At 70.6% G+C, this 110,407-nt stretch carries 110 protein-coding genes (2 of these 110 cut by a window edge); 52 read left to right on the top strand and 58 right to left on the bottom strand.

Annotated features, from left to right (window positions below):
- From U2P90_RS05940 to U2P90_RS05925, 4 genes are all read left to right on the top strand, one after another.
- A protein-coding gene (locus U2P90_RS05940; RefSeq protein ID WP_322474192.1) for a nucleotide exchange factor GrpE crosses the window boundary here: on the top strand, positions 1–614 show its 3' portion. The gene continues 49 nt to the left of window position 1, outside the view; 614 of the gene's 663 nt are visible here — the last part of the coding sequence; its start codon lies beyond the left edge, outside the window; its stop codon occupies positions 612–614.
- A 6-nt stretch (positions 615–620) separates the two neighbouring features.
- The gene (locus tag U2P90_RS05935) at positions 621–1,430 is read left to right on the top strand and encodes a VF530 family DNA-binding protein (protein ID WP_322474191.1); all 810 of its coding nucleotides are present in this window, start codon (positions 621–623) and stop codon (positions 1,428–1,430) included.
- Positions 1,431–1,470: 40 nt separating this feature from the next.
- The gene (locus U2P90_RS05930) at positions 1,471–2,397 is read left to right on the top strand and encodes a DnaJ C-terminal domain-containing protein (protein ID WP_322474190.1); all 927 of its coding nucleotides are present in this window, start codon (positions 1,471–1,473) and stop codon (positions 2,395–2,397) included.
- A gap of 134 nt (positions 2,398–2,531) precedes the next feature.
- Positions 2,532–2,915, top strand: coding sequence for a hypothetical protein (locus U2P90_RS05925; RefSeq protein ID WP_322474189.1), 384 nt, complete (start codon positions 2,532–2,534; stop codon positions 2,913–2,915).
- Between the two features lie 19 nt (positions 2,916–2,934).
- Here U2P90_RS05925 and U2P90_RS05920 read toward each other — a convergent pair whose 3' ends face one another.
- The 4 genes from U2P90_RS05920 to fba form a co-directional block, all read right to left on the bottom strand.
- Positions 2,935–3,348 carry a CBS domain-containing protein gene (locus U2P90_RS05920; RefSeq protein WP_295822263.1) on the bottom strand — a complete coding sequence of 138 codons (414 nt, stop codon included), beginning with the start codon at positions 3,346–3,348 and terminating at the stop codon, positions 2,935–2,937.
- Between the two features lie 121 nt (positions 3,349–3,469).
- Entirely contained in the window at positions 3,470–6,253 is a 2,784-nt protein-coding gene (locus U2P90_RS05915; RefSeq protein WP_322474188.1) for a S8 family peptidase, read from the bottom strand.
- Between the two features lie 151 nt (positions 6,254–6,404).
- Positions 6,405–7,115: a hypothetical protein gene (locus U2P90_RS05910; protein ID WP_322474187.1), complete on the bottom strand. Its 711-nt coding sequence runs from the start codon at positions 7,113–7,115 to the stop codon at positions 6,405–6,407.
- A gap of 113 nt (positions 7,116–7,228) precedes the next feature.
- Positions 7,229–8,146 (bottom strand): class II fructose-1,6-bisphosphate aldolase, encoded by a 918-nt coding sequence (gene fba, locus U2P90_RS05905; RefSeq protein WP_322474186.1) that lies wholly within the window; start codon positions 8,144–8,146, stop codon positions 7,229–7,231.
- 104 nt (positions 8,147–8,250) lie between these two features.
- On the opposite strand from fba, the gene U2P90_RS05900 reads away from it, so the two are divergent.
- Complete coding sequence (locus U2P90_RS05900; protein ID WP_322474185.1) at positions 8,251–9,459, top strand: PLP-dependent aminotransferase family protein; 1,209 nt, start codon at positions 8,251–8,253, stop codon at positions 9,457–9,459.
- Between the two features lie 188 nt (positions 9,460–9,647).
- Here the strand turns inward: U2P90_RS05900 and U2P90_RS05895 are convergent, their stop codons facing one another.
- The 5 genes from U2P90_RS05895 to U2P90_RS05875 form a co-directional block, all read right to left on the bottom strand.
- Entirely contained in the window at positions 9,648–10,838 is a 1,191-nt protein-coding gene (locus tag U2P90_RS05895; RefSeq protein ID WP_322474184.1) for an extracellular solute-binding protein, read from the bottom strand.
- A gap of 55 nt (positions 10,839–10,893) precedes the next feature.
- Positions 10,894–12,678, bottom strand: coding sequence for a DUF3084 domain-containing protein (locus tag U2P90_RS05890; RefSeq protein WP_322474183.1), 1,785 nt, complete (start codon positions 12,676–12,678; stop codon positions 10,894–10,896).
- A 12-nt stretch (positions 12,679–12,690) separates the two neighbouring features.
- A complete protein-coding gene (lptB, locus tag U2P90_RS05885; protein ID WP_416173943.1) occupies positions 12,691–13,410 on the bottom strand; it encodes an LPS export ABC transporter ATP-binding protein in 720 nt (239 codons plus the stop codon).
- Positions 13,411–13,672: 262 nt separating this feature from the next.
- A complete protein-coding gene (locus tag U2P90_RS05880; protein WP_295819179.1) occupies positions 13,673–14,107 on the bottom strand; it encodes a response regulator in 435 nt (144 codons plus the stop codon).
- Positions 14,104–15,744, bottom strand: a complete 1,641-nt coding sequence (locus U2P90_RS05875) for a sensor histidine kinase (protein ID WP_322474181.1) — start codon at positions 15,742–15,744, stop codon at positions 14,104–14,106. Before U2P90_RS05875 ends, U2P90_RS05880 begins: the two co-directional genes overlap by 4 nt.
- Before the next feature lie 108 nt (positions 15,745–15,852).
- Between U2P90_RS05875 and U2P90_RS05870 the strand changes: the two genes are divergently transcribed.
- The 3 genes from U2P90_RS05870 to U2P90_RS05860 all read left to right on the top strand — a co-directional run bounded on the left by U2P90_RS05870 (position 15,853) and on the right by U2P90_RS05860 (position 18,164).
- Positions 15,853–16,611: an enoyl-CoA hydratase-related protein gene (locus U2P90_RS05870; RefSeq protein ID WP_295819174.1), complete on the top strand. Its 759-nt coding sequence runs from the start codon at positions 15,853–15,855 to the stop codon at positions 16,609–16,611.
- A gap of 114 nt (positions 16,612–16,725) precedes the next feature.
- Complete coding sequence (locus tag U2P90_RS05865) at positions 16,726–17,595, top strand: SDR family oxidoreductase (RefSeq protein ID WP_380101522.1); 870 nt, start codon at positions 16,726–16,728, stop codon at positions 17,593–17,595.
- Positions 17,596–17,771: 176 nt separating this feature from the next.
- Positions 17,772–18,164, top strand: coding sequence for a hypothetical protein (locus U2P90_RS05860; protein ID WP_322474180.1), 393 nt, complete (start codon positions 17,772–17,774; stop codon positions 18,162–18,164).
- A gap of 73 nt (positions 18,165–18,237) precedes the next feature.
- Here U2P90_RS05860 and U2P90_RS05855 read toward each other — a convergent pair whose 3' ends face one another.
- Both U2P90_RS05855 and U2P90_RS05850 read right to left on the bottom strand, forming a co-directional pair.
- Positions 18,238–19,365: a vanadium-dependent haloperoxidase gene (locus tag U2P90_RS05855; protein WP_322474179.1), complete on the bottom strand. Its 1,128-nt coding sequence runs from the start codon at positions 19,363–19,365 to the stop codon at positions 18,238–18,240.
- A gap of 91 nt (positions 19,366–19,456) precedes the next feature.
- Entirely contained in the window at positions 19,457–21,970 is a 2,514-nt protein-coding gene (locus tag U2P90_RS05850; protein WP_322474178.1) for a G8 domain-containing protein, read from the bottom strand.
- Positions 21,971–22,127: 157 nt separating this feature from the next.
- Here U2P90_RS05850 and U2P90_RS05845 point away from each other — a divergent pair, with 157 nt between their 5' ends.
- The 10 genes from U2P90_RS05845 (at position 22,128) to U2P90_RS05800 (ending at position 29,731) form a co-directional block, all read left to right on the top strand.
- The gene (locus U2P90_RS05845; protein WP_322474177.1) at positions 22,128–23,531 is read left to right on the top strand and encodes a nicotinate phosphoribosyltransferase; all 1,404 of its coding nucleotides are present in this window, start codon (positions 22,128–22,130) and stop codon (positions 23,529–23,531) included.
- Positions 23,528–24,202 carry a hypothetical protein gene (locus U2P90_RS05840; protein WP_322474176.1) on the top strand — a complete coding sequence of 225 codons (675 nt, stop codon included), beginning with the start codon at positions 23,528–23,530 and terminating at the stop codon, positions 24,200–24,202. The genes U2P90_RS05845 and U2P90_RS05840 overlap by 4 nt, the downstream gene beginning before the upstream one ends.
- Positions 24,192–24,668, top strand: coding sequence for a hypothetical protein (locus tag U2P90_RS05835; RefSeq protein ID WP_322474175.1), 477 nt, complete (start codon positions 24,192–24,194; stop codon positions 24,666–24,668). Before U2P90_RS05840 ends, U2P90_RS05835 begins: the two co-directional genes overlap by 11 nt.
- A complete protein-coding gene (locus U2P90_RS05830) occupies positions 24,665–25,252 on the top strand; it encodes a hypothetical protein (RefSeq protein WP_322474174.1) in 588 nt (195 codons plus the stop codon). Before U2P90_RS05835 ends, U2P90_RS05830 begins: the two co-directional genes overlap by 4 nt.
- 9 nt (positions 25,253–25,261) lie before the next feature.
- Complete coding sequence (locus tag U2P90_RS05825; protein WP_322474173.1) at positions 25,262–25,705, top strand: NADAR family protein; 444 nt, start codon at positions 25,262–25,264, stop codon at positions 25,703–25,705.
- On the top strand, positions 25,702–26,292 hold the full coding sequence (locus U2P90_RS05820; RefSeq protein ID WP_322474172.1) for a nicotinamide mononucleotide transporter family protein: 591 nt from the start codon (positions 25,702–25,704) through the stop codon (positions 26,290–26,292). The genes U2P90_RS05825 and U2P90_RS05820 overlap by 4 nt, the downstream gene beginning before the upstream one ends.
- 68 nt (positions 26,293–26,360) lie before the next feature.
- Positions 26,361–27,359 carry an AAA family ATPase gene (locus tag U2P90_RS05815; protein WP_322474171.1) on the top strand — a complete coding sequence of 333 codons (999 nt, stop codon included), beginning with the start codon at positions 26,361–26,363 and terminating at the stop codon, positions 27,357–27,359.
- Between the two features lie 52 nt (positions 27,360–27,411).
- Positions 27,412–27,984, top strand: a complete 573-nt coding sequence (locus U2P90_RS05810; RefSeq protein ID WP_322474170.1) for a TetR/AcrR family transcriptional regulator — start codon at positions 27,412–27,414, stop codon at positions 27,982–27,984.
- A gap of 39 nt (positions 27,985–28,023) precedes the next feature.
- Positions 28,024–28,821, top strand: coding sequence for an isocitrate lyase/phosphoenolpyruvate mutase family protein (locus tag U2P90_RS05805; protein ID WP_322474169.1), 798 nt, complete (start codon positions 28,024–28,026; stop codon positions 28,819–28,821).
- A gap of 67 nt (positions 28,822–28,888) precedes the next feature.
- The gene (locus U2P90_RS05800; RefSeq protein WP_322474168.1) at positions 28,889–29,731 is read left to right on the top strand and encodes a class I SAM-dependent methyltransferase; all 843 of its coding nucleotides are present in this window, start codon (positions 28,889–28,891) and stop codon (positions 29,729–29,731) included.
- Positions 29,732–29,778: 47 nt separating this feature from the next.
- On the opposite strand, the gene U2P90_RS05795 is transcribed toward U2P90_RS05800, so the two are convergent.
- Complete coding sequence (locus U2P90_RS05795) at positions 29,779–30,072, bottom strand: hypothetical protein (protein ID WP_322474167.1); 294 nt, start codon at positions 30,070–30,072, stop codon at positions 29,779–29,781.
- Positions 30,073–30,094: 22 nt separating this feature from the next.
- Between U2P90_RS05795 and U2P90_RS05790 the strand changes: the two genes are divergently transcribed.
- Positions 30,095–30,592, top strand: a complete 498-nt coding sequence (locus tag U2P90_RS05790) for a TM2 domain-containing protein (protein ID WP_322474166.1) — start codon at positions 30,095–30,097, stop codon at positions 30,590–30,592.
- Between the two features lie 129 nt (positions 30,593–30,721).
- A complete protein-coding gene (locus U2P90_RS05785; protein ID WP_322474165.1) occupies positions 30,722–32,242 on the top strand; it encodes a GGDEF domain-containing protein in 1,521 nt (506 codons plus the stop codon).
- A gap of 28 nt (positions 32,243–32,270) precedes the next feature.
- Here the strand turns inward: U2P90_RS05785 and U2P90_RS05780 are convergent, their stop codons facing one another.
- Complete coding sequence (locus tag U2P90_RS05780; RefSeq protein WP_322474164.1) at positions 32,271–33,521, bottom strand: aminotransferase class I/II-fold pyridoxal phosphate-dependent enzyme; 1,251 nt, start codon at positions 33,519–33,521, stop codon at positions 32,271–32,273.
- A 132-nt stretch (positions 33,522–33,653) separates the two neighbouring features.
- Positions 33,654–34,037 carry a large conductance mechanosensitive channel protein MscL gene (gene mscL, locus U2P90_RS05775; RefSeq protein ID WP_322474163.1) on the bottom strand — a complete coding sequence of 128 codons (384 nt, stop codon included), beginning with the start codon at positions 34,035–34,037 and terminating at the stop codon, positions 33,654–33,656.
- Between the two features lie 203 nt (positions 34,038–34,240).
- Between mscL and nth the strand changes: the two genes are divergently transcribed.
- Positions 34,241–34,915, top strand: a complete 675-nt coding sequence (nth, locus tag U2P90_RS05770; RefSeq protein ID WP_322474162.1) for an endonuclease III — start codon at positions 34,241–34,243, stop codon at positions 34,913–34,915.
- An 89-nt stretch (positions 34,916–35,004) separates the two neighbouring features.
- The gene (locus U2P90_RS05765) at positions 35,005–35,727 is read left to right on the top strand and encodes a zinc ribbon domain-containing protein (RefSeq protein WP_295818249.1); all 723 of its coding nucleotides are present in this window, start codon (positions 35,005–35,007) and stop codon (positions 35,725–35,727) included.
- 12 nt (positions 35,728–35,739) lie between these two features.
- On the opposite strand, the gene U2P90_RS05760 is transcribed toward U2P90_RS05765, so the two are convergent.
- The 3 genes from U2P90_RS05760 to U2P90_RS05750 all read right to left on the bottom strand — a co-directional run bounded on the left by U2P90_RS05760 (position 35,740) and on the right by U2P90_RS05750 (position 39,067).
- Positions 35,740–36,705, bottom strand: coding sequence for an asparaginase (locus tag U2P90_RS05760; RefSeq protein WP_322474161.1), 966 nt, complete (start codon positions 36,703–36,705; stop codon positions 35,740–35,742).
- 52 nt (positions 36,706–36,757) lie between these two features.
- On the bottom strand, positions 36,758–37,687 hold the full coding sequence (gene hemC, locus U2P90_RS05755) for a hydroxymethylbilane synthase (RefSeq protein WP_322474160.1): 930 nt from the start codon (positions 37,685–37,687) through the stop codon (positions 36,758–36,760).
- A 78-nt stretch (positions 37,688–37,765) separates the two neighbouring features.
- Positions 37,766–39,067, bottom strand: a complete 1,302-nt coding sequence (locus tag U2P90_RS05750; RefSeq protein ID WP_295818254.1) for an MFS transporter — start codon at positions 39,065–39,067, stop codon at positions 37,766–37,768.
- A gap of 227 nt (positions 39,068–39,294) precedes the next feature.
- On the opposite strand from U2P90_RS05750, the gene U2P90_RS05745 reads away from it, so the two are divergent.
- Complete coding sequence (locus U2P90_RS05745) at positions 39,295–40,281, top strand: NlpC/P60 family protein (RefSeq protein WP_322474159.1); 987 nt, start codon at positions 39,295–39,297, stop codon at positions 40,279–40,281.
- A gap of 83 nt (positions 40,282–40,364) precedes the next feature.
- Here the strand turns inward: U2P90_RS05745 and U2P90_RS05740 are convergent, their stop codons facing one another.
- Positions 40,365–40,589: a transcriptional regulator gene (locus U2P90_RS05740; protein WP_295818259.1), complete on the bottom strand. Its 225-nt coding sequence runs from the start codon at positions 40,587–40,589 to the stop codon at positions 40,365–40,367.
- A 293-nt stretch (positions 40,590–40,882) separates the two neighbouring features.
- On the opposite strand from U2P90_RS05740, the gene murA reads away from it, so the two are divergent.
- A complete protein-coding gene (gene murA / locus U2P90_RS05735) occupies positions 40,883–42,160 on the top strand; it encodes a UDP-N-acetylglucosamine 1-carboxyvinyltransferase (RefSeq protein WP_295818260.1) in 1,278 nt (425 codons plus the stop codon).
- Positions 42,161–42,226: 66 nt separating this feature from the next.
- Here murA and U2P90_RS05730 read toward each other — a convergent pair whose 3' ends face one another.
- From U2P90_RS05730 to ald, 4 genes are all read right to left on the bottom strand, one after another.
- Positions 42,227–43,120, bottom strand: coding sequence for an aldo/keto reductase (locus U2P90_RS05730; protein WP_322474158.1), 894 nt, complete (start codon positions 43,118–43,120; stop codon positions 42,227–42,229).
- 23 nt (positions 43,121–43,143) lie between these two features.
- On the bottom strand, positions 43,144–44,961 hold the full coding sequence (locus U2P90_RS05725) for an ABC transporter ATP-binding protein (RefSeq protein WP_322474157.1): 1,818 nt from the start codon (positions 44,959–44,961) through the stop codon (positions 43,144–43,146).
- A gap of 39 nt (positions 44,962–45,000) precedes the next feature.
- Entirely contained in the window at positions 45,001–46,686 is a 1,686-nt protein-coding gene (locus U2P90_RS05720; protein WP_322474156.1) for an asparagine synthase-related protein, read from the bottom strand.
- Positions 46,687–46,789: 103 nt separating this feature from the next.
- A complete protein-coding gene (gene ald / locus U2P90_RS05715; RefSeq protein ID WP_322474155.1) occupies positions 46,790–47,896 on the bottom strand; it encodes an alanine dehydrogenase in 1,107 nt (368 codons plus the stop codon).
- A gap of 161 nt (positions 47,897–48,057) precedes the next feature.
- On the opposite strand from ald, the gene U2P90_RS05710 reads away from it, so the two are divergent.
- The 4 genes from U2P90_RS05710 (at position 48,058) to U2P90_RS05695 (ending at position 51,126) form a co-directional block, all read left to right on the top strand.
- The gene (locus U2P90_RS05710) at positions 48,058–48,528 is read left to right on the top strand and encodes an Lrp/AsnC family transcriptional regulator (protein WP_322474154.1); all 471 of its coding nucleotides are present in this window, start codon (positions 48,058–48,060) and stop codon (positions 48,526–48,528) included.
- Between the two features lie 58 nt (positions 48,529–48,586).
- Positions 48,587–49,330, top strand: coding sequence for a peptidylprolyl isomerase (locus U2P90_RS05705; RefSeq protein WP_322474153.1), 744 nt, complete (start codon positions 48,587–48,589; stop codon positions 49,328–49,330).
- A gap of 118 nt (positions 49,331–49,448) precedes the next feature.
- Complete coding sequence (locus U2P90_RS05700) at positions 49,449–50,114, top strand: phosphatidylserine decarboxylase (protein WP_322474152.1); 666 nt, start codon at positions 49,449–49,451, stop codon at positions 50,112–50,114.
- Between the two features lie 85 nt (positions 50,115–50,199).
- Positions 50,200–51,126, top strand: coding sequence for a hypothetical protein (locus tag U2P90_RS05695; protein ID WP_322474151.1), 927 nt, complete (start codon positions 50,200–50,202; stop codon positions 51,124–51,126).
- 60 nt (positions 51,127–51,186) lie between these two features.
- Here the strand turns inward: U2P90_RS05695 and U2P90_RS05690 are convergent, their stop codons facing one another.
- Positions 51,187–51,666, bottom strand: coding sequence for an Hsp20/alpha crystallin family protein (locus U2P90_RS05690; protein ID WP_322474150.1), 480 nt, complete (start codon positions 51,664–51,666; stop codon positions 51,187–51,189).
- 397 nt (positions 51,667–52,063) lie between these two features.
- On the opposite strand from U2P90_RS05690, the gene pyrR reads away from it, so the two are divergent.
- Genes pyrR through U2P90_RS05670 form a run of 4 tightly spaced genes read left to right on the top strand, consistent with a single transcriptional unit; the run spans position 52,064 to position 55,438 of the window.
- The gene (pyrR, locus tag U2P90_RS05685) at positions 52,064–52,612 is read left to right on the top strand and encodes a bifunctional pyr operon transcriptional regulator/uracil phosphoribosyltransferase PyrR (RefSeq protein ID WP_322474149.1); all 549 of its coding nucleotides are present in this window, start codon (positions 52,064–52,066) and stop codon (positions 52,610–52,612) included.
- The gene (locus U2P90_RS05680; RefSeq protein WP_322474148.1) at positions 52,609–53,553 is read left to right on the top strand and encodes an aspartate carbamoyltransferase catalytic subunit; all 945 of its coding nucleotides are present in this window, start codon (positions 52,609–52,611) and stop codon (positions 53,551–53,553) included. The genes pyrR and U2P90_RS05680 overlap by 4 nt, the downstream gene beginning before the upstream one ends.
- A gap of 20 nt (positions 53,554–53,573) precedes the next feature.
- The gene (locus U2P90_RS05675; protein ID WP_322474147.1) at positions 53,574–54,176 is read left to right on the top strand and encodes a uridine kinase family protein; all 603 of its coding nucleotides are present in this window, start codon (positions 53,574–53,576) and stop codon (positions 54,174–54,176) included.
- Positions 54,173–55,438: a dihydroorotase gene (locus tag U2P90_RS05670; RefSeq protein ID WP_322474146.1), complete on the top strand. Its 1,266-nt coding sequence runs from the start codon at positions 54,173–54,175 to the stop codon at positions 55,436–55,438. Before U2P90_RS05675 ends, U2P90_RS05670 begins: the two co-directional genes overlap by 4 nt.
- 347 nt (positions 55,439–55,785) lie before the next feature.
- Here the strand turns inward: U2P90_RS05670 and U2P90_RS05665 are convergent, their stop codons facing one another.
- The 8 genes from U2P90_RS05665 to U2P90_RS05630 all read right to left on the bottom strand — a co-directional run bounded on the left by U2P90_RS05665 (position 55,786) and on the right by U2P90_RS05630 (position 64,213).
- Complete coding sequence (locus U2P90_RS05665; protein WP_322474145.1) at positions 55,786–56,574, bottom strand: alpha/beta fold hydrolase; 789 nt, start codon at positions 56,572–56,574, stop codon at positions 55,786–55,788.
- A gap of 23 nt (positions 56,575–56,597) precedes the next feature.
- Positions 56,598–57,308, bottom strand: coding sequence for a hypothetical protein (locus U2P90_RS05660; protein ID WP_322474144.1), 711 nt, complete (start codon positions 57,306–57,308; stop codon positions 56,598–56,600).
- Positions 57,309–57,431: 123 nt separating this feature from the next.
- Positions 57,432–58,667 (bottom strand): MFS transporter, encoded by a 1,236-nt coding sequence (locus tag U2P90_RS05655; protein ID WP_322474143.1) that lies wholly within the window; start codon positions 58,665–58,667, stop codon positions 57,432–57,434.
- A 19-nt stretch (positions 58,668–58,686) separates the two neighbouring features.
- Positions 58,687–59,523, bottom strand: a complete 837-nt coding sequence (locus tag U2P90_RS05650) for an ABC transporter ATP-binding protein (RefSeq protein WP_322474142.1) — start codon at positions 59,521–59,523, stop codon at positions 58,687–58,689.
- A complete protein-coding gene (ntrB, locus tag U2P90_RS05645) occupies positions 59,516–60,334 on the bottom strand; it encodes a nitrate ABC transporter permease (RefSeq protein ID WP_322474141.1) in 819 nt (272 codons plus the stop codon). Before ntrB ends, U2P90_RS05650 begins: the two co-directional genes overlap by 8 nt.
- A 15-nt stretch (positions 60,335–60,349) precedes the next feature.
- Positions 60,350–61,576, bottom strand: coding sequence for a CmpA/NrtA family ABC transporter substrate-binding protein (locus U2P90_RS05640; RefSeq protein ID WP_322474140.1), 1,227 nt, complete (start codon positions 61,574–61,576; stop codon positions 60,350–60,352).
- 67 nt (positions 61,577–61,643) lie between these two features.
- A complete protein-coding gene (gene cynS, locus U2P90_RS05635) occupies positions 61,644–62,123 on the bottom strand; it encodes a cyanase (protein WP_322474139.1) in 480 nt (159 codons plus the stop codon).
- On the bottom strand, positions 62,120–64,213 hold the full coding sequence (locus U2P90_RS05630; protein WP_322474138.1) for a molybdopterin oxidoreductase family protein: 2,094 nt from the start codon (positions 64,211–64,213) through the stop codon (positions 62,120–62,122). Before U2P90_RS05630 ends, cynS begins: the two co-directional genes overlap by 4 nt.
- A gap of 229 nt (positions 64,214–64,442) precedes the next feature.
- On the opposite strand from U2P90_RS05630, the gene nirB reads away from it, so the two are divergent.
- From nirB to U2P90_RS05615, 3 genes are all read left to right on the top strand, one after another.
- Positions 64,443–67,004, top strand: a complete 2,562-nt coding sequence (gene nirB, locus U2P90_RS05625; protein WP_322474137.1) for a nitrite reductase large subunit NirB — start codon at positions 64,443–64,445, stop codon at positions 67,002–67,004.
- A gap of 112 nt (positions 67,005–67,116) precedes the next feature.
- Positions 67,117–67,491: a nitrite reductase small subunit NirD gene (gene nirD / locus U2P90_RS05620; protein WP_295822482.1), complete on the top strand. Its 375-nt coding sequence runs from the start codon at positions 67,117–67,119 to the stop codon at positions 67,489–67,491.
- The gene (locus U2P90_RS05615; RefSeq protein ID WP_295822484.1) at positions 67,470–68,306 is read left to right on the top strand and encodes a uroporphyrinogen-III synthase; all 837 of its coding nucleotides are present in this window, start codon (positions 67,470–67,472) and stop codon (positions 68,304–68,306) included. The genes nirD and U2P90_RS05615 overlap by 22 nt, the downstream gene beginning before the upstream one ends.
- 140 nt (positions 68,307–68,446) lie before the next feature.
- Here U2P90_RS05615 and U2P90_RS05610 read toward each other — a convergent pair whose 3' ends face one another.
- On the bottom strand, positions 68,447–69,274 hold the full coding sequence (locus U2P90_RS05610) for a DUF72 domain-containing protein (protein ID WP_295822486.1): 828 nt from the start codon (positions 69,272–69,274) through the stop codon (positions 68,447–68,449).
- A gap of 63 nt (positions 69,275–69,337) precedes the next feature.
- Positions 69,338–69,778, bottom strand: coding sequence for a response regulator (locus tag U2P90_RS05605; RefSeq protein ID WP_295822488.1), 441 nt, complete (start codon positions 69,776–69,778; stop codon positions 69,338–69,340).
- 197 nt (positions 69,779–69,975) lie between these two features.
- Between U2P90_RS05605 and hisF the strand changes: the two genes are divergently transcribed.
- Positions 69,976–70,767 carry an imidazole glycerol phosphate synthase subunit HisF gene (hisF, locus tag U2P90_RS05600; RefSeq protein WP_322474136.1) on the top strand — a complete coding sequence of 264 codons (792 nt, stop codon included), beginning with the start codon at positions 69,976–69,978 and terminating at the stop codon, positions 70,765–70,767.
- Positions 70,764–71,423: a bifunctional phosphoribosyl-AMP cyclohydrolase/phosphoribosyl-ATP diphosphatase HisIE gene (gene hisIE / locus U2P90_RS05595; protein WP_322474135.1), complete on the top strand. Its 660-nt coding sequence runs from the start codon at positions 70,764–70,766 to the stop codon at positions 71,421–71,423. Before hisF ends, hisIE begins: the two co-directional genes overlap by 4 nt.
- Before the next feature lie 101 nt (positions 71,424–71,524).
- Here the strand turns inward: hisIE and U2P90_RS05590 are convergent, their stop codons facing one another.
- The 3 genes from U2P90_RS05590 to U2P90_RS05580 all read right to left on the bottom strand — a co-directional run bounded on the left by U2P90_RS05590 (position 71,525) and on the right by U2P90_RS05580 (position 73,697).
- The gene (locus U2P90_RS05590) at positions 71,525–71,842 is read right to left on the bottom strand and encodes a rhodanese-like domain-containing protein (protein WP_322474134.1); all 318 of its coding nucleotides are present in this window, start codon (positions 71,840–71,842) and stop codon (positions 71,525–71,527) included.
- A 31-nt stretch (positions 71,843–71,873) separates the two neighbouring features.
- Positions 71,874–72,215, bottom strand: coding sequence for a rhodanese-like domain-containing protein (locus U2P90_RS05585; RefSeq protein ID WP_295822495.1), 342 nt, complete (start codon positions 72,213–72,215; stop codon positions 71,874–71,876).
- A 93-nt stretch (positions 72,216–72,308) separates the two neighbouring features.
- Positions 72,309–73,697 carry an MBL fold metallo-hydrolase gene (locus U2P90_RS05580; protein ID WP_322474133.1) on the bottom strand — a complete coding sequence of 463 codons (1,389 nt, stop codon included), beginning with the start codon at positions 73,695–73,697 and terminating at the stop codon, positions 72,309–72,311.
- 290 nt (positions 73,698–73,987) lie between these two features.
- Here U2P90_RS05580 and U2P90_RS05575 point away from each other — a divergent pair, with 290 nt between their 5' ends.
- Positions 73,988–74,266 carry a metal-sensitive transcriptional regulator gene (locus tag U2P90_RS05575; protein ID WP_295817751.1) on the top strand — a complete coding sequence of 93 codons (279 nt, stop codon included), beginning with the start codon at positions 73,988–73,990 and terminating at the stop codon, positions 74,264–74,266.
- A 66-nt stretch (positions 74,267–74,332) separates the two neighbouring features.
- Here U2P90_RS05575 and trxA read toward each other — a convergent pair whose 3' ends face one another.
- From trxA to U2P90_RS05555, 4 genes are read right to left on the bottom strand one after another with little or no spacing between them, the layout of a single operon-like run.
- Positions 74,333–74,758, bottom strand: coding sequence for a thioredoxin (gene trxA, locus U2P90_RS05570; protein ID WP_322474132.1), 426 nt, complete (start codon positions 74,756–74,758; stop codon positions 74,333–74,335).
- Positions 74,759–74,770: 12 nt separating this feature from the next.
- Positions 74,771–75,082 (bottom strand): metal-sensitive transcriptional regulator, encoded by a 312-nt coding sequence (locus U2P90_RS05565; RefSeq protein WP_295817672.1) that lies wholly within the window; start codon positions 75,080–75,082, stop codon positions 74,771–74,773.
- A complete protein-coding gene (locus U2P90_RS05560) occupies positions 75,079–75,678 on the bottom strand; it encodes a DUF305 domain-containing protein (protein WP_322474131.1) in 600 nt (199 codons plus the stop codon). The genes U2P90_RS05565 and U2P90_RS05560 overlap by 4 nt, the downstream gene beginning before the upstream one ends.
- Complete coding sequence (locus tag U2P90_RS05555) at positions 75,675–75,890, bottom strand: CopZ family metallochaperone (protein ID WP_322474130.1); 216 nt, start codon at positions 75,888–75,890, stop codon at positions 75,675–75,677. The genes U2P90_RS05560 and U2P90_RS05555 overlap by 4 nt, the downstream gene beginning before the upstream one ends.
- A 167-nt stretch (positions 75,891–76,057) precedes the next feature.
- On the opposite strand from U2P90_RS05555, the gene U2P90_RS05550 reads away from it, so the two are divergent.
- Together U2P90_RS05550 and U2P90_RS05545 are read left to right on the top strand one after the other, a co-directional pair.
- Positions 76,058–78,559, top strand: a complete 2,502-nt coding sequence (locus U2P90_RS05550) for a heavy metal translocating P-type ATPase (RefSeq protein ID WP_322474129.1) — start codon at positions 76,058–76,060, stop codon at positions 78,557–78,559.
- 86 nt (positions 78,560–78,645) lie between these two features.
- Entirely contained in the window at positions 78,646–79,533 is an 888-nt protein-coding gene (locus U2P90_RS05545) for an EamA family transporter (protein ID WP_416173942.1), read from the top strand.
- Here the strand turns inward: U2P90_RS05545 and U2P90_RS05540 are convergent.
- Positions 79,522–80,274, bottom strand: a complete 753-nt coding sequence (locus U2P90_RS05540; protein WP_322474127.1) for a hypothetical protein — start codon at positions 80,272–80,274, stop codon at positions 79,522–79,524. The two genes, U2P90_RS05545 and U2P90_RS05540, sit on opposite strands and share 12 nt — an antisense overlap.
- A complete protein-coding gene (locus U2P90_RS05535; protein ID WP_322474126.1) occupies positions 80,271–81,077 on the bottom strand; it encodes a hypothetical protein in 807 nt (268 codons plus the stop codon). Before U2P90_RS05535 ends, U2P90_RS05540 begins: the two co-directional genes overlap by 4 nt.
- A gap of 215 nt (positions 81,078–81,292) precedes the next feature.
- Between U2P90_RS05535 and U2P90_RS05530 the strand changes: the two genes are divergently transcribed.
- Positions 81,293–82,282 carry an MBL fold metallo-hydrolase gene (locus U2P90_RS05530; RefSeq protein ID WP_322474125.1) on the top strand — a complete coding sequence of 330 codons (990 nt, stop codon included), beginning with the start codon at positions 81,293–81,295 and terminating at the stop codon, positions 82,280–82,282.
- Positions 82,283–82,377: 95 nt separating this feature from the next.
- Here the strand turns inward: U2P90_RS05530 and U2P90_RS05525 are convergent, their stop codons facing one another.
- Positions 82,378–82,713, bottom strand: a complete 336-nt coding sequence (locus U2P90_RS05525; protein WP_322474124.1) for a DNA-binding protein — start codon at positions 82,711–82,713, stop codon at positions 82,378–82,380.
- Positions 82,714–82,823: 110 nt separating this feature from the next.
- On the opposite strand from U2P90_RS05525, the gene U2P90_RS05520 reads away from it, so the two are divergent.
- Together U2P90_RS05520 and U2P90_RS05515 are read left to right on the top strand one after the other, a co-directional pair.
- Positions 82,824–83,609: a histidinol-phosphatase HisJ family protein gene (locus U2P90_RS05520; RefSeq protein ID WP_322474123.1), complete on the top strand. Its 786-nt coding sequence runs from the start codon at positions 82,824–82,826 to the stop codon at positions 83,607–83,609.
- 88 nt (positions 83,610–83,697) lie between these two features.
- Positions 83,698–85,404 carry a helix-hairpin-helix domain-containing protein gene (locus U2P90_RS05515; RefSeq protein WP_322474122.1) on the top strand — a complete coding sequence of 569 codons (1,707 nt, stop codon included), beginning with the start codon at positions 83,698–83,700 and terminating at the stop codon, positions 85,402–85,404.
- Between the two features lie 190 nt (positions 85,405–85,594).
- Here U2P90_RS05515 and U2P90_RS05510 read toward each other — a convergent pair whose 3' ends face one another.
- Together U2P90_RS05510 and U2P90_RS05505 are read right to left on the bottom strand one after the other, a co-directional pair.
- Positions 85,595–86,593, bottom strand: coding sequence for a FadR/GntR family transcriptional regulator (locus U2P90_RS05510; protein WP_322474121.1), 999 nt, complete (start codon positions 86,591–86,593; stop codon positions 85,595–85,597).
- A gap of 4 nt (positions 86,594–86,597) precedes the next feature.
- The gene (locus tag U2P90_RS05505) at positions 86,598–87,566 is read right to left on the bottom strand and encodes a HAMP domain-containing protein (RefSeq protein WP_322474120.1); all 969 of its coding nucleotides are present in this window, start codon (positions 87,564–87,566) and stop codon (positions 86,598–86,600) included.
- 193 nt (positions 87,567–87,759) lie between these two features.
- Here U2P90_RS05505 and U2P90_RS05500 point away from each other — a divergent pair, with 193 nt between their 5' ends.
- The 5 genes from U2P90_RS05500 to U2P90_RS05480 all read left to right on the top strand — a co-directional run bounded on the left by U2P90_RS05500 (position 87,760) and on the right by U2P90_RS05480 (position 92,538).
- Positions 87,760–88,914 (top strand): ABC transporter substrate-binding protein, encoded by a 1,155-nt coding sequence (locus U2P90_RS05500; RefSeq protein WP_322474119.1) that lies wholly within the window; start codon positions 87,760–87,762, stop codon positions 88,912–88,914.
- Positions 88,915–89,035: 121 nt separating this feature from the next.
- Positions 89,036–90,010 (top strand): branched-chain amino acid ABC transporter permease, encoded by a 975-nt coding sequence (locus U2P90_RS05495; protein ID WP_295817702.1) that lies wholly within the window; start codon positions 89,036–89,038, stop codon positions 90,008–90,010.
- A gap of 136 nt (positions 90,011–90,146) precedes the next feature.
- Positions 90,147–91,070 carry a branched-chain amino acid ABC transporter permease gene (locus tag U2P90_RS05490; RefSeq protein WP_295817705.1) on the top strand — a complete coding sequence of 308 codons (924 nt, stop codon included), beginning with the start codon at positions 90,147–90,149 and terminating at the stop codon, positions 91,068–91,070.
- Positions 91,067–91,831: an ABC transporter ATP-binding protein gene (locus U2P90_RS05485; RefSeq protein ID WP_295817708.1), complete on the top strand. Its 765-nt coding sequence runs from the start codon at positions 91,067–91,069 to the stop codon at positions 91,829–91,831. Before U2P90_RS05490 ends, U2P90_RS05485 begins: the two co-directional genes overlap by 4 nt.
- Entirely contained in the window at positions 91,831–92,538 is a 708-nt protein-coding gene (locus U2P90_RS05480) for an ABC transporter ATP-binding protein (protein ID WP_322474118.1), read from the top strand. The genes U2P90_RS05485 and U2P90_RS05480 overlap by 1 nt, the downstream gene beginning before the upstream one ends.
- Positions 92,539–92,723: 185 nt before the next feature.
- Here the strand turns inward: U2P90_RS05480 and U2P90_RS05475 are convergent, their stop codons facing one another.
- Complete coding sequence (locus tag U2P90_RS05475; protein WP_295817716.1) at positions 92,724–93,908, bottom strand: tetratricopeptide repeat protein; 1,185 nt, start codon at positions 93,906–93,908, stop codon at positions 92,724–92,726.
- Positions 93,909–94,203: 295 nt separating this feature from the next.
- Positions 94,204–94,917, bottom strand: a complete 714-nt coding sequence (locus U2P90_RS05470; RefSeq protein ID WP_322474117.1) for a hypothetical protein — start codon at positions 94,915–94,917, stop codon at positions 94,204–94,206.
- A gap of 316 nt (positions 94,918–95,233) precedes the next feature.
- On the opposite strand from U2P90_RS05470, the gene coaE reads away from it, so the two are divergent.
- Entirely contained in the window at positions 95,234–95,857 is a 624-nt protein-coding gene (gene coaE / locus U2P90_RS05465; protein ID WP_322474116.1) for a dephospho-CoA kinase, read from the top strand.
- 7 nt (positions 95,858–95,864) lie between these two features.
- Here coaE and U2P90_RS05460 read toward each other — a convergent pair whose 3' ends face one another.
- From U2P90_RS05460 to U2P90_RS05420, 9 genes are all read right to left on the bottom strand, one after another.
- Positions 95,865–97,529: a CTP synthase gene (locus U2P90_RS05460; RefSeq protein ID WP_322474115.1), complete on the bottom strand. Its 1,665-nt coding sequence runs from the start codon at positions 97,527–97,529 to the stop codon at positions 95,865–95,867.
- A 108-nt stretch (positions 97,530–97,637) separates the two neighbouring features.
- Positions 97,638–98,477 (bottom strand): PilW family protein, encoded by an 840-nt coding sequence (locus tag U2P90_RS05455; RefSeq protein ID WP_322474114.1) that lies wholly within the window; start codon positions 98,475–98,477, stop codon positions 97,638–97,640.
- Entirely contained in the window at positions 98,474–98,932 is a 459-nt protein-coding gene (locus U2P90_RS05450; RefSeq protein ID WP_295817733.1) for a prepilin-type N-terminal cleavage/methylation domain-containing protein, read from the bottom strand. The genes U2P90_RS05455 and U2P90_RS05450 overlap by 4 nt, the downstream gene beginning before the upstream one ends.
- Before the next feature lie 7 nt (positions 98,933–98,939).
- On the bottom strand, positions 98,940–99,401 hold the full coding sequence (locus U2P90_RS05445; RefSeq protein ID WP_322474113.1) for a pilus assembly FimT family protein: 462 nt from the start codon (positions 99,399–99,401) through the stop codon (positions 98,940–98,942).
- Complete coding sequence (locus U2P90_RS05440; RefSeq protein ID WP_322474112.1) at positions 99,398–101,455, bottom strand: DUF4900 domain-containing protein; 2,058 nt, start codon at positions 101,453–101,455, stop codon at positions 99,398–99,400. Before U2P90_RS05440 ends, U2P90_RS05445 begins: the two co-directional genes overlap by 4 nt.
- A 97-nt stretch (positions 101,456–101,552) precedes the next feature.
- A complete protein-coding gene (locus U2P90_RS05435; protein WP_322474111.1) occupies positions 101,553–101,867 on the bottom strand; it encodes an AAA family ATPase in 315 nt (104 codons plus the stop codon).
- 6 nt (positions 101,868–101,873) lie between these two features.
- Positions 101,874–102,071, bottom strand: coding sequence for a hypothetical protein (locus U2P90_RS05430; protein WP_322474110.1), 198 nt, complete (start codon positions 102,069–102,071; stop codon positions 101,874–101,876).
- Positions 102,072–102,077: 6 nt separating this feature from the next.
- Entirely contained in the window at positions 102,078–104,210 is a 2,133-nt protein-coding gene (locus U2P90_RS05425) for an ATP-dependent RecD-like DNA helicase (RefSeq protein ID WP_322474109.1), read from the bottom strand.
- A gap of 103 nt (positions 104,211–104,313) precedes the next feature.
- Positions 104,314–104,448: a hypothetical protein gene (locus U2P90_RS05420; protein ID WP_295817443.1), complete on the bottom strand. Its 135-nt coding sequence runs from the start codon at positions 104,446–104,448 to the stop codon at positions 104,314–104,316.
- A 159-nt stretch (positions 104,449–104,607) separates the two neighbouring features.
- Between U2P90_RS05420 and U2P90_RS05415 the strand changes: the two genes are divergently transcribed.
- Complete coding sequence (locus U2P90_RS05415) at positions 104,608–105,291, top strand: helix-turn-helix domain-containing protein (protein ID WP_295817444.1); 684 nt, start codon at positions 104,608–104,610, stop codon at positions 105,289–105,291.
- On the opposite strand, the gene U2P90_RS05410 is transcribed toward U2P90_RS05415, so the two are convergent.
- Both U2P90_RS05410 and U2P90_RS05405 read right to left on the bottom strand, forming a co-directional pair.
- Complete coding sequence (locus tag U2P90_RS05410) at positions 105,266–106,501, bottom strand: MFS transporter (protein WP_322474108.1); 1,236 nt, start codon at positions 106,499–106,501, stop codon at positions 105,266–105,268. The two genes, U2P90_RS05415 and U2P90_RS05410, sit on opposite strands and share 26 nt — an antisense overlap.
- A gap of 61 nt (positions 106,502–106,562) precedes the next feature.
- A complete protein-coding gene (locus U2P90_RS05405) occupies positions 106,563–107,147 on the bottom strand; it encodes a Uma2 family endonuclease (RefSeq protein ID WP_322474107.1) in 585 nt (194 codons plus the stop codon).
- Positions 107,148–107,194: 47 nt separating this feature from the next.
- Here U2P90_RS05405 and U2P90_RS05400 point away from each other — a divergent pair, with 47 nt between their 5' ends.
- Both U2P90_RS05400 and U2P90_RS05395 read left to right on the top strand, forming a co-directional pair.
- The gene (locus tag U2P90_RS05400) at positions 107,195–108,373 is read left to right on the top strand and encodes a metallophosphoesterase family protein (protein WP_322474106.1); all 1,179 of its coding nucleotides are present in this window, start codon (positions 107,195–107,197) and stop codon (positions 108,371–108,373) included.
- 91 nt (positions 108,374–108,464) lie between these two features.
- Positions 108,465–110,407 carry the 5' portion of an SMC family ATPase gene (locus tag U2P90_RS05395; RefSeq protein WP_322474105.1) on the top strand. 799 nt of this gene lie beyond the right edge of the window, so 1,943 of the gene's 2,742 nt are visible here — the first part of the coding sequence; its start codon is at positions 108,465–108,467; its stop codon lies off the right edge, out of view.

The following is a 110,407-nucleotide window of genomic DNA, read 5'->3' as shown; positions in this document are numbered from 1 at the left end:
GTGCGAGCACCGAGACCGACCCCAAGACCATTGACGCGCAGACCGGTGAAGTTCAGGCCGACCTCGACGTGCCCGAGACCGACACGGACAACCTCGAAGAGGACGTCGACACCGCCTTCCCCGGCATGGACGAGAACATGTTCGGGCAGGTGCAGGAGATGATGGCTAGGCTCCAGAAGGCCGACGAGCTGGAGCAGGAGAACACCGACCTGAAGGTCAAGCTCAGCCGACTCGCCACGGACTTCGAGGGCTACCGCACGCGCACGCAGCAGGACGTGGCCGCCGCGCAGGGCCAGGGAATCAGCAAGGCCGCCGAGGCCCTGATGCCCGTGTACGACGACATCGACCGCGCCCTGAGCATGGTGAGCGACGACCCGGCGAAGCTCGTGCCGGGGATGCAGGCCGTGCAGGGCAAGGTGCTGGGCGTATTCGCGGGGCTGGGCCTGGAGGCGACCGGCAAGGTCGGCGAGGCCTTCGACCCGCAGTGGCACGAGGCGTTGCAGGTCGTCCAGGGCGACGAGGACGACGTGATCGTGCAGGTCTACCAGCTGGGCTTCCGCATGGGCGACCGCCTGGTGCGCCCGGCGCGTGTGGTCGTGAGCCGCAGGGGGTGATGGGGCATGGGTGACGGCGAGCGGCGGAGCGGCATGGAGGGCGTGCCGGTGTCCGCCGTGCAGGCTCTGTCCCGCGATCCCCTGCACGGCGTCACCCTCCAGCACCTCGTGGAGAAGCTGCACGCCGAGTACGGGTGGGAGGAGCTGGCGCGGCGCATCCCGGTGCGCTGCTTCCAGAGCGACCCGAGCGTGACGAGCAGCCTGAAGTTCCTGCGCAAGACGCCGTGGGCGCGCGAGCAGGTCGAGGAGGAGTTCCGGCGGCTGACCCGGCGCGAGGAGGGCAACCCCCTGACGCTGGCGCTCAAGCGCGGCGACACCGCGGAGTTCACGCGGCTGCTGGCGTCGGGCACCATGAGCCAGGCGCGGGTGCACGGCGCGCTCGGCTGGGCGCTGCGGCACCTCCCGGCGGACGACGAGCGGCTGGCGGGTGTACTGCGCCCGCTGCTGGAGGGGGTGGAGGACGTGAACCACTGGCCCGACCACGCGCCGCTGCCCCTGCTGAGTCTCGCCATCGACCGGGACGCCGACCCCGCGTTCGTCCGCGACCTGCTGCGCCGCGGGGCGGACGCGGACGACGCACGCTTCTGGCCGCCGCTGCTGCACACCACCGACGTGGAGGGGCAGGCCTACCGCGGCAAGCGCCGCGCGCCGCGCACCGACGTGCTGGACGCCCTGCTGGCCGCCGGAGCCGACGCCTCGCGCGCTGACGCCCGCGGCAACACGGCCCTCTCGATCGCTCATGCCTACGGCCTGCGCGCCTTCGTGAACAAGCTGAACCCGCCGAATACTCCACCCCCCAGCCCCTCAGATCTCTAGACCCTCACACACCCAGACCACCGACCGCAGGGAGGTTCGCATGGCCTACAAGGAGTACTACGACGTCCTGGGCGTGCCCCGCAGCGCGTCCGAGGCGGACATCAAGAGCGCGTACCGCAAGCTCGCCAAGCAGTACCACCCGGACAAGAACGCCGGCGACGAGCGGGCCGCCGAGCGCTTCAAGGAGATCGGCGAGGCGTACGCGGTGCTGAGCGACCCGGAGAAGCGCAAGGTGTACGACCAGTTCGGGCACACCGGGCAGGTGCCGCCCGGGTACGGCGGCCCGGGCGGAGCCGGCGGCTTCCAGGGCGGGGACTTCTCGGGCTTCGACCCCAGCCAGTTCAGCGACTTCTTCCAGGGCCTGTTCGGCATGGGGGGGCGCGGCGCGGCGGCGACCGGGGGCTTCCGCAACCCGGCCGGGCAGCAGGTGAACCTGGACGACCTGCTGGGCGGCGGGGGCCTGGGCGGCGGAAGGCGGTTCGTGCAGAACGTGGAGGGCGAACTCCAGGTGACGCTGGAGGAGGCCTACGCCGGCAGCGACGAGGTCATCAACGTGGACGGCAAGCGCCTGTCGCTGCGCGTCCCGGCCGGCACCCGCGACGGGGCCCGGCTGCGGCTGGCCGGCCAGGGCCCCGGCGGCGGCGACGTGCTGCTCACCATCCGCGTGCTGGAGGACGCCCGCTTCGAGCTGGACGGCGACCACCTGACGACCAGCGTGGACGTGCCCGCGCCCGTGGCGGCGCTGGGCGGCGACGTGAAGGTGCAGACCATCAGCGGTGGGGCGGGGCAGCTGAGCGTCCCGGCAGGCTCCAGTGGCGGGCGGCGCATGCGTCTGCGCGGGCAGGGCTGGCCGCGCAAGGACGGCACCCGCGGCGACCTCTACGTGCGCCTGAACGTGACCGTGCCCAAGTCCCTGACGGACGAGGAGAAGGAGCTGTACCGGCAGCTGCGCGACCTGGCACAGTGAGCACCACGACCGGACGCCCGCCCGCGCATCACGCCGGGCGGGCGTTCACGTGTGCTCCAGGGGTGACGTCTGTCATGTCCCGGCCCTGACACCCGGCACTGGGGCGGCGACGCCCGCACGGGCATCCTGGGGCCATGAATGAGATGCGCTCCCCCACTCCCCGCCCTGATCACTCCACGACCGGCCGCGTGCCGCGCTCGACCCTCGTGGCCACCGCGCTGCTGTTGGGTGCGGGCTCGCTGCTCCTGGGACGGTTCGCTCCCGAAGCGACCGCTGCCGTGGCCGGCCGGGCGTGGGCCGCCGTGCTGATCCTCCCGCTGATCGTGGCCGTCCTTCACGCCGTGCAGGTATGGCGCACAGCAGGCCGCGTCCCGCGCAATCTGGCCGTGTGGGTGGTGATCGCGGCGGTCATGGCGGTCACGGGCCTCGAACGGCTGACCGGCCTGGGCGTGGAGGTCTGGGAACTGCTCCTGGGCGTGCTGGCCGCGGGCGTGCTCATGGCACGGCGCCGGCGGTGAGACGGCAGGACGGGGGCGCTCAGCTCGGTTTGCTGATGCCCTCCAGTGCGGTCTGGTCGGCGCTGCTGCCCTCCAGGTTCGCGAGGTCGGCCAGACTGACGATCCCCACGACCCGGCCGTCACGGGTCACGGGCAGACGCCGGATCTGGCGCGCCGCCATCTCCCGCGCGGCGTCCTTTACGTCGGTATCGGCGTCCATGGTGTACACGTCGCCAGTCGTGTAGTCGGTCACGGGCGTGCCGAAGTCGTGCCCGAAGGCCACCGCCCGCACGACGATGTCCCGGTCCGTGATGATCCCGCGCAGGTGGTCACCGTCCATGATCAGGACACTGCCGATGTCCTCCTGCGCCATCAGGCCCGCGACCTCTTTCAGGGTGGCCTGGGCATCGGTGGTGGTGAGCTGCATGGTCATGATGTCCGAGAGCTTCGTCATGGCCGCAGTGTGACCGGGGGCAGCGCGGTGCAGGTGGCAGGAGGATCAAGGAAGGCTGGGAAAGCAGCGCACAGGGGGAGGCACCTGATCCCAGGCCCTCCCCCACCGTGCCGCGTGGCCGTTACTTCATCAGCCAGTCGAAGGCAGCGCGCAGCAGGCTGTTCTGCTGGGCCGGCGCGAGGCCCTCGAGCCCGAAGCCCATGGTGATGGTGCGGTAGCTGCCGGCATCGTTCACGACGATCGCGCCGGCGTTGTCCCGGGCCTCCTGCGCACTGATCCGGGGGCCGTTCGCCTTGGCACTGGCGCGGGTGCCATTGCCGTCCTGACGCAGGCTCTGCGCCTTGATGCTCTGCGCCGTGGCGTTCGCGGTGCCCCAGGACGCCGCCACGTAGCTGCCGTTCAGATCCGCGATCACATCCGGGTAGTACTGGTTGGCGGCGCTGCCGCCGGCATTCAGGGTGTACGACGCGCTGCCGAGCATACCGCGCGTCACGAACTTCGCGATGCCGCTGGAATCCGCGAGCAGCTGCGTCTTCAGGGTGGTGCGGTAGAAGTCGCTGCTGCCGATATCGAAGCCGATGTCCTGGCCGGTCACGATGACCCGGCCACCACGGGACAGGTACTGCCGCAGGGTGTTCTGGTCGGCGGCGGTGATGGTGTTCTGGTATGCCTCGCCGCTCGCCCAGATGACGATGTCGGCGCGCTGGAGTTCGCTGAGGGGCACCTGGCCCTGGGTCTGCGTGTTGAACACGAAGGCGCCGCCGGTGGCCGCGTTGGCCTTGATGGCGTCACGCAGCGCTGCCGTCACGTCGGCTCCCTGGCCCATGTCGTCGTCGATCAGGAGCACGGTGGGCCGGCCGCCCGCGTTGCCGCCGGGCGTGGGCGCGGGTGCCGGGGTGGGGGCCGGCGCGGGAACAGGCTGGCCGCTCACCGGCTTGATGAAGCAGCCCTTGGTCAGACCGGGCGCCGGATCGCGGCCCCATTCGGCCACGGTGCAGTTGAAGCCGTCGGTGCCGGTGCCGGTCAGGAACTTGCCGTCCGTACCGAACGCGGCCTGACGCTGACCCGTGAACTTGCAGGGCTGGCCTTCCAGCGAGCACAGCGTGTAGCCGGCCGGGCCAGTGGGCTGTTTCGCCGGAGCCGGGGCTGGCGTGGGCGTCGGAGCGGGGGTAGGTGCAGGCGTCGGGGCCGGCTGGGCCGCCACGGGCTTGATGAAGCAGCCCTTGGTCAGGCCGGGGGCGGGGTCACGGCCCCACTCGGCCACCGAGCAGGTGAAGCCGTTGGTGGCGGTGCCGGTCAGGAACTTGCCGTCGGTGCCGAAGGCCGCCTGACGCTGGCCAGTGAACTTGCACGGCTGACCTTCGAGCGCACACAGGTCGTAGCCGGCGGGGCCGGTCGGCTTCTTGGCCGGTGCAGGAGCAGGTGCCGGAGTCGGAGCAGGAGTCGGCGTCGGGGCAGGAGCAGGTGACGGAGCTGGCGTAGGCGTTGGTGTGGGAGCAGGGGCTGGAGTCGGCGTCGGGGCGGGGGCAGGTGTGGGCGCAGGAGCCGAGGCGTTCACGTTCACGCCGAGTTTGCCCATCGCGCCGGGCACGCTGATCAGGCCGTAGCCGACGTTGTTGTTCTTGCTGGAGGCGTTGCTGGCACTGGTGTACAGCGCGTTCTTGATCGCGTCCACACCGGTGCCCGGCTTGGCCGACAGCATCAGGGCGACCGCGCCCGCCGCGATGGGGCTGGCCTGCGAGGAGCCGCTCAGGGCACCGTACTGGTTGCCGGGGAACGCGCTGGTGATCTCCACACCCGGCGCGGCGATGTCGGGCTTGGTGAAGGTACCTTTGATCGTGCTGTTCCACGTGACCGGCCCGCGGGAGCTGAAGCTCGCCACCTGACCGTCCTGACCGACCGCGCCCACACCGACGGCGTCGGGCAGGTTGCCCGGGCTGCCGGTGGTGCCGCCGGCCGGGCCGAAGTTCCCGATGGCGAAGACCGGCACCACTCCGGCCTTGAGCATGTTCTGCACCGGCACGATGAACTCGTCGTAGGTGCCGGGAATGCCCAGGCTCATGTTCACGACATCCGCGCCGTCATCGGTATCGGCGTTGTTGTCGGGGTCGAGGACATACTGCATGCCGGCGATCACCTGGGCGAAGGTGCCCTCGTTGTTGGGCAGCACCAGGGCGCTGATGACCTTCGCGCTGGGGGCCACGCCGACGGTGCTGCCGACCAGCAGGCCGGCGGTGTGGGTTCCGTGGTTGGTGGTGTCGTGCGGCTGGCTGTTCACGCGGTCGCCCGCCGCATTGAATTCGGCGAAGGCCACGACCTTGCCGGACAGCTGCGGGTGGCTGGCGTCGATCCCGGAATCCAGGTGCCCGATCTTGATGCCCTGGCCCTTGAAGCCGGCGGCCCACGCCTGCGGCGCGCCGATCTTCGCGAGGTGCCACGGCTCCCCGGCGGCGGCGGCCGACGCACTGAGCGCCCGGGCCCGCTGGGGGGCGGGAATCTGCACCTTGAAGTTCTCGAACACGTCTGTCACGAAGGGCAGTGCCGCCAGGGCACGGGCCTGCACAGGCGTGAGCGGCAGGTAGATGCTCTGGTCGAGCCACAGCTGCGTGGCCGTGCCGGACTTGAGCGCCTGGTTGATGAACCCGGCAGCCGGGCCGAACTGGTTCAGACGACTGACCAGCTGCCCGCGCAGGTTCTTCAGCTGGGCGCGGCCCCGCTGGTCATTGCCGAAGGCAAAGCGGACGATCACGCCCACCTGCGTCTGGTCACCGCGCCGGGCACGTTCCAGCAGGGTCGGGGACAGGCCGGCCGCGCCCGCCGTGGACGCGCTGGCCGCCAGGAGGGCGGCACCGAGCAGCAGGGCCCCCGGTCGGGAGAACGGTGGCCTGGGGATTGGGATTCTCATGAACGTCAGCGTAGCGGGCCGCGCGTGACCCGCCCTGAATGTCACGTGAGGAACCCTTGAACCGGGGTCAGGGGGTCATCAGACTGATGGGGGCCGCTGGGGGGGATGAACCGGGCGCTGCCGCCACGGCACAGTGGCCGGGCAACGGTGCTCAGCGGCGGTAGCGCAGGATGATCTCGCCCTGGTTCAGGACATTTCTGATCATGCTGGTGCGCTTGTAACTCAGGATGATCTGCCCGTCCTCGAGTTGCAGCAGGTTCAGGGTGCCGTTCACGCCGGTGCCGACCCGCGAGTCGTTGCCCTTGACCTTCCACAGGAAGCCGTTCAACACCCGCAACGTGCTGTCCGGGGCCAGGCTGGGCGGCACGTTCACAGGCCGCGCCGAGTAGCCCTCCGGGCTGTGCACCTCGCCGGTCTTGAGGTCGATATACACGCCTTTCAGGACGCCCCTGAGGTCGGCCGTGTCCCCGAAACTCACGCGGCTCGCGTCGCGCGCCACCGGCAGCCGGATGCTCCGGCCCGCCGGCTTGAGCACCTGCTGGAACACCAGATACCGTGCGAATTCGTCCGGCGTGATGTTCAGGCGCTTGTCGTAGGTGGGTTTCACACCGCTCTGTACGTCCGACAGCACCCGGTTCAGCGCGGCCGGATCGCCCTGCACGTTCACCACCCGGCGCTGCAGATCCACCACCGAGATACTCGGCTGCCGGCTCATGATGTCCGCGGGCTGCCCTGCTCCCGGCAGCATGGACGACAGCCGGGCCTGCCACCCGCTGGCCAGCGGCGGCATGGCAGGACTGCCCTGGGCGCTTGGAGTGGCGCTCAGGAGCAACAGTGGGAGCAGGAAAAAGGCCGCCTTCATGCAGTAGCGAGCATAAGGCGGCCGGGTGAGAATTCCCCGCAGCGCGGCGGGGGATCAGTGGGGGCGTGGGGGGGGCCGGAGTCCGGCCTCGGGGCGTCGGGTCAGGGCGTGCTTCAGGCCTTGCCGACGCTGCCCAGCACACGCATCTTGTGCTCGATGACCTGGGCCATCACATCTCTTGCCGGCCCGAAGATCTTGCGGGGATCGAATTCCTTGGGATTCGCCGCGAGCGCCTCACGGATGCCCACGGTGCTCGCCAGCCGCAGATCGGTGTCCACGTTGACCTTGGCGATGCCATGCTGGCACGCCTCTTTCAGGTCGTCGTCCGCGATGCCGGCGGCGTCGCCGATCTGCCCGCCGGCGGCGCGGAAGCGCTCCACGATCTCCTGCGGTACGCCGCTGCTGCCGTGCGCGACCAGCGGGACACCCAGCAGTTCACCGATCTTCACGATACGCGCCTGATCGATGTACGGCCGGCCCTTGCCCTTGAACGCGCCGTGGCTGGTGCCGATGGCGATGGCCAGGTAGTCGGTGCCGGTCTGCTCGACGAACTGCACGGCCTCCTCGGGATCGGTCAGGAAGGCGTCCTTCTCGTCCACGACGATGTGCTCCTCGATGCCGCCCAGGCGACCGAGTTCGGCCTCCACGCTGATACCCATGGCGTGCGCGGCCTCCACGACCCGTTTCGTTTCGTGGACGTTCTCGTCGAAGCCGTGGTGCGAGGCGTCGATCATGATGCTCGTGAAGCCCATCTTGATCGCCTTCAGCGCCGACTCGTAGGAGCTGCCGTGGTCCAGGTGCAGCGCGACCGGCACCGTGGCCCGCTGCGCGAGATCGATGACGATGTTCGCCAGATCCTGTCCGCCGTACTTGATGGCACCCTCGGACATCTGCACCATGACCGGACTACGGAGCTTCTCGGCGGTGTGGATGATCGCCTGCGTGATCTCCATGTTGTTGGTGTTGAACGAGCCGACGCCATACTTGCCGGCGCGGGCGGGAACCAGGATGTCATTACCGGTGACGAGCATGCTGTGCCTCCTTGAGCCCTGACAGTGTACCCGTCCACCCTGACGGGCCGAACGGATACGTCCAGCCCGCTGCGGCCTGCGGGTGGCAGCGTAGGATGACGGACATGACCTCCACGCTTCCCTCCCTGGACTTCCAGGCGGCCTTCGCCACACGCGTGCGTGGCATGACCGCCAGCGCCATCCGCGAGATCCTGAAGGTCACGCAGCAGCCGGACGTGATCAGCTTCGCCGGGGGCCTGCCCGCGCCGGAACTGTTCCCGCTGGACGACGTGAAGGCGGCCACCGCCCGGGTGCTGGACACCGCCGGCCCGGCCGCACTGCAGTACTCGACCACCGAGGGTCACCTGCCGCTGCGTGAGTGGATCGCCGCGCAGGGCGGCATTCCCGCCAGCAACGTGCAGATCGTGACCGGCAGCCAGCAGGGGCTCGATCTGCTGGGCAAGATCCTGATCAGCGAGGGCGACACGGTGCTGGTCGAGGCTCCCACGTACCTGGGTGCCCTGCAGTCCTTCCAGCCGTACCTGCCGAACTACGTGCAGCTCCCGACCGATGACGGCGGCATCGACGTGGATGCGCTGGAGGACATCCTGAAGACCACGCGGGCCAAGCTGCTGTACGCCGTGCCCAATTTCCAGAACCCCACGGGACGCACCCTGAACCTCGCCCGCCGCCGCCGGCTGGTCGAACTCACGGCGCAGTACGGTGTGCTGGTCATCGAGGACGATCCGTACGGAGCGCTGCGCTTCACCGGCGAGGCCCTGCCCAGCCTGTACGCGCTGGGCCTGGAACTCGCGGGCGACGTCGACCGGAACCATGTCATCTACAGCAGTTCGTTCAGCAAGACCCTGGTGCCGGGCCTGCGCGACGCGTGGGTGCAGGCCGCCCGGCCGGTCATCCAGAAACTGATCCAGGCCAAACAGGGCGCGGACCTGCACACGCCCACCCTGAACCAGATGGTCATCACGGAACTGCTGCCCATCCTGCCGCGCCAGATCGAGACCGTGAAGGCGGCCTACGGCGAGCGGGCGCGGCACATGATGACCCGGATCGCCGCCGATTTTCCGACAGGCGTGCACCACACCGTCCCCGAGGGTGGCATGTTCCTGTGGGTCACGCTGCCGGCAGGGCTCGACACCCAGGCCATGTTGCCCCGCGCGGTCGAGCGCAGGGTCGCGTACGTGCCCGGCCGTCCCTTCTACGCGCTGGGCGGCGGCGAGAACACCATGCGCCTGAGCTACTGCACGGCCACACCAGAGCAGATCGAGACGGGCATCCGGGCGCTGGGCGACACCGTCCGGGACGCGCTGGCCTGATCGTCCCGGCCAGAGCATCCACGATCCACGCGGGAACGGCCCCCCGACCGTTCCCGCGTGGTGTGCTGCATCCACTCCCCCCCGGGAGCCGCACGCGCTGAGGAGCTGTGGTGTCCTCAGGCCCGTGCAGCCTCAGGGTACGGCGCCGGGCGTGATCGCGGCGTGATCAGTGCGTGCGGCTCCTGGCGCTACCGCAGCGCCTCACGCTGGGCATCGTCCAGCGCGACCCTGGCACTGACCTGACCGGTGGTGGCCCGCGTGATCGCCTGCTCGATCAGCGCCGTCCAGCGGGCATACGCGGGCACGGTCGGGCGCGGCACCGCGCGGGTCATCTGGGCGTGGGCGGCGCGCAGCTGCGGGTTCTGCGTGTACCACCCGTCCAGCAGCGGCACCACGGCGCGGCGCGGGGGCGCGTACGCGGTGGTCTGGATCCAGCCGCTCAGGCGGGCCGGTTCCATCAGGTACTGCCAGAACGCCACGGCCCCGGCCTGTGCGGCGGCCGTCGTGCCGCGCGGCACGCTCAGCACCGCGCCACCCAGCGGGACGGTGCAGCCAGACTTCTCGCATGGAAACGGCGCGACCCCCAGGGTGAAGAACGGCAGGCGCCGGGCATCGTTCCAGTTGGCGACGCTGGCCGGCACGAACAGGTTCTGCCCACGGGCGAAATCGAAGGCCCCACGGGTCGCGTCGTCCAGCGTGCGCGGCTGCGCGAGCCCGGCGGCGCTCATGCGGGCCAGCTGGGTCAGGGCCAGGATGGCCTCCGGGCTGTTCAGCGTGGGCCGGCTGCCCTCGGCCAGCGCCCCGCCGCGCGACAGGACATTGGCCTCGAAGGTCCATGCATCGGCCGCCGCAATGAGCGGACGGCGGCCCCCGGTGGCGAGCGTGCGGCTGGCCGTCTCCAGCGCCGTCCAGGTGTTCTGGAAGCTCACGCCGGCCTTGCGCAGCGCCCCGGCGTTGTACAGCAGCACCGGCACCGACACGTTCCAAGGCAGGCCATAGGTCTTGCCCGCCAGCTGCCCGGATTTCCACACCGCCGGGTAGACGTCGCCGCTCAGGGCGTCGGGCAGGGCCTCCACGGCACGGTTCAGCTCCGTCAGGTCACCCTGGGCGGCCAGCGCGGGCCACTGCGTGAACTCCAGCTGTGCCAGGGCAGGAGCGCGGCCCTCCCGGACGGCACTCTGGAACTTCGGCAGCAGCTCGCGGTAGTTCGCATGTGACACCGCCACGACCTCGTACGCCGACTGGGACGCATTGAAGTCGCGTGCGTAGCCGGCCACGGTGTCCTTGACGCCGCCCATGGCATGCCAGAACTCCAGGCGCAGCGGCGCGGCCTGGGCGGCAGAGGCGAGGAGGGCGGTCAGGGGCAGCAGGGCACGCATGGATGGAGTCTAGCGGCCCAGCCTGACGGGCTTCTGGGCCCGGTGCAGGGGACGCTCACGGCAATCTGGGGTACAGCTCCACCCGGGTGCTCGGTTTCACGTCCGCCCGCGGCGCGATGCCGACCACGGCCGTGGCGTCGGTGCGGGCATTCAGTCGGGTGAGCAGATTGATGAACTCCGTGACATCCAGACCCTGGTTGGCGATGTACTCGCCGGGCACACCGCGCGTGGTGATGTCCACGACGGTGTCCTTGACCAGCTCGCTGATCTGCTCCTGGATGACGCGCGGCTCGGCCTTCAGGTTCACGCTGACCCGCCGGATGACCTCGCCCTGCCGGAACAGGACGCTGTTGGCACGCGCGTCGCAGCTGAGGTCGACCGGGAATCCCAGCGCGGCGTTCTGGGCCGCGCGGCACTGCACGAAGGTGCTGGCGTTCAGGCCACGCAGTTTGGTCTCCAGGGCCGAGCGGGCCCCGGAGGCCAGGCGCACCGAGGGCGTGCCCCGCGCCCCCCGGTTCTGCGCGGCCCGCTCGGCGTCCCTGAGGAAACTGTCGAGGTTCCGCACGCTGGGCACCACGGCCGCGTACACCAGATCGTTCTTCGGGTACGTGAGGTCGGTGTTGCGGCTGGCGTTCAGCTCGGCGCGGCTGCTGGAGTATTCGTCCTGCAGGCGGCCCAGCGTGGCGCGGGCGGTGGCGAGTTCCCGCGACAGGGCGTCGTTGCTGCTCTTGAGCTTGACCTGCTGCTGCTGCAGCAGGATCAGATCTCCCTGGGCCTGGTCACGCTGCTTCGTGATGCGGTCGCGCTCGGCGACGAGCTGGTCGCGCTGCGCGGCCACGCGGGTGCGCTCGGCCGCCAGGGTGTCGCGGGCCTGCTGGGCCGCCTGCCGCTGCCGCTCGGCCTGGGCGCGGGCGGTCTGGGCCGTGGTCAGGGCGGCCGTCGCCACCTGCAGGTTGCGCTGCGCGGTCAGCCGGGACGTGCCGAGCTGCTCGACCTGCACCTGCAGCTCGGCCGCCTGGGTGCGGGCCGCCTGCACCTGGGCCTGCGCGGCGACCAGGGCCACCTGGGCCTCGGTCTGGGCCTGCGCGGCGCGGGCCTGCACCTGGGTCGCGCGGGCCTGGGCCGCGCGGGCGGCAGCCTCGGCACTCGCGGCGCGGGCCTGGGCCTGATCGGCACGGGCCTGCACCTCGGCGGCGCGGTCCTGCGCGTTCTGCGCCTCCTGCTGGGCCAGGGCTGTCCGGGCACGGAAGTCCAGCACCTGGGCATCCAGCGCCTGGGCACGGTCACGGCTGGCCTTCAGGGCCGCCTCGGAGTTCTGGAGCTTGGTGCGGTTCTGCGTGGCGCGGGTCTCCAGTGTGCCGATGGTGCTGGTCAGGGTCTTCACGCGGCCCTGGAGGCCTGCGGTCTCGGCCTTCAGGCGCTGCTCGGCCTGCTGCGCGGCGCTCAGGTCGGCGCGGGTGGCCCGCAGGTCACGCTGCGCGGCCTCCTGCAGCTGCCCCAGCCGCTGCGCCTCCTTCTGGGCCCGGTCGCGCTCGGCACTGGCGGCCTTCAGGTCGTCCTGGGCCGCCGCATATTCCTGGCGCAGCGACTCGAGCTGGGGACGCAGCTGGTCGGCCGCCGCGATCACGTCCACGGCGTTCTTGTTCAGCAGCAGGAAGGCAGTCAGGCTCGCGGCCGAGATGCCCATGCCGGACAGCACCGCCACGACCAGCGCGGTCGTCTTGGGCCGCAGGCCGAACCAGCGGATGTGCTTGCGCCCCGCCTTCCTGGCGATGGTATCGGCGGCATAGGCGACCACCCCGGAGAGCAGCACCACGAATGCCAGAAAGACCCACAGCACGGCGCGCCTCCCTTACAGCTCGAAGTCGTCGCCGAGGTAATGGCGGCGGACGTCCTCGTCCTGCGCGAACTGCTGGGGCGTGCCCTCGAACTTCACGTCTCCATCGAACATCAGGTACACCCGGTCGGTCAGGGCGATGGTCTCGCGGACATTGTGATCCGTGATGAACACGCCGATGCCGCGCCGGTCACGCAGGTCGCGGATCAGGCGCTGGATGTCGCGGATGCTCTTGGGATCGACGCCGGTGAAGGGCTCGTCGAGCAGCAGGTAGTCGGGGTCGGTGGTCAGCGCACGGGCGAGTTCCAGGCGGCGGCGCTCCCCACCGGAGAGCTGATACGCGTAGCTGCCCGCCAGGTGCGTCAGACCGAATTCGGCCAGCAGGGCGTCGGCGCGGGCCTCCTGCTCGGGTCGGGAGAGCTTCTGGTACTCCAGGATGGCCAGCAGGTTGTCGCGCGCCGTGAGCTTGCGGAACGCGCTGGCCTCCTGCGGCAGGTAGCCCAGGCCCAGGCGGGCACGTTCGTGCATGGGCAGGTGGGTCAGGTCGCGCTCGCCCAGGGTGATCCGGCCCGCACCGGGCCGCACGAAGCCGACCACCATATAGAAGGTCGTGGTCTTGCCCGCGCCGTTGGGGCCGAACAGCGCGACGATCTCGCCGGGATTCACGGTGAAGTTCACGTTGCGCACGACCGCCCGGCGGCCGTAGCTCTTGCCCAGCCCCTGGGCGCTCAGCACCGGCCGCGTCTGGGAGAGCGGCAGGGTGGGCGCAGCGGGTTCCGGGGAGACGCTCAGGGTCACGCAGGCAGCGTAGCATGCGTGTCCAGCGCGGCCGGTGAGGTATTCCTGATTCCGGCTGGCCCGCCGTCAGACGGATCTCGTCCGGTTCCCGTTCATCCGGAAGCGAACCCGATGCGCATCCCGCTCCCGCTGATCTGAACTGTCTCCCTCTCCCTTCGGATCGAACCCGCACATGAGCGGGATTCACTCGGAGTCCGTTTCAGGGGCGTCGGGGGGGGAGCGCGACCTTGTGGAACCAGAAGTTCCCCAGGGTGCGCACCACGTCCACGAACTCCGCGATACTGACCGGCTTGGGAATGTAGGCGTTGGCATGCAGGTCGTAGCTGCGCCAGATATCCGTCTCGGCCCGCGACGTGGTCAGGACGATCACCGGGATGCTGCGCAGCACATCGTCGGCCTTGAGGATATCCAGCACCTCCAGGCCGCTCATGCGCGGCATGTTCAGGTCCATCAGGATCACGTCGGGCCGCACCGCCTGCACGAAGCGGTCTTCCCGGCGCAGGAACATCAGGGCCTCCACGCCGTCGCGGGCATGGTGCAACCGGTGCGGGAACTGCGCTTCCTCGAAGGCCTCGCGGGTCAGCATGACGTCCGCCGGGTTGTCCTCGACGAGCAGGATTTCAATGCCGTTCATGCAGACTCCTTGACTCCGGCCGCCGGCCCGTGGGGGGCGCCGTGGTGGATGGCCGGGGACACGGCAGCGCCAGCACCTGACATGCCGGACTCGACCGGCACGCTGAACTGGAATGTGCTGCCCTGTCCGGGCACACTGTCCACCCACAGCGTACCGCCCAGCTGCTCCACGGCGCTGCGGGTTACGGCCAGGCCGATCCCGCTGCCGGCATACTCGTCCATGCCGTGCAGGCGCTGAAACACGCCGAAGATCCGCTCGTGGTACTGCGGCTCGATGCCGATGCCGTTGTCCTGCACGCTGAACACCCACTGGGTGTCCTGCCGGGTGGCCGTCACGGTCACGTGCGGGGGGCGGCCCGGCGCACAGAACTTCAGGGCGTTCCCGATCAGGTTCTGGAACACGTGCCGCAGCAGTTCCACGCTGGCCTCCACCACGGGCAGCCCGCGCGCCTCGATATGACCGCCGGTCGCCTGCACCTGCGTCGCCAGGTCAGCGACCACGGTGTCCACCAGGGCCGCCGTATCGACCGGCGAGGTGGCGCGCTCGCCCTGGCGCACGCGGGAGTACGCCAGGAGATCCTGGATCAGCGCCTTCATGCGGGCCGTGGCGGCGGTCGTGAAGGCGATGTACTGGTCGGCCCGCTCGTCCAAGCGCCCCGTGTAGCGGCGGGCGAGCAGTTCGGTGTAGCTGCCGATGGTGCGCAGCGGCTCCTGGAGATCGTGGCTGGCGACATACGCGAACTGTTCGAGCTCCCGGTTGCTGCGCTCCAGCCGGCCGTTGACCAGGTGCAGGGCGTGCTCGCGCTGCTGCACGGCCGCCGCCATGACATCGACCTGCCGGCCCAGGCTGGCGAGTTCCCGCACGCCGGTCGCCGGCAGCCGCAGGTGGTACTGCCCGTCGGCGATCTGGCGGGCGCTGTCCGTCAGGTGGTTCAGGATGCCGGTCACGGAGCGGGCCACCTGCCACGCGGTCAGCAGCAGCAGCAGCACCCCCAGCCCCAGCCCGGCGATCGTGACCAGCCGCACGCGGTACAGGGTGTCCTGACTGGAGGTGGTCGCGGCGCTCAGGCGGGTGTTTTCCTCGAGTTGCATGACGTCCAGGGCCGCGCGGGCCTGGTTCAGGATATCCCGGCCGCTGCCCCTGCTCACGAGCGCCGTGGCCTGCGTGGGCGAGGTGCGCCGGGCCGCGATCTCGGGCTCCGCCGCCTCGGTGAACCAGCGGGTGACCAGGGCCTGCACCTGGGAGAGCCGCTCCTGCTGCGCCGGCGGACTCAGGTCGCGCAGCGCGTAGGTGTGGGCAGCGAACTTCAGGCGGCCCTCGGTGTACGGCTCGAGGAAGTCAAGGTCGCCCGTGATGACGAAGCCCCGCTCGCCGTTCTCCATGCCGGCGATGTCCGCGCCCATGGCACTGATCAGGATCAGGCGGGTCTGCGAGTCGGTCACCAGCGTGCGGGCCTGTGCGGCGTGGTTGACCCCCAGCAGCACGGCCACGCCCACCCCGAGCATCAGCACGAAGGGCAGGATCAGGGGCCGCAGCAGCACCGCCTGGAGGGACGTTCCCCTGGGCCATTCCCGCACCCCGGCGGGTCGACCGGGGGCCGGCAGGGGATCGGCCGGAGAGGGGGGGGATACGGACATCCCGCCCATTCTAGGGGCCGCTGCGGGCGCAGGCCGCCGGATTCCTCGCAACGCTGCGTCCCGGCACGATCCCGCCGGAGGCCAGATTGAACCCGGTACACTCCGGTCATGACATTCCGGAGCGTGAAGCTCACCCATGCGGGTGAGGTCGCCACCCTGACCATCACCAGCAAGAAGGGCAGCATGGGGCCAGACTTCTGGGACGAGGTGCCCCGCGCCCTGACCGGCCTGGGCACTGCCCGCGTGCTGATCGTGCGCGGCGAGGAGCTGTTCAGCGCCGGCCTGGACGTGAAGGCCAGCGCCGCCAGTATCGGCCCGGCGCTGGGCGACCCCGAACGGTTCCGCGCCGTGGTGGCGGAGATGCACGCGGCCATCGAGGGGCTGGCGGCCCTGAGGATCCCGGTGATCGCCGCCGTACACGGATGGTGCATCGGCGCGGGCCTGGAGCTGATCGCCGCGTGCGACCTGCGCGTGTGCAGCCGCGATGCCCGCTTCCGCCTGCCCGAGGTCATGCTGGGCATCACCGCCGACCTGGGCGGACTGCAACGCCTGCCGGCACTGATCGGGAAGGGCCGGGCCGCCCACCTGGCCCTGACCGCCGAGCCCATCGACGCGGCGACTGCCGAACGCTGGGGCCTGGTGACCGAGGTGCTGGACACGCCCGACGCCCTCTTCGCCCGCGCGGATCAGCTCGCCGCCCACCTGACCACCCTGCCCGCCCAGGCCCTGGAGGGCACCAAGCGCATCCTCAATGACGACCTTCCCCACGCCCGGAGCCTCGCCGACGCCGTGACCTGGAACGCGCGACACATGACCGTCGATGGCCTCCAGAACGCCCTGAAGAGCCAGAGCGCCCTGAAGAGATAGCCATCCCGTCCACCGGTCGCGGAGCTGCGCCCGGGTTCCGAAGCTCCTGCCCCCAGACCGTGAACCGTTCGGCCCTCTCGCCCCTCCGACCTTCCGCCCTCCCAAGGAGCCCCCATGACCCAGATGCCCCCCCACTCCGTCGGTACGCTGCTTCCCGGCACGCCCGAGTCCACCTTCCGCCCGGATCTGCTGGCCGGAAAACACGCCCTGATCACGGGGGGTGGCAGCGGGATCAACCTGGGAATCGCACAGAGTTTCGCCGCCCACGGCTGCGCCGTGACGATCCTGGGCCGCAATCTGGAGAAGGCACAGGCCGCCGCGCAGGGCATCACGGACGCGGGCGGCCGGGCCCTGGGCGTCAGCGCGGACGTGCGTGACTACGCCGCCATGCAGGCCGCCGTGGCGCAGGCCGTGGCGGCCCACGGGAACTTCGACATCGTGCTGGCAGGCGCGGCCGGGAATTTCCCTGCCCCGGTGGACGGCATCTCCGTGAACGGCTTCAAGACGGTGGTCGAGATCGACCTGATCGGCACGTACCACACCATCAAGGCCGCCAGCCCGCACCTGACGACCCCGGGCGGCACGGTGCTCTCGATCAGCGCCTACGGCATTCCGGTGCCCATGCAGGCGCACGTGGTCGCCGCCAAGGCCGGCGTGGACATGCTGACCCGCACCCTGGCGGTCGAATGGGGCCTGCGCGGCGTGCGTGTGAACGCGATCATCCCCGGCCCCATCGACGGCACCGAGGGCATGGCGCGGCTGGCTCCCGATGAGCAGAGCCGCAGCCGGGTGGCGGGCAGCGTCCCGCTGGGCCGCATGGGGGTGCCCCAGGACATCGCCAACGCCGCCCTGTTCCTGGTCAGTGACGCCGCCAGCTACGTGACCGGCGTGATCCTCCCGGTGGACGGCGGCCAGAACATGCTCGGGGCCGCACCGCAGTACCAGACCTATCAGCAGCTGGGCCTAGCGCTGCCGAACTCCTGACCTGACGCAGCTTGCGCGACCCCGCCCGGATGCGACCGGCGGGGTCTTCACAATTCGCGCCGTTTTCTGCGACAAGTCTGCATCCGACCTGCGACGGGCCTTGGGGCGGCGCGGCCATCCTCTGGTCAGGACGGGACGCGGCCACGGAGCTGCACCCGGACACCAAGGAGAAGACCATGAAGAAGCTGCTGATGACCGCCGTGACGGCCCTGACCCTCGCCACCACCACTGCCCTGGCCGCCCCCCAGACCTACGCCATGGACGACAGCGGACAGGAATACTCGGCCCTCCAGACCGAGAGCAGCTGGATGGCCGTCGAGGTGCCCCTCTCGGCGCTGGGCGGCAGCGTGCCCAGCGACCTGAGCATCGCCGTGAGCGGTCTGCCGGCGGGCACCACGGTCACGCTGGACAGCGTGGACACCATGGCCCAGACCGCCCTGCTGTACGTCACCGTGGCGCGCAGCGACACCACCTCCAACGTGAATGCCGTGGCCGAAATCGCCGTGAAGTCGGGCAGCACCGTGCTCACCACCGTCTCGATCCCCGTCTACGGCGCCGCGTACAACTGAGCACGCGCCTGCACCCCGGCACCCCGCCCCGCCACCTGGCCGGGCGGGGTGCGCCCTGGTTCCGCCCGGCGGCTCACGGGGCCGGGCGCAGTCCGGGGTGAACGAGCCGCTGGGCGTGCTGGAACGCCAGCCGCCCGATCTGGCGTCCGGCGGCGCGGCCCGCCAGATCTCCGTCGCGGAACTGCACGCCCGCATACCGGCGCGACAGTCCGGCCTCGTCGGCCGCGTCGGTGAAGGTCGCCCAGCTCAGGCGCAGGGGGGGCTGCCCCAGAGTCGTGCGGGCCGTCACGGTCGCGCCCGCCCCGAACACGTCGCTGCCGGTCCACATGCACAGCACCTGCGCGGCGGCGGCACTCAGCGTGCTGTGGGTGCTGGGGTAGCCGGGCCACGGGGGCGCCGCCACATACGGCTGCCACCGATCGGCAGGAAAGGCGGCGTCGCCGTGGGCCGCCCGATCCCACCCACGCACGATCCGGCCACCCAGCAGGGCGCGAACCGCCGACTGCGGACGCACCGCGCCGTACCACGCCTTGGCAGCCCAGCACGCGGCACTGGCGTCCAGCAGCGCCCCGGTCAGCACCAGGTACATCTTCACGTCCTGATCCGGAGCGTGCGCGTCGCGCCTGGACACGTGCGCGGCCAGCGCCGTCCACAATCCGGGCACCCCCTCGCCGCCGGGGCCGTCGGCCCAGTAGTGTGCGGCAGCCTGCTGCTGGGCGGTCAGGCCGGCACTGTAGGCGAGCACCTCGCGCACCTGTTCCAGATATTCAGGCGTGCCCCAGGGAACCGGTGGCGCGAACTGGCCGTGCAGCGGTCGGCGCAGCGCAAAGAGCGTGTCGTCCGGGCCACCGCTGGCGCTGTCGGCCAGGCGACCGGCCGCGGCGGGCGAACCCGGTTCCGGGACGCGGGTTGGACGCGACAGGCCGGCGGCCTCCAGGCGGCGCGTGAAGGCCGGGGTATGCGCCGGAAACGCTGCGCACAGCACCGTCCAGGCGGCACAGGCCATCGCGTCGTGGCGCTCGGCATCCTGCCAGGTATCACCGGTGCGGGGGCCGGGCGGCGGATCGTGGGCGACCCACGTCCTGAACAGCGCGGCATGCAGGGCGTACAGGACACGCGCCGCCGCCACGGGTTCGGGCCGCTCGCGTCGGATGACGTCCAGGGCCGCGTCGTTCCAGGTGACGCTCGGCGTATCCGGCATATTCCCGCCCTCCTCCTGCCCCGGCGCTGCGCCGGGTGACTCAGGGTAGGGACGCGGGCATGATCAGCTCATGACCGGCGCGCATGTGGACTCACCGGCACAGCGCGGCGGCACAGATGTCCACCACGGCGAAATCGCGCTTCTCCTGCACGACCAGCTTCAGGTGCAGCGCGCCGCTGTCCAGGGCGTAGCTGTCGCCGGTCGTCGCCGCCATGGCGCTCAGGGCCACCTGCTTCAGACGGTTGCGCTCGTCGATCCACCAGTCGCGGTACAGCGCCGGGGCCGGGCCCACGGCACTCAGGGGGATGGTCAGCGTGAGCGTCTCGCCGGGCTGCCGGTCACCCACCCCCACGCGCAGGTGCGTGGACGCGGCGCTGGGACTCAGGGCGTAGGCCCCGCCCACGCGCACGCTGGTCGAGAAATACGTGAAGGCGTCGGGGGTGCCGGTCAGGGCCACGCTGGCCCCACGGGCGTTCGTGACGGCCACGGGCGCGACCTTGCCACCGGTCACGTCGTTCAGCCACAGCCGGGCATAGGTGCCGCCACACACGCTGGCCCCCCACGCGGGCCGGGCGGCGCAGTCGGGCGCGTCCCGCACCAGGGCACTGCCGGTCACCGTCTGTCCGGCCGTACCGGTCACGCTGCCGTCGGTGTCCAGGAAGGTGGCTGCCTTGTCGCCATCCCTGTCAGCCTGGGCGGGCGGCAGGTACACGCGCAGGCTGTCGTCGAGCCATGTCACGCCCCGCGCGGCGTTGGTCGGTTCCAGGGCAAAGGCGTTCTTCGTCAGGTAGCCCAGGCCACTGGCCTGCCGCACGCTGTTCGGATGAAAGCCGCTCAGGGCCGTGTCCGTGATGCTGACGTGCCCGTCGTAGAACTGAAAGCCGCGGATCGGGAAGTCCGGCTCCCACGGGCGCGGCAGGCTGCGGCCACCCGCGCCGGTCTTCTCCCAGGACGGCGGGCGGCCCACGTTGGCGGTCTCGCCCACGAGCAGCGAGCCGGTCAGCGTGGTCTGATCCGAGGCGAAGGTCGCACCCACGCCGTTGTCGGCCAGCGCCGCGCCCGCGACCGTCAGGTACTCGCCGCGCAGCCAGATCCCATGATCGCGCTGCTTGTACGCGGTGAAGGCCGCGAAGGTCGCGGGGGCCGGCGCGGACTTGGGATCGGACGGATTCACGCGCGGCATGTAATACGTGACCTCGGTGTGGCTGCCGTCGGCCCTGGGGCCGTGATCGACGTTCAGGCCGCGGTGCCCGCTGTGCGCCACATTGCCGGAAAAGTCGCCCAGGGGCGTGCGACGGTTCCAGAGGTCGGTTCTGCCAGCGGCCAGACCGGTCGGGTGTTCGGGGAAGGCCAGCCAGAAGCCCGTGCCCTCCACGCCCGCCGCCACGTTGCCCGTGACCGTGTTCGCCGGGTGCGTGATCCAGTACCCGGCGGGGTCGCGGTCGCTGTCCAGCAGCGGCGTCTGGCCGCGATCCTTGTCGGGGCGCTGCACCAGCGTCACGAGGTTCCCGGTGAGCTGCGTGCCCGTCTCGTCGCCGTCCTCCAGGAACACGCAGTGGCCCACGGAGTCGTACGTCACGTTGTCCTGCACGCGCAGCCCCGAGGTGCCGTGCACGACGAGGCAGCGGTTGAAGGCCTGGTGGATGGCGTTGCCGCGGAAGTACGACCCGGGCGCGCTGCCCAGCCGGTGGAAGTGCACCGGGTAGCGCCGCAGGGTGTTCACCTGCCCCACGCGCGTGAACTCGGTGCCCTCGATGCGCGCCGTGGCGGTGCCCATGACCATGACGTGCGCGCCGAGCTGCGACTGCGCGGCGTCCTCGCTGGCCGCAATGCGGATGTTGCGGCTGAGCAACCCGACCTCGGCGCGTTCCACGAGCGTCCGGCCCCCCAGCGTGGTCGTCTGCGCCCAGTGCGTGTATTTGAGGGGCACCGCCAGCGTGACCTGCGTGCCGGACACGCGCTGCACGACCACCTGTTCCGTCTGGCCGGGATCGAAGTCCGTGCTCGCCAGCGTCAGGGCGCTGCCGGGAGCCCAGTCCGGGGCCTCCTCCAGCGTCAGGGTGCTGGTGCCGGCGGTCGCGGTGGTCGCCAGGCGCGTCCACGCGAGCCTCTTCTGCCCGTGCAGTTCCAGCGTGCCGTCCATGACGCCCAGCACGCGGTCGCCCATGCCCATGACGTCCTCGCCGGGCGTGGCGTCGGTCAGGACAATGTCGGCCTGATGCGTGAACGGCGCGTCCTCGCGGCCCACGCGCAGCTCGCCGTGCACCATGACCCACTCGGACGTCAGGGTCAGATCCTTATGCGCGAACTCCAGGGCGCTGTCGGCCGGGATGGTCAGGCCGGCCAGGGCGGGCGGCGACACGTCGAGGATCACGCGCTTCCCGGCGGGCAGGGTGACGTTCGCGCCCGCGGCGGGCGGCGGGCCGCCCCAGGTGACGGGGTCGCTCCAGTTTGCCGTGGGCAGGGTCGCGGTGGGGGGCGTGGCCGCGGGCGGGGTGGCGGCCGGGGGCGTGCCGGTCGGCGTGCCCGTGCCGGCGCTCGTGCCGCCGCAGCTCAGGAGCAGGGTGCACACGGTCAGGGCGAGGGTCAGGCGGGACGCACGCATGAAGGGATGCTAAATGGACGCGTGGTCGGGTGGCGTGAAGGACTTCGCAGCCCTCCCCCACCGGGCACCCCCGGGCGACATCTCCCGCGTCTCACTCTACTCATAATAGAAAAATAGATTATGAGTCCGCAGCACGCTTCATCCTGGGAGGCACACCATGACCACCGCAGCGAAGAGCATCCACCTCAGCGACGACAACCTGATCCTCGACACGGACAGCTACAAGTCCAGCCACTTCCTCCAGTACCCGCAGGGCACCACCCGCCTGTTCAGCTACCTGGAGAGCCGCGGCGGCAAGTACCCCGCCACGCGCTTCTTCGGCCTCCAGTACCTCCTCGACCGCTACCTGACCCGCCGGATCACCGCCGGGATGGTCGAGGAAGCCCGCACCCTGATCGAGGCGCACGGCGAGCCCTTCCCCTACGACGGCTGGATGCGGATCGTGAACGTCCACGGTGGCAAACTCCCCCTGGAGATCCGCGCCGTCCCCGAGGGCACCGTCGTGCCCATCCACAACGTCCTGCTGAGCTGCACGAACACCGACCCCGAACTGCCGTGGCTGGTTGGGTGGTTCGAGACCATGCTGATGCGCGTGTGGTACCCCACCACCGTCGCCACGCAGAGCTACTTCATCCGCGAGATCATCCGCGCCGCCCTGGAGAAGACCAGCGACCGCGCCGCCGAGGAACTGCCCTTCAAGCTCCACGACTTCGGTTCCAGGGGCGTGAGCAGCCGCGAGAGCGCCGGCATCGGCGGGCTCGCCCACCTCATCAACTTCCAGGGCAGCGACACCCTGGAGGCCCTGCGGGTCGGCCGCAACCACTACGACAGCGACATCGCCGCGTTCTCCATCCCCGCCGCCGAGCACAGCACCATCACGTCCTGGGGCAAGGAGCACGAGGTCGACGCCTACCGCAACATGATTGCCCGCTTCAGCAAGCCGGGCAGCGTGTACGCCGTCGTCAGCGACAGTTACGACCTCAAGAATGCCATCAACCACCTGTGGGGCGAGGAACTCAGAGCGCAGGTCATCGAGTCCGGCGGCACCCTGGTCGTCCGGCCCGACAGCGGCGAACCCCCCGCCATGGTGCGCCTCGCCGTGAACGCCCTGGCCGCCAAGTACGGCACCACCACCAACAGCAAGGGGTACAAGGTGCTCAACCACGTCCGCGTCATCCAGGGCGACGGCATCGACGAGCAGACCATCCGGCAGATCCTCGGGAACCTGGATGTGGACGGCTACAGCGCCGAGAACGTCGCCTTCGGCATGGGCGGAGCGCTGCTGCAGAAAGTCGACCGCGACACGCAGCGCTTCGCCTACAAGGCCAGCGCGGGCCTGATCGACGGCGCGTACCGGGGCATCTACAAGGATCCCGTCACCGACCCCGGCAAACGCAGCAAGGACGGCGTCCTCGACCTCGTACAGGAGAACGGCCGCATGGTCACGAAGGCCTACAAGACCTTCGACACCGACTTCCCCGGCAGCCTGATGCGGACGGTGTACCGCAACGGGGAACTGCTGGTGCGGGACACGCTGGATGTGGTGAGGGGACGGGGGTGAGCCAGCAGCTTGAACGCCTGCTGCCCGTGTTGTCGCTGATCCCAGGCGTCAACATTCCGGCAGGCGTCCTCCAGGGTGCATACATCGCCGCGAGCCAGAGGAAACTCGCTCAGCTGGAGCAGGCGCTCCACTATGAAATTGGCCTGCTGAACCAGAAGGTGGCAGCCGGACGTAGGAGCATCGATCAGGAGTACGTGCGCTCTGAAGCGTTTACTGCGAACGTCATGCAGGCGCTTCGGGCCGCGGAGGTCGCAGAAACGGAACGAAAACTGCGCTTCATTGCGCGCGCACTCGCCGGCTGCACGCTCGTCTATCCGGCACCAGAACTTGACCGCTTCCAGACCCTGCGCATCATCGAGGGAATCTCAGACCGCGAGCTCAGCGTATTCTTCGAATACTTCCGTCTGCTTGATCCGATTGATCCTTACATGGACATGATTCCGGTCGACTCGCAGGTATCAATCCCCGGCCTGACAAGACAACAGTTTGTGGCAGCACTGCTGGGTCTTGAGCAACTCGGTCTTCTGTCGAAGGAAACGCTCACAGATCGTGATGGAGAGTGGCAGGACACGCCGTCACAGAGAGGAGCAGGGTTCGCCTGGAAACTGACCGCCCTTGCACGACAGGTGGCGTCACTCAGTCAGATAGAGGCCTACGCGGATGAGCAATAACTGGCTCGACACCCTCTTCCCGCCCAATGCCGAGCGCACGGTGCCGTGGCCACCTGTGGGCGAGACCGTCACGCTCTGGCGTCCGACGGGCCTTCACGAGTTGCGGCTGTTGGCGGCGGCCGGGTGGCGGGCGTGGCCGCCTCGGTTGCCGGATCAGCCGATCTTCTACCCGGTGCTGAACCGCCCGTACGCGGAGGAGATCGCGCGGGACTGGAACGCGAAACGCAATGTCCCGCCCGTGGGGTTCGTGACGGAATTCGACGTGCGCGCGGACGTGGCGACCCGCTACGACATTCAGGTGGTGGGCGCGCAGCACGAGCATCAGGAATTGTGGGTGCCGGCCGAGGAGCTGGACGCCTTCAATGCCGCGCTCATCGGGCCGATCCGGGTGGTGGGCCATTTCGCAGGTGAAGGCTACGCGGGCCGGATCGACCCGGTGACTCACCTGCCGGAGGAGGACGAATGACCGGATTGGATCTGAACGCGCCGCTTCAGCTGGAGCGGCTGGTGGCCTACGGGGCGGACGGGTCGGTGTCGCCCGTCGTGATCGCGGGGCGGCTGACACCGGACGGGGTGTACACCTGGGACGGGCAGCCGGGAGAACCGGCGGGTGCGGAGGCGATGCAGGAGGGCGTGACCTTCGCGGCGGCACTGGCGGCGGCGCTGTCGTCCCTGACCGAGTCGAGCGACACGGACACGCCCTTCGTGCCCTTCGTGCTGCCGCGCGCGTTCACGGCGGAGGAACTGGGCCGCGTGGACTGGCTGGGCCTGCGGCCCCTCCCGACGGGCGAGGTGGAGGTCGAGGTGCGACCCTCGGACTTCCGGCTGGCGGAGCGGCTGGCGCAGCGCGAGGCCGACGGCACCGCGGGCGACCTCTATGGGCCGGGCGAGCCGGACACGATCAGGGCGGCCCAGGCCCTGTTCACTGCCTACCCGGAGCGGCGGCTGGTGACGGTCACGGCGGGCCGGGTGGCAATCCTGCTGCTGGATCTGGTGCGGTTGCCGGGCGGCGCGTGGGGCGGGGTGGCCTCGCTCCGGATCGAGACCTGAGGGATGACCATGAACATTATCCGTTTCTACGCGACCGACAAACCGTATGGCGAGTTCAGCAATTTCAGCCGGCATCCCGTCGAGATCGGCGGCGTGCTGTGGCCGACCTCCGAGCACTACTTCCAGGCGCAGAAGTTCGCGGGCACGGCATACGTTGAGGAGGTGCGGGCCCAGCCGACGCCCATGCTGGCGGCGCAGATGGGCCGGCGGCGTGACCTGCCCTTCCGCGCCGACTGGAACGACGTGAAGGACGATGTGATGCGCGTGGCCCTGCGCGCGAAGTTCACACAGCACCCGGCGTTGCGGTCGCTGCTGCTGGGCACGGGGGACGCCGTGCTGGTCGAGCACACGCGCAACGACGCGTACTGGGCGGACGGCGGCGACGGCACGGGCCGCAACCGCCTGGGCGAACTCCTGATGGAACTGCGCGGCGAGCTGAGGGAGGAACCATGACCGTGTTCGGCCTGGATATCCCGCCGCTGCTCCTCGATCTGACCGGGGGCCTCTGCGTGCTGGTCAGCCTGTATTTCCTGTGGGCGAAGTCCAGCGTGTACTGGCACTGGAGCAACCTGTCGCTGCTGCCGTACTTCCTCCTGTTCCTGAGCGGCAACCAGTGGATGCTGGCGGGGCTGCAGGTGACGTACCTGCTGTTCGGCATCCATGGGCTGTACCTGTGGCACCTGGAGCGGCAGCGCGACGAGCGGGGCGTGCCGTTCCGCGAGGGGCCGTGGTACGGGGTGACGTGGGCGGCGAGCCTGGCGATCTTCGCCTCCACGGTGGCGGTCACGGACTTCGGCTCGGCGTGGAACTGGGTGCAGTTCGCGGCGGTGACGCTGGCCCTGGTGGCGAACTTCGGCACGACGCGCCGCTGGGCGTGGTCGTGGCCGGTGTGGATCGCGGTGAATGCCGTGCAGGCCGTGTACTTCTGGCATACGCAGTACTGGGTGCTGTTCGGCCTCCAGTTCGTGCTGGCGGCCATGAGCGTGGTCGGCTGGCGCGCGTGGCGGCGGGACGAGCGGCGGGACGTGGCGTTTGCCTGATGGTTGTTCTCCCTCTCCCCTGGCGGGAGCGGGCTGGGGTGAGGGGGCATGTGACCAGCGAAAGGATGATGGTGAACACCTATCGGCACGGCCTGATCGTCGGGAAGTTCGCGCCGCTGCACCGGGGGCACCTGCGGGTGCTGGACGCCGCGCTTGAGCAGTGTGGGCGCGTGAGCGTGTGGGTGTACTCGCGCCCGGACTTTCCGGACATGCCCAGTCCGCTGCGGCGCGGCTGGCTCCGGGCGCTGTACCCGGCGCGGCTGTGCCCGGGCCTGGAACTGTTGCCGGACGCGCCGAATCCCCCCCTGAACGACGAACCGGACGCCGTGCACCGCGAGTACGTGCGCGGCGTGCTGGACGGCTGGGGCGTGCGGCCGGACGCGGTGTTCACGTCGGAGGCCTACGGTCCGGCCTTCGCGGCGTCGCTGGGCGCAGCGCACGTGGCGGTCGATCCGGCGCGGGCGGCGGTGCCGGTCAGCGGGACGGCGCTGCGCTCCGACGTGCACGGCCTGCGGGCGTTCCTCGATCCCGTGGTGTACGCCCATTTCGTGCGGCGCGTGGTGATCCTGGGCGCGGAGAGCACCGGCAAGAGCACCCTGACGCGGGCGCTGGGTGAGGCCTTCGGGACGGCGTGGGTGCGCGAGTACGGCCGGGACGTGTACGAGCGCGAGGCCGGGTCGCTGTCGCCCGACCACTTCCTGGAGATCGCGCGGGGCCACCGGGCGCTGGAGGACGAGGCGATCACATCGCCCGGCGCACACAAGTGGGTGTTCAGCGACACGGACGCCGCCACCACCCTGATGTGGTCGTACCTCCTGACGGGCACCGCCCGGCCGGAACTGCACGCGCTGGCCGACGCCTGCCGGGGCCGCTACGCGCACACCTTTGTGTGCGACACCGACCTCCCGCACGAGCAGGACGGCTGGCGCGCGAACACCGAGGTGCGGGCCGTGCAGCAGGCCTTCATCCGGCAGGATCTGGCGTCGCGGGGCGTGCCGTTCACGCTGCTGCGCGGCACGGTGGCGGAGCGGGTGGCGCAGGTGCGGGCGGTGCTCGCCGGAGCGTGATCGGGTCGACCGGGCATTGACACCTACCTACATGTAGGTAGATACTCTTCCCGTGTCCAGATCCTCCCCCACCCGCGACCGCATCCTCGACGTCGCCCAGCGGCTCACTCAGGAGCGCGGGTTCAACGCCTTCAGCTACCTGGACATCGGCACACAGCTCGGCATCCGCAACGCCAGCATCCACTACCACTTCCCCAGCAAGGCCGAACTGGGGCTCGCCCTCGTCCGCCGCTACCGCGAGTGGCTTCAGGACATCCTGACTGGACTGGACGCCGAACCGTCCCCCCGGCGCCGCCTCGACCGTTACGTGGACAGCTACCGCGAGGTCGTCCACGACGACGGCCGGATCTGCCTGTGTACCGTGCTGACCGCCGAGGACGCCGCCCTGCCCGCCGGAATGCGCGAGGAGATCCAGGCGTTCTTCGATCTGAACGAACGCTGGCTGGGCGGCGTGCTGCAGGCCGGGATCGCGGCCGGGGAACTGCGCGTCACGGGAGCTCGTGAACTCGCGGCGGCGTCCCTGCTCGCCACGCTGGAAGGAGCCATGCTGCTCGCCCGCGCTGCCCGCGACGCCTCGCGCTTCACGCAGCTCGCGCGCGCCGCCGTGGCCGACCTGTACGCCTGATCCGCAACCGCCGCAGTTCCCCGCCCCCCAGGAGACCACATGACCACCAGCACCCCTGCCGACCTCGCCGCCCGCGCGCGCACCCTCCTTGACCTGCACACCGCCGCCGATATCCTCGTGCTGCCGAACGTGTGGGACGTCGTGTCCGCCCAGGTGGTGGCCGCCACGCCCGGCGTCCGGGCCCTCGCCACGGCCAGCCACTCGATCGCGTCCACCTTCGGCTATCCGGACGGCGAAAAGATCCCGCTCGACCTGCACCTGGACATGGTGGGGCGCATCGTGCGGGCCACCCCGCTGCCCGTCAGCATGGACTTCGAGGCCGGCTACGGCAATGCCGGCGAGACCGCCCGACGCGCCATCGAGATCGGCGTGGTCGGTGGCAACCTCGAGGACGCGCTGCGCCCCCTGGATCAGGCCGTGCGGGCGGTCGAGGCGGTCATGGCGGCCGGGCGCGAGGCAGGGATCGAGTTCGTCCTGAATGCCCGAACCGATGTCGCGCTGCGCGCACCGGAAGGCCAGCCGCGTGCGGACGTGATCGAGGAGGTCGTGCAGCGGGGCCGGGCCTTCCTGGAGGCGGGCGCTCCCGTGGTGTTCGTCCCCGGCCTCGTGGATCGCGAGGAGATCCGCGACGTGGCGGGATCACTGGGCCACAACCGCCTGACGGTCATCAGCGTGCCCGGGGTCAGCCTGGACGCCCGCGAGCTGCAGGCGCTGGGGGTGGCCCGCGTGTCCACCGGCCCCTTCACGCAGCGCGTCGCCCTGACGGCGCTGCAGGATGCGGCCGCCGACCTCGTGGCGGGCGGAGCCCTGCCGGCCGGCACGCGCCCCCTGAACTGACGGCCCGTTCCACCGGATCCCGCCGCGACCGGAGAGCAGCGTCTCCGGTCGCGGCGTACCGTAGGGCATGACGATTCCAGAAGGCTGGGAGCACCGCAACCGGCTGCAGTTCGATGGGCTCGCGGCGTCGTACGACCGCCTGGGCTTCCTGGCACAGGTCGCACAGGTCGTGGCCGCGCAGGTGCCGGTCACGCCGGGGCAGGCCGTTCTGGACGTGATGAGTGGTACGGGCCACGTGGCGCTCGCGCTCGCGGCCCGGGCACTGCCCGGCGGCCGGGTGGTGGGCACCGATCTGTCGGCAGGCATGCTGGCCGTGGCGCATGCCAAGGCTGCCGCCCTGGAGCTGGAGCACGTGACCTTTCTCCCGGCTGACGCGGCAGCGCTGCCCTTCCCGGAGGCCGCGTTCGACACCGTGGCGTGCGCGTCCGGAATCTTCTTTGTGCCGGACATGGTCGCGGCACTGCGTGAGTGGCGGCGGGTGGTGCGGCCGGGCGGTGTGGTCGTGATCTCGTCGTTCGGTGCCGGGCTGCTGGGCGAACTGCCGGGGCAGTGGCGGGAGCGGCTGGGCACACACGGCGTCACACCGGGCTTCCCACCGACCGGCCGCCTGCCCACCCCGGGAGCGGCCCGCGACCTGCTGATCTCGGCCGGGCTGGAGGACGTGGCGGTGACCCTGACCGACGTGCCGTATGTGCTGTCCGACGTGGATCAGCGCTGGGCCGACATCGTGGCGGGCCTGGAGGGGCAGCCGCTGGCGAACCTGACACCGGACGCGCGGGCACAGCTCGAGGTCGAGCACCGGGCAGACCTGGCCCCGCTGTTCGCCTCCGGGCCACTCACGGTGCCGCTGCCGGTGATCGTGGCCCGGGGCGTGCGGGGAACCCAGGGGGCCACCTGGCCTCAGCCATAGGGAGGACGCAACGCGCCGACCTCGGAATGCGTACTGTGGGGTATGGCTCACCCTGACGATCCGGCCCGCCAGGACTCCCCGACCTCTGCGGGATCCGCCCCCTCGTGGGTGGACGAGGTGCTGAACGCGCCCGCGCCGGCGGCCCGGCCTGCCCCGCCGGCGGCCCCCGCGGCTCCCGCCGCCGCGCCGTCGTGGGTGGACGACGTGATGAACGCGCCGCAGGCTCCACCCGCCCCGCGTCCCCCGGCGGCGCCCATGCCCGCAGCACCCGCGTCCACGCCGCCCAGCGCTGCCGCCCCCATGCCCCCGGCCCCGACCGCCTGGCCGGAGGATCTGCGCATCCCGGAACCTGCACCCCGCCCCGTGCCACCTGCCCCCCCGGCTCCCGGCGACGACTGGGTCACGCGGGCGACCGGCGCGCAGGCGAAGACTCCGGTCATGCCGCAGGGGCCGTATGTGGCCCCCACGCCGACCCGCAGCGAACTGGACACGCTTGGGGACAGCGCCCGGCATGCCATGCAGCAGGTCAATTCGGCCCTTTCGTCCGGCGACACGGGTCAGAAGAAGGTGATCGCGGGCCTCCTGGGCATCGTCCTGGGCAGTCTGGGGGTTCACAAGTTCTACCTGGGCATGACCACGCCGGGCCTGATCATGCTGGGCGTGAACGTGGGCGTGTGGATCCTGGCGCTGGTGCTGGGACTGATCACCCTGGGCTTCGGCCTGGTCGTCACGGTGCCGCTCGCGGCCCTGGTCAGCAGCGCGGTCGCCCTGCTGGGCCTCGTCGAGGGCATCATCTACCTGACCAAGTCCGACGCCGACTTCGACCGGGACTACGTGATGGGCAAGAAGCCCTGGCTGTAGGCGGCGTCCCACCGCGTGTGGCCGGTTGCCGTCCGGCCGTGCCCTCGCCCTGCGGTGGCCGCTTCATGAAGCGGGCCGGGGGGAGGCTTGTGGGATTCATGTCACCGCACGGCGAGGACACTGAACCGTATGGGCGTTCCCGCGCCGTCCCTCCTGCCCGCCCGCTGGTGGGGGCGCGGCGTGGCGCTGGTCGTCACGGTCTGCGCGGCGACGCTGGGTCTGCTGCTGACCGGCCGCCCGGACGGAGCGATCTGGACGGGGCTGCTGGTGCGGATACTGACACTGGGCACGCTGGGCCTGGCGGCCGTGCGGGTGCCCGGGCCGCTGCAGCCGGTGTTCCGCCGCCTGCTGGTCGCCACCGGCACGTACGTGGCGGCCGAGGTGGTGTTCGTGTTCGGCACCCCCACCCTGGCCGTCATGACGGGGGTGCCCACCGCGGCCGACGTGCTGTACCTGCTGTTCTACCCGCTGCTGTGGTGGGCGCTGCGGCCGCTGGGCGGCGGGCGGGCGCTGCCGCTGATTCCGCAGCTGAACATCCTGGCGACCACGCTGACCATCGTCCTGCCGCTGTACGTGCTGCTGGCCCGCCAGGTGCCGGGGCCGCAGCAGCTGGCGTGGTGGACCGGCGTGCTGTACCCGGCGCTGGACGCGTGGGTGCTCAGTACGCTGCTGGCGCTGCTGTTCTCGCGCCGCCGCCTGCCGCTGCTGGCCGTGCCGCTGGTGGCGGGCATCGGGATGATCGTGGCGGGGGACGTGGCGTACGTGGCGCTCAGCTCCCGCGAGGCGTACTCGGCGGCGCATCCCGTCACGGTGCTGTGGACGGCGGCCATGGGCGCGTTCGGCCTGTCGGCCCTGCGCGCCCTGACCGCCACGAACCGGCCGGACTGGATCCGGCCCGCGTGGGTCACGACCGTGGTGCACCTGGGGCCGTACGCGGCCCTGGCCGTCGCCGCCCTGACGTGGGCGCTGGTCTCGCACGGGGAGTCGGTGGAGAACGGCGTCTTCATCGGGATCATGGTGCTCACGGCGCTGCTGCTGATCCGGCAGGAACTGCTGGGGGTCCGGCAGCGCCGCCTGACCGCCCGGCTGCGCAGCACCGCGCAGGCCCTCCAGGACAGCCGGCGGGATCTGTGGCGGCAGCTGCACACCGACGACCTGACCGGCCTGCCCAACCGACGCGCCTGCCTGGATCGCCTGGACGGCTGGCTGGCCGAGCGTCCCGCCAGAACCGACGTGGGCGTGCTGTTCCTCGACCTGGACGGCTTCAAGGCCGTGAATGACGGCTACGGGCACGCCGCCGGAGACGAGGTGCTGCGCGTGGTCGGGCAGCGCCTGACCGGACTGGCGCAGGAACACGATCTGCTGCCCGCCCGCCTCAGCGGCGACGAGTTCGCGCTGGTGTTCCTGGGCACCCCGGAGCGGGGCGAGGCGCTCGCCGGGCTGATCGCGGCACTGATCGCGCGGCCCCTCACCCTGCCGGACGGGCAGACACTCACGACCGCCGCTTCGCTCGGCCTGATGCACAGCCGCGTGATGGACGACGTGACCACCAGCGCCCTGCTGTCCGGCGCGGATCACGCCATGTACCGCGTGAAACGCGACCGCAGGGCGCAGCGGGCCCCGGAGCGCCCCCCGACCCGGTCGGACTGATTCGGGGCTCCGGGCAGGCCGGAGTCGATTACAGCGCCTGCTCGATGTCCGCCTTCAGATCCTCCAGATCCTCCACGCCCACACTCATGCGGATGGTCGTGGGCGTCACGCCGGCCGCGTAGCGGGCGGCCTCGGGCACGCGACCGTGGGTGGTCGTCCACGGATGCACCACGAGCGTGCGGACATCGCCCAGGTTCGGGGCGATCCGCAGCACCCGCACGCGCGACAGGAAGGCGGCGGGATCCGGCACCTCGAAGGCCATGACGGCCCCCTGGCCGCGCGGCAGCTGCCGCATGGCGTTGGCGTGGCTGGGGTGGTCGGGCAGACCGGGGTAGCTGACCCGGCCGACCTTCTCGTGGGCTCGCAGCCACTGCGCCAGGGCCAGGGCGGTCTCGCTCTCGCGGCGCAGGCGCAGGCCCAGCGTCTCCAGGCCATGCGCGATCAGGAACGCCGAATGCGGGGCCAGGGTCATGCCGATCTGGTGGGCCCCCAGCCAGCGCTGCCGCCATGCCAGGGCGTGATCGCCACGCACCTTCAGAACGCTCTGCTCGCCGCCATCCGTATAGATGGGGTTGCCGCCCAGATCATGCCGCGTGCCGACCGTGACGCTGCCGCCCAGCACCGTGCCGTGCCCGCCGGCCCACTTGGTCAGCGACTGCGACACGATGTCCGCGCCGTGCTCCAGTGGGCGGCACAGGTAGCCCACCCCGCCGCAGGTGTTGTCGATGGCCAGCAGCGCTCCGTGCGAGTGCGCGATCCCGGCCAGCGCGGCGATGTCCGGCACGTCGCCGGCCGGGTTGCTGATCATCTCGGCCCACACCAGCCGGGTGTTGTCCTGCATGGCCCCCGCGATGGCCTCGGGCGTGCCGGGCACCAGCGTGGCCGTGATGCCCATCAGGGGCAGGATGTTGTTCAGCATGCCCGTCGTGCCGCCGAACAGGCTGGACGCCGAGACCACGTGATCCCCGGCGCGGCACACGCTCAGGATGCTGGTCAGGGTGGCCGCCTGCCCGGTGCTGACCGCCACGGTCGCCGCGCCACCCTCCAGGGCGCTGATGCGTGTCTCCAGCGCCCTGACTGTGGGGTTCTGCAGTCGGGCGTAGCTCAGGCCGTCGTTGACCTGAAACTCCTGCTGCGCTTCCTCCAGCGTGTCGAACTGGAACGCGGCCGCCGCGTGGATGGGAAAGCCGATGGTCTCGCCCAGCCCGCGCGGGATGGCGGTCTGGACGGCGGCCGTCTCGTAGGCCCAGGCATCGGGTGGAGTGGGGTCGGTACTCATGCCCACCACGCTACGCGGCGGCGCGGCGCAGCGTGAGGGGGCTGTGCAGGACGGCAGGCCAGCACTCCTGCCCGCCGAGCCCATAACGCACGCGGCCCCCATTGCTGGGGGCCACATGCTCGGGGGGCAGGATCAGGGGCGGGCGCGCAGGGCGTCGCGGATCTCGGCCAGCAGCTTTTCCTCGTTGCTGGGCTCCGCGACGGCGGGCTTTTCCTCGCGCTTGAAGCGTTCCATCAGGCGATTGAAGGGCGTGATGACGAAGAAGTAGATGACGGCCGCCGTGAGGACGAAGCTGAGGAGGTTCGTCAGGAAGGCCCCATACTTGAAGATGCTGCCGTTGACGGTAAAGCTCAGCGCCGAGAAGTCGGGCACACCGCCGAAAATCCCAATGATCGGCAGGATCAGACCGCTCGTGAAGGAATCCACGACCTTCCCGAACGCGGCACCGATGAGCACACCGACGGCAAGATCAATGAGATTGCCGCGCAGGAGAAACTTCTTGAATCCCTCAACCATGAGGAAAGCTTAACACTGCCTTTATATTTTCAGCATTCACGGTGCCGTAATTGTCTAGTCAAAACGTGAAGAACCTAACAGTCGGTGCAGTGGTCGTCAGGGCCAGGCCGGCCACACGGGGCCATGCCTGCAGCAACCCGGATCACATCGGCCCGTGCGTGGAACCGGGCGATGACGGGTGCCCACCGCGTTACCCTCAAGCCGTGTCTTCGCCACGTCGCGCTTCCCGTCTGCCTGCCGGTGCCCGCACCCGCGCTCCCCAGGTGCTGTCGGTGCTCCAGGCCACCTACCCGGACGCCCGCACGGAACTGGCCTTCACGACGCCCTTCGAGCTGCTCGTCGCCACGGTGCTCAGTGCCCAGGCCACCGATGTCAGCGTGAACGCCGCCACCCCCGCCCTGTTCGCCCGCTACCCGGACGCCCACGCCATGAGCGCCGCCACGCCGGAGGACATCGAGCCGCTGATCCGTTCCATCGGCCTGTACCGGGGCAAGGCCCGCAACCTGGCCGCCCTGGCCCGCCTGCTGGTCGAGCGGCATGGCGGCGAGGTGCCGAACGACTTCGATGCCGTGGTGGCCCTGCCGGGAGCCGGGCGCAAGACCGCCAACGTGGTGCTCAGCAACGCCTACGACTACCCGGCGATCGCGGTCGACACGCACGTGGGTCGGCTGGCCCGGCGGCTGGGCCTGAGCACCCACACGAATCCGGATCACGTCGAGACCGACCTCCAGAAGCTGTTTCCGCGTGACCGCTGGGTGTTCCTGCACCACGCGCTCATCCTGCATGGGCGCCGGGTCTGCCATGCCCGGCGGCCGGACTGCGCGGCATGCGACATGGCCGCGTTCTGCCCGCGTGTCGGCGTCGTGGCCGGCCCGTGAATGCGTGGCTGCTCGCCGGCTGAACCCCGACCGCGCCGCCGGGCCCCGTCGTGGCCGGTGCAGGGCAGGTCGGGGGTAGACTGGCCATGATGAGCGACACTGCCCCCCTTCACCGCCTGCAACGCGTTCAGGAACTCGACCTGAACCTCGACCGCCTGCGCGATGAGGAACTGAATATCCCCGACGACCTGCGGGCCGCCCGCGCCGAGCAGGAACGCCTGAACAACGACCTCGAGGACACCGAGATCACCCTGGAAGACCTGGACCGCAAGGTGCGCGGCCAGGAACAGGATCTCGCGGGCACCCGCGAGCAGATCGCCCGCGCCCGCGAGGAGCAGGACAAGAACGCCTTCGATGCCCGTGCCCAGTCGCAGTACGGCAGCCGCATCCAGCAGCTGGGTGAGCGTGCCGACGAGATGGAGGAGGATCTGGTGCCCCTGCGGGAGCGGCAGCGTGAGCTGAACGAGAAGGCCGCCGCCCTGCGTGCCCAGATGCGCGGCCTGCGCCCGGGCCTGTCGGAACTGGAGACCCGCGACGAGCAGCGCGTGCAGGAACTTCACCAGCAGGGCGAGGCCGACCGGCAGGAACGCGCCGCCCTGGCCGCCGATCTCGATGCCCGCACCGTGCGCGAGTACGACATGATCCGCAAGGCGAAAAAGGGCCTGGGCGTCGTGGAGATCCGGAGCGGTCGCTGCTCCGGGTGCAACGTCGTGCTGCCGGTCAGCGTGCAGCAGAAGGCCGCGCAGGGCAAGCTCCCGCCGGTCAAGTGCCCGTCGTGCGGGCGCTTCCTGATCCGCCTCGACCTGCAATAACGCGGATCAGGCTCAGTAGACGTCCTGCGCGAACACGCGCCGGATGGCACCGACCTCCAGGCCCGAGCTGAGCAGCGTGAGCAGCAGCAGCCGGGCCTTGTGGGCGTTCAGGAAACTGGCGGGAATGGCCCCCGCTGCCACCAGGGTCGCGCCGCCGCCGGGGTAGCCGTACACCGGGAGCACCGGCCCCGCATGCGTGCGGGTGGCGAGCACCACGGGCACCGTGGCGGCCTGGATCAGCGGCAGCAGTGGCGCGGGCAGATTGCCGGTGCCCAGGGCCGCGATCACCACTCCGTCCGAGCGCCGAACCGCGTCCTCGAAGCCCTCGCCCTGCCAGCCGGCGTACGCGTAGAGGATCTCCACGCGGGCGTCCAGATGCGGCGGGGTCAGGGGGGTGCGGGCATCCGGCGTGGCGAAGTACTCAACCCGGGCCGCGTGCGCCACCCGGTCAATGCGGCCGATCGGGCCGGGATAGCCCCCGAAGGCGTCCACGGCGGTCGTGTGGATCTTCGTGACGGTGCGGGCATCGAAGATGTCGCCGCCGAACACGACCAGCGTGCCGCGCCCGCGCGTGGCCGGGTGCAGCGCGACCTGCGCGGCGTCGAGCAGGTTGCCCGGCCCGTCCCACGACGCCTCCTCCATGTGGCGCATGCTGCCGGTGAGCACCACGGGCAGGTGCGCCGGCAGCAGCAGGTGCAGCGCGAAGGCCGTCTCCTCCAGCGTGTCGGTGCCGTGCGTGATGACCACGCCGTCATGCTGCGGCGCGACCTCGGTGACCAGCCGGGCGAGCGCCAGCATGTGCGGCGGGGTCACGTGCGGGCTGGGCAACGTGAAGGGCTGATAGTCCGTGACCTGCACGCCGTCCAGGCCGGGCACGCTGGGGGCCTGCTGGGGAGTGACGCCAGTGCCGTTCGGATCAGGCCGGCTGGAGATGGTGCCGCCCGTGTGGATCACGGCCAGCCGCTGTGCAGTGCTCATGGGTGAAGCCTACCGGACAGAGCGGGAACGGCCACAGCGTGGTGGTCCGGCTTCAGGCGTGGGCGGCGTCCACGAGGTCGCGGGCACCCTGGCCCAGCATGTCCTGGGCGAGCTCCGCGCCCAGGTCGGCGCACTCGGCGGCGTCGCCCTGGGTCGTGCCCCGGATCACCTTGCGGCCGTCCAGAGCACCGACCCAGCCCTCCAGTGTCAGGATGCCGCCCTTGATGGTCGCGTGCGCACCGACCGGGGCCATGCACCCGGCCCCCAGGCCGGCCAGGAATTCCCGCTCGGCGGTGATCCGGTCGTCGGTGGCGTGGTCGTGGATCGCGTAGGCCACCTCGATGTTCAGGTCGTCGTCGGCGCGGGTCTCCAGGGCCAGGGCACCCTGACCGGGAGCCGGCAGCAGGATGTCGGGCTCGATGAACTCGTCGATGCGGTGGCGCATCTCGGTGCGGATCAGGCCGGCGGCGGCCAGCACCACGGCGTCGTACTCGTCGCCGGCCAGGGCCGCCAGACGCGTGTCGATGTTGCCGCGCAGGTTCACGATCTGGAGATCGGGGCGGTAGGCGTTCAGGAAGGCGCGGCGGCGCACGGAACTCGTGCCGACGCGCGCCCCCTGCGGGAGGGCCGCGAGCTGCTTCATGCCCTCCTTGCCGACCAGGATGTCCCGCGCGTCCACGCGCTTGGGAATGCTGGAGACCTCCAGGCCCTCGGGCTGCTCGGTGGGCAGATCCTTGAGGCTGTGCACCGCGATATCGATGCGTCCGCCGAGCAGGGCGTCCTCGATCTCCTTGACCCAGAAGCCCTTGTCGCCCTGCCGGGCCATGGTCGCCAGGCTGACGCGCTGCTGGTCACCCTTCGTGCTGATCGTCTGAATGCGGAAGTCCGTGTCAGGCCACTCCTCTTTCAGCCGGGCGACCACCCAGCGGGTCTGCGCGAGCGCAAGCGTCGAGCCGCGCGTTCCTACTGTCACCGTACGCATAACCCAGGCATTATACGGGGCGCTCCCTGGCTCCTGATGCCGCGACCCTTACGCCCGTCTCCATAGACCTGCAGGCAGTCACTCCGTGGACACGGCCGCCGTTGCCGCCGGGGGGGCGGCCAGCTGGCGCGGCAGCCGCTGCCACAGCACCAGCAGGGCCGCGGCCCCCAGAGCTGCCAGCGCGATCAGGCCGTAGCGTGGCCCCAGCGGGCCCTCGCGGCTGATCAGGGTGCTGGAGATCAGGGCGCCGGGCGGCCCCATGCCGACCAGCACGAAGGAATACAGGCTCATGACCCGCCCGCGCAGGTGATCGGGAATGGTCAGCTGCACGCTGCTGTTGGCGCTGACCAGCAGGCTCAGCATGCCGAATCCACACACGGCCAGCACGGGCACCGCCAGCGTGGCATCCGGGGTCACGGCCAGGGCCACGGCGCCCACGATCAGGATCACGGCCCCCAGGCGCAGGTTGCGCAGCGGGTTGGGCCGGCTGGCCTGCCACAGGGCGCCGGCCATGGCCCCCGCCCCGAAGGCCGCCGAGAGCAGTCCGAAGGCGGCCTCGCGGGCGCCGAACACCACGCGGGCGTAATACGGGATGAGCACGTTGAAATTGATGATGGTCAGGCTCAACAGGCCGACCAGCAGCATCACGTTGCGCACTGCGGGCGTCCGGCGCACGTAGCGCAGGCCCTCGCGCACGTCGTCGAGCATGCTGCCGTGCGGCGCGGCCTCACGCGGGGGGAAGGGCAGGGTCGCCAGGGTGTAGATCACCACGAAGAACGACGCCACATTCAGGTAGAAGGGCAGCGCCAGCCGCGAGAGCTGGTCTGCGTTGCCTCCGGCCAGGACGGACACGCCCAGCGCCGCGACCACCCCGAACAGCGCCTGCCCCAGCGTGCGGCTCACGTTGAACGACAGGCTGTTCAGGGCCACCGCATTGCTCACGTCGCTGCGCGGCACGAAATCCACGACCATGCTCTGGCGGGCGGGCATGTCGAAGGCGTTGGCGCAGCCCGACACGAAGGCGATCAGCATGACCAGCGGCAGCGTGACCACGCCCAGGTGGGTGGTCACGGCCAGGGCCACGGCGGTCAGCAGGAGCACGCCCTGGGTGGTCAGCAGCACCCGCCGCCGGGGCAGCCGGTCGATCACGGCCCCCGCGAACAGTGACAGCAGCAGGCTGGGCATGAACTGCGCGACCGTCACCCAGCCCAGGGCCGACGAGCTGCCACCCGACAGCTCCAGCACCAGATACTGCTGCGCCGTGGCCTGCATCCACGACCCCACCAGCGACAGCAGCTGTGAGAACCAGTAACGGCGGTAGTGGGGGTGGCGCAGGGCGCTGAACGTCCGGACACGCCACGCGTCGGCACGCGCTAGCACACCTCCCACCATACGCCCGCTCCGGTGCCGTCCACGCCCCGAACCCCCTTGACCGACCCTGAAGGGGCCAGACATACCGGACACCTCTGCGCCGCCGGACCACGGCGATCCGGAACTGCGCGGACATCGTGCTGGACGTTGCAGTTCACGCATGGCCGTGTTACGGTGCCGGGGTCAGTCCCCCTGCCCTGCCCAGAGTGCCCCCTCAGAGTTCTGCCGTGCCCCGGATGCCCAGACCCTTCCTGTCGCCGCTGTGTACCCTGCTGGCCGTGTGCCTGGGGGCCACCGCGCACGCCGCGGCGCCCCTTCCGGATCCGCTCACCACGGTCACGGTGCAGCCCGGCGAGACGGCATACGCCATCGCGCGGCGGGCTGGCATCAGCGTGGAGACCCTGCTGACCCTGAACAACCTGAGCACCCCGGCGCTGCGGGCCGGGCAGGTGCTGCGTGTGCGCAGCGTCACCGTGCACGTCGTGCAGCCCGGCGAGACGCTGTACGCCCTGTCACGCCGCTACGGCCTCAGCGTGGACGCCCTGCTGTACGAGAACGCGCTGCCACCGGGCACCGCCCTGAAGGCCGGACAGCACCTGCTGGTACCGGGCCAGCTCTCGGGCACCATCGCCAGCGGCACGCCCGTGCCGGGCAGCGCCGGTGGCGTGACCACCCGTCCGGCCCCGCCACCGGCGCTGCCCGGTGGGGTGCTGGGCTCACCGTTCCTGCCGGCCCTGCCGGCGCCGGATCGCCCGGTGCTGACGCCGCCCAGCCAGCTCCCCGGTCTGTCCGTGGCGCCGCCCGTCCCGGCGGGCCCGGCGGTGGTCGCCGACTGGCGCTCGGCGGCGCTGGCGCTGCTGGACACCCCCTACGTCTACGGCGGCGCGACCCGCAGCGGCACCGACTGCAGCGGTCTGGTCGTGCAGGTCTTTGCGCCGCTGGGGGTGAACCTGCCGCGCACGAGCGCCGCCCAGGCCCTGGCCGGCGAGGCGGTCGCCAGCGGCGAGTGGCGGCCCGGCGATCTGCTGTTCTTCGACACCCAGGGGCAGGGGCAGGTGTCACACGTGGGGATCTACCTGGGCGATGACACCTTCATCGACGCCAACACCTTCCACGGCCGGGTGGTCATCGACCGGCTGCTGGGCGACACCTACTGGGCCACGCGCTACGCCGGTGCCCGCCGGGTGCTGCCGGAGGCGCTCGCCACGCGTCCGGCCCCGTAGCACCGCGACAGGTCACGGGCCGGACAGACGACCGGCAGGGCATCCCGAACCCTGCCGTGGGATGCCCTGCCGGTCGTCCAGGCTCAGGCGTCGTCGCCGATGTCGCCGGATTCCAGAATGGCGCGGTACTCCTCCAGGTGGGCACCCTCGCCGAGTTCACGGGCGATCTTCTCGATGGCCAGCCGGACGACCTCGCTCTTGCTGATCAGCCGTTCGGGGCTGGACAGTTCATAGGCCGTCCGGGTCAGGAGCGCGTCCTGCTCGTCGCTGATGACCACCTGCAGGCGTTTACGTTCCTTCTTGGGCATGCCTCTCCTGATCAGACCCCACACCGTCGTCAGGGGCCGCACGGGCAGCGTAGCATGTCACCGGAGTACCCTCAACATCGTCCTTATCGTCGTCGGGTCAGTCACCGTGACCAGCAGTACCACACTCCGGGGAGTGTCTGCCTCATGCCCGGACGGGACGCACCCCGAATGGTGGATACGGGCAGCGCCTAGACGTACAGTGAGCATCATGTGTAACATGCACCTGCGCCCAGGTGCGTGCTCCGCTCCACCCACCCCCACTGCGGCCCGCCGCCGCTGCCAAAGGACACTTCATGCAACTGACCCCGCTGCACATCAAGGGAGGCCGCCCGCTCGCGGGGACGGTCGCCGCACAACACAGCAAGAATGCGGCCCTGCCGGTCATCGTCGCCAGCCTCCTGAGCAGTGAGAAGGTCACCCTGCACGGCATTCCTCGCCTGTCGGACGTGGTCACGATCCTGGATCTGATGCACCATCTGGGCACCCGGCACGTCTGGGTCGGCGAGAACAGCCTGGAACTGCACACCCCCGAGATCGTGAACACCGACGCGCCCTATGCGCTGGTCAGCAAGATGCGGGCGTCGTTCATCGTCCTGGGCGCCATCCTGGCCCGAACCGGGCAGGCCACGGTGTCCATGCCCGGCGGCTGCGCGTGGGGACCGCGCCCGGTCGATCAGCACGTCAAGGCCCTGCGGGCCCTGGGCGCCGAGATCACCGAGGACGGCGGCAACTTCGATGCCCGCCGCACGCAGGCCCTGAACGGCACCTTCGCCTTCGAACTCCTCACGGTGGGCGGCACGCACAACGCGATCCTCGCCAGCGTCCTGGGCGACGGCGTGGTCACCCTGGAGAACGCCAGCATCGACACCGATGTCGTCGACATGATCGAGTTCCTGAACGCCCTGGGGGCTGACATCCAGGGCGCGGGCACCAACACCCTGGTCATCCGGGGCGTCGCGGCCCTGCGCGGCGGCGCGTACACGGTCATTCCCGACCGCATCGAGGCCGGCACGTTCATGATCATGGCGGCCGCCACCCGCAGCCGCGTGCAGCTGACGAACATCCGCCCGGATCACCTGCGGGCCGTCAGCGCCAAACTGCGGGACATGGGCGTGGACGTCGAGGAACACGGCACGACCATCACCGTGGACGCCGAGGGGCGCGAGCTGCGGCCCGTGAACATCACCACGCAGAGCTACCCCGGTTTTCCCACGGATCTGCAGCCCCAGATGAGCGCCCTGCTGGCCACCGTGCCGGGCACCAGCGTCGTGCAGGATCCGGTGTACCCGGATCGCCTGACCCACGTGGCCGAGCTGCACCGCATGGGCGCGAACATCACGGTGAGCGGCTACACGCAGGTGATCCAGGGGGCGAAGCTCCACGCGGCCCCCGTGAAGGCCGCCGACCTGCGGGCCGGAGCCGCCCTGATCATCGCCGCGCTGACCTCCGAGGGCGAGACGGTCATCGACGGCGTGCAGTACCTCAACCGGGGCTACGAGCGCCTGTCCGAGCGCCTGCGCGGCCTGGGCGTGGACGTCCAGCAGCCGGAACTGGCCCTGGCGATGGACTGAGGGTGGACTGAGTCGCCGCGCCCGCCCCCACCCTGGGAGCGGGCGCCACTCGGTGCCGATCCCGACCTAGACCTCGCCGCCCCAGTCCTGGCCGTGGGCATCCCACGCGGCGTGGATGTGGGTCAGGACATCCAGGGGCAGCGGGCCGTTCTGCGCGAGCCGGATGTTGCGCTCCAGGTTCTCGATGTTGGCCGTCCCCACGATGGCGCTGTGGACGCCGGGGGTGTACGCGGCGAAGCGCAGGGCGAACTCGTCCCACTCCAGACCGGCCGCGTGCCGGACGCTGCCCAGGTCGAGCACGCCCAGACGCTCCCAGTACGTTTCGGCGTACTGGCCGGTGGGCCGCCGGGCGTACTGCCACGCCGCGTTCGCGATGGGGCGTTTGGCGATCACGCCGAGACCCGCGTCCCGCGCGTGGGGCAGGACGTGGCGGGCACTCCACTGGTCGGCCACATTCACGCTGGTCTCGACACTGCCGAAGCGGCCACTGGTCACCGCCCAGTGCAGGGCCTCGTTCTCGCCGCTGTAGGCCGCCACGCGGATCAGGCCGCTGGCGACGGCGTCGTCCAGGGCCCCCAGCAGCTCGTCCTGGCGCAGCACGTCCAGCGGGCAGGAGTGCAGGTGGAAGATGTCGATCCAGTCCACGCGCAGCCGGGTCAGGGCCTGCTCGATGCCCAGCCGGATCGCGGCGGGTGTCCAGTCCTGGGCCCCCTCGGCGTCGTAGCCGCCCTTGCTGCTCAGGATGAAGTCGTTGCGCCGCCACGACAGGTGCCGACCGATGCGCTGCTCGCTCAGGCCGTAGCCACGGGCCGTGTCGACCAGGGTGACGCCGTGGTCGAGGGCGCGGTTCATCAGGGTGCCCGCCAGATCCTCGCTGTGACGGGCATCCCCGATCTGCCCGGCCCCCAGGCCGAGGACGCTGACCCGGAGGCCGGTGGTGCCGAAATCCCGCTGCTGCATGCGGGCATTGTGACGCACGCCGGTCACGCCAGTTCGGTGCGGCCCTCCTGCTGGGCGCGGAACTGGAGTTCGTACAGGTCGCGGTACAGGCCGCCGGCGGCGATCAGCTGGGCGTGGGGGCCGTCCTCCACGATCCGGCCGGCGTCGAGCACCACGATGCGGTCGGCGTTGCGGATGGTGCTCAGGCGGTGGGCGATCACGAAGGTCGTGCGGCCCTGCATCAGGCGTTCCAGGGCCGACTGCACCAGGGCCTCGGATTCGTTGTCCAGGGCGCTGGTGGCTTCGTCCAGGATCAGGATGCGCGGGTCTTTCAGGATGGCGCGGGCAATGGCGACGCGCTGGCGCTGCCCGCCGGAGAGCTTCACGCCGCGCTCGCCCACGACGGTGTCGTAGCCGCCGGGCAGGGCGGTCACGAACTCGTGGACGTTGGCGGCGCGGGCGGCGTCCTCGACCTCCTGTGGCGTGGCGCCCGGGCGACCGTACAGGATGTTCTCGCGCACGGTGCCCGAGAACAGCAGGGTCTCCTGCGGCACCAGACCGACCTGGGCCCGCAGGTCGCGCAGGACGTACCCCCGCACATCGCAGCCGTCGACCAGCAGTGAACCGGCGGTCACGTCCCAGAAGCGCGGGATCAGGTTCACCAGCGTGGTCTTCCCTGCCCCGCTGGGGCCGACGAGCGCCACGACCTGCCCGGCGGGCACCTCCAGATCGATGCCGCGCAGCACGGTGGCCTCGCCGTATTCGAAGCGCACGTCCCGGAAGGTCACGCGGCCGTCGGCCCGTGCCAGGTGGACCGGCCGATCCGACTGGGGCAGGTCGCTGCGCTCGTCGAGGAGTTCGAAGATCCGGCTGGACGCGCCCAGCGCCTCCTGGAACTGGTTGAAGATGCCGGTGAGCTGCGCGACCGTACCCCCCACCTGCAGGGCGTAGAACAGGAACGTGACGAGGTTTCCCGGCGACAGCTGACCCGCCATGACCTGCCGCCCGCCGTACCACAGCACCAGCGCCAGCGACCCGAAGGTCAGGAAGCTCATGACGCCGGACATCAGCGCCTGGAGCCGGGCCCGCTTCAGGGCCGCCAGGAAGCTGAGCTGGACACCCTGGCCGTAGCGCCCGCGCTCGGCGTGCTCGGCGGTGAAGCTCTGCACGACGCGCACGCCGCTGATGGCCTCCTCGGCGCTGGCGTTGGCCTGGGCCACCGCGTCCTGGACGGTGCGGCTGACCGTGCGGATCCGGCGGCCGATGGTCACGGCCGTGCCGATCACCAGCGGGATGATCACCAGGGTCAGCAGGCTGAGCCGCGCTGACGTGGTGACCAGCAGGATCAGTGCCCCGACCAGCGTGACCGACTGCGCCGCGAGCTGCGCCAGGGCGCTGCTGGTCACGCCCTGCACGGTGCCCACGTCGGCGGTCAGGCGGGAGGTCAGGTCGCCGGTCTTGTGCTCGCCGAAAAAGCGCGGCGACAGCGTGAGCAGGTGCGAGAACACCGACCGGCGCAGATCTGCCACCACGCCGGCCCCGACCCGTGCCAGCAGGTACGACTGCGCCGCCCCGAAGATCGAGGACAGCCCGAACACGCCCAGCAGCAGCAGCACGGTGCGGTCGAGCGGGCCGGTGTCCGCGCTGCCGACTTTCAGGAAGGAGGCGTCGATCAGTGTGCCGAACAGCTTCGGGAAGATCAGGTTCAGGCCGCTGGACAGCAGCGTGGCGAACACGCCCAGCACGAACAGCCACCGGTACGGCCGGGCATACGCCAGCAGCCGCGTGAGCTGCCGGGGATCGCGCCGCACACGGACGCCGTCTGGCCCGGTGGGCACGAAGGAGCGGGGTCGGGACATCATCCTGGCAGGGTACGCCCTGTCAGGCCTCCGGGGTGGGAATCAGCGCGGCGCGTCCAGGGCCCGCAGGGTCAGCGCCCGCAGCAGCAGCTCGGTGCGGCTGACCGGGTGCGCGCGGATCGTCGCGTGCCCGAGCACACGGCTGAGCAGGGCGCCGTGCCGCACCTGCCCGAGCCGCGACCGCACGCGCCGGCGCAGGGTGCCGGGTGACGACGCGGGCACGACCGCGCGCAGCAGGGTGCGCAACACCTCCGGGGACACCAGGGCGTCCAGCCGGCTGGCGTGCCCCAGCATCTCCTCCTCCAGGCGGGCGCGGTGGGTGATGAGCTCTGCCGTCCAGTCGGCCTCGTAGCCCTGGGTGCGGGCCAGGGGCACCCGGTACACCTGCGGGTCGAGCCGGCGCAGCGCCCGCTGGAACAGGGCCTTGTCCGCGAGCTGCTCCGGCGGGACGCGCTGCATGAACTCCATCACCTCCCGGTCGAGGTAGGGAACATGTACGGCGGCATGCCGACCGGTGAAGCGTTCGCGCCACGGCAACAGCATGTGCGACAGCCGCTGCGACACCATGACGACGAAGTGCTGCTGGCGGGCGTGCGGATACGCGGCCGCACGGGCCCGCACGTGGTCGAGCGTGTCCCGGTACGCGTCCTGGAGCTGTCGGGCGGCGCCCGGGTCGAGCAGATCCGTGAACCACGTGATGGTCTGGCCCGGCGCGATGTGCTGGTGCACCAGCTGCTCGTCGGGATCGGTCAGGGTGTCCCGGTGCAGGCCGTGCGCGTGCTCGCCCGTGAAGACGTCCTCAATGGATCCCTCCAGCGTCGCCCACGCATCCACCTCCTCGCAGAAATTCGCCACGCCCTGTCCCCACGCGGCGTTGCGGCGGATGGTGGCCGGCAGGTCACCGTGGTAGGCCACGACCGGCTCGAAGGGCACCCCGTACTGGGCCGCCAGCTGCGCGGCGGCCTGGGCGTCGGTGTGCGGTATGTCGGCGCGCAGGCCATACGCGAAGGCGCGCACCTCCTGCCCCTCGCGCGTGAGCAGTGCCAGGAGCCCGCGCGAGTCGTGCCCGCCGCTCAGGGACAGGTGCACCGGCCCGCCCGCCGGTCGCCGCCGCCGCACGGCCTGACGCAGCAGGAACACGTACTCGTCGACGAGCGCGTCCGGCACGGCCGCCGTTCCGCTGGGGGGGGTCAGCTGCCAGTACACGCTGGAGGCGAGTCCGGATCCGGTCACGCGGTGGACACTGGCGCTCGCCAGACCGTGCACCCCCTCGTGCAGCGCCGTACCGTTCAGCGGCGTGCCGCTCGCCAGCACCGCCGCCACCGCCTCCGGGCGGTAGGGACGGTGCACGAACTGCGGATGGTCGGCGCGCGTCGAGAGGGTCACCTGCGTTCCATCGTGGGCGGCATACAGGGTGTGCGTCCCGACATGATCCGTGACGGCCAGCACCTCGCCGGCGCAGGCATCCAGCACCACCATGGAGAACGCGCCGTGAAGCCCACGGAAGAAGGCGGGGCCGTGCGCGGCGTAGCCCAGCGCCAGATCCGCGGCCGGAGTGTCGTACACCTGCCCCTTGAACAGCACGGTGACGTCGCCGTGGACAGAGCGGGCGGGCGCGCCCTCCACCTGCACGTGCCACGGCCCCACTCCCGGCACATCCAGTTCCGGGGATCCCGGCCACCGGTCATGCCGGGTCAGGACGACCGCGAAATCACGTCCGCGTGACATGTCGGACTCGGCTCCAACAGGTGTTCGGGTGCATGGTGCGCGCACGCTATCACCGCGCCGCGCCGACCGCTGCCGCAGGTGCGGGCCGGCGTGCGCCGGACGGTCAGGCCAGGACGGTGTCCGGCGCCACGTGCGCCAGATCGAAGGCGTCGGCCACACCCCGGTAGGTCAGCTGTCCGTGGTGGGTGTTCAGGCCCAGTTTCAGCGCGGCGTTGCGGCCCAGGGCACCCACGCCGTGGTCGGCCAACAGCAGCGCGTACGGCAGCGTCTGGTTGGTCAGCGCGAAGGTGCTGGTGCGCGGCACCGCGCCGGGCATGTTCGCCACACCGTAGTGGATCACGCCGTCCACGGTGTACGTGGGGTCGTCGTGCGTGGTCGGGTGGATGGTCTCCACGCAGCCGCCCTGGTCGACCGCCACGTCCACGATCACGCTGCCCTCTGGCATCAGGCCCAGCATGTCGCGGGTGACCAGATGCGGGGCCTTGGCACCGGGAATCAGCACCGCGCCGATCAGCAGATCCGTGGTGGGCAACAGGTCGCGGATGTTCGCCTCGCTGCTCATCATGGTGGTGAGTTTCCCGAAGAACACGTCGTCCAGGTACGCCAGCCGGCGCTGCGACACGTCCAGGATGGTCACCTTGGCCCCCAGGCCCATCGCCATCTTGGCGGCGTTGGTGCCGACCACTCCACCCCCGATGATCGTGACGTGGCCGGGCTGCACGCCGGGCACTCCGCCGAGCAGCACGCCGCGCCCCCCGGCCGGCTTCTGGAGGTGGTACGCGCCGGCTTGCACCGACAGGCGGCCGGCGACCTCGCTCATGGGGGTCAGCAGGGGCAGGCTGCCGTCCTCCGACTGCACCGTCTCGTAGGCCACGCCGGTCGTGCCGCTCTCCAGCAGCGCGTCGGTCAGGGGCCGGTCGGCGGCGAGGTGCAGGTACGTGAACAGCAGCAGCTCGGGGCGCAGGTACCGGTACTCGGGCGGCGTGGGCTCCTTGACCTTCACGACCATCTGCGCAGCCCACGCGTCGTCGGCGCTGCCCAGGGCGGCCCCGGCCTGCACGTACTCGCTGTCGGGGATTCCGCTGCCCACACCAGCCCCCTGCTCGACGATGACCGTGTGCCCACGCCGCACCAGCGTCCCGACCCCGCCGGGAGTGAGCGCCACACGGTTTTCCTTGACCTTGATTTCCTTCGGGAGTCCGATCTGCATGTCTTGACCTCGCGGGGCCGCGACCCGTCCGGGGCGGCCGATCCTGCTGTGATGTGGCGCAATGCTAGCAGGATCACGCGCCACCGCGATTGCCGCGAGGTGCCCAATTCTGGACAATCCCGGCAACAGAGTTGCGCAGATGTGGCACAATATCCGCAATCATGTCGCAAGAAGCACTCGACGACCTTGACCGGCAGATCCTGGGCATCCTCCAGCAGGACGCCCGCAAACCCAACACCGAACTCGCGGACGAGATCGGCCTGACCCCGGCCCCCACGCTGCGCCGCGTGCGCCGGCTGGAGGAAGAGGGCATCATCCAGCGGTATGTGGCGCTGCTCGATCCGAAGAAGGTCGGACGCGAACTCATGGTGCTCGTGCGCGTCACGCTGGACAAGCAGACCAAGGCAGGTTTCGAGGACTTCGCCCGGCACATGCAGGCCCGGCCGGAGGTGCTGGAGTGCTTCCTGTGCCTGGGCGACATCGACTACCTGCTGAAGGTCTGTGTGCCGGATCTCGACGCCTACCAGCACTTCCTGGTGAACACCCTGGCGGCCATCCCCGGCGTGCGCAATACCGCCAGCACCATTGTGGTCAAGCAGGAGAAGTACACGACCAGCCTGCCGCTGGAGTGACCGCGCGGCCCGTCAGACCGGACGATCCTCTCATGGCGCGGATGGAATACTGGGAGCCATGCCAAAGCGCCTTCCCCTGGCCTCCGTCCTGATCGGTGTCAGCCTCGCCGCGTGCGCTCCCGCGGCGCGGGGACAGTCCACCGCTGCGCCTGCCACCGCGCCCACACCCGCCAGCACGCCTGCGGTCAGTGCGGCCCCGACAGCGGCTGCCACGTTCACCGCCGTTCCTCCGCTGAGTGCCGCACCGGTGCGGGTCTTCCAGGGCGCTGCCCAGGTGGTCGATCCCACGAAGACCTACCGGGCAGTCCTGACCACCACCCAGGGCGACATCACGGTCGAGCTGGATGCCAAGGCCGCGCCCGTGGCCGTGAACAACTTCGTGTTCCTGGCGCTGAACCGCTTCTATGACGGCACGCGCTTTCACCGCGTGATCGAGGGCTTCATGGCGCAGGGTGGCGATCCGCTGAGCGCGGATCCGGCGCAGCGCCCCCGCTGGGGCACGGGCGGCCCCGGCTACCAGTTCGCCGCCGAGGTCAGAAGCGGCCTGCGCTTCGACCGGCCCGGCGTGCTGGGCATGGCGCGGTCGGCCAGCCTGACGTCGCAGGGCAGCCAGTTCTTCGTGACACTGGCCCCCGCCGACTTCCTGAGCGGGCAGTACACCGTGTTCGGCCGGGTCGTGGCCGGACAGGACGTGCTGGCCAGGGTGACGCGCACCGCCCGGAGCAGCGCGGCCGGCGAGACCGCCATCCCCGGCGTGGTGCCCGACACCCTGCGGAGCGTGCAGATCCTGACATCGCCGTGACCTCGGCCCCTCGCGCCCGAGCGCGAGACTTTCATGAAATGCTCATGCCTTCACCGTGTGCCCTCCGGGTGTGATGTCCGCGTCACCGTGAGCCACGGGCGCACCGTACACTGCGCCCATGCGCCTGCGTCCTCTCCTGCCTCTGGCTGTCCTCGGGAGCGCTGTGTGGTATGTCCGCCGGGTTCACCGGTTCCGTGATCCCGTCCGGCTGCCTCCGGCCCACACGGACGCGGTGCTCAGTCCCGCCGATGGCGTGGTGTGCTTCGTGCGGCGCGTCAGCAACGGGCAGATCGAAACTGCCGGTTCGGCCCGGCCGGTGCACGCCTTCGCCGGCGACGTGGCGACCGACGGCTGGCTGCTGGGGGTCGTGATCGGGCCGCTGGACGTGCACTACACGTACCTGCCGGTCGGGGGCACGGTCGGCACGATCGCCCACACGCCTGCCAGCGCCGCCGCGCCGCTGCTGCCCCTGCAGGTGCAGGCGGGTCTGCTCGCGCGGCAGCCCACAGACCTGCTGGACGCCCCCGGCATGTGGCACAACGAGCGCCTCGCCGTGACCGTCCACGCCGACATGGGCGACATGACCGTCACGATGGTGGCCCCCGGCCCCCCACTGGACGCCATGCCCTACGTGAAACAGGGAGATCGTGCCCGCGCCGGCTACAAGCTGGCCTTTCTGCCTCGGGGCGGTCTGGTCACGATCGCCCTGCCCGCCCACATGACGCCGCTGGTCTCGGTCGGCGACCACGTGACCGGCATGCAGACCGTCTTCGCCCGCGCCTGACCTGTCATCGGCACACCCCACCGCAGTCCCGGCAACAGTCCCCCAGGCCAGCCTCCCGCTATGCTGGCTGCCCGAGGAGGCCGCCGTGACCGAACCCCATGCCCAGCGGGAGCACGATCCCGAGCGGACGCTCGAACGCCTGAGGGCCGACCGCAAGGTGAGGGCCGTCGCGCACGCCGGCAGCGCCGGCACCGAGTTCGCGTGGGCCGGTTCGCAGCCGGTCTTCGTGACCTTTGAGCGTGACCTGCCGGCGCCGCGCACCGACACACGGGCCGGCATCACCACCGAACGCTTTCCGTACGACCGGCTGGAGGCGTGGCGGGACTGGGAATACGCCCGTGTGGACGCGCCGCTGGCCCTGCTGGCAACCAGCCGGGTGGCCTACGACCCGACCGGGCACTACGGCCGGATCCAGCGCACCCTGTGGAATCTGAGCGAGCCGCAGCTGGCCGCCCACCGCGAGGAACTGCTGACCGCCGCCCACGTCCGGCTGGAGGCGGCAGCGCGTGACCTGACGGGTCCGGGCCACGGCGTGTCGCCGCAGGTACTGGCCCTGACCGAGGCCCGCCGCGTGGCGCTGGAACTGCTGTACCCGGCACTGCTGACCCGCCTTCATCTGTGGCCGGAGTTCGAGATCCGGCTGCCGCATGCGTGGCGGGCCTCGGCGGGCCTGCGTTTTCCCAAGGCCGTGTACCGCCTGGAGGCGCTGTATGCCTTCGGCGGCGAGACCGAGGCCCGGCGGGTGCTGCTCGCCACCCGTGGTCTGGGCCTGCTGGAACAGGAGCGCCGTGCCCGCGCCGCGTTCCAGGCCGGGTACTACGACGGCGCGGTGCGCTACCTGCGCGACGAGACCGCCCGGATTCACCACGCGGACCTGCCCGCATGGACTCACCTGACCGGCGCCCGGCGCGACAAGCTGGGCACCCTGCTGGGCGTGAACCACGCGCCCCTGGGGCCGGCTGCGCTGGAGGCCGCCACGTCGCTGCTGGACGCGGTGCGGCAGGGCACCTGAGCCTGACCACACAGAGGCAGCCGGGGCCTGCGCTCCCCGGCTGCCATTGAACGGTGCAGCTTACGCCTGCTGCGGCGTGCCGGTCGTGGTGTCGCCCTGGGCGTCCACGGTCCTGGGCGCGGTCAGCTGGCCGCCGCTGCGCACCGTCACGGCGCGCTTCTGCGCGGCCTCGCTGCGCGGGACCCGGATGCTCAGGGTGCCGTGGTCGAAGTCGGCCTCCACCTTGGTCAGGTCGTACTTGGCGGGCACGCTGAAGGTACGGGCCAGGGTGCCGTAGGCGCGCTCCACGCGGTGCGCGGTGCGGCCGTCCTGCCGGGCGTACTTGCGCTCGGCCTGCACGGTCAGGGTGTTGTTCTCCGCCTCGATGTGGATGGCGTCGGGGCTGACGCCGGGCAGGTCGAGGGTGAGTTCCAGGCCGCGCTCGTCCTCGTGGACGTCCACGGGCGGGGCGAGCCGGACGGTGCCGCCGGACTGGCCGAACGCGCGATCCATGCGCTGGGTGAGTTCCTCGATTTCACGGAAGGGATCAAATCGCATCACTGGAGTACCTCCTGGGGAGTGGGGTTCCGGAGCGCCGTGCACGCATCGCCTGCTCAGGATCTGAGTGCCCCGCGCTCAACGTCATGCATCCTAAAACCTGAGTGTCATCCTGTCAAGTTTAGTGCGTCTTAAATTACGCTTCCGCGTCCCGCCCGGGGCCTGCTACACTCCCGGAGGTCAGGAGCCGCAGTGGGCTCCCGCCTTTTTCCCGGCGATCCCGTGAGGTCGCACCCGCCCCGTGAGGCAGGAGAAGGAGTACAGATGCGAAGTGAAGCGATAGGCCGTCAGCACGCGCTGAGCGGCGTTTTTTTTGTGCAGATCGCAGAGGGCGGAGAGCCGAGGGCTCCATCATCTGTCGCTCTCTGCCTTCGGCTCTCTGCCCTCTGCGGCGGTCGCCATGCCCGCTAAAGCCACCATTCTCAGCGCCGATGAAGTCCGCCGCGCCCTGACGCGCATCGCGCACGAGATCGTCGAGCGGAACAAGGGCGCGCAGGATCTGGCGATCATCGGCGTGCACACGCGCGGCATCCCGCTCGCCGAACGTCTCGCCTCCAAACTCAGCGAGCTGGAGGGCGTGGAGATCCCCACCGGGATGCTCGACATCACCCTGTACCGCGACGACCTCTCGGAGGTGGCGCACCAGCCGATCATCCGCGAGACGCATGTGCCCTTCGACATCGCCCAGCGCCGCGTGGTGCTCGTGGACGACGTGCTGTACACCGGCCGCACCGTGCGCGCCGCGCTCGACGCGCTGATCGACCTAGGGCGGCCCCTGGGCATCCAGCTCGCCGTGCTCATCGACCGCGGGCACCGCGAACTTCCCATCCGCGCCGACTACGTGGGCAAGAACCTCCCCACCGCCAAGAGCGAGCTCGTGAAGGTCAAGTTGCAGGAGACGGACGGCGTGGACATCGTGGAGCTGTGGGATCTGGAGGACGTGAAATGACGGCCGCCACCCCGAAAACCGCCCGGCCCCGCAACCTGCTGGACTTCCAGGACTGGAACCCCGAACGCCTCACCGCCATCCTCGACAACGCGGACACCATGCTGCAGGTGCTCGACCGGCCCGTGAAGAAGGTGCCGGCCCTGCAGGGCCTGACCATCTGCACCGCGTTCTTCGAGAATTCCACCCGCACCCGCACCAGCTTCGAACTCGCCGCGCGCCGCATGAGCGCCGACGTCATGACCTTCGCCGCCGGAGCGAGCAGCGTCAGCAAGGGCGAGAGCCTGCGCGACACCATCGAGGTGCTCACCCAGTACAAGGTCGACGCGTACATCGTCCGGCACCACGCCAGCGGCGCGGCCCACCTGGTACACCAGTACAGCGGCAAACCCGTCATCAACGCCGGCGACGGCCGCCGCGCCCACCCCACCCAGGCCCTGCTCGACGCCTACACCGTGCGGCAGGAGTTCGGCTCGCTGGAAGGGAAGACGGTCGCCATCCTCGGCGACATCCGCCACAGCCGCGTCGCGCGCAGCAACGCCGAACTGCTCCCCAAACTCGGCGCGCGGGTCGTCCTGTGCGGCCCCGCCACGCTGCTCCCCGCCGACCTCGCCGCGCTGCCCGGCGTGACCCTCACCACCGACCCCGTGGAGGCCGTGCGGGGCGCGCACGCCGTCATGGCCCTGCGGCTCCAGCAGGAACGCATGAGCGGCGGGTACCTGGGCAGCCTCCAGGAGTACGCCGACACCTATCAGGTCAACGAGACCCTGATGGCGCACGCCGAGAGCGGCGCGATCGTCCTGCACCCCGGCCCCATGAACCGCGACGTGGAGATCAGCACCGAGGCTGCCGACGGCCCACGCAGCCGCATCCTGAAGCAGGTCGAGAACGGCCAGGCCATACGAATGAGCGTGCTGTACCACCTGCTGGTCGGACGGGACTGAGGGGCCATGGGCGCTGAGCCGTGCGTTCCCGCTCGGGTGCGGTCGTGACGCCCAGGGTCATCGCCATCGCAGGCGGCTCGGCCTCGGGCAAGTCCACCCTCACCCGGCGGCTGCGCGACCTGCTCGGGCCCGGAGCCTCCGTCGTCGCGCTGGACGAGTTCTTTCGCACGGATCGGACACACGGGCCCTTCGTCGTGTCGCCGGTCGATGGCGGGCGGCACTTCGACCTCAACCATCCGGACGCCTTCGACGTGCCGGCGATCCTGGCCCGGATCGACGAGCTGAGCCGCGATGGGCAACGGGTTCAGTTCATCCTGATCGACGGGGCCTTCGCGCTGGCCTTCGACGATCTCACGGAGCGGCTACATCTCAAGGTGTTCGTGTGGCTGGACGACGACCTGCGCCTCGGTCGGAAGATCGCCCGGAACTTCGCGGAGCGCGGCACGAACCCAGCCATCACCTTCCAGAACTACGTGAACAGCGGACGACCCGGGCACGACCTGCACGTCGCCAGAACGATGAGCAAGGCCGACGTCATCCTGCACGGCAACAACAGTCCGGACGACAACGCCCGGATCGTCTCCACCCTGATCCACCATCTCCAACCTGAGGGGTTTCCATGACCATCACCATCACGAACATCAAGCGCACGGGCTCCGACGAGACCACGAGCGTCACCATCGAGAACGGCGTCATCAAGGGCTGGAACCTGCCCGAGGAGGGCGAGGTCATCGACGGCCGGGGCGGCACCGTCGTGCCCGCGCTGATCGAGCTGCACGCGCACCTGCGGGAGCCGGGGCAGACGCAGAAGGAAGATCTGGCGTCGGGCCTCGCGGCGGCGGCGGCGGGCGGGTACGGGACGGTGGTGTGCATGCCAAACACGTCGCCCGTGATCGACGACCCCGGCATCGTGCGGAGCCTGCTGGAGAAGGCGGGCACGCTGGGACAGGCGCGCCTGCGGCCGGCGGCAGCCCTGACGCGCGGGCAGAAGGGCGACGAGCTGGCCGAACTGACGTACCTGAAGGGGGCGGGCGCGGCGATGTTCACGGATGATGGGCGCACGAACGAGAACGCCCGCGTGCTGAGATTGGGCCTGGAGACGGCCGCGAGCCTGGGCATGGTCGTGTCGGTTCATGCCGAGGACGCCAGCCTGCGCGCCGACGGCGTGATGAACGAGGGCGCGGTGTCCGAGGCGATCGGAGTGCCCGGCAACCCCGCCGCGGCCGAAGCGGCCCGCGTGGCCCGCGACATCGAGATCGTGGCCGGGCTGCACGCCCAGGGCCGCCCCGTGCGCCTGCACGTGCAGCACCTCAGTACCGCCCGCGCCCTGGATCTGGTGCGCGACGCGAAGAAGCGCGGCCTGGGCGTCACCTGCGAGGTCTGCCCCCACCACCTGACCCTGACGGACGAGGCCCTGCGCAGCTTCGACGCCATCTACAAGGTCGCCCCGCCCCTGCGCACCCAGGCCGACGCCGAGTACCTGCTGGAGGGCCTGAAGGACGGCAGCGTGGACTGTATCGCCACCGACCACGCCCCGCACACCCGCGCCGAGAAGGAACGCGACTTGCTGGAGGCCCCCAGCGGCATCGCGTACATCGAACTCGCGTTCCCACTGATGTACACGCGCTTCGGCGCGTCGCTGGGGCTGGAGAAGATCCTGGAGCTCATGACCGCCGCCCCCGCCCGCGTGATGGGCTGGCCCGAACCGACCCTGGACGCCGGAGCCTCCGCCGACCTCGTGGTGCTCGACCTGGACACCGAGCGCGAGGTCAAGCCCGCCGAGTTCAAGAGCAAGGCCAAGTTCACCCCCTGGGCCGGCGAGACCCTGAAGGGCTGGCCGGTGCTGACGGTGGTGGACGGCAAGGTGGCGTACCGGCGGGAGTAACGACCCCTCACCCCGGCCCTCTCCCCAGGGGAGAGGCAGAAGGACTGGATTCGATGGCGGTCGCGCGGTGGCCCCCTCACCCTTCCGGCGCTAAGCGCCTCCCTCCCTCTCCCACAAGGGGAGAGGGATAAAACGACGAAGCTCCCGCCCTGCCCCTCACCGAATGCCATCGTGCGCGAAGCGCGCGGGCGGTGACGACGTGAGCGCAAAGGGCAGGTATGCCGCCTCCACAGCTCTACACACGCGCCCACCAGCGCGCACTTTGCCCAGCGCAGCGCCGCTCCCCCCTGCCCCACCGGGGTAGGGGGGCTGGGGGGGGTGGGGCCGCCGAGAGCGTTGACCGACGATCATTCCCCTTCCAGAAACCCCCGGATCACCGCGTGCAGCTCTTCCGGCTGCTCCAGCGAGGGCAGGTGCCCGCTGCCCTCCAGCACGACGAACCGGGCGCGCGGGATGAGTCCCGCGATGACCTCACCCTCGTGCGGCGGGTTCAGGGGGTCGTGCCGTCCGCTGACGACGAGGGTGTCGGCGGTGACGCGCGGCAGGTCGGGGCGGTAGTCGAAGCCTTCCAGGGCGCGGCTGGCGGCCTGGAACTGTTCGGGCGTCTGGGTGAGGCCCAGGGCGAGGTCGCGCTGCACGGCCTGTTCCCGCTGGGCGCGGATGCCGGGGCCGCTGGTGGGGGCGAACATCAGGTCGCCGATGAAGGCGAGGATTTCGTCGCTGCTCCTGCCCTCCAGCTCGGCGGCGTGCTCGCCGATGAGGCGCGCGACGCTGGATGTGGTGCCGCTGGCCTTGGGCACGACGAGCACCAGCTTTGACACGCGCTCCGGCGCGCGGGTGGCGACGCCCTGCGCGACGTAGCTGCCCATGGAGGTGCCCATGACGTCGGCGGTCTGGAGCTCCAGGGCGTCCATGACGGCCAGGACGTCGTCCACATGGTCGTCCAGGGTGTACGCGGCGGGGCGTTCGGAGCGCCCGTGGCCGCGGCTGTCGAGGGCGACGACGCGGCGCAGGGGGCTCAGGGCGGCGATGTCGGGCCGCATGCTCTCGATGTTCGAGCCGAGGCCGTGCAGCATGAGCAGGGGGCGGCCGTGGCCGTGTTCCTCGACGTGGATGCGGGTGCCGCCGATGTCCATGCGGGGAGGATACGGCGCGGGGGTTACGGGCCGCCCAGGGTCAGGCGGGTGAAGTCGGCGGCCGTGTAGTCGCGGGTCTCGGGGCCGTAGCCGCGGTCGAACACGAGCTGCACGGTCTGCGTGGCGGCGTAGGTCTCGGGTTTCAGCTGGTAGTCGCTGAACGCGAAGACGCTGAAGCCCCGCCAGCGGCACACGTTGTCCTGGCACTCGCGCGTCCACAGGCCCTGGTCGACCTTGGCGGCGGCGTCGCGGCGGCTGTCGATGCGGGCGAGTTCCTGTCCGGAGGCGTCCAGCAGGCGCAGGGCCGCGGTGAGTTTCAGGGCGTCCTTGAGGGCCACGAGTTCGCCCTGGATGTACACCTGGGTCGTGCCGGTGTACTGGGTGACCTTGACGGGCTTGCCGTCGCGGGCGGCGTTCGCGCAGATGTTCCCGACCGTGGCGGCGGGCAGTTCGATGATGATGCGGCTGGCCACGTGGGCCGGCACCTTCACTTCGGGGGGGCTGTCGCGGTCGTCGGTGAGTTTCCTGCCGAGGCGGGCGGCGTCGCTCTGGTCGCCGCTCGCGTACTTCTGCGCGGTGGGCGTCGGGTGCGCCTTCTCGTGGGCGGTGGCGGCGTCGCACGCGGCCTGCCGGGCCTGCACGCCGGGCTGGAGCAGGTCGGCCCACGTGGGGGGCGCGGTCTGGGCGTGGGCGGCGGACGCGAGCAGCGCGGTCAGGGCCAGGGCGCGGAACATGCCTCCAGTGTCGCAGGCGGGCGCGTGGGCCGCCGCGCAGATCGGCGCAGATCGACATGGACGAGGGGGAGAACCGGTCGGCTCTCCCCCGCTGGCATGACGGTGGCAATCAGGCGGTGGCGGTCAGGCGGGCGTGGCGAGGGTGGGGTTGCGGCCGAGCACCTTGAGGCGCAGCATGTTCGCCACGAAGACCACGCCTGCGCCGAGCGTCAGGGCGAAGAGCACGATGAACGCGGTCTGCGCGCCGACGCTGGGCTTGAGCGCCGCGAAGATCAGCGGGAGGAAGAAGCCGCCCAGGCCGCCGAGCAGGCCCACGAGACCGCCCACCACGCCCATCTGGCCGGGGTTCCAGCGGGCGACCAGCGTGTACGTGCTGGCCTTGCCGACGCCCATGCCGACGCCGACGACGGTGGTGAGCAGCATGAACGGCGTGACGGGCAGCTCGCGCATCAGGGGCAGCAGGCCCACGAGCATGATCCCGAAGGACGCGACCGTGACGGCACGCGGCCCGAAGCGGTCGGACAGGTACCCGCCCAGGGGGCGCAGCAGGCTCGCGGGGAAGATGAACAGCGCGGTCAGCAGGCCCGCCTGCGCGAGCGGGATGCCGTAGTGGTCGACGTAGTACTTGGGCAGGAAGAGGGAGTATGCGACGTACGCGCCGAAGAACACCACGTAGTACAGCCCGAAGCGCCACACCTGCGCGCGCGCCAGTGGCTGCAGCCAGTCGGCCAGGGTGCGCTCGCTGTGCTGCACGGCGTCGGGCGGGGTGAGGCGGGCGGTGGCAGCGGCGCACAGCACGAGCAGGATCGCGAACACGAACGGCACGAAGTGCCACCCGCCGGGAATCAGCAGGCCGGCGGGCACCAGCGTGATCAGGGCGGGCGCGGCGAGCTTGGTGATGCTCGCGCCGGCGTTGCCCGCGCCGAAGGTGCCCAGCGCGAGGCCCTGGCGGGCGGTGGGCACCCACTGCGCGATCCACGCGTTGCCGACCGCGAAGCTCACGCCGGCGAGGCCCACGCCGAGCGCCAGGGCGAGCAGGAGGTTGTAGCCGCTGGCGAACGACAGCGCGAGGGCGAAGGCCGCGGTGATGAGCAGGTTGCCCAGGAAGATCGTCTTGCCGCCGTAGCGGTCGGCCCAGATGCCGGCGGGCAGGCGCAGCAGCGACCCGGTCAGGACGGGAATGGCGGTGAGCAGCGTGAACTGCGCGTCCGTCAGGCCCAGTTCCTTGCGGATGGGCAGGCCCACGATGGCGAACATGACCCACACGGCGAACATCAGCGTGAAGCCCAGGGTGGCGAAGGTCACGACCCGGCGGGCACCTTGGGTCAGCGGCAGGGCAGTGGGGGCGGGGGTCGTCATGGTGGGCCTCCGGGGCAGGTCAGTGGTGGGTGGCGAGAACGGTGCCGAGCAGGTGCAGCATGTGGGCCTTGAGCTCCTGGTACGTGTCGCTCTTGACCAGCGCGGCGCGGTCGCGGGGGCGGGGCAGGTCGACCTTCAGCACCTCGTGGATGTGGGCGCGCGGGCCGTTGCTCATCACGACGATCCGGTCGCTGAGGTAGATGGCCTCGTCGATGTCGTGCGTGACCATGACGACGTTGCTGATGCCGCCCTCGCCCTCGGCGCTCCACAGGCCCAGCAGTTCGTCCTGCAGCTTGCCCTTGGTGATCGCGTCGAGCGCGCCGAAGGGCTCGTCGAGCAGCAGCACGCGCGGGTGCACGGCGAACGCGCGGGCGATGGCGACGCGCTGGCGCTGCCCGCCGCTGAGGGCGCTGGGGCGCTTGTGCTGGTGGGGCCACAGGCCCACGGTCTTCAGGGCATGATCGGTGGTCGTCTCGCGCTCCGCGCCGCCCAGGTCGGGCCGGGCGGCCTTGAGGGCCTCGGTGACGTTCTGGCGGACGCTCAGCCACGGCAGCAGCGAGTAGTTCTGGAAGACCATGGAGCGGTCGGGGCCGGGGCCGGTGATGGTGCGTCCCAGAATCTGCACCTGGCCGTCCGTGGGGTGGTCGAGGCCGGCGATGAGGTTCAGCAGGGTGCTCTTGCCGCACCCGGAGTGCCCGATGATGCTCACGAACTCGCCGGGCCAGATGTCCAGGTTCACGTCCTCCAGCGCCACGAAGCTGCCGTAGCGGCGGTGCACGCCCTGGATGCCCAGCGCCGGGGTCAGGGGCGACGCGATGGCGGAGGCCTTCTGCGGCAGGGTGTGGGCCTCAGACATACGACACCTTCTTCTCCAGCACGTTGAACAGCCGGTCGAACAGGAACCCGGTCACGCCGATGATCAGGATGGCGCTCACGACGTTCGGGAGGTTCAGGGCGTTCCACGCGTCCCACACGTAGAAGCCGATGCCGCTCTTGCCGCTGAGCATCTCGGCGGCCACGATGACCATCCACGCGATCCCGAACGAGATCCGCAGGCCCGTCACGATGTGCGGCAGGGCGTAGGGCATCAGCACGCGGAAGATGTACTGCGTGGGCGTGAACTGGAACACGCGGGCGACGTTCTTGAAGTCCTGCGGCACGCCGCTCACGCCGAAGGCCGTGTTGATCACGGTGGGCCACAGCGCCGTGATGAAGATGATGAACACCGTGGCCGGCTCGGCGGACTTGAACAGCACCAGCCCGATCGGGAACCACGCCAGCGGCGACACCGGGCGCAGCAGCTGCACGATGGGGTCGAGCGCCTTGCGGAAGCCCGGCACGCTGCCCATGACCACGCCCAGCGGGATGGCGACCAGCGCGCCCAGCGCGAAGCCGGAGAACACGCGCTGCAGCGACGAGTACAGCAGGTTCAGGATGCCCTGGTCGTTGGGGCCGCGGTTGTACCACGGGTCGCGGAACAGGGTGTACAGCGCCGCGCCGATCTCGCCCAGTTTCGGCAGGTCGCTGCGCAGCGTGCTCAGGAGGACGTACACCAGCGTCAGCAGGCCCAGGCCCAGCAGGAAGAAACCCAGGGACTGCAGGGGAGCTCTCACGTTCACGCGGGGGCGGGGGGCCGGGGTGGGGGCGGCACTCTGGGTGATGGTCATGGGAACTCCTGGGGCTCAGACCGGGATGGGGTGGGCCCGGACGAAGTCGGCGGGACGCTTGGGGTCGAAGGTCAGGCCGTCGAGGGTGGTCTTGATCTTCGCCATGTCGTCGGTGGGGAGTTTCAGGCCAGCTTCTTTCGCGACCTCGCGGTACAGGTCGGTCATGAGGAGCTTGTCGGCGACGGCCTCGTAGTCCGGGGCCTGCTTGACCAGACCGAAGCGCGCGTACTGCGCGAGGAACCACATGGCGTGCGCGTGGCGGGGCATGCTGGTCTGACCGCTGCGGGAGAACATCATCTGGTCGCCCAGGAACTGCCGCGTGCCGATGCTGCCGCCCATCTCGTACTTGCCCTCCAGGCGATCCTGGATGACGTCGGCGGGGGCGTTCACGTAGCGGCTGGCGCTGATGACCTTGGCGGCCTGCCGGCGGTTGGGCAGCGAGTCCAGCCACGCGCTGGCGTCCAGCACGGCGCGCATGACCGCCTTGACCTCGTCCTTGCGGGCGCTGAACTCCTTGTTCAGCACCAGGGCCTTCTCGGGGTGGTTGCGCCACATCTGCTGCGTGGTCACGTGCGTGAACCCGATGCCCTGCTCGACGGCCACGCCGCCCCACGGTTCCCCGACGCAGAAGCCGTCCATGTTCCCGACTTTCATGTTCGCGACCATCTGCGGGGGCGGCACGGTGATGATCCCGACCTTGCCCTGCGGGACGCCCGCGTGCGCCAGCCAGTAGCGCAGCCAGATGTCGTGCGTGCCATCGGGAAAGGTCATGGCGAAGGTAGGCGCTTTCCCCTGGGCGATCAGTTTGCGGATGATCTCCCCCGCGGCCTTGGGGTCGCCGCCGGCCGCCTTGAAGGTGTTCTCCAGCGTGATGGCCTGCCCGTTGTTGTTGATGACCATGGCGATCGGCAGTTCCCGCCCGGCAGGGCCGCCGATGCCGCTGTACACACTCAGCGGCAGGCTGAACAGGCAGTGGGCGGCGTGCAGGTCGCCGCTGAGCAGGCTGTCGCGGGTGTTCGCCCACGACGCCTGCTTGAGGATATTGACGGTCACGCCGTATTTCTTGAAGTACCCGAGTTCCTGGGCCATGACGACGCTCGCGCAGTCGGTGAGCGGGATGAACCCGATGTTGATGGGCCGGCTCTGCGCGGACGCGATGTTGAAGCGGGGCAGCATGGTGCTGGCAGCAGTCACGGCGGCGGTCTTGGCGGCGAGTTTCAGGAAGGTGCGGCGGTCGCTCATCGGGTCTCCAGGGCGGGGCGGTGGGGGCTCGGGGTGCAGGCGGGGGGCGCGGGGCTCGGGCCCGGCGTCAGGGCTCGGGGGACGCCCAGTGGTACGGGAGGTACTTGCCGGCCATGGTGATCACGACGCGGTCGCCGTCCGGGTGGGGTTCGCGGTGCAGTTCCAGCCGGAAGTTGATGGCGCTCATGATCCCGTCGCCGAATTCCTCGTGGATCAGGGTCTTCAGGGCGGGGCCGTACACCTGCAGCACCTCGTACAGGCGGTAGAGGGTGGGGTCGGTGGGCGGCAGCGTCTGGAACGCGCCGCGCATGGGCACGCCGGTCAGGGCGGGCGCGTGCGCCGGGTCGAGGCCCAGCGTGCGCAGCAGCGTCTGCGCCAGCGCCAGCGGCATGGGGTGCTGGCCGTCCAGCGCGGCGGCCAGCCACACGCGATCCGTGCCGGTCTGGGCGGCCAGTTCGGCCAGGGTCAGGCGGCGCTCGTGGCGGGCCGCGGCGAGCTGCGCGAGGAGTTCGGGGCGGGTGGGCGTGGGGACAGTCGTGGTCGTCATGCGAGGGCCACCTCCGGGCGGATGGGCGTGCCGGCCACCGAGTGGGCGGGCAGCAGCGTCACGGGCGTGCCCTTGAAGGCGGGCATGTTCGAGTGCGGGTCGAGGGTGTAGGGGTCGGTGAGCAGGTTCGCGGTGTCCGGCCAGTGGAACGGCAGGAACACCGTGTCGGGCCGGATGGCGGGACTGATCGACACGGGCAGGGTGGTCACGCCGTGCACGGTGCGCAGGGTCACGTGGTCGCCGGGGCGCAGGCCGTGGTCGCGGGCGGTGTCCGGGTGGATCTGCGCCGTGTTCTCGGCCTTCAGGGCGGCGTTGCGGCGGGTCTGCGTGCCGCTCTGGTACTGGTTCCCGAGCCGCCCGGTGGTCAGGGTGAGCTGCCTTGGCGGGGTGGGGAGCGGGAAGGTCGGCGCGTGCAGCGTGGCGAGGCCGTCGCCGGTCGGGTACGTGGGCGCGTAGGCGTACGGCGTGTCGGGGCCGTCGGCGCTGCGCACCGGCCACTGCGCGGTGGCGCGGTCGAGGCGTTCGGCGCTCAGGCCGGAGTAGTCGGCCTTGCCGCCCCTGGTGGCGCGGAAGAACTCGTCCTGCAGGTCGCGGAAGGTGGCGTACGTGAAGCCGTGCGGGCGGCCGACGGCGTGGGCGAGGTCGCACAGGATGCGCCAGTCCTCGCGGGCCGCGCCGGGCGCGGTGATGGCCCGGCGGCGGCGCTGCACGCGGCCCTCGAGGTTGGTGGTCGTGCCCTCCTCCTCGCACCACATGCTGCCGGGCAGCACCAGCGTGGCGAGCTGCGCGGTCTCGCTGGGCAGGAAGTCGATCACGATCAGGTGCTTCAGGGCCCGGAGGTTCTCCGTGACCTGTCCGGCCCCGGCGGCGCTCACGACCGGGTTGGAGCCCAGCACGATCAGCGCCTCGATCTCGCGGCCGCAGGCGTTCAGGAGGTTCTGCGCGGAGTGGCCGGGGCGGGGCAGGTCGGCCTCCGGCACGTCCCAGAACGCGGCCATCTCTGCGCGGTGGCGGGGGTCTTTCAGGGAGCGCGCGCCGGGCAGCTGGTCGTTCTTCTGGCCGTGCTCGCGGCCGCCCTGGCCGTTGCCCTGGCCGGTCAGGGTGCCGTAGCCACCGCCGGGCTTGCCGAAGTGCCCGGTCAGGTAGGCGAGGTTCAGCCAGGCCTGGACGGTGTCGGTGCCGTGGGCGTGCTGCTCCGCGCCGCGCCCCGTGAGGATCAGGGGTTTCGCGGCGTCGGCGTAGCGGCGGGCCAGGGTCAGCACGTCCGCCTCGGGCAGGCCGCACTCGTGGGCCACGCGGGCGGGGGGGTAGTCGTCGGCCTGGGCGAGCACGGCGGGCATGCCGTGCGCGGGCGCGGTCGGGCGGATCTTCCCCCACAGCTTCATGAGGTGCAGCACGCCCAGCGCGAGCACGCCGTCGGTGCCCACGCGGGGCGCGAGGTGCTGTCCGGCGACCTTGGCGGTGGTCGTGGCGCGCGGGTCGATGGCGTAGATGATCCCGCCGCGGTCTTTGGCGGCCTTGAGGTACTGCATGATCGGCGGCAGCGTCTCGGCGATGTTCGCGCCGACGAGCAGGATCAGGTCGCTTTCTCCCATGTCGGCCAGCGGGAAGCCCAGGCCGCGGTCGTAGCCCACGGTGCGGTTCAGGGCCGCCGACGCGCTGGACATGCAGTAGCGGCCGTTGTAGTCGATGTTCGCGGTCTTCAGCGCCACGCGGGCGAACTTGCCGAGCAGGTACGTCTTCTCGTTGGTCAGGCTGCCGCTGCCGAACACGCCGACCGCGTCGGGGCGTGTAGCCAGCAGCGGGGTCAGGGCATCCCGGACATAGGCCAGCGCCTCGGCCCAGTCCACCGGGACGAGTTCTCCATTCTTGCGCAGCAGCGGAGTCGTCAGGCGCTCCGGGTGGCGCAGGTCGTTCAGGGCGGCGAGGCCCTTCTTACACACGGTGCCGTGCGCGACGGGGCAGTCCTTGGTGGGGGCAGCCCTGACGGGCAGGCCGCGTTCGATGTGTAGGTCGAAGGTGCACTGCACCGCGCAGTACGGGCAGGTGGTGCGGACGATGCGCGCGTCGGTGGTGGTGGGCGCGGTCATGCCGTCCACGTTGCCTGTCTGGTGGATACCACGTCAAGGCCAAACCGGTCTGGCGTCACCAGATTGGCCAACATTTCGCACGATCTGTCTACACTTGTGCAGGGTGTCCATCATATTTTGCCGTTTTGGACAGGATCAGCTTGACAATCTGCATCCAATCCTGCTCAATAGGGCGCGACGGAGGCCACTCCGGCCTGCGTGCGAAGGTGGCACGCCCCCGGGAGGAGATATGACGAACACCCCCAACCCAGCTCCGCACCGCCCGCACGTTGTGGTGATCGGCAACGGCATGGTCGGCCACCGCCTGGTCGACCAGCTGCGCGCCCACGCCGACGCGACCGCCCTGCACATCACCGTGATCAGCGAGGAACCCCGCCTCGCCTACGACCGCGTGCACCTCTCCTCACACTTCGACGACCCCCGCCCCGACCTGGCGCTGGCCACCGAGGACGGCTACGCCGAGCAGGGCGTGACGGTCGTGTACGGAAAGGCCGAGCACGTCGACGTGACCGGCCGCACCGTGACCGTCGCCGGGCGCGTGCTCGACTACGACGCGGCCGTGTTCGCCACCGGCTCGTTCCCCTTCGTGCCGCCCGTGCCCGGCCGGGACGCGGCGGGCGTGTTCGTGTACCGCACCCTCGACGACCTCGACGCGATCCGGGAGGCCGCCACGCACGCGAAGACCGGCACGGTCATCGGCGGCGGCCTGCTCGGCCTGGAGGCCGCCGGGGCGCTGCGCAAGCTGGGCCTGGAGACGCACGTCGTGGAGTTCGCGCCGCACCTGATGCCCGCGCAGCTCGACCCCGAGGGCGGCGCGACACTGAAGCGCACCATCGAGGCCATGGGCATCGGCGTGCACGTCAGCAGGGCCACCACGCAGCTCACGGTGGACGCCGCCGGGGGCGTGTCCGGCCTGGACTTCGCCGACGGCACGCACCTCGACACGGATCTGCTGGTCTTCTCGGCCGGCATCCGCCCGCGCGACGACCTCGCCCGCGCCGCCGGCCTGACCGTGGGCGAGCGCGGCGGGATCCAGATCGACGACACGGGCCGCACCAGTGACCCGCACGTGTACGCGGTGGGCGAGTGCGCCCTGCACGACGGGCGCGTGTATGGCCTCGTGGCCCCCGGCTACCAGATGGCGAAGGTGGCGGCCGCGAACATCCTGCGCAGCGTGGGCGTGCTGGACGGCGAGCCGCTGCACTTCCGCGGGGCCGACCTGTCCACCAAGCTCAAACTGCTGGGCGTGGAGGTCGGCTCCTTCGGCGACGCGAAGGGCGCGACGCCAGACTCCCGCACGGTCAGCCTGAGCGACAACGTGCGCGGTACGTACTCCAAGCTGGTGCTGTCGGCCGATGGCAAGGCGGTGCTGGGCGGCCTGCTGGTGGGCGACACTTCCCGCTACAGCGACCTGCTCGACCTGACGCTGTCCGGCACGACCCTGACCGTGCCGCCCGAGACGCTGATCGTGCCGCCGCTGCCCGGCGGGGCCGTCATGACGTCCGCCGACGCGCTGGTGTGCTCGTGCGAGAACGTCCGCGCCAGCGCCCTGTGCGCCGCGATCGGTGACGGCGCGCGCGACGTGGCGAGCCTGAAGACGTGCACCGGCGCGGGCACCGGCTGCGGCGGCTGCGTGCCCAGCATGCACGGCCTGCTGCAGAGTGAACTGCGCCGCCTGGGCGAGACGGTCACGAACCACGTGTGCGAGCACTACCCGTACTCCCGGCAGGAACTGTTCGACGTGATCCGCGTGAAGGGGCACACCACCTGGGACGAGGTGCTCGCCGCGCACGGCACCGGCCTGGGCTGCGAGATCTGCAAGCCCGCGGTGGGCAGCATCCTGGCGAGCCTGCACAACGACCTCATCGTGAAGCCCGAACATGCGCCGCTGCAGGACACCAACGACGCGTTCCTGGCGAACATCCAGAAGAACGGCACGTACTCGGTCATGCCGCGCGTGCCGGGCGGCGAGATCACCGCCGAGGGCCTGATCGCCATCGGGGCGGTCGCCAAACGCTTCGGGCTGTACTGCAAGATCACCGGCGGGCAGCGCATCGACCTGCTCGGCGCGCACCGCGACGACCTCCCGGCCATCTGGGAGGAACTCATCGCGGCGGGCTTCGAGAGCGGGCACGCGTACGGCAAGAGCCTGCGCACCGTCAAGAGCTGCGTCGGCAGCACGTGGTGCCGCTACGGCGTGCAGGACTCCACCTCCCTCGCCGTGCGGCTGGAGCTGCGCTACCGCGGCCTGCGCAGCCCGCACAAGCTCAAGAGCGGCGTGTCCGGCTGCACCCGCGAGTGCGCCGAGGCCCGCAGCAAGGACTTCGGCATCATCGCCACCGAGAAGGGCTGGAACGTGTACGTGGGCGGCAACGGCGGCGTGACGCCCAAGCACGCCGTGCTGCTCGCCAGCGACCTGAGCGAGAACGAGGTCATCACGCTGCTCGACCGCTACCTGATGTTCTACGTGCGCACCGCCGACCGCCTGCAGCGCACCAGCACGTGGCTGGAGAACCTCGAGGGCGGCCTGGACTACCTGCGCAGTGTGATCATCGACGACCGCCTGGGCCTGTGCGCCGAGCTCGACGCCGAGATGGCGCGGCACGTCGGCACGTACCAGGACGAGTGGGCCGCGGCGGTCGCCGACCCCGCCATCCGCGCCCGCTTCCGCACCTTCGTGAACTCGGATGCCCGCGACGACGGCATCCAGTGGGTCGACGAGCGCGGCCAGATCCGCCCCGCCTCCCTGCATGAACTCGTCCCGCTGCCGATGGCCGGCGGCGACGACTGAGCGCCGTGACGATCCGCACCGGATGGGGCGTGGTCGGACAACAACGACAACCGCCGCTGCGCCCGTCATCCACGTCCCCTTCCCCGCACACCCCTCCCCCAAGGAGTCCCGCATGACCCTGATGTCCTCTCCCCCGTCCTCCGCGCCGTCGTCCTCGTGGACGGCCGTGTGCGCCCTGCGCGACATCCTGCCCGGCCTGGGCGTGTGTGCCCTCGTGAACGGCGAGCAGGTCGCCGTGTTCCACGTCGCCGGCCGAGTGTACGCCGTCGGCAACCGCGATCCCCGCACCGGCGCGAACGTCATCTCGCGCGGCCTGACCGGCAGCTACACGAAGGGCGGCGAGACGCGCGTGAAGGTCGCCTCGCCGCTGCTGAAGAACGCCTTCGATCTCGCGACCGGCGAGTCCCTCGACGACCCGGCCACCGCGCTTCCCACGTACCCGGTGCGGGTGGAGGGAGGTGACGTATGGATTGGTTCGGCGGTCTGAAGGTTCTGAGCCTGGAATCCCGGCGCAGCGAGGAGATGGCCACGCTGATCGAGAAGTACGGCGGTCACGCCACCGTGGCCCCCAGCATGCGCGAGCAGAAGCTGGATCTGACCCAGCCGCTGGCCGCCTTCGAGCGGGACCTGCGCGGCGGCATGATCCACGCGCTCGCGTGCATGACCGGCGTGGGCACGCGGCTGTTCCTGCGGGAACTCGTGGCCCGCGACCCCGCGCTGCTGGATCTCCTGAGGGACGTGCCGCTGATCGCGCGCGGCAGCAAGCCCCTGCAGGCGCTCAAGGAGTTCGGGCTGACCGGCGTGAATGTGCCCCGCCCGCACACCTGGCAGGAGGTCATGGAGGCCCTGAGTGCGCGCCTGGAACGCGGTCAGCACGCCGTGATCCTGGAGTACGGCGAGGCCACGCCCACCGCCATGCTGCGCGAACTCGGCTACGTCGGGATCCGCGTGAGCTCGGTGCCCGTGTACCGCTGCGCGTTCCCGCTCGACACCGCGCCGCTCGCGCAGGCCGTGCGCGACGTGGTGCTGGGGGGCCCCGACATCCTGCTGCTGTCCAGCGGCACGCAGATCCTGCACTTCCTGAAATACGCCGAGAAGATGGGCCTGCTCGACGAGACCCGCGCCGCCCTGAACCGTCTGGTGCTCGTGAGCATCGGCCCGGCGTGCAGCGAGGCCGCGGCCGACCTGGGCCTGCGCATCGACCTGGAGGCCAACCCGCACAAGATGGGCATCCTGGTGCGCACCGCCGCCGAGCACGCGCCGGGCATCATCGCCGAGCGGACGCTGCGCAAGACCGGCTGACCCCTTGCACCCCGGAGCCGGAGCGGACTGCCGGGATGCACCGCTCCACCTCCCCGCGACGATCTGGCCGGCCGTGCCTCTGGAACCCCCGGGCACGGCCGGTGCCCTGCGCCTCGCCGTCCGGCGCACCTCGCCCGCGGCTACAGCAGTCGCCCGTCATCGCCGGGATCCGGGGTCTGCACCGGCACACCACGGGCGTTCAGGGCGTCACGCAGCATGGGGATGTTCTTCAGGGCGTGGCCCTTCGTCGTGTTCTGAAAGAACACGTACAGCTCGCTCAGATCATCGTTCACGACCGCGATCTTCTCGGCCCACTCGTCCATCTCGGCGCGGGTGTACCGGTAGTCGTGGCGTTCGGCGGCGCTCGTGCCTTCCCACCAGCTGCCCGCATTGCGGCCGTGCAGCCGCAGGTATCCGACATCGCCGGTCACGTGCACCTGCGGTTCGGGCATGCCGCCCACCGGCGGATAGTCCGGACTGACCCAGATCAGGCCGTACTCGCCCATGCCGTCCCGGACTTCGGGTTTATCCCAGCTGGCATGCCGGAGTTCCACGGCCAGTTCATGTCCGGCGAAGCGTTCGGCGAGCATCAGCAGGTACTTGCGGTTCTCGGCGGTGCGGTGAAAGGAAAACGGAAACTGCGCCAGGTACGGCCCCATCATCCCGGCCTCGCGCAGCGGTTCGGGGCTCTGGAGCATGCGGTCGTAGTCCACATCGGTGGGCGCGCGGTCATGGGTGAAGGCCTTGTTGAGCTTCACGGCGAAGCGGGTACGCCCGCCGCTCTTGCGGGCCATACCCTCGAAGGCCTTCAGGCCAGGAATGGCGTAGAAGGAACTGTTGAGTTCCACCGCATCGAAGTGGCGGGCATACGTGTCGAGGTAGGCGTCTTTCCTCACGCCCTCGTAGATCAGGCCCGGGGCCGCCCAGTCGTCGTTGCTGTAGCCGCCGCAGCCGATGTACACGCGCATGACTCCAGCTTACGGGAGGCCGGACGGCGTGACCGGCGGCGTGAAGGGCCGCGCAAGACGCGCTCAGTTCAGGCGCGGGTGCCGGTTCAGATTCGTCCAGAACGAGCGGATGGTGTGCATGGCCTCGCGGAACTGGGTGAAGTCCAGCGGCTTGATCACGTAGGCACTCGCGCCGTGGGCATAGGAATCGCGGATGTCCCGGTCTTCCCCGCTGGTGGTGAGCATCACGACCGGAATGGTACGCAGCTCTTCCTCGGCACGGATGGCGTCCAGCACGGCCAGACCGTCCATCTGGGGCATCTTGAGATCCAGCAGGATCAGGTCCGGCAGGTGCTCGGTGCCGCGTCTCAGCGCGTCCCGGATGATCGAGATGGCCTCGACGCCGCTGCTGGCCACACCGACCTGATAATCGATGCCGTCACTGCCCATCTCGCCGAACGCGTTCATCGCCAGTTCCAGATCATTCGGGTTGTCGTCTACGAGCAGGATCCTGCGGGTCTTCACGTCTCTCCCAGATTGAACCAGGCTGGCGGCGAGTGAACACGGTTCATGACGAGCCGTCCGGGCCAGCGATTCCTGCCCTGTACAGATTCTATCAAAGAGCATGAAGATTCTTTAAAGATTTGGCACAGTTGGGTGGCTGGGGCGGCACCTCGACAGGCACGGTGCCCGCCACCTCCAGCGCGGGTAGACTGCCCGCCATGCTGACCAAGCGCATCATTCCCTGCCTGGACGTGCAGAGCGGCCGGGTGGTGAAGAACGTCCGCTTCTTCGAGGACCACCGCGACGCCGGCGATCCGCTGACCCTGGCCCAGGCCTACGAGGCGCAGCAGGCCGACGAACTGGTGTTCTACGACATCACCGCCACCCATGAGGGCCGTTCACTGATGCTGGACGTGGCCGCGCAGGTCGCCGAGCAGGTGATGATGCCCCTGACCATCGGCGGCGGCGTCAATGCCCTGTCCGATTTCCGCTCGCTGCTGCTGGCCGGCGCGGACAAGATCAGCGTGAACTCCGGCGCGCTCACCCGCCCGGAGCTGATCCGCGAGGCCAGCGACCACCACGGCGCGCAGTGCGTGATGCTCTCCATCGACGCCAAGCGCCGCCCGGACGGCAGCGGCTGGAACGTGCACCGCGCCGGCGGCCGCGTGGACACCGGCCGCGACCTGATCGAGTGGGCCGTGACGGGCCAGACCCTCGGCGCGGGCGAGATCTGCCTGAACATCATGGACGCCGACGGCACCCGCGCCGGCTTCGACCTGGAGGCCACGCGCGCCGTGTCGCAGGCCGTGGATCTCCCCGTGATCGCCTCGGGCGGCGCGGGCAGGCTGGAAGACTTCCGCGACGTGCTGCTCGGCGGCCCGGACGGCGGGCACGCGGACGCCGCCCTGGCCGCCAGCGTGTTCCACTTCGGGGAGCTGACGGTGCCGCAGGTGAAGGCGTACCTGCACGGCCAGGGCGTCCCGGTGCGTCCCGAATGGAGGGACGCGTGAGCGCCGCGCTGGACGACGTGCGCTTCGGCGCGGACGGCCTCGTGGCGGTCGTCACGCAGGACGCACGCACCGGCGCGGTGCTGATGCAGGCGTACGCCGACCGGGCCGCGATCGAGCGCACCCTGAGCACGCGCGAGGCCACGTACTGGTCGCGCTCGCGTGGCGAGCAGTGGGTCAAGGGCGCGACGAGCGGCCACACCCAGCGCGTCGTGGACGTGCAGCTCGACTGCGACGGCGACAGCGTCCTGTACCGCGTCGAGCAGACGGGGCCGGCATGCCACACCGGCGAGTACTCCTGCTTCCACCGCCCCCTGCTGGACGGCACCGCGCCCGCCGCCGGCCTGGACGGCACGCTGGAACGCGTGTACGCCACGATCTCCGAGCGTCTCGCCACGCTGCCAGAAAACAGTTACGTGGCGAGATTGCACGCCGGCGGCATTGACCGCGTGCTGAAGAAGATCAGTGAGGAGGCTGGCGAGGTGCTCCTGGCCGCCAAGAACGCCGACCGCGCCGAACTCGCCACCGAGGCCGCCGACCTGATGTTCCACCTGCTGTTCGCCCTGGCCGAGGTCGGCGTGTCCCCCGGCGACGTCGCGGCCGTACTCCAGGCCCGTGAGGGGAAGACCGGACTCAAGGGGCCTAAAGAAGTGGGATAGACGGAAGTCGGGTCACCCCGCCGACGTCGAGGGAAGCCGACCCGAATCCGCACCGGCCGATCAGGGCCGCGCCGATCCACGCGACGATCATGCCGTGCGGGTCACGGCTGGTCGCCGGTGCGGATCTCGCGGCCCTCGCGCATCCAGCCCAGCGTGCCGCCAGAGAGGTTCATCACGCCCGTCCGGCCCTGCGTGGCCAGGTATGAGGCCACCTGGGCACTGCGCCCGCCGCTGAGGCACACGATCACGGCGGGGGTCTGGATCTCGCCCTCGCGGCCCTGGAGTTCGGAGAGGGGGATGTTGATCGCGCCGGGGAGGTGGCCCTGCGTGTACTCGCCCGGTTCCCGGACGTCGTACAGGGCGGCTCCGTCACGGAGGGTGGCGTCGAGTTCAGCGGTGAAGATGTCTGTGTAGCTCATGCGTTCGTCTCCTGTGGGTGGATCGGTGCGTCTACCTGGTGGGCAGGCCCGCGCCGCGCCATGCGGTGATCCCGCCGCCGAGGTTGCGGGCATCCAGGCCGGCGTCCGTGAGGAGGCGGGTCGCCTGGGCGCTGCGCGCACCGCTGGCGCACTGGCACACGATGATCCTGCCCTTCGGGAGGGTGGTCAGCCTGGCGGGCAGGTCGCCCAGGGGAATGTGCGTGCTGCCGGGAATGGACAGCGCCTTACGTTCGGCGGCGCTGCGGACGTCGAGCAGCACCGCGCCGGACGTCACGAGCGCCTGTGCTTCCTGCGGGCTGAGGGACGGTGGGCCCTGGAGGCCGCTCACGAGGTTCCTGAAGAATGCGATCATCTGGGCCGCCCTGGAAGGATGGGAACGGAGGGACTGTGGAGGGTCAGACGGCCGGAGCCGACCTGATTCCGGCCAGCTCCGACGCGGTCGCGTTCAGATGGGGTGCGGGTCGCGGGCCTGGGCCGCCGCCCACGCGTCGTACCCGCCGGCGAGTTCGCTGACGTGGAAGCCCTCGGCGCGCAGCAGGCTCGCGGCGGCGGCACTGCGCGCTCCGCCCTGGCAGTGCACGACGATCTCCCGGTCACGGGGCAGCGTGTCCAGCGCCCACGGCAGACGGCCCGCGTGCAGGTGCCGCGCGCCGGGGAGGTGGCCGGCGTCGTATTCGGTCTTCCTCCGCACGTCGAGGATCAGCGCACCGTCGTGCCGCGCCAGCTCACTGGCCGGGAGGGGCGGCGCGGGCTGGGCGTCCAGGCCGTCGGCAGTCGCAGTGAAGCCCACCACGCGGTCGATGCCGACCATCCACAGCCGGCGGCGCAGGGCCTCGGCGCGTTCCGGCGTCGCCAGCAGCACGTAATCACGGGCGGGGTCGAGGAGCCAGCCGGCCCAGGTCTCCAGCGTGTTCCCGTCGGGGAGGTTCACGCTGCCGGTGGGCGCGCTGGCGTGGTGCTCGGCGCGTGGGCGGGTGTCGATGAGGCGCGCGCCGGCCTCCAGGCGCTCGTGCACGGTGGCGGCGTCCAGCCGGGGCAGGGGGCGCACGTCGCCCAGCAGGGCGGGGCCGGCGCGGTTCTGCACCTTCATGCGGCCGTAGTACAGGGGCGCGTCGGGCTGGCCGGACAGCAGTTCGTCCGTGAAGGCCTGCTCGTGCCCGGTCTGCACCAGCGGGGCCCACCAGCTCAGGGCGCGTTCGTAGCCGACGGTCGTGCTCGGCACCGCGCCCAGCGCCTTGCCGCACGCGCTGCCCGCGCCGTGACCGGGCCAGACCTGCACGAAGTCCGGCAGGGTCAGGAAGGTGTCGCGCAGGGACGCGAACAGCTGCCGTGCGCCGGCGTAGCGGGTGTCCGCGCCGCCCGCGGCCTCGTCGAGCAGGTCGGGGCGGCCGAGGTCGCCGACGAACACGGAGTCGCCGGTGAAGACCATGACCGGCGTGTCCCCCCGGGGGGTATCGGTGAGCAGGAACGACACGCTCTCCGGCGTGTGGCCGGGCGTGTGCAGCACCTCCACGCGCAGGTTGCCGACCATGAACGCGTCGCCGTGGTGCAGGCCGGTGTGCGGGAAGGCGTACGCCCACTCCGGGCCGCCCTCGCCGGAGAGCAGGAGCTGCGCGCCCGCAGACGCGGTGAGTTCGCGGCTGCCGCTCAGGTAGTCGGCGTGGATGTGCGTCTCGGTGACGTGCGTGATCCGCAGGCCCTGCGCGGCGGCAGCGCGCGTGTAGATGCCGATGTCGCGGACGGGATCGATGACCAGACTCTCGCCGGTCTTCTGGCACCCGAGCAGGTAGGACGCCTGGGCCAGATCCGGATCGTAGAAGCGTTCGAAGTACATGCGGGTCTCCTGGCGGAACCGGCTGTGGAAGGACTGGCCCGTTCCGGATGGCTTGACCCTAAACCCCCCAGGGGTATACTGTCAACAAAGTGACCGAACATGTCAGCTGTTCCATCCACATCGCCCCGCGCCGGCCATCCACCACAGGCCACCGGCCCGCACCGCTCCGCCGACCGCACCCTCCCGATACCCCCATCATCTGGCCGTCGCGCCGACACCTGCCGTTTCCCCCCCACCTGAGCGATACTGGGGGTCACGCCTCCCCCACCCCACCCCGCGAAAGGAACGCCATGACGACCCCGCCCACTCCCCCACCCCTCAGCGACACGGACGAACGGGTTCTCAAGCGGCTTCGCCGTATCGAGGGCCAGGTGCGCGGCCTGCAGCGCATGATCGAGGAAGGCCGCGACTGCCACGACATCCTGATCCAGCTCTCTGGCGTGCGCAGTGCCCTGGACGCCGCCGGCGAGCAGATCCTTGAACAGTACGCGTCCGGCTGCCGCGCCCACCCCGGCGAGAAGGTCACCCCACAGGACGTCGTCCGCGCCGTGAAGCTCCTGCGCGGGTAGACGAATCCACCCAGAACCGACGCCGACGAGGACAGACCCTCGTCGGCGTCGGTTCTGGGTGCCCGGTCAGCCCGCCTGGACGGCCGCCAGTGTCCGCTCGATCTCGCCCTTGGGCACCGCGCCCACGATGCGCTCCACGGGCTGCCCGTCCTTGAACACGATCATGGTGGGAATGCCCTGCACCTGGAACGATCCGGGCGTGCGGGGGTTCTCGTCCACGTTGACCTTCACCACGCGCACCTTCCCGGCCTGCTCGCGGGCGATCTGCTCCAGCACCGGCCCGACCACGCGGCACGGCCCGCACCACGGGGCCCAGAAGTCCACGATGACCGGCACGCCCGCCACGATGTCGGCGGCGAAGCTGTCGTCCGTGCCGTCGTGCAGCCACGGCAGGTTCGCGCCGCAGCGGGCGCACGCCGGCACCTGCCCGGCCGGAACAGTCTGCACGCGGTTCTTCGCGCCGCACTGGGCGCAGGTCAGGATGTCGCTCATCTCGTCCCTCCTCTACGCGTACTTCAACGCCGCCATGAGTTCCTCGACGATCTCCACGGTGTCGCCGCGCTCGTGGGCGGTCGCCACGTGCGCCTCGAGGTGACCGCGCAGCACGACCTCCGTCGCGCCGCTCAGCGCGCCCTGCACGGCCTTGATCTGCCGCAGGACGTCCACGCAGTACACGTCCTCGTCGTCGAGCATCCGGACGATGCTCTCCAGATGGCCGCGCGCGATGCTCAGGCGGCGGCTGGCGCGCTTGCGGGCGTCCTCGGGCATGCACAGCTTGCCTTCCACGTGGCAGTGCGGGGCGGTGTCGGCGCTCATTTCACGACCCTTTGCCACGCCGTGTACTGCGTGATCTCGGCCTGCTGCGCGCGGATGATGTCGGCGGCCAGGGCGCGCACCTGCATGTCCTGCGTGTGCGTGGGCGCGAGCTTCGCCATGGCGATCGCACCACGGTGGTGGGGGATCATGCCGGTCAGAAACCAGCGATCCACGCTGCCCATGACCTCCATGTCCATCCCCATGCCCTTCGGGGTGTAGTCCTGGCCCGTCCACGCCCTGATCCAGCCGGTCATGGTGGCGATCTCCTGCTCCTGTGCGGCGATGACCTGCTGCGCGGCGGCCTTCACGCGGGCGTCCTGGCCGCGCATGACCTCCATGCGGGCCATGTCGATGGCGGCCTGATGGTGGTCGGCCATGAGCTGCGCGAAGCGGACGTTGAAGGCCCGGCCGCGCAGGGGGCGGAGTTCGGCGGTCATCTGTTCGCCCATGGCCTGCATGCTCATGGGCATGTCCATGCCCGCCATGCCGTGCGCTCCGTGATCCATGCTCCCCATGCCGCCTGCCATGGGGGCCCCGCCCCCGCCCGCGAGGGCCGCGCCGGTCAGCAGCAGGGCCAGGGTCAGGGTGCGGATCATGCTCCGGCGACCTGGGCCGAGTAGCCCTCTTCCGTCACGGCGGCCAGCATGGCGTTCCGGTCGGCGTCGCCCTGCACGGTGGCGCGGCCGCCGGCGAGGTCGACGGTCACGGCCTGCACGCCGGGGATGGCCCTCAGGGCCCCCTCGACGGCCTTCACGCAGTGGCCGCAGGTCATGCCGGTGATGTTCAGTTCGGTGGTGGGGGTCGTCATGCCCGGAGGCTAGACCCTCCCCCGGGGGGCTGTCAACGGCGTGGGGCACACAGTGATCCTCAATCCTCCACTCAGATGACGGCTGGATGGGTGCTGGACACCTTGTATTCAAACCGGCCTGGGCGTAGCCTGAACCCGTATCCCCCCCTGGGGGGTCAGGAGATGCCATGAGCAAGACCATCGAACTCGAGATCGGCGGCATGACCTGCGCCGCGTGCGTGGGGCGGGTCGAACGTGGACTGAAGAAGGTGGACGGCGTGCAGGACGCGACCGTGAACCTCGCGACCGAGCGGGCGACCGTGACCTTCGACCCGGCCGTGACCGGCGTGCCCGCCCTGATCGGGAAGGTGCAGGACACCGGCTACGAGGCCCGCACGGCACACACGGAGCTGAGCGTGACCGGCATGACCTGCGCGGCGTGCGTGGGCCGCGTGGAGCGGGCGCTGCGGAAGGTGGACGGCGTGCTGGACGCCACCGTGAATCTGGCCACTGAGCGGGCCAGCGTGGACGCGCTGGGCAGCGTGAGCGTGGGCCAGCTGAAGGCCGCCATCCGCGACGCCGGGTACGACGTGCTGGACACCGGGGCGGGGGCCGCCCGCGCCGACGCCGAGCGGGCGACGCGCGAGCAGGAGGTGCAGGACATGCGCCGCGCCGTGGTGTTCAGCGCCGCGTTCGCCGTGCCGCTGCTGCTCCTGGCGATGCTGCCCATGCTGTGGCCCGCGCTGGAGATGTGGCTGATGGACACGGTGGGCATGCAGACCCTGAACGTGGTCATGCTGGCGCTCGCCACGCCGGTGCAGTTCGGCCCCGGGCGGCGCTTCCTGAAGTCCGGGTGGGCGGCGCTGCGCCACCGCAGCCCCGACATGAACTCGCTGGTCATGATCGGCACGCTGGCCGCGTACGGGTACAGCGTGCTCGTGACGGTCGCGCCCGGCCTGTTCCCGGCGGGCAGCGCGCACGTGTACTTCGAGGCGTCCGCGGTGGTGATCACGCTGATCCTGCTGGGCAAGTACTTCGAGGCCGTCGCGAAGGGCCGCACGAGCGAGGCCATGAAGACCCTGCTGGCCCTGCAGCCCGCCACCGCCACCGTCGTGCGCGGCGGCCAGGACGTCGAGCTGCCCGTGGACGACGTGCGCGAGGGCGACGTGATCCGCGTGCGCCCCGGCGGCAAGGTGCCGGTGGACGGCACCGTCGAGAGTGGCGAGTCGTGGGTGGACGAGAGCATGATCACCGGCGAGAGCGTGCCCGTCGCCAAGAGTGCGGGCGCGGCCGTCGTGGGCGGCACCCTGAACGGGAACGGCACCCTGACCTTCCGCGCCACGCGGGTGGGGAACGACACGGCGCTCGCGCAGATCATCCGGCTGGTCGAGACGGCGCAGGGCAGCAAGCCGCCCATCCAGGGCCTCGCCGACCGCGTGGTGGCGGTGTTCGTGCCGATCGTGCTGGTCATCGCGGCCCTCACGTTCCTGACGTGGTGGCTGCTCGGCGGCCCGGACGCGCTGTCGCAGGCGCTGGTGCACACGGTCGCGGTGCTGATCATCGCGTGCCCGTGCGCCATGGGCCTCGCCACGCCGACCAGCGTCATGGTCGGCACGGGGCGCGCGGCGGCGCTGGGCGTGCTGTTCCGCAGCGGCACGGCCCTGGAGGCGCTGGGCGGCGTGGACGTGATCGCCGTGGACAAGACCGGCACCCTGACCCTGGGGCACCCCGAGCTGACCGACCTGCACGTGCAGCCGGGCTTCGAGCGGGCGGACGTGCTGCGCGTGATCGCCGGGGCCGAAGGCGACTCCGAGCACCCCATCGCCCGCGCGATCATCGGCGCGGCCACCCGCGAGGGGCTGGACGTGCCGGTCGCCACAGCGTTCCAGGCGCGGCCCGGCCTGGGCCTGGAGGCCACTGTGGACGGGAAACGCGTGCAGATCGGGGCCGACCGCTACATGACCGAACTGGGCCTGGACGTCGCGCCGTTCGCCGCGCAGGCCGCCCGCCTGGGCGACGAGGGCAAGAGCCCGCTGTATGCCGCCGTGGACGGCACCCTGGCCGCCGTGATCGCCGTGGCCGACCCCGTGAAGGCCGGCAGTGCCGAGGCCGTGCGGGCGCTGCACGCGCTGGGATTGAGGGTCGCGATGGTCACCGGCGACAACGAGCGCACCGCGCACGCCATCGCCCGCAGCCTGGGCATCGACACCGTGCACGCGGGCGTGCTGCCCGGCGGCAAGAGCGACGTCGTGGCCGCCCTGCAGGCGGGCGGGGCGCGCGTGGCCTTCGTCGGCGACGGCATCAACGACGCCCCCGCCCTGGCGAGCGCGGACGTGGGCGTCGCCATCGGCACGGGCACGGACGTGGCGGTCGAGACGGCCGACGTGATCCTGATGGCCGGCGACCTGCGCGGCGTCCCGAACGCCGTGGCCCTGAGCCGCGCCACGCTGCGGAACATCCGCCTGAACCTGTTCTGGGCCTTCGCGTACAACGTCCTGCTCATCCCGGTGGCGGCGGGCGTCCTGACGCCCTCGCTGGGCGTGAACCTGAACCCCGTGCTGGCGGCGGCGGCCATGGGCCTGAGCAGCGTGTTCGTGCTCACCAACGCCCTGCGGCTGCGGGGCTTCCGGGCACCCGTGTCCGCGCAGGCGGTGGCGGCGCGTCCGGCCGGACAGCCCGTCCCGGCGTAGGCCGCCGCGTTCCGTCCCCCCGGACGGCGTGCCCACCGGCGGGCGTACACTCGCCCCCAGTGAGCACGCCGTCTGCCCTGCCGCCGCTGAACGCCCGTGCCCTGGGACTGGCACTGCTGATCACGCTGATCTGGGGCGTGAACTTCATCGTGATCAAGTGGTCGGTGGCGGGCGCGTCTCCCCTGCTGGTCGCCGCGCTGCGCTTCGCGGTGGCCGCCGTACCTGCCGTGTTCTTTGTGGCCCGGCCCCGGATGCCCGCCCGCCTGCTGTGGAGCTACGGCCTGACCGTGGGCGTGATCCAGTTCGGTCTGCTGTACCTCGCCATCCAGCTCGGCATGAGCGCCGGCCTGGGCTCGCTGCTCATGCAGATGCAGGCCTTCTTCACGGCGCTGCTGGCCGCCCGGTTCCTGGGGGAACGCATCCAGCCGTGGCAGGCGGCGGGCATCGCGCTGGCCTTTGCCGGGATGGGCGTGATCGGCGGGCTGTCCGGCGGCGACCTGCCGCTGGTCAGCCTGGGCCTGACGCTGGCCGCTGCGCTGGGCTGGGCGGTCAGCAACCTGCTGGTGCGGGCATCGGGCGGCGCAAACATGTTCAGTCTGGTCGTGTGGAGCGCCCTGATCCCTCCACTCCCCCTGACCCTGCTGGCTGGACTCACGGGTGGCTGGGAGGCCGTGGGCCGCACGCTGACCCAGTCTGGGCCGGGGTTCTGGGCGGCCATCGTGTTCATGGGCCTGGGGAACACCGTGCTGGGCTTCGGCATCTGGGCCGCGCTGATCCAGCGCCACGGGGCGGGCCGGGTCGCGCCGCTGTCGCTGCTGGTGCCGGTGTTCGGCATCATCGCCAGCGCTGTCGCGTACCACGAGGCCTTCCCACCCGGCAAGGCGCTGGGGGCCGTGCTGGTGTTCGTGGGGCTCGTCCTGCACGTGTTCGGTGGGCGGTGGTGGCGCACGCGCACCGCGCGGTCAGTCGCGTGACCGCCGGCCGGCCCGCACCGCGTCCTTCAGGGCGAGGGTCAGGAGGGTCAGCAGCAGCACGGGCCACGCCAGCCCCTCCGGGGTGTCCAGCCACGTCCAGCGGGAAAAACTGATCAGCTGCCCCAGATCCGCGTTCAGTGGCACGGCGGTGACATCCGGCACGGTGTCCAGACCGTCTGTGAAGGCCACGGTCAGGGTCGGCTGATCGTGAAAGCCCAGCACCCCCAGTTCCATGAGCCACAGGAACACGGCGCTGAGCACGCTGCCCAGCACGGCGGGCAGCCGTGGGTGCAGGTGAGGCCACACGTGAACCCGCAGGATGTGCGCGGCCGGGCCACCCAGCGCGGCGGCACCCTCGACGAAGCCCTCGCGGCGCACCGCCGCCACCTGCGCCGACACCAGCCGCGCCGTGAGCAGCGCCACCGCACCCGCCAGCACCAGCCGGAACGACCCCCGACCCAGCAGCAGCGCCGCGACCAGCAGCGCCGGCAGCTCCGGCACCCACGCGCCCCGTCCATGCCAGCCGCGCCACAGGCCCAGCGCGCGTGGCAGGACACACGCCGCGTCCCGCCCGAAGCGGTCGGTGCCCAGTGGGGCCAGGGGATCGCCCACCCGCAGGGGCGGCGTGCGCAGCGCGGCGGCATCCGTCACGCCCGGTGGGGCGACCAGCGCCCGCACCGGGCACTCGGCGCGTGGAGCCAGCAGCGCCACGAGCAGCAGGGGAAGCAGCAGCCACCTCACACGTCCTCCGGCGGCGGGCGCGGATCCAGCCGGTGCCCGGCGTGGCGCAGCACCGTGCCGGCCACGCCCCCCAGCGCGATCAGGGCAGCCAGCGCGAGGGCCAGCGCTCCCTCATCGGTTGGGCCGGCAGCTGTGCCCCCCAGCGTGGCCTGCACCGCCTGGTACACCGCATTGCCCACGCCCGGAAACTGAAGCAGGCCCTCCAGCACCGCCAGCGAGACGACGACGTTCAGGGCCTCGCCCGCCAGGGTGCGGGCCGCGACGGGCCGCCCCACCGCCCACGCCCGGGCCGAGAGCCGCGCCTCGGGCAGACCCATGGCGCGGCCCACCCGGGTGAAGGGCGCGCCCCAGGCGTCCCGGAAGGCCCCGAGGCCCTGCACCGTGGCGCGGGCAGCCACCGGCACGGCCAGGGCACACGCGAACAGCAGCAGCATCAGCGGCGCCCAGGGGGTCAGCGGGAACGTCCAGCCGCGCGGTACCGTGACTGCCAGCCCCAGGGCCAGCGCCGCCACCAGCAGCAGGAAGGGCGGCACGGTCTCCAGCACCCACAGCGCCCCTGGCCGCACGCGCCGGAGCACACCCACCAGCCCCCATGCGAGCAGCGTGCCCAGCAGCAGATACGTGCCGGTCAGGACGACCTCCGGCGCGACGGTCGCCCACGTGTCCGGGGTCGCCGCCGCCCACAGCGCCGCGCCATACGCGGCGAGGCGCTCAGGCCACGGAAGCGACCGGTTCAGGCCCAGCCACAGCGCCGCGTGCGCCAGGGCGAGCAGCCCCAGCCGACCCACGGGCGGGGTGATCAATGCTGAGGCCACACGACCGGCGCGTGACGGTCAGGGCGGGTTCCATGATCCACGTCCGCAGCGGAAGAAGCGCCGGTTCTCCGGCCCGGAGTGCAGTCAGGACAGGCCGGATTCACGTCTCGCCGGGGGACAGGCACCATACGCCATCGTACCGGCCGGCCGGTGGGCCACGTGCCGGATGCGGCGGCACCGCAGGCGGGGACATACTGCGCTCCATGATCCGGGCACAGGTGCTGGGCCGACCAGCAGAGGACAACGCGCTGTGGATCACGGCGGACAGCGGGCAGGGCCGCACGCGGCTGCTGCTGGACTGCGGGGCCGGCGTGCTGCATGGCGTGCCGTTCGCGGACGTGCAGGCCACGGATCACCTGCTGTTCTCGCACCTGCACATGGATCACGTGGGCGGCTTCGACGACTTCTTCCGCGCCACCTTCGACCGGCCGCAGCCCGGCCACGTGTGGGGGCCGCCCGGCACCGCCCGCATCCTGGGGCACCGCTTCCAGGGGTACTGGTGGAACCACGCGCCGGAACTGCGCGGCCGGTACGTCGTGCACGACGTTCACGACAGCCACGTGCAGTCCTTCCGCTTCGAGGCCCACGAGGCCTACGCCACCCCGCACGACGAGGGCACGCGCCCGCACGACGGTGTGATCCTGACCACCCCGGAGGTCAGCGTCCAGGCCGTGCCCCTGGAGCACCACGGGCGCAGCCTGGGCTTCATCCTGCGCGAGCCGGAGCGCGTGAGCGTGGACACGGCGGCCCTCGCCGCGCTGGGCCTGCAGGGCGGCCCGTGGCTCGCGGCCCTGAAACAGGGTGCGACCGGCGAACTGGACGTGAGCGGCACCGTCCACGACGCCGACACCCTCCGCGCGGCTGTGCTCCGGCGCGAGGTGGGCGGAAGTCTCGCGTACTTCACGGACTTCCTGCTGGACGGAGCTGAACAGGCCCGGCTGGCTCCGCTGCTGAACGGCGTGCAGACGCTGTATGCCGAGGCGCAGTACGCCCCGGAGGACGCCGAACTCGCGCACCGGCACCAGCACACCACCGTTGCGCAGGTGGCCGCGCTGGCCCACGCCGCGCAGGTGCAGACCCTGACACTGCTGCACCTGTCGCGCCGTTACCGCCCAGAACGCTGGCCCGAGCTACTGGAGACCGCCCGGCAGACCTTCGCGGCCACGTCGTTCCCGGACGGCTGGCTGACATAGTCACCGGATCGCGCGCGGCCAGCGTCAGGGGGTCGTGGGGATCATGCTCCAGCGTACGCGCCCCACGGCCGCCGAACTGACAGACTCCGTCAGGTTCAGCCCTGCTCGCCCTCGTCCAGTGCCTTCACGACCTTCTCGCTCCACGTCCGCCCGGCGTCCCCGCCCCACAACAGCCACGCAATGTACCCACGCGACGGAGCCTTGCCGCCCTTCCCCGTCTGGTCGAGGTTGTCTCCGGCATGCCGGGGGAAGTACCGGCTGATGTGCCGCGCCTTGCGGGCCGTGACCGTACCGCCCTCGGCCAGGAGCCGCGCCGTCGCCTCTCCGACCTTTGTGCCGCCGAAGCCGTGTTCGGCGCGGAGTTCCAGGCCGCGTTTCGCGTTCTCCTGGACGCCTTTCGGGATGCTCAGATCCACCGCTTTTTTCGCCATGCTCCACCGTGGGCGACGGTGCCCGGCGCTTCCGTGGGGCAGCGCCCAGTCTCAAGGCCGCGTGAACAGCGGGCCGCCCGGCACATGGACTTTGACCTACCCTGGTGGGCATGGCCTCCACGCTGTTCGATTCGCACATGCACACGCCCCTGTGCGGGCACGCGACCGGCACGCCCCGCGAGTACGCGCAGGCGGCGCTGGAGGCCGGCCTGGACGGCATCTGCTTTACCGACCACATGCCCATGCCCGCGTGGTACGACGCGCCGTGGCGCATGCGCCAGGATCAGCTCGCGCAGTACGTGGACGAGGTGCAGGCCGTGCAGGCCGAGTTTTCCGGGCGGCTGGACGTCCGCCTGGGCCTGGAGGCCGACTATCACCCCGGCACGGAGCGGTTCGTGGAGGACGTGCTGGGCCGCCACCCGTGGGACTACGTGATCGGCAGTATCCATTACCTCGGCGCGTGGGGCTTCGACAACCCGGAATTCGTGGCCGAGTACGACGCCCGCGACCTGGGCGGGCTGTACCGCGACTACTACGCGCTGGTCGAGGGGGCGGCCCGCAGCGGCCTGTTCGACTCGGTCGGGCACCTCGACCTGCCCAAGAAGTTCGGCCACCGCGACCCAGACGGCGCGGCGGCCCTGCACGCGCTGGACGTGATCGCCACGCACGGCCTGAGCCTCGACTTCAACACCGCCGGGTGGCGCAAGCCGGTGCACGAGGCCTACCCCGCTCCCGACCTGACCCGCCACGCCGCCGAACGCCACATCCCCTTCGTGCTGGGCAGCGACGCCCACAAACCCGGCGAGGTCGGCTTCCACTTCACCGAGGCCATCAAGCAGATCCACGACGTGGATGGGCGTGTGGTGACGTATCAGGGGCGGACGCGGCGGGGGTAGTGATGAGGCCCGAGCAGTGAGTGAGGAGCCCCAGCCCCGATCACCCCCATCACTCATCACTTCTCCGCCGCCCGCTACTCTGAACCCCATGTCCGACATCAGCAAGAAATCCCTGGTGGGCGTGCTCAAGACCACCGCCGACCTGCTCGACCTGCTGGGGGTGGGCGACGATCCGTTCCGGGCGCAGGCGTTCCGGAGTGCGGCCCGCTCGCTGGAGGGCGTGCCGGACGAGATCGAGGCGCTCGTGGCCCGCGACTTTGTGGGCATCCCGAAGGTCGGCAAGGCGATTGCGACGGATCTGGCCGAGTACGTGCAGACCGGCATGTTCGGGCCGCTGGAGGACGCCGCGAGCCTGATCCCGGCGGGCGTGCTGAGCCTGTTCCGCGTGCGCGGGCTGGGGCCGAAGAAGATCCGGGCACTCTGGGACGCCGGAATCGACTCGCTGGAGGGCCTGCGCGAGGCGTGCCGCGACGGGCGGGTGGCGGGCCTGAAGGGCTTCGGCGCGAAGAGTGCGGCGTCCTTTCTGGAGGCGGTGGAGTTCGCCCTGAGCGCCCAGGAACGCCAGCACCTGAGCACCGCGCTGGAGGTGGTCGAGGCGCTGTGCCGCCGCCTGGACGGCCTGGAACCGCGTATCGCCGGCGACGTGCGCCGGGGCCTGGACACCGTGCGCGTGGCCCGCGTGACCGTGACCGCCCCGCCCGAGCAGGTGCAGGAGCGGCTGGCCGGCGTGATCGAGGGGCTGGAACCGGTCGAGAAGAAACCGCTGTTCGCCGGCCGGGTGGACGGCGTGCCGGTCGAGATCGCCTACGCGCCCACACCGGGCATCCGGGGAGCACTCGATCTGATGATGGGCGGCAGCACCGCCTACCGCGAGGCGCTGCGCGAGGACGCGAAGGCCAGGGGCTTCGACTTCAGCGGGCGTGGCCTGAAACGGGACGGGGTGGCGCTCGACACGCCCACCGAGGCCGACGCCATGCAGCTTCTGGGGCTGCCCCTGCGCCCCGCCGAGTACCGCGACCCCGAACACGACGACGTGTGGCCGACCCTCCCCCACCCGGATCGGCTCGTGACGGTCAGCGACCTGCGCGGCATGCTGCACACGCACTCCACGTGGTCGGACGGCGCGGCCAGCATTGCGGACATGGCCGCCGAGACGGTACGCCTGGGCCACGGCTTCCTGGGCACCGGCGACCACTCGCGCGCCGCGCACTATGCGAACGGCCTGAGCATCGAGCGGTTGAAGGCCCAGTTGAAAGAGGTGCGCGAACTTCAGGCCGCTGGCGTACCCCTGGTCGCGGGGGCCGAGGTGGACATCCTCGACGACGGCTCGCTGGACTACCCGGACGATGTGCTGGCGGAACTGGATTACGTCGTCGCCAGCGTCCACAGCCTGTTCACGCTGGACGCCGTCCGCCAGACCGAGCGCCTGATCCGCGCCGCCAGCCACCCGCTGGTCACGATCCTGGGGCACCCCACCGGCCGCCTGGAACTGCGCCGCCCCGGCTACGCGCTGGATCTGGACGCCGTGCTGGCGGCGTGCGAGGCCAATCACACGGTGGTCGAGATCAACGCCAACGCCTACCGCCTCGATCTCGACTGGCGCGTGGCCCTGCGCTGGCGTGACCGCGTACAATTTGCCATCAACACCGACGCCCACGTGCCCAGCGGCCTGAGCGACGCGAAATACGGCGTGATGGTTGCTCGGAAAGCCGGGCTGACACCGGAACATGTGGTGAACACGCTGGAGCGGGAGGCGTTCCTGGCGTTCGTGGCGAGGCAGCGAGGGGGGCGGTAGCGGGGCGGGCTAAACCCTCAGTCCGCTACGCGGCCAGCTCCCCTGGGGGGGAGCCAACGAGCACATCCTTGCCTCCCCTTGAGGGGAGGTGCCCCGCAGGGGCGGAATCGCAGAGCTGCGTAGCAGAGGGGTTAGCCCGCCGCACCATCGGAATCAGCACCGCCCCTCCTCATAGCCCACAGCCCCTCCCTCACCCGTACCGTTTCTCCAGCAGCCCCCCCAGCGCGGCCCATTCGGCCTGCTTGCCGTCGGGAAGCTGTCTGGCCAGGTTGCCCAGATACCGGCCCAGGTGCGTGCGCGTGATCGCGTCGGGGTCGAGGCCGAGTTCGCTGGCGGCCTCAGGGATCAGGACGTCGGCCATGGGGCCGATCAGGCGGGTCAGGTTCCAGTGCAGGTCTTCCAGGAAGGCCGGGCCGAGCGGCGGTTCGGGCCGCTCCGGGTGACCCAGGGCGCGTTCCAGGGTGCCGCCCTCGGTGGTCTGGTCGAGCATGTGGTCAAAGGCGGCGGTCGCAGCGGCCGGATCGCGGCGGATGATGCCGTGGATGATGTGCTCGTGCGTGGTGTACAGGGCGGGAAAGCGCCCGCTGAGCATCAGGTCGGTGCTGATGGCCCGCAGCAGGTTCGCCAGCGGCATGTGGATGGCCCGCAGCAGCCGCAGCACCACGGGATTCCCGGCGGCCTGGGCGATCGCCATGTGCAGCGCCAGATCGGCCTGGATGAAGGCCTCGGGTTCGCCCTGGGCGTCGCGCATGCGGTGCAGGTGCTCCAGCAGGTCGGCGTGCTGCTCCGGCGTGGCGTGCCGCGCGGTGCGGGCAATGGTGTAGTGCTCCAGCGCCTGCCGCGTGTCGAGGAAGGCGTGGGCCTCGGCCTCGTCGTGCACGGCCCCGAGCCACAGGTTGATGCCGGGGGCCTGCTGCGTGACGGGCAGGATGACGGTGCCCCGACCGGGCCGGGCGTCCAGCACGCCACTTGCCGACAGGATGCTGATGGCCTCGCGCACGGCGGCCACCGACGTGCCGTAGCGCTGCGCCAGTTCGCGCTGGCTGGGCAGCGTGTCGCCGGGGCGGATGGAACCGTCGAGCAGCAGGGTCTGGATGTGCTGCGCGATGTGCTCGCCCAGCGAGCGTTTCTCCAGCGGGCCGGTCAGGAAGGGATCGTCCGGGGTGATGGAGCCGGGGCCGGTGCTCACGGGGTCACTGTCCCTTGCCGGTGGACGGGCCGGCGGGCCGCAGCCGACTCAGGGCGAGGTGCAGACTGACCCGCAGGCGCTCGATGGCGGTGACCAGATCCGTGAGTTCGTCAGGCCGCCCGCCGGACTTCACAGTGATGGGATCGCCCAGGTGCCCCAGGCTGGCATGCTGTGCGGCCGCCGTGATGGCGATGATGACGCGCACCAGCCGGCGGACTGAGCGCCACGCGACTGCGGCGGCCAACAGCGCAATCGCCGCACATGCCAGCAGCACCAGCTGGAGTTGCCGCGCCAGCGCCGCGTTCAGCTCCCCCAGCGTGACCCCGATGGTGAGGTGGAACAGCAGCGTGCCCGGCGGCTGGGCATCGCCGGGAAACTGCAGGGCACGGGAACCCGCCGGCGTCTCGTACACGCCCACCTGCGTGACCTGATACGCGGTCGCCTGCCCCTGCGTGGCGCTCAGGGCCTCGACCCGGGCCTGCAGGTGCTCGCGGACACTGTCAGGCGTGCCGGGCTGCAGGCCGCTCAGGGCGGCGCGGTAGGCGTCGGCACGGGTGTCGTGCCATGTGAACTGGGTGCGGCCGGGCTGCTCCCTCAGGAAGGCGTCCAGCGCGGGGCGCAGCACCCAGTCGCTCTCGCGGTCGTCGGAAGTGAAGTAGCGCGGCGCGTCCCCGGCGGGCTGCACGTCCACGAAGGCCACGCTGGGCGGGGCGACGGCCGCCCGCAGCTGCGTGTCCACGAGGTTCAGATCCTGCACGTCCAGGGTGGATGCCAGCAGGCTCGACACGGTCTGCCCCAGGGCACGGTTGATGGTGCCCAGTTCCGCGCGGCGCTGCACGGTCAGGATCACGGCGGTCAGCAGACCCAGCGCCAGCACCGGCAGCACCGTGGTCAACAGCGCCTTGGTGTGCAGGCCCACGCGGCGGGGCACACGGGGAAGGGCCAGCGGGGCAGGGGTGGTCGTGACAGTCATGCGGACTCCTGGGGCGCCCAGAGCGTTGTACTCAGTACATTGATCTGAACATTCAAACAGTTGACTTAAAGTGTGGGCTCAGCCTACACTCACGTCGTCCTTCAACACAAGCCCGTCCGTGTTCGCGCCACGCGTCCGGAACGGCAGCACCGCGTCCGCCCGGAGACACCGGTGCGCGACCCAAGGAGTTTCCATGCAGCGAATCCTGACGGCCACCCTCGTCCTGTCCCTCGGCGTCTCGCAGGCGCAGAAGGTCGATAGCATCGTGATCGGCGTCGCGGTCGCCCAGACCAGCAACACCGCGCTGCTCGGCCAGGAACAGGTCATCGGCGCGAAATTCGCCGAGAAGTACCTCAATGCCCGTGGCGGGATCAACGGCACCCCCTTCAAGCTCGTGTTCCAGGACACCGGCGGCGACGAGGCCGGGGCCATCAACGCCTTCCAGAACCTGATCACCAAGGATCGCGTGCTGGGCATCGTCGGGCCGACCCTGTCGCAGCAGGCCTTCGCGTCCGACCCGATCGCCGACCGCGCCAGGGTGCCGGTGCTGGGCCCGAGCAACACCGCCAAGAACATCCCGCAGATCGGGGACTTCATCGCCCGCGTGTCTGCGCCGGTCGCCGTGGTCGCGCCCAATGCCGTCAAACAGGCGCTGAAGCTCGATCCCAAGATCAAGAACGTGGCCGTGCTGTACGCGCAGAACGACGCCTTCTCCACCAGCGAGACCGGCACCTTCCAGGAGACCGCCAAGGCCCAGGGCCTGAACGTCGCCACCGTGCAGAAGTTCCAGACGACCGACACGGACTTCACCACCCAGGTCACGGCCGTCCTGAATTCGAACGTGCAGCTCGTGATCATCTCCGGCCTCGCGGCCGACGGCGGGAACCTCGTCAAGCAGCTGCGGCAGCTGGGCTACAAGGGCCTGATCATCGGCGGCAACGGCCTGAACACCAGCAACATGTTCCCGGTGTGCCAGCAGCTGTGCGACGGCGTGATCATCGCCCAGGCCTACAGCCCCGCACAGGCCAGCGCCGCCAACCAGGTCTTCGTCAAGGACTACACCGCCCAGTACAAGAAGGCCCCGCCGCAGTTCGCCGCCCAGGCCTACGCCGGCGTGCAGGTCATGGTCGAGGCGCTGCGGGTCATCGACCGCAAGAAGAAGCTGAACACCTGGGAGCTGCCCGCCCTGCGTGTCGAGCTGAACAGGCAGATCCTGGCCGGCAAGTACAACACGCCCCTGGGCCCCATCTCCTTCGACAAGGAGGGCGAGGTCAACCAGGCCGAGTTCTACGTGGCGCAGATCAAGATGAAGGACGCGAAGACCGGTTCCTTCGTGTACCTGAAGTAAGGAGCGGTGGGCGGGGGGCCGCGGGCACGTCCCGTCGCGTCCGTGGCCCCCGAACGGAGCCCACTGCCCTCCGCCGTCAGCCCCCCACGGACGCTGGCGGCGTTCGTCTGAAAGGAGACACATGGAGCTGAGTCAGTTCGTCCAGAACCTCATGAACGGTCTGGCGATCGGGAGCGTGTACGCGATCTTCGCGCTGGGATACACGCTGGTGTTCTCGATCCTGGGCATCATCAATTTCGCGCACGGCGCGGTGTTCACGCTGGGCGCGTACTTCACGTACACGCTGGTGGTCGGGCAGTTCGAGAACAACGGGCTCCTCAAGGGCGTGAACCTGTTCCCGGACGGCTCGCCGCTCTCCGGGCAGCCGCTCACCTTCGCGTTCGCCACACTGCTGGGAGCCATCGGCGCGGGGCTGGTCGCCGTGCTGATCGAGCGGCTCGCGTTCCGGCCCATGCGCGCGCGCGGGGCCGACCCGCTGCTGGCGCTGGTCAGCTCGCTGGGCGTGGCGCTGGTCATCGTGAACCTGATCCAGCTGCTGGTCGGCGCGGAGATCTACAACTTCCCATCGGACGCGTACGGAGACACGCCTCCGGCACTGTCATTCACGCTGGGCGGCAAGATCGTCATCATCCGCACCGTGCAGGTCATCATCTTCGCCGTCAGTCTGGTCATGCTGGTCATCCTGGGCTACGTGATCGGGCGCACCAAGATCGGCAAGGCGCTGCGGGCGGTGGCTGAGAATCCCACCACGGCCTCGCTGCTCGGCATCAGCGTCGACCGCTTCATCCTGATCACCTTCTTCCTGTCGGGCTTCCTGGGGGGGCTGGCGGGCACGCTGGTGGGCACTGCCTTCGGCGTGGCCGGACCATACTTCGGCGTCGTGTACGGGCTCAAGGGCCTCGCGGTGATCGTGCTGGGCGGCCTGGGCAGCATTCCCGGCGCGGTGCTGGGCGGCCTGGTGATCGGTCTGGCCGAGGCCTTCGTGCCGGCGCAGTATTCCGCCTACAAGGACGCGGTGGCCTTCGCGCTGCTGTTCGTGATCCTCCTCGTGCGTCCGCAGGGGCTGCTCGGCAAGAGCGCCATCCAGAAGGTGTGATGCGACGGCTTTCGCTCCATTCCGACCTGCCCAGGACAGCACCGGGCAGTCCTACATTCCGCGAAACCCGTCGTTGCTCCCTCTCCCGTCGGTCGGGGCTGTTCCGCCAACGACCACGGAACAGCCCGGAGATGTCATGACCGACTTCCTCGCCACCTACGGCTTTCTTCTCGTGTCCATGATCCAGGCGGGCCTGCTGGGCCTGAGCCTGTATTTCCCCCTCCAGGCGGGGCAGCTGAGCCTCGCCAGTCCCGGTTTCTACGCGGTGGGCGGCTACGTGGCCGCGATCATGCTCACCAATCCGGCCTTCGCTGGCCTGCGCGACACGCTGGGCAACGGCATGTTTCCGCTGACGTGGGTGGTCGCGGCGCTGCTGTGCGGCGTGCTGGGCGTCGTGGTCGGGGTGCCGGCGCTGCGGCTGCGCGGCATCTATCTGGCGCTGGCGACCATCGCGTTCGTGGAGATCCTGCGTGTGATCAGCCTGAACCTGACCATCACCGGGGGGGCCATCGGCCTGTTCGGGATTCCGCAGCCCTTCGGCATTGCCGACCGCTGGCAGTACATCTTCATCTTCGCGCCGCTGCTGATCCTGACCCTGCTGTTCGCGCGGCAGCTGGAGCGCTCCCGCGTGGGCCGGGCGCTGCGGGCGATCCGCGAGGACGAGCTGGCCGCCGACGCCATGGGCGTGCCGCCCACGCAGTACAAGGTGCTGGCCTTCGTGATCGGGGCGGTGCTGGCCGGGATCGTGGGGGCCATGAGCGCCCCGCTGCTCAGCTCGTGGAACGCGCGGCAGGGCACCTTCGACGCCAGCATTGCCATCCTGGCCTTCGTGCTGATCGGCGGCAGCCGCAACATCTGGGGGCCGGTGGTGGGCGGCGCGCTGCTGACCGCCGTGCCCGAGGTGCTGCGCTTCCTGGCCGACTGGCGACTGGTGATCAACGGGCTGGTGCTGGTCGTGGCGAGCCTGTACCTGCCGCAGGGCATCGTGGGGGCGCTGGAGAAACTGGGCCGTCCGCGTCCACCGCAGCGCCCGGTGAAAGCGGCAGAGGTGAACCCATGACCGGCACCACCGTTCTGGAGGCCCGCAACATGACGCGGCGCTTCGGCGGCCTGATCGCCGTGAACGACGTGTCCTTCGACGTGCAGGAGGGCGAGATCTTCGGGCTGATCGGCCCCAACGGCGCGGGCAAGACCACACTCTTCAACCTGATGACCGGCCTGACGCCGCCCAGCAGCGGCACGCTGGTGTACCGGGGCCAGACGGTCACGGGGCTGCAACCCAACCGCGTGGCGTCGCTGGGCCTGAGCCGCACCTTCCAGAACATCCGCCTGTTCCGGGGCCTCTCGGCGCTGGAGAACGTGAAGATCGCGCAGCACACCCGTACCCACACCGGCCTGTGGCGCGGCGTGTTCGGCGGGGCCCGCGCCGAGGAGGCACAGGTCGAGCGCCGGGCGTGGGAACTGCTGGATCTGGTCGGCATGGGCGACCGCGCCGGGGAACTCGCCGCGAACTTCAGCTACGGCGACCAGCGCCGCCTGGAGATCGCCCGCGCCCTGGCGACCGAGCCGCGCGTGCTGCTGCTCGACGAGCCGGCCGCCGGCATGAACACCGCCGAGAAGGGGCAGCTGACCGCGTTCATAAGACAGGTGCGCGACCAGTTCGACCTGACCGTGCTGGTCATCGAGCACCACGTGCCGCTGGTCATGAACCTCTGCGACCGGGTGGCCGTCCTGAACTTCGGGCAGCTGATCGCCGTGGGCAATCCGGCCGAGGTGCAGCGCGACCCGAAGGTCATCGAAGCGTACCTGGGAGGTGAGTGATGCCCCTGCTTGAAATCGAGAACCTGAGCGTCAACTACGGCGCGATCCAGGCGGTGCGCGGCCTGTCGCTGACCGTCGAGGAGGGCGAGGTCGTCACGCTGATCGGCGCGAACGGGGCGGGCAAGACGACCACGCTGCGGGCCGTGTCGCGGCTGCTGAGGCCGGTGTCGGGCAGCGTGCGCTTCGCGGGGCGCGACATCACGCGGGTGCCCGCCGACGAGGCCGTGAAACTGGGCATCGCGCAGAGCCCAGAGGGGCGACAGGTGCTGGCGCGGCAGAGCGTGCAGGACAATCTGGAGCTGGGGGCCTACACCCGCAGCGGCCCGGCCGTGAAGACCGACGTCTCCGAGATGTACGAGCGTTTCCCGCGTCTGGGCGAACGCCGCAACCAGCTGGCGGGCACCCTGTCCGGCGGGGAGCAGCAGATGCTCGCCATCGCCCGCGCCCTGATGAGCCGCCCCCGGCTGCTGCTGCTCGACGAGCCGTCGCTGGGCCTGGCCCCCATCATCGTGCGGGAGATCTTCAGTATCATCCGCGACCTGAACGCGCAGGGCGTGACCATCCTGCTGGTCGAGCAGAATGCCCGGCTCGCCATGAACGCCTCGCACCGCACGTACGTGCTGGAGGCCGGGCAGATGACCTTCAACGGCAACAGTGCCGAACTGGTCAATGACGAGCGCGTGCTGCACGCCTATCTGGGCGGATAGAGCATTTGTCATCAAGATCCCTTCTTTATGACCGAGCGGAGCGAGTGACTTTGACTGAGGATCTGGAAGAATGGAAGCATCAGACGCTGTTGGTCTGATGCTGTCATTTGGACAAATGCTCCAAGGCCACATCAACGCAGAGGAGCCGCCCCGGTCTGGAGCGGCTCCTCTGCAATATCAGTCAGTCAGCTCGTGCCGACGCGGGCCAGACCGTCCTGGGCGGGCTTGTAGTTCGGGTTCAGTTTCAGGGCGCGCTGGTAGTTCTCGCGGGCCTTGACGCGGTCCGGGGCGACCTGACCGGCGCCACGCTCGTAGCTCAGGCCCAGGTAGTACGCGTATTCGGGCGTGCTGCTGCCCAGCGCAGCGGCCCGCGTCAGGTTCTCACGGGCAGACTTCAGGTCACCGGCGTCCAGATTCAGGCGGCCCAGGTAGTAGTAGAACTCCGGGTAGCGCAGGGGGTCGAGCTTCACGGCGGCATTCAGCTGCGCGGCTGCCGTGACGGTGTCCTTGGCCAGATAGCTGACCACACCGTACTGCCCGACCGCGTAGGCGTTGTTCGGCGCGAGTTTCGCCGCCTGCGCCGCCTCGGGGCGGGCCGCCGAGACGTTGCCGCTCAGGGCCAGCAGCTTGGCGTAGTACGCACGGTTGAAGGAGTCTCGCGGATCGGCGATCACCGCCTGCTGCAGGTAGTCCAGCGCCAGCGGGAGGTTCCCGGTCGCGTAGTACATGTCGCCCAGGTTGTACAGGAAGATCGAGTTGTCCGGGTTCAGGCTGCTCGCCTGCTTGAACGCGTCGATGGCCTGAGGGCCGTCGCCCTGGAGCTTGTAGACGTAGCCGCGCTCGTTCCACACCTTGCTCAGGCTGACGTTCCGGTCGGTGCCCGACTGCGCCTGCGCCAGGGTCTCGGCGTCGGCCAGGACGCGCAGGGCCTCGTTCAGGTTGCCGGTCACGCTGGCCCGGTCGCCGGCACCGATGTACTGCTGCTGGTACGCCTGCGACAGGGCGATGTACGCACTGATGTTGCGGCTGTCGATCGCGATCAGGCGCTTGAGGGTCTCGGTGGCGGCGCTGTACAGCCGCAGTTTCACCTGCGTGCGTCCCAGACCCAGCAGGGCGTTGACATTGCGCGGATCCAGTTCCGATGCGGCGCGGAAGGCCACGTACGCCTCGTCGTATTTGCCCTGTTCGTAGTAGAACACGCCCGTCGCCACGTAGTTCGCCGCTGGAATGGGCCGCGTCTGGGGGGCGGCAGGAACCGCCGGGGCCGGCGCGGTCTGGGCCGGCGGCGCGGCTGGCGGGGTCTGGGCACGCGCGGCACCCAGCGGCGCACCCAGCGCCAGCAGGCTGATGAGGGTAGGGCGTAAATTCACTCGGAAACCTCCGTGGGGATCAGGCGACGGGCCGCTGGGTAACCCAGCGCACAGCCTGCCCGGGTGGGACATGATGGCATGATACGGGAACGCGCTTCACCGACGGGTGAAGTCGCCGTGAGGGGCGCAGGGTGGATCGCCGGCACACACGCCGCCAGTCTGTCCGCCTCACTTGACGGTCGTCTGACGGGTGACAGGCACTCTCCTGCCGGGCCGGATGTCTGCGGGGCAGGCAACAGGCCGTGCCGGCCAGGAGATCTGGCCGGCACGGCTGGCGTCACTACCGCACTTGTCGTCACTCCATGGCAGCCGTGATCCGCAGGCCCGGAAGTTGCGCCTTCATGTACGACAGCAGCGTGGCGATGACGAGGATCACCGAGCCCATCTCCAGGGTCTCCTCGATGTGCACGAGGATCGGCATGGCCAGCGAACGGTACTGCCCGGAGAACTCCAGCAGGCCCTCGACGGCCTCGAGGCCCATGGCGCCCAGGACGTACAGGAACCCCGCCAGGATCAGGCGGTTGCGGGTGCCTGCCGGCAGGTGGCGCAGGAAGGCGATGCTCAGGACACCGACGACGACGACCACCACGGCGTAGAGTGCGATCCACGAGTAGTGCAGAATCCCGACGTCTCCCACCAGCTGCCGCATGCCCATGGTCGTGCGGTCGTGGATCTGCGCGACCTCGTCCACCGACAGGTACGCGAGCACCCCGGCGAAGGTCAGCCACGTCCGGGCCAGCGGCGCGCCGGCCGCCCGCCGCGCCAGGCCGATCACGCCCATCAGGGCGGCGGCGACAGCCAGGATGATCCCGGAGAACAGGGCCGGCATGTTGGCCTCTGCACTGACCTGGAACAGGTCGCCGAACAGATCCCGGCCGGGGAAGTCGCCCAGCGTCCGTTCCATCCACGTGGCGAGGGCACTGCACAGCACGAGGACGATCATGGTGACGGCCAGCAGGCGCACGACCCTCCGGGCCGACAGGGTCAGCGAGAGCGGGCCGCCCAGCACAACCGGCGGTTCAGCAGAGACGATTTGAGCTACACGTGGCTGGATCAGCATAACAACACTCCTTGGTTCCTCCACGCACACGTGGCAACCGCCGGTCGATTGACCTGACTTCTCCCTGACATAGTCATGATAACGGCATGTGAACCGTGCGCCACCGCACAAGCGGCCGCCCCCGCTGGGGAGCGTCCAGAACGGCGTTAAGATATGTTTCATTAACGTTGAGCGTTACGGGATGCGGCTGTGCTGCGAAGGCAGCGGCCCCCGTTCAGACTCTCTGTCCATGTGGCAGGCGGGCGTGCCCTACAGTGCGTCCAGGATGAGCGAAGTGCACCAACCCGGACGGCTGGGCCTGACTGGCAGCATCGGGGCCGGCAAGAGCAGCGTGGCGGCGCTGCTGCGGGCGCGGGGCCTGACCGTGCTGGACGCCGACGAGCAGGCGCGGCTGGTCACGCAGGAGCCGGCCGTGGTCGCGCAGATCGGGGCGCGGTTCCCGGGGACGGTCGTGGGGGGGCAGCTTGACCGCGCCGCGCTGTCGGGACGTGTCTTCGGCGATCCGGCCGCGCTGGCCGACCTGAACGCCATCGTGCATCCGCGCGTGCGGGCACGCATGGCCGCGCTGGAGCAGGAGGCCGCGCGGCGCGGCGAGCCGTGGATCGTGCAGGACGTTCCCCTGCTGTTCGAGGGTGGACTGGACGCCCAGATGGACGCCGTGCTGGTCGTGGACGCGCCACTGGAGCAGCGTGTCCGGCGCGTCATGGCCCGCAGCGGCCTGAGCCGCGAGGAGGTGCTGGCCCGCGACGCCCGGCAGACGCCCGCAGACGAGAAACGGCGGCGGGCCGACGTCGTCATCGACAACGCCGGCCCGCCGGAAGCGCTGGGGGCGCAGCTGGACGCCGCGCTGCACACGCTCGGCATCCAGCTGCGCCCCACTCAGGGCTGAGGGCTGCTCAGCCCTGGACGGTGGCGCCCACGGCCTGGGCGGACGCGTGGGCTTTCTGGGCCAGCGCCGCCGCGACAAAGCCGGCAAACGGTGGACTGGGCCGCATGGGACGGCTCTTGAATTCCGGGTGCGCCTGGAGCGCCACGAAGAACGGGTGCCCCTGGATCTCGATGCTCTCGACGAGCCCCGCGCCGCGCCCGTTCATCCCCGGCGTCACGCCGCTGATGGTCAGGCCGGCGGCCCCGAGCTGATCCGTGTAGGCCGGATTCACCTCGAAGCGGTGGCGGTGGCGTTCGCGTACCGTGCCGCCCTGCGGAACACCGTACAGCGCGGCAATGGTGCTCCCGGCCGCGAGTTCCATGGGCCAGTCGCCCAGGCGCATCGTGCCGCCCATGCCGGCCACGTCCAGCTGCTCGGGCATCAGGTCGATGACACGGTGAGGCGCGTACTCGTCGAATTCGCTGCTGTTGGCCCCGGTCAGACCGGCCACGTGCCGGGCATACTCGATCACCGCGATCTGCATGCCCAGGCAGATGCCCAGATACGGCACCGCGTGGGTGCGGGCGTATTCGGCCGCGCGGATCTTGCCCTCGATCCCGCGGATCCCGAAGCCGCCGGGCACCAGGATGCCGTCGGCGTCGCCCAGCTGCGTGGCCAGGTCACCGCCCTCGGCCAGTTCCTCGGCGTTCACCCACCGGATGTTCACGCGGGCGTCGTTGGCGATCCCGGCGTGCGTCAGCGACTCCATCAGGCTCAGGTACGCGTCGGGCATGGCCGTGTACTTCCCGGCGATGGCGATGGTCACTTCCCGGGTGGGCTGCTTGATGGTGCGCACGGCGTTCGTCCACACACCCAGGTTCGGCATGGTGCGCTCCAGGCCCAGCAGGTCCTCGACGGCCTTGCCCAGGCCCTGCTCCTCCAGCGCCAGCGGCACCTCGTACACGTGCGAGACGTCGTAGCTGGAGAACACCCGGTTCTCGCGCACGCTGGTGAAGAGCGCGATCTTGCGGGTGATCTCCGGCGGGAGTTTCTCCTTGCTGCGCACCATGACGATGTCCGGGCTGATGCCCACGGAGCGCAGGGTCGCCACACTGTGCTGGGTCGGCTTGGTCTTGAACTCGTTACTGGTGCCCAGGTACGGCACCAGCGTCAGGTGCAGGAACAGGACGTTCTCGTCGCCCTCGTCGAAGCGGAACTGCCGGATGGCCTCCAGGAACGGCAGCGACTCGATGTCGCCCACCGTGCCGCCGACCTCGATCAGCACGATCTCGGCACCCGCCGACTCGCCAGCCGCGCGGATGCGGCGCTTGATCTCGTCGGTGACATGCGGGATGACCTGCACCGTCTGCGACAGGTAGTCCCCGGCCCGCTCCTTGCGGATGACCTCCTGGTAGACCTGCCCGGTCGTGATGTTGCTGCCCGGCGGGATGTCCAGATCGAGGAAGCGCTCGTAGTTGCCGATGTCCAGGTCCGTCTCGGCGCCGGACGCGGTCACGAAGACCTCGCCGTGCTCGTAGGGGCGCATGGTGCCGGCATCGATGTTGATGTACGGATCGATCTTCACGGCCGTGACGCGGTAGCCGCGGGCCCGCAGCAGGGCACCCAGGCTGGCGCTGGCGACCCCCTTGCCGAGACTGCTGACCACACCGCCGGTGACGAAAATGTACTTCATGTCCTTCCGAGCGCATGACCCCCAGACGCGGTGGGGTGGGGCCAAAATGAAAAACCGGGGCGCTCGGCCTCCGGGATTTCAGGATAGCACGCCGGCACCGGGGGGCACCTACGGCAGCTTGCCCAGGTTGCGCGGCACCGCCACCACCGTCGTGACCGACGCGGCGGCCTCCGTCCCCCGGTTCGGCACGGTCACGTCCCGCCCCGCGATCCGGCGCGACGCGGCGAGGTTCACGGTCACGCCGATATCGCCCGGAGCCTGCGTCCACGTGCCGGTCGTGCGGAGGTTGTCCAGGGTGAACAGGGGCGGGGTGTCCGGCAGCGCCAGCGCCGGCGGCTGCACATAGTCCAGCAGCAGCCGCGCCGCGCCGCCGGCCGGGGGGGCGTAGGTCGCCCCGCCCAGCGTGGCGAGTGGTGGGGCCGCCGCGTAGATGGCGCGGTATTCGACCAGCACCCAGCGGTTCCCGTTCACCGCGTCCGGGCCGGGGTCGTCCGCGCCGCTGGTGCCGTCCACCCAGCTGTCGCGCGGCAGGGGGTAGTACGCCAGAAACTGATAGCACGCCTCCGGGTCGGGCCCGGACGGCGTGGCGCAGGGACGGTCGACGCGCTGCGGGGGGCGCACCACGGACACGACCGGCCACTCGGCGCTGCCCACCTGCCACGCGCTGCCGCCGGGCCGCCGGGTGGTGGCGTCGGTGCCCAGGTTCAGGGCCGTGCCCGGCGCAAAGACGTAGACGGCCTCGCGCAATTGGCCCACCACGTAGTTCTGGGCGATCTGACTCTCCTCCAGCAGCTCGTTGCGGCCCTGGAGATCCGACGCGCTGCGCGACGACGAGATCAGCAGGTCGCTCACCACGGCCAGGATGACCACGCCCAGGGCCAGCGCGACCAGCAGCTCGATCAGGGTGAACCCGGCTCCGGCGTGCCGGCGACCAGCAGCGCGGCTCATGGCCGGTCGACGAGCACGGTCAGCTGCGACAGCACCCGGCCCGTATCGTCCGAACGGGTGACCTGCACGCGGCGCAGCGGGGCGCGGTCCGGGGGGCTGAGGGGAGCCACCGCGTCGCATTCGCCGCGCCACGGCACGCTTCCCAGGCTCTGGCCGTCCGGGTCGAGGTTCGTGATCTGGATGTCCAGGGGGGGAAAGGTCGTCGGCAGGGGGGTCTTCACGCACCGCTGATCGTAGCGGGCCACGCTGAGCCACTCGCCCCGGATGGTCTCCAGGGCCCGCTGCGTGATCTGCGTGGCTGTCACCTGGTCGTTGCTGCGCCGGGTCAGGCCGAAGAAGCCGGTCAGGGGCGTCAGGACGACCAGCACGATCACGCTGAGCAGCGCGATGGTCACCAGGATCTCGATGATGGTGAAGCCGGCGTGGGCCCCGTGCAGCCGCCCGCCCCGTTCCATATGCGTCTCAGTCTGCCGTCCCACTGATCATCACCTTCCCAGTGATTCCCACGATCTTCACGTACAGCCGCAGATCGGCGGCCGCCGGGCTCTGCACCGCCCACACCGCACCCTCTGCGCCCAGGGTGCCGAAGGGCGGGCGGTACGTGATCCGAGGCTCACCGCTCACCGGGGTCACGGTGACCTGATTGGGCACCTCGACCACGCGGGCCGCCGTGCTGCCGGCCTGCATGGTATACCTGCTGCCCGCTGCCGCCAGGGTCAGGGTACTGTCCTGCCCGGTCTTCTGGGCGTCGGCCCGCACCCGCCGCAGGTCACCGGCCACCTGCGACGCCGCCTCGCGCAGCTGGGTCTGGCGCAGACTGCGCACCAGGAGCAGGCCAAGCACGCCCATGACGACGGCAAGAATCGCCATGACGAGCAGCACCTCGATCAGGGTGAAGCCCCCCCGCCGGAACCGGGCCGTCACGGCGTGTCTCCACCGACCGCGACCGCGTCGCCCTGCAGCCGGATCCCCCGGCCGTCGTCGGCATCGAGTTTCGCCGATGTTCCGTCGGCAGCGACGGTGAACAGCTCGATCTGCCAGTCCCGCTGCGCGGCGAAGAACGGGGGCGCGAAGCCGTCGGCGGTGCGCTGATCGTAGATGAAGTTCCGCCCGTAGCCGTTGGTGGGGCCACTGTCGTTGAAGCGCCCGAAGGCCCCGTAGTAGTTCTCGATCACGCCACCGATCAGTTTCACGCGGCCCAGCGGCGCTCCCTGGTCGAAGCCGCGCACCTGGACGGCCCCCTGGCTGGCCATCAGGACGGCATTGATCTCGGGATCCTCACCCAGGCTGGGGCATGTGCCGTCCCCACCGGGGCAGCTGCGCGGGCTGATCAGATTCACATCCCCCTGGCTGGAATACACGCCCAAGATGTTCCGCGCGGCCAGGTTGTCGCAGGGCGCCGGAGCGGCCCCGGTGTTCTCCCCGCTGCACGGCGGTTCGGTGTACCGCAGCGAACTGGTGATGTCCACGTCACCGCTGGCTGCGACGGTCACGCCCGCGAAGCTGGCGATGCTCGCCCCCGCCGGCAGGGGCTGCGCCGCGTTCGGGCCGCCGTTCAGGTTCTGGATGCGGCCGCCCTCGACCGAGATGACCCCGTTGAAGGTCGCGGGAGTACCGGTGGAACCGATCGAGCCGTCCGGACCCCGCAGGGCCGCCACCCACGTCCCGGACGGATCAAGCCGCCGCAGGGCACCACCAGGGCCATACGACAGGTTCACGGTCGTGCCGCCCTGGGTGTACGTGATGCGCTGGACTTCCTGCCCCGCGATGATGTCGCGGTACAGCTGCAGTTCCGTGACATCCCCACTCAGGTGCAGGCCGCCCTGGATGGCCGCCGCGTTCTGGTACTGGTTGCTGGTGGGCAACGGTTCATAGTCCGAATTCCACGTCACGGTGTTGTTGAACTGCGGCGCGTTGTCCCCGGACACGGGCGCGTCCGGCGAGGGCGTCATCGCATCCTGGCCGACGAAGGTCTGTGCGGTCGAATCGAAGAACGCGCCGGCCTGCGCGGTCACGGTGCAGCCCTCCCCGACGGTTCCGTCCGGAGCGGTGACCGGCCCGATCCCGCCGGTCGGACAGCCGGCGCTGGTGACCGGTCCCCAGAAGACCGGCTGTCCCGCCGGATCCGGGTTGCCCTCGAACAGGAAGTGCTGGTTGGTGTGCACCGGGCCGCTGAACAGCGTGCGGCCAGTGAAGTTGATCCGCTGGCCGTCAGCCTCGGCACCGGCGCTCTGGAAGTGGTGGTTGGTGAACAGCGCGTAGCGGGCGAAGGAGCCCCGGCCGATCCGGAGATACGTCGAGACGCTGGAGCCGCCGGAGGCCCGCACCTGGAGCCGCTGCGTGGCGAGCGGCGTGATGCCGTGCGCCGTCACGGACGGCACCGTGAAGTACAGCCGGTACTCGCTCTCCGCGTACCGGCGCAGTTCGGTGGGCGTCAGGCCGTAGGCCACGCGGTAGGTGCTGCCGTCGCCGCCCGTACCGCTGTACTCGGTCGCCGCCTGACCGGAGAACATGGTCATCCAGAACCGGGCGCGGTCCGTGGCGGTCGTTCGCCGGAACCCCTGATCGGCAAAGTCGTCGGCGCTGACCGCCAGATCGAAGATCCCGACCCGCGCCGCGTTCCCGGACAGCCCGGTGTCCGGGAAGGTGCACACCACCGCGCCCGCAGCCGTGGGGGCCGGCAGCACGCTCACACCGCACAGGTCACGGATACGGGCCTCGACCACCGGATCCCCCACGGTGGGCGCAATGCTGGAGGCGTCCAGCAGGGACTTCATGGCCCGCAGCCGGGACTGCACCTGCGCCACGCCGGATTCGGCGGCGTAGCGTGCCGCCAGGATGCGCTGCTGGTCGGCGCTCGAACGCCGGGTCGAGAGGGTCACCTGGGCCGTGACCGCCATGATCACAGCCAGGATCAACATGACGAACAGCACCGACACGATCAGCGTCGCGCCCTGCGTCCGGTGGGGAAATCTCATGGCCCGAGTATGGAGGATCGGGGCGGGGTGCCTCACCCCTGCCTGGGGGGCGGAACCCCAGAACCCCACATTCAGGTGGGGTGTCGTGACACTTCTGTCAGAGGTCATGTGCTGGTGCGCCCGGCACCCGGACGGCCTCCTCGTCCGGCTCCAGCGGCTCGAACCGCGTCCACAGGACATCAACGGCGTTCCCGACGAGGGGCAGCGCGCCGGGCAGGGCGTGGCGACGCGCGACGCGTGCCCGCCCCTGGGCATGCGGGACGTCCAGCGCGTACAGGGTCAGGGGCACGCCCAGCGCCGCCGCCTGGGCGCGCAGCGTATCCCGGCGGCGGCGCGTCCAGAAGCCCGAGTCCAGGATCACCGGCGTGCCCAGGCTGACCACCCGCATCCACACAGCGGTTTCCAGTTCCAACCGCCGTCATTTCAGGGACTCGCCTCGCTCGGTTCGGAGATATTGAGGGCAACCCTCAAGATCTCTGAACTCTGCCGACAGGGGGTCGAGCGGCCCGTGGATGCGCCGGGCGGCCGGCAGGAAGGTCTGCGCGTCCGGATCCGGGCCGGACAGGTTCACGAGCCACCCGTCCGGGGTGAAGCGCACGCCGGGCAGCGGCCCCATGCGGGCCTAGCGGGCGCGGATGCGTTCCAGCAGGGCCGTGTTGCGGGCCTCGCGCAGGCGGCTCGCGGCGGTCTGCCACGCGCTGGCCGAGCCGGCCGAGTAGAAGCGCTCGCGGGCGCGGGTCAGGGCCGTGTACACCAGGTTGCGTGACAGCATGGGCATGTGCGCCTCGTGCAGCACGCCCAGCACCGTGCCCCATTCACTGCCCTGGGCCCGGTGCACCGTCAGCGCGTAGCCGAGCTGGAGGTTGAAGAGCTCGGCGCCGGCGAGTTCCACGACGTTCCCGTCGAAATCCACGGTCAGCCGGCTGCCCTCTACCTTGAGCACGGTGCCCAGCGTGCCGTTGAAGACCTCGTTGGTGTAGTCGTTCTTCGTCTGCACGACCACGTCACCGGGCCGGGCCTCGCCCTCGCCGATGCGGACGCCGCCCTCGCCGGGATTGAACAGCGACTGGAGGTGGTGGTTCAGGTGGTCCATGCCCAGCGGCCCCTTGCGCATGGGCGTGAGCACCTGAACCTGCGCGGGGCCGCCGAGTTCACGCACCATCAGGGCCACGCGCCGGGCGCCGCCGTCCGGATCGGTCTCGGTGAGGTTCAGCCGGGGGTCGCCCCACTCGGGGGCGCGGCCGTGCAGCAGCCCGTGCGCGGCGCGGATGATCGGATTCTCGGCCGCCTGTCGGTACACCTGGGTCAGGCGCACCGTGGGGGCGGCCTGGGCGATGGCCAGGAGCGGCAGCCCCGCATCGACCGGGGGCAGCTGGTCGGTGTCGCCCACCAGCAGCACCCGGGCCCCCGGTGGCACCGCCGCGAGCAGCGAGAGCATCAGGCCGTCGCCCATCATCGAGACCTCGTCCACGATGAACAGGTCGTAGGGAGCCGGCTCCAGGTGGTTGTGCCGGAACCCCGCCGGGCCGTACCCGAGCAGGCGGTGCACGGTGCTGGCGCTGCGGCCCGTGACCTCGCCCAGGCGCCTCGCGGCCTTGCCGGTGGGGGCACACAGCGCGACCTCCAGTCCCAGCCGCGTGGCGAGGTCGGCCACGGCCCGCGTGGTCGTGCTCTTGCCGGTACCGGGGCCACCCGTGAGCACCACCAGCCGGTGGTCACCCAGCAGGCCCAGCACCCCCGCCTGCTCCGCCGACAGCCCCGCCGCCGCGCCCGCCGGCACCGTCCACTCGTCGCCCGCCGGGGGCGTGGCAATCAGCGTGCGGATCAGCCCGGCCAGTTTCTTCTCGGCCCGCAGCACGTGCGGCAGATAGATGCGGCCCTCGGCACCACCCTCGCCGTCGAAGAGGGGCAGCTCGTCGGCGCTCAGGCGGCCGAGTTCCACGGCGGTGTCCACGGCCAGCCGTGCCTGTGGGAGCGACACGCGGGTGTAGTGCAGGACGCCGCGTTCGGCCCGGTCACGCGGGAGGAAGGAGTGGCCACCCTGCTGCCCGGCCTGCTGCAGCGCATAGACGGCGGCGGCGGTCAGACGGCGGGGATCATCCATCGCCCCGCCCTGCGACTGCCACAGCTTGTCGGCGGTCAGGAAGCCGATGCCCTCGACCTCGGTCAGGGCGAACAGGTCAGCCTGCAGGCGCTCCAGCGCGGCCTCGCCGAAGTGCTTGACCGCCCGCTGGGCCTGGGAAATGCTCAGGCCCAGACCCTGGAGGCCGGCCAGCAACCGGCGTTCCAGACCCTGCTGCGACCAGCTGGAGGTCATCTTGTGCAGCGTGGAGGCCGTGACACCCGGCACCTGCAGCAGCCGATCCGGCTCCTGTTCCAGGATGTCGAAGGTGCCGGGGCCGAAGGTGCGCGCGATCCGTCCCGCGAGCACCTTGCCCACACCGCCCACGCGCGCTTCCAGGTAGGCAGCGATCCCGGCCTCGGTCAGGTCGACCGGCTGGGCCTCGAGCACCATGTTCAGGACGCGGTACTGGTACCCGTACTCGCGGTGCTCCTCCATGACCACGTCGGCGCTGAAGCTGTCGCCCGCCTCCAGCGGCGGCATCACGCCGATCACGGTGGCGTCCGGATCCTCACCGTCGGCGTTGCGGATCTTCGCGGTCATGACCGTGAAGCCCGTGTCCGAGCGGAAACGTACGCGGTTCACGCCGCCCGACACGCGCAGGGGCTCGGTGGGCGGCGCGGCGGCAGGCATAGGCTTCAGGATAGCGCGGGGGGTGGATTCATACCGATTCGGAGTGCATCGGTTCAATGAAGCGATTCACTCCGACCAACGGGAGAAGGAACGACAGACCGGCTCAGCGGCGGCGCAGGTGGGCGGCCACGCGGCGCAGCAGGGATGGTCGGGGCTTCACCGGCGGCAGCGAGCGGGCGACATCCTGCGTGTCCAGCAGGCGGGCCTTGGTGATCAGGTTCAGGTCGGAGACATACATCCCACAATGATAGAATTCGGTCTCTTTCTTTACCATGACGGCCGTCCCTGTTGAGTATTCAGGCCGGGTGAATAGATATTCAGCATAGCCGGGAGATGAGGCCGCCTTCCAGATACAGTCATCGCCCCCGGTTCGTGCGTGACCCGTCATGCTGGAGCCATGAGCGAGGACGACGCCATCACCCCTCCTCCACCCCCGCTGCCCGACCTGTTCGTGGCCCGAACCCCCGAGCAGGCGCGGCTGCTGCTGGACGACACCTGCCAGGAGCTGCTGGCGCGCGTGATCCGGGCCGGGGCCAGCGCCACCGAGGCGGCCCAGGCGGCGCAGATCACGGTCAAGCAGGCCCACCACCGCCTGACCCGGCTGGTGGCGGCCGGACTCGTGCAGGTGGTGGGCAGCCGGCCCCGCAGCGGGCGGCCGGTCAAGGTCTACCGCGCGGTGGCCCGGACGTACCGCACGCCCTTCGAGCTGACCGACGCGGCCACCCTGGAAGACCTGATGGGCCAGATCTTCGGCCCATTCCTGGACAGCTTCAACGAGCGGCTCGTCCGGCTGCTCGTGCACGACGACCGACACGACCTGCTGCTGACCACCGACGACCGTGGCCGACCCACCATGAACCTGAATCCTCAGGCGATGCCCCGCGAGCAGCGCGAGACATACGGTGCGCTGGCCTCCTTCAGCCGGCCACAGCTGGACGCCGACACACGCCGCGAACTGGAACGCCGCCTGCGCGAGCTGAACGACTGGGTCACCGATCAGGATGCCCGGCAGCGCGGCGGGCCGGGCACGCTGCCCTGCCTGCTGGGCCTGTTCTTCACGCCGGAGCGGGCTGGACGCTGACCTCCGGGGCGGGCAGCGGATCGCGCCGCAGCAGCGCGGCCCAGGCCCCCGCCGCCAGCACGGTCACCACACCGGACACGCCGAACGCGGTGCCCAGCGTCACCCGGTCGGCCACCGGGGCCAGCGCCAGGAGCACCAGGGGCATCCCTGCCATGCCGACCATGGTCATCAGACTGCCCACCCGGCCATAAAACTCGGGCGCGATCCGCCGCTGGAAGATCACCCCGATCGAGACGTTCGTGGCGGCGTTCGCCAGCCCCAGCAGCGGGGCCAGGACGTACATCTGCCCCGCCGTCTGGGTGGCGCTCAGCCCCAGGATGGTCACGCCCATGCCCACGAGGCCCGCGACGCTTAGGCGGCGCACGTCCACCCGGCTGCCCAGTGCGGCCAGGATGAAGCTGCCGGCCGCGAGTCCTCCCAGCAGCAGTCCGAAGAACACACCGAAGCCCGCCGGGCCCTCGCCAAGTTCATCCATGCGGCCCGGCAGCAGCACGTCCATCGGCGCGAAGGAGGCGTTGAGCAGGAAGGCGAGCACCGGCAGGCCCAGGATCAGGGGACTGTGGCGGGCATACGTCAGCCCGGCGCGGAGGGATGCCCAGAACGGTTCGCTGGCGGCCGAACTCGCACGGGCCGGTACACGCACCAGCGGCAGCAGCGCCGCGAAGATCAGGAAACACGCGCCGTCCACGATCAGGGCCGGGGCGCTGCCCAGCGTGCCCACCAGCAGCCCGCCGCCCACCATGCCGACCAGCTGCATACTCTGGGTGCCGCCCTGCATGAGTCCGGTCGCCCGCTGGAGCTGACCCGGCGGCACCAGCCGGGGCGTGACGCCCATGGCCGCCGGGCCGTAGAACGCGCCGACCAGCCCGGTCAGGAACGACGCCGCGTAGATGACCTCCAGCGGCACCTCGCCCCGCAGGGCCGCGATCCCGACCCCGAGCTGGATGACCCCACGCAGGACGTTGCCCACCATCAGCGGGACGCGCAGCGGCAGCCGGTCGACCACGGTGCCGAACAGCGGCGAGAGCAGCCCCGGCAGCAGCGCCAGCGCGAGGTTCACCCCCATCTGGCCCGCGCTGCCGGTCTGGTGCAGGATCAGGAAACTCGTGGCGATCCCCGACAGCGCCGTGCCGAACGCACTCTGCGCCGAGCCCAGCCACCAGATCACGAAGGAGCGGTTCCACAGGGTCACGGGAGCAGTCGTGGTCATGCCCGCAGCGTGCCGGGAAAGCTACTCCACGCGGCAGGGGGGCACGTGGAGTAGCCCCGGCTCAGTCCTCCAGCACGCCGTCGTACATGTCGTCCAGCGTCAGGGCCACGTCCAGGCACGGCAGGGGGATGGAGCCGTGGCCGTCGTACTCGGTCAGCGTCCACTCCTCGCCCTCACGGTGGTAGGCGTACACGTGCCGCTCGTACTGATCGACGATCAGGTACGTCTGGAGGCTGGGCAGCGAGGTATAGACCCCGTACTTGGCGTTGCGGTCGGTGTGCGCGGTGCCTCTGGACAGGACTTCGACCAGGAGGCAGGGGGTGGTCTCGGAGGTGTCGTCACCGCTGTCCGGGCCGCAGGCGACCATCACGTCCGGATAGTAGTAACTCCGGCGACCCTCGATCCGCAACTTGATTTCCGATGCGTAGACTCGGCAGCCCAGACGGCGGGCCGCTGGTCGCACGTGCCCGACAACGTTCAGGATGATCTCGGCGTGCGGCTTGCTGCTCCCCGCCTGCGCGACCGGGCTGTCACTGTTGTTCACGGGGTACACGAAACCGCCCACGTACTCGCGCTTGACCGGGCTGTCCTCCTCGGTGCGCAGGTACTCTTCAATGCTCATGGCTTTGAAGGCGGGGTCGCTCATGCCCACATGGTACGTGAATCACTGCGCTGCGTGCTATTTTTTCTGTGATGCGCGTACTTCACACCGCGGATTTCCACGCGGGACGGCTCCTGCGCGGCTACGACCGCACGCCCGAGATCCACGACGCCCTGACCGAGATCGCCGGACTGGCGAAGACCGAGCGTGCCGACGCCGTGCTGGTGTCCGGCGACCTCTTCGACACCGGCAACCCGTCGGCCGACGCCGAGGCCGCCGTGTTCGACTTCTTCCTGAGACTGCGCGACGCCGGCATTCCGGGCATCGTGATCGCCGGGAACCACGACAGCGCGGCGCGGCTGGCCTCGGTGGCGGGCCTGCTGGGCTGGGTGGGCATCCAGGCGGTCGCGCAGCCCACCGCGAACCCGGTGGACATGGTGCGCTCGGTGCAGACGCGCGGCGGCGAGACCCTGACCGTGGGAGCGCTGCCCTTCCTGTCCGAGCGGCGGCTCGTCAAGGCGGCGGATCTGCTGGGCGGCGACACCGGCGCGTGGCGTCAGAAGTACCGCGAGGGCATGGGCTTCTTCCTGCGCCGCCTGGGCGAGGGCTTCGTGCCGGGGCACGTGAACATGCTCATGGCCCACACCACCATGGACGGCGCGGTGCCCAGCGGCAGCGAGCGCACCCTGCAGTTCGACCTCGCCAACGCGTACACCGTGTCGGGCCTGCAACTGCCGCCCGGCGCGCAGTACGTGGCGCTGGGGCACGTGCACAAGCCCCAGCAGGTCTCCGAGGCCCCGCCCGCGTACTACCCCGGCAGCGTGATCCAGCTCGATTTCGGCGAGGCCGGCGAGAAGAAGCAGGTCAACCTCGTCGAGGTGGAACCCGGACGCCCGGCACAGGTGCACGCCGTGCCGCTGGCGAGCGGGCGGGAACTGCGCACCCTGCGCGTGGAGCTGGAACACGTCGAGGCCCGCCTGGCCCGTGAGGCGTCGTTCACCGGCCTCCTGAAGGTCGTGGTACAGGCCCCCGCCGGCACCGCCCTGCCGGGCCTGAAAGACCGCGTGCTGAAGCTCGCGCCGAACACGCTGGCCGTGGAACTCGACGCGCAGCAGGACGACCTCGCCACGCCCGACCTGCGCCGCGAGGGCCTGTCCCTGATGGATCTCTACGAGCGCTACCACCGCGAGCGCCGGGGCGAACTCCCCGACGACCTCCGCGCCGCCTTCAAGGAGGCCGACGAGGCCGCCCGGACGGAGGACGTGGCATGAGGGTGCGCAGAGCAGAGAGCAGACAGCAGGCAGCAACGGCGCTGGGGGCTCTCGGCCATCGGCTGTCGGCCGTCTACGGCCCGGAGGGCCTGTGCGCCCGCTGAAACTCGAACTCCAGGGCTTCACGGCGTTCCGGCAGTTCACCACGCTGGACTTCACGGATCTGGAGCTGTTCGCGCTGGTGGGGCCGACCGGCAGCGGGAAATCCAGTTTGCTGGACGCCATGACCTTCGCGCTGTACGGGCAGACGGCGCGGCTGGGCGGGGCGGGGCTGGACGCGCTGATCTCGCAGGGCGAGCGGGGCCTGAACGCCAGCCTGACCTTCGAGGTCAGTGGCGTCATCTACAGGGCGTCGCGCACCAAGGGCCGCAAGCAGTCCGAGAACGAGGTGCGCTTCGAGCGGCAGGACGAGCAGGGCCGCTGGACGAACCTGTCGGAGGGAACCGGGGGCGCGAGGGGCATCTCGGAGCGCATCCGGCAGGCCGTGGGGCTCGACTTCGACACCTTCCGCCGTTCGGTCGTGCTGCCGCAGGGCGAGTTCTCCCGCGTGCTGCTGGGCAAGTCCGCCGAGCGCCAGGCGCTGCTGGGCGAGTTGACCGGCCTGACGCACGTGCAGGGCATGCAGCGCGTGGCATCCGACCGGGCGAAGGATCTGAAGGCCGAGTCCGCCAGCCTGAACGCCGTACTGGCCGGCGAGTACGCCGACGTGACGGCGGATGCCCTGGCCGCCCTGCGCGCCGAACGCGACGCCCTGAGCGGCGAGGCCGAGCGCCTGACCGACGAGCGCGAGCGCCTGCAGACCGCCGTGACCCGATTGCGCGACCTGGAGAAGATCTGGCGCAGCCGCGAGGACACCGCCCGCCGCCTGAGCACCCTGGAGTCGCGCGAGGGCGGCGTGCAGGACGGAGCCGTCCGCGCCGCGCGGGCCCGGCGCGTGGCCGGGGTGCTGCCGCTGCTCGACGCCGCCGAGCGGGCCCGGATCGCCCAGGAACGCGAGACGCGCGAGCTGGACCGGGCGCAGGCCGCCGCTGCCGCCGCCATGGGCACCGCCACCCGCGCCGCCGACGCCCTGGCGAGCGCGCACGCGCAGGAAACCCAGATTCCCGAGCTGGAACTGAAGGCCGAGACCCTGAAAGATGCCGAGGCCGACGCCGCCCGCCTGAAGCGTGGGGGCGGCACGCCGCAGACCACGCACCCCAGTCCCCTGCCGTGGGACGAGGACGCCTTCTTCGTCGCCCAGCAGGGCGCGCAGCGGGCCGAGAAGAACCGCCAGGAACGCCAGCTGATCGAGACCGAGCGCGTGGGTCTGAAGGCTGCGCTGGAACGTCTGGCCGCCGAGGAACACGCGCAGCGGCAGGCCGAGGCCGAACGCGAACGTGTCCACCGCGAGGGCACCGAGGGCAAGGCGGCGCTGGAGGCCGCGCAGCAGGCGCTGGAGGCCGCCCGGGTCGACGCCGGACTGGCCTCACACCGCGCCCACCTGCATGTCGGGGAGCCGTGCCCGCTGTGTCAGCAGGTCATCCGCACCCTGCCGGACGGCCCGGTGGCCGATCTGGGCGTGCTCCAGACTCGGGTGACGACCCTGAGCGCCACCCTGGACGATCGCCGGAGCCGCTTCACCGACCTGCGGGCACAGATCAAGGCCAAGGCCCTGTGGCTGGAGGAGAAACGCGCCGAGACCAGCGACTGGGACGACCGCCTGAAGCAGCGCGACCTGGATCTGCGTGCGTCCGACGCCCTGATTCACGGCGATCCCCAGACCGACGTCCTGCGGCTGCTGGCCTCCCTGGCCGACCGGGTGCGGAAGGCCGGAAACGACCCGGCCGGGCAGCGCCGGGCCACACTGACCCAGATCCAGACCATCCGGAAGACTGTCCAGGATGCCCAGGCCACCCTGTCCCGCGCCCAGGGCGACGTATCCGCCGCGCACGCGACCCTGACGGCAGCCCGCGCGAATGCCGCCGCCCGCACGGACGAGGCCGCGCTGGCACAGTCCGCGCTCGACTCGGCCCTGACCGCCCTGAACCTCGACGC

The organism is Deinococcus sp. AB2017081, assembly GCF_034440735.1.
Taxonomy (GTDB): domain Bacteria; phylum Deinococcota; class Deinococci; order Deinococcales; family Deinococcaceae; genus Deinococcus; species Deinococcus rufus.
Note: the sequence above shows the minus strand (reverse complement) of the source record. Positions and strands in the feature narration are given on the sequence as shown.

Excerpts from the sequence above, each read along its gene's own strand:
- U2P90_RS05935 (WP_322474191.1), top strand. The coding sequence starts at position 621 with ATGGGTGACGGCGAGCGGCGGAGCGGCATGGAGGGCGTGCCGGTGTCC.
- U2P90_RS05930 (WP_322474190.1), top strand. The coding sequence starts at position 1,471 with ATGGCCTACAAGGAGTACTACGACGTCCTGGGCGTGCCCCGCAGCGCG.
- U2P90_RS05925 (WP_322474189.1), top strand. The coding sequence starts at position 2,532 with ATGAATGAGATGCGCTCCCCCACTCCCCGCCCTGATCACTCCACGACC.
- U2P90_RS05920 (WP_295822263.1), bottom strand. The coding sequence starts at position 3,348 with ATGACGAAGCTCTCGGACATCATGACCATGCAGCTCACCACCACCGAT.
- U2P90_RS05915 (WP_322474188.1), bottom strand. The coding sequence starts at position 6,253 with ATGAGAATCCCAATCCCCAGGCCACCGTTCTCCCGACCGGGGGCCCTG.
- U2P90_RS05910 (WP_322474187.1), bottom strand. The coding sequence starts at position 7,115 with ATGAAGGCGGCCTTTTTCCTGCTCCCACTGTTGCTCCTGAGCGCCACT.
- fba (WP_322474186.1), bottom strand. The coding sequence starts at position 8,146 with ATGCTCGTCACCGGTAATGACATCCTGGTTCCCGCCCGCGCCGGCAAG.
- U2P90_RS05900 (WP_322474185.1), top strand. The coding sequence starts at position 8,251 with ATGACCTCCACGCTTCCCTCCCTGGACTTCCAGGCGGCCTTCGCCACA.
- U2P90_RS05895 (WP_322474184.1), bottom strand. The coding sequence starts at position 10,838 with ATGCGTGCCCTGCTGCCCCTGACCGCCCTCCTCGCCTCTGCCGCCCAG.
- U2P90_RS05880 (WP_295819179.1), bottom strand. The coding sequence starts at position 14,107 with ATGAACGGCATTGAAATCCTGCTCGTCGAGGACAACCCGGCGGACGTC.
- U2P90_RS05875 (WP_322474181.1), bottom strand. The coding sequence starts at position 15,744 with ATGTCCGTATCCCCCCCCTCTCCGGCCGATCCCCTGCCGGCCCCCGGT.
- U2P90_RS05870 (WP_295819174.1), top strand. The coding sequence starts at position 15,853 with ATGACATTCCGGAGCGTGAAGCTCACCCATGCGGGTGAGGTCGCCACC.
- U2P90_RS05865 (WP_380101522.1), top strand. The coding sequence starts at position 16,726 with ATGACCCAGATGCCCCCCCACTCCGTCGGTACGCTGCTTCCCGGCACG.
- U2P90_RS05860 (WP_322474180.1), top strand. The coding sequence starts at position 17,772 with ATGAAGAAGCTGCTGATGACCGCCGTGACGGCCCTGACCCTCGCCACC.
- U2P90_RS05855 (WP_322474179.1), bottom strand. The coding sequence starts at position 19,365 with ATGCCGGATACGCCGAGCGTCACCTGGAACGACGCGGCCCTGGACGTC.
- U2P90_RS05850 (WP_322474178.1), bottom strand. The coding sequence starts at position 21,970 with ATGCGTGCGTCCCGCCTGACCCTCGCCCTGACCGTGTGCACCCTGCTC.
- U2P90_RS05845 (WP_322474177.1), top strand. The coding sequence starts at position 22,128 with ATGACCACCGCAGCGAAGAGCATCCACCTCAGCGACGACAACCTGATC.
- U2P90_RS05835 (WP_322474175.1), top strand. The coding sequence starts at position 24,192 with ATGAGCAATAACTGGCTCGACACCCTCTTCCCGCCCAATGCCGAGCGC.
- U2P90_RS05830 (WP_322474174.1), top strand. The coding sequence starts at position 24,665 with ATGACCGGATTGGATCTGAACGCGCCGCTTCAGCTGGAGCGGCTGGTG.
- U2P90_RS05825 (WP_322474173.1), top strand. The coding sequence starts at position 25,262 with ATGAACATTATCCGTTTCTACGCGACCGACAAACCGTATGGCGAGTTC.
- U2P90_RS05820 (WP_322474172.1), top strand. The coding sequence starts at position 25,702 with ATGACCGTGTTCGGCCTGGATATCCCGCCGCTGCTCCTCGATCTGACC.
- U2P90_RS05815 (WP_322474171.1), top strand. The coding sequence starts at position 26,361 with ATGGTGAACACCTATCGGCACGGCCTGATCGTCGGGAAGTTCGCGCCG.
- U2P90_RS05805 (WP_322474169.1), top strand. The coding sequence starts at position 28,024 with ATGACCACCAGCACCCCTGCCGACCTCGCCGCCCGCGCGCGCACCCTC.
- U2P90_RS05800 (WP_322474168.1), top strand. The coding sequence starts at position 28,889 with ATGACGATTCCAGAAGGCTGGGAGCACCGCAACCGGCTGCAGTTCGAT.
- U2P90_RS05795 (WP_322474167.1), bottom strand. The coding sequence starts at position 30,072 with ATGCGCAGATCCTCCGGCCAGGCGGTCGGGGCCGGGGGCATGGGGGCG.
- U2P90_RS05785 (WP_322474165.1), top strand. The coding sequence starts at position 30,722 with ATGGGCGTTCCCGCGCCGTCCCTCCTGCCCGCCCGCTGGTGGGGGCGC.
- U2P90_RS05780 (WP_322474164.1), bottom strand. The coding sequence starts at position 33,521 with ATGAGTACCGACCCCACTCCACCCGATGCCTGGGCCTACGAGACGGCC.
- mscL (WP_322474163.1), bottom strand. The coding sequence starts at position 34,037 with ATGGTTGAGGGATTCAAGAAGTTTCTCCTGCGCGGCAATCTCATTGAT.
- U2P90_RS05765 (WP_295818249.1), top strand. The coding sequence starts at position 35,005 with ATGAGCGACACTGCCCCCCTTCACCGCCTGCAACGCGTTCAGGAACTC.
- U2P90_RS05760 (WP_322474161.1), bottom strand. The coding sequence starts at position 36,705 with ATGAGCACTGCACAGCGGCTGGCCGTGATCCACACGGGCGGCACCATC.
- hemC (WP_322474160.1), bottom strand. The coding sequence starts at position 37,687 with ATGCGTACGGTGACAGTAGGAACGCGCGGCTCGACGCTTGCGCTCGCG.
- U2P90_RS05745 (WP_322474159.1), top strand. The coding sequence starts at position 39,295 with ATGCCCAGACCCTTCCTGTCGCCGCTGTGTACCCTGCTGGCCGTGTGC.
- U2P90_RS05740 (WP_295818259.1), bottom strand. The coding sequence starts at position 40,589 with ATGCCCAAGAAGGAACGTAAACGCCTGCAGGTGGTCATCAGCGACGAG.
- murA (WP_295818260.1), top strand. The coding sequence starts at position 40,883 with ATGCAACTGACCCCGCTGCACATCAAGGGAGGCCGCCCGCTCGCGGGG.
- U2P90_RS05730 (WP_322474158.1), bottom strand. The coding sequence starts at position 43,120 with ATGCAGCAGCGGGATTTCGGCACCACCGGCCTCCGGGTCAGCGTCCTC.
- U2P90_RS05725 (WP_322474157.1), bottom strand. The coding sequence starts at position 44,961 with ATGATGTCCCGACCCCGCTCCTTCGTGCCCACCGGGCCAGACGGCGTC.
- U2P90_RS05720 (WP_322474156.1), bottom strand. The coding sequence starts at position 46,686 with ATGTCACGCGGACGTGATTTCGCGGTCGTCCTGACCCGGCATGACCGG.
- ald (WP_322474155.1), bottom strand. The coding sequence starts at position 47,896 with ATGCAGATCGGACTCCCGAAGGAAATCAAGGTCAAGGAAAACCGTGTG.
- U2P90_RS05710 (WP_322474154.1), top strand. The coding sequence starts at position 48,058 with ATGTCGCAAGAAGCACTCGACGACCTTGACCGGCAGATCCTGGGCATC.
- U2P90_RS05705 (WP_322474153.1), top strand. The coding sequence starts at position 48,587 with ATGCCAAAGCGCCTTCCCCTGGCCTCCGTCCTGATCGGTGTCAGCCTC.
- U2P90_RS05700 (WP_322474152.1), top strand. The coding sequence starts at position 49,449 with ATGCGCCTGCGTCCTCTCCTGCCTCTGGCTGTCCTCGGGAGCGCTGTG.
- pyrR (WP_322474149.1), top strand. The coding sequence starts at position 52,064 with ATGCCCGCTAAAGCCACCATTCTCAGCGCCGATGAAGTCCGCCGCGCC.
- U2P90_RS05680 (WP_322474148.1), top strand. The coding sequence starts at position 52,609 with ATGACGGCCGCCACCCCGAAAACCGCCCGGCCCCGCAACCTGCTGGAC.
- U2P90_RS05670 (WP_322474146.1), top strand. The coding sequence starts at position 54,173 with ATGACCATCACCATCACGAACATCAAGCGCACGGGCTCCGACGAGACC.
- U2P90_RS05665 (WP_322474145.1), bottom strand. The coding sequence starts at position 56,574 with ATGGACATCGGCGGCACCCGCATCCACGTCGAGGAACACGGCCACGGC.
- U2P90_RS05660 (WP_322474144.1), bottom strand. The coding sequence starts at position 57,308 with ATGTTCCGCGCCCTGGCCCTGACCGCGCTGCTCGCGTCCGCCGCCCAC.
- U2P90_RS05655 (WP_322474143.1), bottom strand. The coding sequence starts at position 58,667 with ATGACGACCCCCGCCCCCACTGCCCTGCCGCTGACCCAAGGTGCCCGC.
- U2P90_RS05650 (WP_322474142.1), bottom strand. The coding sequence starts at position 59,523 with ATGTCTGAGGCCCACACCCTGCCGCAGAAGGCCTCCGCCATCGCGTCG.
- ntrB (WP_322474141.1), bottom strand. The coding sequence starts at position 60,334 with ATGACCATCACCCAGAGTGCCGCCCCCACCCCGGCCCCCCGCCCCCGC.
- U2P90_RS05640 (WP_322474140.1), bottom strand. The coding sequence starts at position 61,576 with ATGAGCGACCGCCGCACCTTCCTGAAACTCGCCGCCAAGACCGCCGCC.
- cynS (WP_322474139.1), bottom strand. The coding sequence starts at position 62,123 with ATGACGACCACGACTGTCCCCACGCCCACCCGCCCCGAACTCCTCGCG.
- U2P90_RS05630 (WP_322474138.1), bottom strand. The coding sequence starts at position 64,213 with ATGACCGCGCCCACCACCACCGACGCGCGCATCGTCCGCACCACCTGC.
- nirB (WP_322474137.1), top strand. The coding sequence starts at position 64,443 with ATGACGAACACCCCCAACCCAGCTCCGCACCGCCCGCACGTTGTGGTG.
- nirD (WP_295822482.1), top strand. The coding sequence starts at position 67,117 with ATGACCCTGATGTCCTCTCCCCCGTCCTCCGCGCCGTCGTCCTCGTGG.
- U2P90_RS05615 (WP_295822484.1), top strand. The coding sequence starts at position 67,470 with ATGGATTGGTTCGGCGGTCTGAAGGTTCTGAGCCTGGAATCCCGGCGC.
- U2P90_RS05610 (WP_295822486.1), bottom strand. The coding sequence starts at position 69,274 with ATGCGCGTGTACATCGGCTGCGGCGGCTACAGCAACGACGACTGGGCG.
- hisF (WP_322474136.1), top strand. The coding sequence starts at position 69,976 with ATGCTGACCAAGCGCATCATTCCCTGCCTGGACGTGCAGAGCGGCCGG.
- U2P90_RS05590 (WP_322474134.1), bottom strand. The coding sequence starts at position 71,842 with ATGAGCTACACAGACATCTTCACCGCTGAACTCGACGCCACCCTCCGT.
- U2P90_RS05585 (WP_295822495.1), bottom strand. The coding sequence starts at position 72,215 with ATGATCGCATTCTTCAGGAACCTCGTGAGCGGCCTCCAGGGCCCACCG.
- U2P90_RS05580 (WP_322474133.1), bottom strand. The coding sequence starts at position 73,697 with ATGTACTTCGAACGCTTCTACGATCCGGATCTGGCCCAGGCGTCCTAC.
- U2P90_RS05575 (WP_295817751.1), top strand. The coding sequence starts at position 73,988 with ATGACGACCCCGCCCACTCCCCCACCCCTCAGCGACACGGACGAACGG.
- trxA (WP_322474132.1), bottom strand. The coding sequence starts at position 74,758 with ATGAGCGACATCCTGACCTGCGCCCAGTGCGGCGCGAAGAACCGCGTG.
- U2P90_RS05565 (WP_295817672.1), bottom strand. The coding sequence starts at position 75,082 with ATGAGCGCCGACACCGCCCCGCACTGCCACGTGGAAGGCAAGCTGTGC.
- U2P90_RS05560 (WP_322474131.1), bottom strand. The coding sequence starts at position 75,678 with ATGATCCGCACCCTGACCCTGGCCCTGCTGCTGACCGGCGCGGCCCTC.
- U2P90_RS05555 (WP_322474130.1), bottom strand. The coding sequence starts at position 75,890 with ATGACGACCCCCACCACCGAACTGAACATCACCGGCATGACCTGCGGC.
- U2P90_RS05550 (WP_322474129.1), top strand. The coding sequence starts at position 76,058 with ATGAGCAAGACCATCGAACTCGAGATCGGCGGCATGACCTGCGCCGCG.
- U2P90_RS05530 (WP_322474125.1), top strand. The coding sequence starts at position 81,293 with ATGATCCGGGCACAGGTGCTGGGCCGACCAGCAGAGGACAACGCGCTG.
- U2P90_RS05525 (WP_322474124.1), bottom strand. The coding sequence starts at position 82,713 with ATGGCGAAAAAAGCGGTGGATCTGAGCATCCCGAAAGGCGTCCAGGAG.
- U2P90_RS05520 (WP_322474123.1), top strand. The coding sequence starts at position 82,824 with ATGGCCTCCACGCTGTTCGATTCGCACATGCACACGCCCCTGTGCGGG.
- U2P90_RS05515 (WP_322474122.1), top strand. The coding sequence starts at position 83,698 with ATGTCCGACATCAGCAAGAAATCCCTGGTGGGCGTGCTCAAGACCACC.
- U2P90_RS05505 (WP_322474120.1), bottom strand. The coding sequence starts at position 87,566 with ATGACTGTCACGACCACCCCTGCCCCGCTGGCCCTTCCCCGTGTGCCC.
- U2P90_RS05500 (WP_322474119.1), top strand. The coding sequence starts at position 87,760 with ATGCAGCGAATCCTGACGGCCACCCTCGTCCTGTCCCTCGGCGTCTCG.
- U2P90_RS05495 (WP_295817702.1), top strand. The coding sequence starts at position 89,036 with ATGGAGCTGAGTCAGTTCGTCCAGAACCTCATGAACGGTCTGGCGATC.
- U2P90_RS05490 (WP_295817705.1), top strand. The coding sequence starts at position 90,147 with ATGACCGACTTCCTCGCCACCTACGGCTTTCTTCTCGTGTCCATGATC.
- U2P90_RS05485 (WP_295817708.1), top strand. The coding sequence starts at position 91,067 with ATGACCGGCACCACCGTTCTGGAGGCCCGCAACATGACGCGGCGCTTC.
- U2P90_RS05480 (WP_322474118.1), top strand. The coding sequence starts at position 91,831 with ATGCCCCTGCTTGAAATCGAGAACCTGAGCGTCAACTACGGCGCGATC.
- coaE (WP_322474116.1), top strand. The coding sequence starts at position 95,234 with ATGAGCGAAGTGCACCAACCCGGACGGCTGGGCCTGACTGGCAGCATC.
- U2P90_RS05460 (WP_322474115.1), bottom strand. The coding sequence starts at position 97,529 with ATGAAGTACATTTTCGTCACCGGCGGTGTGGTCAGCAGTCTCGGCAAG.
- U2P90_RS05455 (WP_322474114.1), bottom strand. The coding sequence starts at position 98,477 with ATGAGCCGCGCTGCTGGTCGCCGGCACGCCGGAGCCGGGTTCACCCTG.
- U2P90_RS05450 (WP_295817733.1), bottom strand. The coding sequence starts at position 98,932 with ATGGAACGGGGCGGGCGGCTGCACGGGGCCCACGCCGGCTTCACCATC.
- U2P90_RS05440 (WP_322474112.1), bottom strand. The coding sequence starts at position 101,455 with ATGAGATTTCCCCACCGGACGCAGGGCGCGACGCTGATCGTGTCGGTG.
- U2P90_RS05430 (WP_322474110.1), bottom strand. The coding sequence starts at position 102,071 with ATGGGGCCGCTGCCCGGCGTGCGCTTCACCCCGGACGGGTGGCTCGTG.
- U2P90_RS05425 (WP_322474109.1), bottom strand. The coding sequence starts at position 104,210 with ATGCCTGCCGCCGCGCCGCCCACCGAGCCCCTGCGCGTGTCGGGCGGC.
- U2P90_RS05420 (WP_295817443.1), bottom strand. The coding sequence starts at position 104,448 with ATGTATGTCTCCGACCTGAACCTGATCACCAAGGCCCGCCTGCTGGAC.
- U2P90_RS05415 (WP_295817444.1), top strand. The coding sequence starts at position 104,608 with ATGAGCGAGGACGACGCCATCACCCCTCCTCCACCCCCGCTGCCCGAC.
- U2P90_RS05410 (WP_322474108.1), bottom strand. The coding sequence starts at position 106,501 with ATGACCACGACTGCTCCCGTGACCCTGTGGAACCGCTCCTTCGTGATC.
- U2P90_RS05405 (WP_322474107.1), bottom strand. The coding sequence starts at position 107,147 with ATGAGCGACCCCGCCTTCAAAGCCATGAGCATTGAAGAGTACCTGCGC.
- U2P90_RS05400 (WP_322474106.1), top strand. The coding sequence starts at position 107,195 with ATGCGCGTACTTCACACCGCGGATTTCCACGCGGGACGGCTCCTGCGC.